This window comes from Arthrobacter sp. Soil762 (genome assembly GCF_001428335.1).
GTDB lineage: Bacteria > Actinomycetota > Actinomycetes > Actinomycetales > Micrococcaceae > Arthrobacter.
In genome coordinates this window covers 57,483-172,440 of sequence record NZ_LMSG01000023.1, presented here as the reverse complement: position 1 = coordinate 172,440, position 114,958 = coordinate 57,483, and the positions used below count along the sequence as shown (strand labels likewise).

Genomic DNA, 114,958 nt, shown 5'->3' with positions numbered 1-114,958 from the left:
GCTTCCGTCAGAAAAAACCGTCAGCCAGGAAAAATCGAAACTCCGTTCCAGCTCGCTGCCCGGAACAAAGAACAGGGCGGTGGCCAGGGCATCGGCCACCATGGTGCTGTCCGCCATGGTCCACGTGGCTACCGCCGTACTGACGGGCAGCCCTGTGGTGCCATCAAGCACATGGTGCAGGCCGTCGCCCCATGCCCGTCGGTTTGAGGCTGACCCGCACAAGGCGCCGCCTGCCAGCGGCACGGTCCCGATGGCCCTCGCCGGATCGTACGGGTGCTCCAACGCCACGGACACCGGATCAGGACCGCGGTGCAGCAGGTCGCCGCTGGCATCAATCACGAAGGATTCCACGCCGCAGGAGCGCAGCTCAATAGCGAGAAGGTCCACCAGCTGCCCCTTACCGGCGGCACCGATGTCCAGGACCAGGGGAGCGGAGGTGGCCAGCACATTGCCGTCCCACACCAGGACGTCCTCCCAGCGGGGTGCCGGAAGCGCGTTCCCTGCCGGCCGCAGGGAATAGGCCGCGTCGTACCCGAGGCGCTCCAGGCTGCCGCCGATCAGCGGCGTCATTGCACCGCCGGTGACCTCATACAGCGAGCGGTACAGCCGGCCAAGGTCCGCCGCTTCCGGCGGCAGCTCATACCGACCGGGCTGGCGGGCCATGGCACCGACGGTCGAATCGGACCTAAACCGGGACCAGTCGCCGTCGTACCGCTCCACCAAGGCGAGCAGCCGGACACGGACGCTGGCGTCAAGCGGACGGGGGGTGGAGATTTCCCAACGGGTTCCGATCCCGTCGAAGCGGAAGTCCTCCGGGTCCGGCACGGCCTACTGGGCCTCGGCCTTGATCTTGTCCAGGGCCTGGTTGAAGCCGCCGCTGGTGAGCGAGGATCCTGCCACCTTGGAGACGTTGAGTTCGTCGATGCTCTTGCCCACAACCTGCGCTGCGATCCCGCCCGCGAATTCGCCCTGGAATTTCCGGGTGTTGGGGTTCGAGGGGTGCTGGGTGATGTTCACGGCCGTGACCGTGCCCGTGGCGAGCGTCAGCTCAACCCCCACGGTTTCGGTCCCGTTGGGGGAAACATAGGTGCCGTCAGCGCTGTAGGTGCCGTCCTGGTAGGGGGAGGCGCTGCCGGCCGGCGATGATGCCGTACCGGAAGGGGCCGTGGTGGCGCCGGACGTGCTGTCGGAAGTCGCGGCGGGCGCCGCAGGCGTGGCCGACGGCGCGCAGCTGGCCACTGTTCCAGCGAGGGACAGGCCGGCGATGCCGACGAAAACACTCGTGCGGACTGACGGTCTCATGATGGGGCTCGTTTCGTGGGCTGGGTGCTTACGCTGTACTCAACGTCGGATTCAGCGTAATGGTTCACCCTGTGAATCAGCAGTGCGTCCGCTGTGAGGAAAAGTTGTGCGGAACCAGTCACGCACCACCCCAAAATTCGTCCCAGTGGCGGCCCCCGGTAGGCTAGAGGGGTGACTCCCGAAGAACTCTCCCTCGCCATATCCGCCTGCCTGAAAGACGCCGTCGCCGCTGGCGAAATCGCGCTTTCCGCATCAGCTGTCCCTGATGAGGTGCGCGTGGAGCGACCGAAGAACCGGGAGCACGGCGACTGGGCCACCAGCATCGCCCTCCAGCTGTCCAAGCAGGCCGGCACCAACCCGCGCGAATTCGCCACCGTCCTGAGCGCCCGCCTGAAGTCCATCAACGGCGTCGCTGCCGTGGATATCGCTGGTCCCGGCTTCCTGAACATCACCGTGGACGCCGCCGCTGCGGGTGCCCTGGCGAAGGCCATCGTGGAAGCCGGACGTGACTACGGCACGAACTCGGCGCTCGCCGGACACACCGTGAACATGGAGTTCGTCTCGGCCAACCCCACCGGACCGCTGCACATCGGGCATACCCGCTGGGCCGCTCTCGGCGACGCCATCGCCCGGGTGCTGCGTGCGTCCGGCGCTGAAGTCACCGCGGAGTACTACATCAACGACGCCGGCACACAGATGAACGTCTTCGCGCAGTCGGTCTACAACCGGCTTCACGGACTTCCGGTCCCGGACGGCGGCTACCCCGGCCAGTACATCGCGGACCTGGGCCACGAGGTGCTTACAGCGCACCCGGACATCCGCGAGCTGACCGAAGTGGCGGCCATCCCGGTCATCCGTGCCGCCGCATACGAAGCCCAGATGAAGGACATCAAAGCCACGCTCGCCGATTTCGGCGTCGATTTCGATGTGTTCTTCTCCGAGCAGGAACTGCACGACGCCGGCGCTATTGAAAGTGCCGTAGCGCGTCTCCGCGAACAGGGCCACGTGTTCGACGACGGCGGTGCGGTCTGGCTGCGGACCACGGACTTCGGTGACGATAAGGACCGCGTCATGATCCGCGCGAACGGCGAACCCACCTACTTCGCTGCCGACGCTGCCTACTACCTGTCGAAGAAGGACCGCGGCTACACCGAGAAAATCTACCTGCTCGGCGCGGACCACCACGGCTACATCAACCGGCTCAAGGCCATTACCGCCGCCGCAGGTGATGACCCCGAGGTCAACATCGAGGTGCTGATCGGCCAGCTGGTGTCCGTCAACGGCGCCAAGCTGTCAAAGCGGGCCGGCAACATCATCGAGCTCAAGGACCTGATCGACTGGCTGGGCAAGGACGCCGTGCGGTACTCCCTGGCCCGCTTCCCGGCAGACTCGCCGCTGACCCTTGACCCGGACCTGCTGAAGAAGCACAGCAACGAGAACCCGGTGTTCTACGTCCAGTACGCCCATGCGCGTACTCGCGGCGCGGCCCGCAACGCCGTGGCCGCAGGCGTGGACCGCAGCGCGTTCGAGGCATCCCTGCTGGACCATGCCACGGAAAACGAACTGCTCTCCTACCTGGGCAGCTACCCGTCCATCGTGGCCAAGGCCGCAGAACTGCGTGAGCCGCACCGCGTGGCCCGCCATCTTGAGGTCATCGCCGGCGCCTACCACCGCTGGTACGACGCCTGCCGCATCGCACCCATGGGTGACGAACCGGTGACCGACGTTAACCGCACGCGCCTGTGGCTGAACGACGCCACCAGCCAGGTGCTGGCCAACGGCTTGGACCTGCTGGGCGTATCCGCGCCGGAACGGATGTAATACCCATGTCGGCACAGGAAACTTCAGCACTGGACGAGTCAGCACACGACACCAACACCGCATCCCAGCTGGCACCCGAGTGGCTCGCCGTTCCCGCGGACCTGAACGCGCTCCACGAGCCTATGTGGGCGCAGGATGTCCGGAAGAACGACGCCGGTGAGCTTGCCATCGACGGCATCGCCGTCAGCGAGCTCAAGGCACAGTTCGGCACACCGCTCTTTGTGATGAGTGAGACCGATTTCCGGGCCCGCGCCCGCTCCTTCAAGGACGCCTTTGACGCCGCGTTCGCCGACATCTGCGGGGGAGTGGACGTCTACTACGCGGGCAAGTCCTTCCTGTGCACCGCAGTAGCTGCCTGGGTGGCGGACGAAGGGCTCCGGCTGGACACCTGTTCCGGCGGCGAGCTCGCTGTGGCCGCCAGGGCCGGCATCCAGGGCGAAAACCTGGGCCTGCACGGAAACAATAAATCCGACGCCGAGATAAACCGTGCGCTGGATATGAAGCTGGGACGCATCGTGGTGGACAGCCTCGATGAGCTGGACCGCGTGGCCAAGATCGCCTCGGGCCGCGGGGAAATTGCAAAGGTCATGCTGCGCCTGACGCCGGGCGTGCACGCGCACACCCACGAGTTCATCGCCACCGCCCACGAGGACCAGAAGTTCGGCCTCTCCATGGCCGGGGATTCCACCGAGCAGGCCGGATTGTCAGCCGCGGAGGAAGCCGTGGCGGCTGCCACGGGCTACGCCAGCATCGAGCTGCTGGGCCTGCACTGCCACATCGGCTCGCAGATCTTCGAGCCGGACGGCTTTGAACTGGCTGCGCAGAAGCTGCTGCGCTTCCACGCGGCCATGCAGGAAAAGTACTCCATTGTTATGCCCGAGCTGGATCTTGGCGGCGGCTACGGCATTGCCTACACCCCGGTGGACACCCCCCGCCCCGCAGCCGACATCGCGCAGGCGATGGCCGCCGTCGTGCGTTCCACGTGTGGCGAGCTGGGGATCACGTCACCCCGGATTTCCATCGAACCCGGACGCGCGATTGTCGGCAGCACCACCTTCACGCTGTACGAGGTGGGCACCCTGAAAACCGTGCGGGTGGACGCTCCGGCCGGCGAAGCGGGCCAGGAGAACGTTACGCATCCCCGCCGCTATGTGTCAGTGGACGGCGGCATGAGCGATAACGCCCGCCCGGTGCTCTACGACGCGGATTATTCGGCGATTCTGGCCTCCCGTACGTCCGCCGCGGCCCCGCAGCTGTCCCGCGTGGTGGGCAAACATTGCGAGAGCGGCGACATAGTTGTTAGAGATGTATATCTGCCCGAGGACGTGGCAGCCGGTGATCTGCTTGCTGTACCGGGGACCGGCGCCTACTGCTGGGCCCTGTCAAGCAACTACAACTATCTGGCCCGGCCGGGCGTTGTCGCGGTGCGCGGCGGATCTGCCCGGCTGATTGTCCGCGGGGAAACCGAAGAAGATCTGCTTAACCGCGACATGGGAGTGCCGAATGACTGAATTGCGAACCCTGAAAGTAGCCCTGCTGGGCTGTGGCAACGTTGGGGCCCAGGTTGCGCGGATTCTCATTGAGGACGCCGACGCCCTTGCCGCCCGTACCGGGGCGCGTCTGCAGCTCAGCGGCATCGCGGTGCGCAACGTCTATGCCAAGCGGGATGTGGACCTGCCGCAGGACCTCTTCACCACCGACGCCGACACCCTGGTCAAGGACGCCGACCTGGTGATCGAGCTTATGGGCGGGATCGAGCCTGCCCGCACGCTGATCCTCTCCGCGCTGCGCAACGGCGCCTGTGTAGTCACCGGCAACAAGGCCCTCCTCGCCCAGGACGGCCCCACCCTCTACGAAGAGGCCGACAAGGCCGGCGTGCAGCTGTCCTACGAAGCCGCCGTAGCCGGTGCCATCCCCATCCTGCGCCCCATCCGGGACAGCCTGGCCGGAGACCGCATCACCCGCGTGCTGGGTATCGTCAACGGCACCACCAACTTCATCCTGGACCAGATGGACTCCACCGGCGCGCAGTTTGCGGACGCCCTTGCCGAGGCCCAGCGGCTCGGTTACGCCGAAGCTGACCCCACCGCCGACGTCGAAGGCCACGATGCTGCCGCCAAGGCTGCCATCCTTGCCTCGCTGTCCTTCCATACCCGCTTCTCGCTGGAGGACGTCTACTGCGAGGGCATCACCAAGGTCAGCGCTGCCGACATCGCCTCCGCCAAGGAAGCCGGCTTCGTCATCAAACTGCTGGCCATCGCGGAAAAAATCGTCGGCGCCGACGGCGGCGAGGGCATCTCCGTGCGCGTCCACCCGACGCTCCTGCCGCGCGAACACCCGCTGGCGGCCGTCCGCGGCGCGTTCAACGCCGTCTTCATCGAGGCTGAAAACGCCGGGGAACTGATGTTCTACGGCCAGGGCGCCGGCGGAACCCCGACGGCGTCCGCAGTGCTGGGTGACCTCGTCTCCGCAGCTCGCCGCCTGGTCCTGGGCGGCCCCGGCCGCACGGAGACCACCACCGGCCACGTGCCGGCCCTGCCGATCGATGCCTCGGACACGAGCTACTACATCGGCCTCGATGTTGCCGACCAGGCCGGTGTGCTTGCGCGCATCGCCCACCTCTTTGCGGAGCACGGCGTGTCCATCGAAATCATGCGGCAGACCATCCACCGGGATGCCGCCTCCAACGTCGAGTCGGCAGAACTGAAGATCGTCACGCACCGTGCATCCGAAGCCGCACTCGCAGCAACCGTCGAGGCCATCAAGAGCCTCGACGTCATCAATTCAGTGACATCCGTTCTGCGGGTAGAAGGAGTCTAAGTGGCTCACCAATGGCGCGGCGTTATCCGCGAATACGCTGACCGGCTGCCCGTAACGGAATCCACCAGGGTCATCACGCTGGGCGAGGGCGGCACTCCGCTGGTCCACGCGCAGAAGCTTTCCGAGCTCACCGGTTCCACCGTGTACCTGAAGGTCGAGGGGATGAACCCCACCGGTTCGTTCAAGGACCGCGGCATGACCATGGCCATGACGGCCGCCGTTGCGTCCGGTGCCAAGGCCGTGGTCTGCGCGTCCACCGGCAACACCTCAGCATCCGCCGCGGCCTATGCCACGGCAGCGGGACTGAAATGCGCCGTGCTGGTCCCCGAGGGCAAGATCTCCATGGGCAAGCTGAGCCAGGCCATCGCGCACGGCGCCACGCTGCTCCAGGTGGACGGCAACTTCGATAACTGCCTGGACATTGCCCGGAAGCTGGGGGAGTCCTACCCGGTATTCCTGGTCAACTCCGTCAACCCCGCCCGCATCCAGGGCCAGAAGACGGGCGCGTTTGAGATTGTCGATTCGCTCGGCGATGCTCCGGACATCCACGTCCTGCCTGTAGGCAACGCCGGCAACATCACGGCTTATTGGAAGGGCTACAAGGAGTACTCGGCGCCGTTCGAATCCGAAACAGCCGGGACCTTGCCTGCCGTGTCCACCAAGACCCCCCAGATGTGGGGCTTCCAGGCCGCCGGCGCGGCACCGTTCGTGGCGGGGCACCCCATCACGGAGCCGGACACCATCGCCACTGCCATCCGGATCGGCAACCCGGCGTCCTGGGACGGTGCCATTGCGGCACGTGACGAGTCCGGCGGATTCATCGACGCCGTGACTGACGAACAGATCCTGGATGCCCACCGCTGGCTGTCCGCCCGCGAAGGCGTTTTTGTGGAGCCCGGCTCCGCCGCCGGTGTGGCCGGACTGCTCAAGAAGCACGCCGCCGGTGAAGTTCCGACCGGCAAGACCATCGTCATCACCGTGACCGGCCACGGCCTCAAGGACCCCCAATGGGCCCTCCGGACCGAGGACGGCAGTGAAGTGCAGCCGGTCAAGGTCTCGAACGACGTCGTGACAGTCGCAGCTGAACTGGGACTGGAAGAAAAGTAGCCTTGGAAACCACCTCGCCCACCGCCGTTGACCTGCCCGTCATCGAAGCAGGCCAGCGCGTCACCGTCAGGGTCCCGGCCACCAGCGCCAACCTTGGACCGGGTTACGACAGCCTGGGCCTCGCCCTGGCACTGCACGACACCCTGACGGTGGAAAGCCTCGAATCCGCTGAGCTCGTCTTCGAGCTCAGCGGCGAGGGGGCGGACACACTGCCGCAGGACGCCAGTCACCTGGTGGTCAGGGCGATGGAGGCTGCCTTTTCCCGGCTTGGTTACCGGCACGGCGGCCTCAGGATCACGGCGACGAACGTCAACCCCCATGGCCGGGGCCTGGGATCATCGGCGTCGGCAGTGGTGGCGGCCGTCTCGGCTGCCAACGCCATGGTGCCCGAAGCGGCGCGTCGCGGGCGGGACTGGATCCTGCAGTTGACCAGCGAGATGGAAGGCCATCCGGACAACGTCGCGCCCGCGATTTTCGGCGGACTGGCGCTGTCATGGCAGGACAGTGAGCGGTACAGCAGCACGTGCGCTACCGTGGCCGGTTCCGTGATTCCCATCGTGGCCGTCCCCGATTTTGAATTGTCCACCGAGGCAGCGCGAGCCCTGCTGCCGGCGTCTGTGGGCCATCATGCGGCGGCCATGAACTCCGGCCGGGCGGCGCTGCTGATCCATGCGCTGACGCAGAAGCCCGAGTTCCTGCATGCCGGTACGGAGGATTACCTGCACCAGAGCTACCGGGCCGAGGCGATGCGGCCCAGCGCTTCCCTCATCTGGGCACTGCGCAACGCGGGCCACGCGGCAGTGGTTTCGGGTGCCGGACCTACGGTGCTGGTTCTCGCCGACGGCGAAGCCGAAGCCGCCGAGGTCCTTGGGTTTATTGCGTCCTTTACAGAGGCGAACACGCCGGGCATCGGCTGGCGCGTGCTGAAGCTGGCAGTGGACGTCGAAGGTGCTAAGGTGGACTTGCACCGGCGGTAATTCCGCCTATCTGATCGGCAGCTGCATTCAGTTGTTAGTGATCTCCTACTGCGCAATATTTTCCGGTGCCACCTGCTTGGTCTGTCGCAGGAATCTGCAGCTGAATTGTCTGCCCCTGAACCGTCAGCCCAGCGCCCCGCCATTAATCGGTGCGTGAGGTGAATCAGTATCCGGCCCTGCTGGCCGAAATCCAACCGGCAAGACCGACAATGCGGCTGCAGATCTGAACTGCAGCCCAGATCAAATCATCGCGTCCAGCTCCCAGTCTGGACGCCGTCGAGGGGGAAGGATCCTTCGTGACCGAAACCACTGAGCTGTCTTCAGCTGTGGAACCATCAACTTCTGCTGCCGGATCGTCAACGGCCGCACCCGCCAAGAGCAGTGGCCTCGCCGGCCTCAAGCTCGCCCAGTTGCAGGCACTTGCCAGCCAGCTGGGGATTTCCGGTGGATCCCGTATGCGTAAGGGGGATCTGGTGACCGCCATTTCCGCCCATCGCGCTGGCACGTCAGCCAGCAAGGCCCCGGCCAAGGCTGCCGAGAAGGCGACCGAAAACCACGTCGCCCCTGCAGCTGCCGCACCGGTGGCTGCCGCAAGCGAAACCTCGGAGGCCCCGGCCGCTGAGGGGACCCGCGCCCGTGGCCGTGGACGCAGCCGCCGCGCTGTCAGCGACGGAGTAGTTGCAGCCCCCGCCACGGCAACAGCCGCCGAAGCTCCGGCCGCCGCACCCGTTGAGGCTCCGGCGTCAGCGCCCGTTGAGGCCGGCGCAGCAGCTGAAGGCGAACGCCGCCAGCCGCGCACCCGGAACCGGCGCCGCGGCGATGCGGCCGCCACGTCAACGCAGGCAGAAGCCACTGAGGCTCCGGCCGAGCAGCCCGCCGCTGAACAGCGCCAGGCTGACCGCACCGAAACCCAGCGTGCTGATTCCACGGCTCCCGAATCAGGCGACGGCCAGCGTGCTGACCGCCGTGAGAGCGGCCGCACCCGTGGCGCCCGCGACACCGCAGCCCGTGAAACCACCGCCCGCGACACCGCAGCCCGTGAAACCACCGCCCGCGAGACCCCCGATGGTGGCCGCGACAACGCAGGCAGCCGTGACGCCGGCCAGCGTGACGGCGCCCGTCGCGATGACACCCGCGACAACGACGATTCCGACGGCGGCAGCCGCCGCAACCGCCGCAACCGCCGCGACCGGAACGACCGCAATGACCGCTCCGGTGGCCAGGGCGGCCAGGACAGCCGGGACAACTCCCGCAACGACCGTTTCCGCGACCGCAACGACCGCCGTCGGGGACGCACCCAGGGACCGGACGTCGACGACGTCGAGGTCACCGAGGACGACGTCCTGCTGCCCGTCGCCGGCATCCTGGACGTGCTGGAGAACTACGCGTTCATCCGCACCTCCGGTTACCTGCCGGGCCCGAACGACGTTTACGTCTCCCTGGCCCAGGTCAAGAAGTACAACCTGCGCAAGGGCGACGCCTGCGTCGGTGCCATCCGTGCACCGCGTGACGGCGAAGACCGCAGCCAGCAGACCGCCCGCCAGAAGTTCAACGCCCTGGTCCGCGTCACGTCCGTCAACGGAAAGACGCCGGAAGAGCTCAAGGACCGCGTCGAATTCGCCAAGCTGGTTCCGCTGTACCCGTCGGAGCGCCTGCGCCTCGAGACGGATCCCAAGAAGATCGGCCCCCGCGTCATCGACCTGGTTGCCCCGATCGGCAAGGGCCAGCGCGGCCTGATCGTCTCCCCGCCGAAGGCCGGCAAGACGCTCATCCTGCAGTCCATCGCCAACGCCATCACCACCAACAATCCTGAGGTCCATCTCATGATGGTGCTTGTTGACGAACGCCCCGAAGAAGTGACGGACATGCAGCGCACGGTCAAGGGTGAGGTCATTGCCTCCACCTTCGACCGTCCCGCCGATGACCACACCACCGTGGCCGAGCTCTCCATCGAACGCGCCAAGCGCCTCGTGGAAATGGGCATGGACGTGGTGGTCCTCCTGGACTCCATGACCCGCCTGGGCCGCGCCTACAACCTGGCAGCACCGGCCTCCGGCCGTATCCTGTCCGGTGGTGTCGACTCTGCCGCGCTGTACCCGCCGAAGCGCTTCTTCGGTGCAGCCCGCAACATCGAAAACGGTGGCTCGCTGACCATCCTGGCAACCGCGCTCGTGGAGACCGGTTCCAAGATGGACGAGGTCATCTTCGAAGAGTTCAAGGGCACCGGCAACATGGAGCTCCGCCTGTCCCGCCAGCTGGCGGACAAGCGCATCTTCCCGGCCGTGGACGTCAACGCGTCCGGTACCCGCCGCGAAGAGAACCTGCTTTCCCCCGAGGAAGTCAAGATCATGTGGAAGCTGCGCCGCGTCCTTTCCGGACTCGAAACGCAGCAGAGCCTTGAGCTGCTGACCAACAAGATCCGGGAGACCCAGAGCAACGTCGAGTTCCTCATGCAGGTCCAGAAGACAACGCTTGGCGCGAAGTCGGATAACGACAAGTAGCTGCGCTCACCGCTCAAAACATGCCGGCCAGATGGCCGGCATGTTTTGGGCGGTTCGTCGTTAAGCCCCGTGAAACTAGACTTGTAAGAGTCGAAAGAGGTTTTGAAATGTTTGAGTCCGTACAGGGCCTGCTTGATGAGCATGATGCTATCCAGGCGCAGCTTGGTGATCCTGCTGTCTATGCTGACCAGCGGCTGGCCCGGAAGCTGGGGCGGCGTTCTGCGCAGCTCAATGGCATCGTGGAGGCATACAACAAGTGGCATGCCCTGGAGGACGACCTCGCCGCTGCGAAGGAAATGGCCTCGGAGGACCCTGAGTTTGCTGCCGAGGTTCCCGTGCTGGAGGAAGCGCTGGAGCAGGCTTCGGCGAAGCTGCGCAGACTCCTCATTCCGCGGGACCCCGACGACGCCCGCAACGTGATCCTCGAGGTCAAGGGCGGCGAAGGCGGCGACGAAGCCGCGCTCTTCGCCGGCGATCTCCTGCGGATGTACACCCGGTACGCGGAATCCCGCGGCTGGAAGACTGAACTCATCTCGGCCAACGAATCCGATCTCGGTGGCTACAAGGACGTCCAGATGGCCGTCAAGGGCAGCTCGAACGATCCTGCCGAGGGCGTCTACGCACGGCTCAAGTTCGAAGGCGGCGTCCACCGCGTGCAGCGTGTGCCCGTCACCGAATCCCAGGGCCGCATCCACACCTCTGCCGCCGGTGTCCTGGTCCTTCCCGAAGTTGACGAGCCGGAAGAGCTGGACATCAACCAGAACGACCTCAAGATCGACGTCTACCGTTCGTCGGGTCCCGGTGGCCAGTCCGTGAACACCACGGACTCAGCTGTCCGTATCACGCACCTTCCCACCGGCATCGTGGTGGCCATGCAGAACGAGAAATCCCAGCTGCAGAACCGCGAAGCAGGCATGCGCGTGCTCCGCGCCCGCATCCTGGCGCACCAGCAGGAAATCATCGACGCCGAGAACTCGGCCCAGCGTAAATCCCAGATCCGCACTATGGACCGTTCGGAGCGCATCCGCACGTACAACTACCCGGAGAACCGGATCGCGGACCACCGCACGGGCTACAAGGCCTACAACCTGGACCAGGTCATGAACGGGGACCTGGAACCGGTCATCCAGTCCGCCATCGAGATGGACGAACAGGCACGCCTGGACGCCATCGGCGACTAGCCGCCGGCACCCATGACACTCGGGTCTGGGCAGTCCCTCGCGGCTGCCGTCAGCGAGGCCACGGTGATCCTCCGGGACGCCGGGGTCCCCAGCCCCCGCGTCGACGCGGAACTCCTGGCGGACCACCTGCTCGGTGTGGGGCTCGGCAGGCTCCGGGCGATGATGCTGGGCGACACCCCAGCGCCTGTTGGCTATGCCGAACTTGTCGCTGAACGGGCCCAACGGATCCCGCTGCAGCACATCACGGGAGTGGCGCACTTCAGGTATCTGGAGCTCGCCGTCGGGCCGGGGGTTTTTATCCCCCGGCCGGAAACAGAGTCCGTTGTGCAGCTGGTCATCGACCACGTCAAGGGGATGGCACGCCCGCGGATTGTTGACCTGGGCACGGGCTCGGGCGCAATAGCCGGCTCCATCGCCCACGAGGTGCCCGGCGCTGAGGTCCACGCCGTGGAATACAGTCCGTTCGCGCACGCGTGGGCGGCCCGGAACCTGGCGCCCCTGGGCGTCAAGCTGGTGCTGGGGGACCTCCGCGACGCGCTGCCGGAACTTAACGGAACCTTCGACGTCGTAATCTCCAACCCGCCCTACATTCCCGCCGAAGCCATCCCGAATGAACCCGAAGTTGCCCTGCACGATCCTCCCGAAGCCCTGTACGGCGGGGGAGCGGACGGCATGGAACTTCCGACGGCGGCGGCCGCCTCGGCTGCCCGGCTGCTGGTTCCCGGCGGCTACTTCGTGATGGAACACGCGGAAGTCCAGGCCGGCTGGATCGCCGGCATGATGCAGCGGACGGGTGCCTGGCGGGAGATCACCACACACCTGGACCTCAACGGCAAGGAACGCGCCACCAGCGCCGTCCTTGCCGGTCCGCACCACGAGTGATGAAAGAATAGGCCAGTGACCACAACCTACAACTGCACGTCCGAGGATCAGCGCGCCCTTGGCCTGGAGCATGCCCAGCGTGCCATCAGCGAAAAGAAGTGCGTGGTGTTCCCCACGGACACGGTCTACGGAATTGCCGCCGACGCCTTTTCGCCGCAGGCCGTCACTATGCTGTTGGCCTCCAAAGGGCGCAGCCGCACCATGCCGCCGCCGGTACTGATTCCTCGGATCAACGCGCTGGACGGCCTGGCCACAGACGTTTCCGGTGATGCCCGCAAGCTCGCCGAGGCGTTCTGGCCGGGGGGACTGACCCTGATCCTGCACGCCCAGCCGTCACTGGACTGGGACCTGGGCGAGACCCAGGGAACGGTGGCCCTGCGTATGCCCGCCGACGAGGTGGCCCAGGAACTCCTGACGCTGACCGGTCCGCTGGCCGTCTCCTCCGCCAACCGGACCGGCCAGCCGCCGGCACAGACCGCCGCTGAGGCTCGTGCCCAGCTCGCGGAGTCCGTGGAGGTCTACCTCGAAGGCGGTTTCCGGCCGGTGGAAGGAACCGACGCCGTGCCCTCCACGATCGTGGATGCCACCGGGGCGCTCCTGCGCGTGGTGCGCAACGGCGCGGTGTCCCTGGAGCAGCTCCGGGAGCACGTTCCGGGCGTCTTGGGCCTGGGCGAGATCCCGATGGCTGAGCCCGAGGAAGAATCTGAACCTGTCGCTCTGCCGGCCGAATCGGCCGCTGAAGAGCCGGCAGCTGAAAAAGCTGCCGACGAGCCGTCCGCGCCGGTTCGGGAGACTGACGGGTGAGCCTGGTACGCCAGCACATCCCCGTCCTTGGCGTGGACGCCACGCCGCTCAAGGTGGACCAACTGCTTGAGGTGCTGGCGGGGTTCGTCGCCGACGGGACCAAACGGACCGTCGTCGGACATAACCTGCACAGCGTCACGCTGACACATTCCGACGCCGGCTTCCGTTCCGTCTATGAGGACAGCGATGTGGTGCTCCTCGACGGGGCGCCGGTGCTGTGGCTGTGGAGCCGGACGCGCAAAGGCGTGGGGCCGGTCATGGAGTACCGGCTGGGTTCCACGGACTGGTTGCCGTCACTGGGCAAGGTGGCAGGCCTGAAGCGGATTGCGGTGGTTGGCGCCGGCTCCGAGGCGAACGCCTTGGCCGTCGAAAAACTTCGGAGCATTGTTCCCGGTGCCACGGTAGCGGGCCTGCCCGGCGAAGGTTGGAACGACGACGTCGAAACGGCCGCTGTGCGCTGGCTCGCAGAGCAGCAACCCCAGCTAGTCCTGCTCGGGTTGGGCATGCCGCTGCAGGAAACAGTGCTGCAGCGCCGGCTCGGCACGCTCCCACCGGCCATCTACTGCACCGTGGGCGGCGCGATCGAACAGCTGGCCGGAATCCAGAAACTTGCACCTCGATGGCTCGGGAGGCTCGGGCTGGAATGGGCATGGCGCCTGCTGCTGCATCCCCGCCGCGTGGCGTACCGCGTGTTTGGCGAGCCGTGGGTGCTGCTGTGGCTGCTGGCCCGGCGCCGGCTGCGGCGCGTGTCCTAGAACTTCTGGTCCTCCAGCGGCGCGAAGCCCTTGGCACGCAGTCCCTTCGAGAAGGAACTTGCCCAGGCGAGCAGTCCCTTCAGGTCACGGCGCTGCGCAAAATAGCCAAGGTAGCCGCCGACGTCGGCCACCAGCGACTTAACCCGGAAATAGCGCCGGATCAGGTACCCGCGGTTGCGGTAGTAGTAGTAACGTTTGAACGCCGAATCCGGCACGATCACATGCCATCGTGCACCAAAGACGTGCTTCGTCTCGGAAAACGCATGCGGGTGGGTGATGGCGGTGGTGGTCACCGTGCCGAACCGGATGCCCGCCTTGCGGAGGCGGATTGTGAAGTCCACCTCGTCGCCGCGGATAAAGAGGCGCATGTCCGGCAGGCCCACCTTGAAAAACACGTCGGACCTGATCAGGGCACCGTTGAAGAAGTGTCCGTCGTTGGGTAGGAAACCTACTTTTTCCAGTTGGGCCCGGTCGTGGGTGACTTTCCCGTCCAGCCGGAAGAAGAAGGACAGCCGGTCGGGATGGCCCGGGGCAACCACCAGCGGGACCACGGCTTCAAGGTCGCGTGCCTCAGCCTCACGCAGGAGTGTGGCGAGGCATTCGGGATCCGCCGGCTCGGCGTCGTCGTCCATCATCCAGACCCATTTGGCACCGCTGGCCACCGCCTTCAGCGCGGCGAGGGCAAAGCCGCCTGCCCCGCCGAGGTTCGCTTCGGAACGGACGTAATCAACATTTGCATGCCGCGCGGCCACATCGCGTGCCGGCTCCGTGCCGCTGTCGACAAGGCAGATGGTGTCCACTGCCGCGGACTGCGCATTAATGGCGTCCAGCAGGACGGACAGCTCTTTATGACGATTAAATGTCACGGCGGCAACTGCAACCCGGACGGTCATGGGGATTCCTTTCAGCATGGCCTTCAGGGGATTCCCCGCTCGCAATGCGCCAGTGTGGCGCGAAGCCATGGAGCCGTTGGCGCTAGTATCTTGACTAGAGTCCACTGTAATACAGCCCTGTAAGGCACTGCGTACAAGAAAAAATGCACTGCCTGCTGCGCGCCCGGCGACGGAGAAGTTTCATTTATCGAAAGTCAGATTCCCCGCCAGTGAGCCCATCGATCGAGGACCACCTGTTCGGGCCGCTGTCCATGCCCGTGCGCACCCGCAGGGTTGCGCCGCACACCGACGAAACGGCCGCTATCGCATGATTATGTACCTGCTTATGGGGCTGACGGCTGCCGTTGTGTCCTACGGAGCCACCTGGGGTGCCCGCGTCATCGGGCACCGGCTTGAACTCCACGCCCCCATCCGCAGCCGTGACATGCATACGACGCCGGTGTCCCGGTTGGGCGGGGTTGCCATCTTCCTCGGCGTGCTGGTGGCCCTCCTCGTGGCCAGCCAGTCCTTCTTCGTCAAGGACATCTACCGGAACAACTTCTCGCCATGGGGCGTCCTGGCGGGCGCGGCCCTGATCGTGCTCGTGGGGATCGCGGATGACCTCCTGGACATCCGTTGGTGGGTGAAGCTCATCGGCCAGAGCGCCGCAGCCCTGGTGGTGGCCATCTGGGGCGTCCGGATGACCTTAGTCCCGTGGGTTCCGGAGCCGATCTACCTGGAGAACGAACTGCTCCGCGTCGTGCTGACGGCCGGGCTCATCGTCACCACCATGAACGCCTTCAACTTCATTGACGGCCTCGACGGGCTGGCCGCCGGCGTGGCCATCATCGGCGGAACTGCCTTCTTCTTCACGGCGTACTGGGTGCACCGGAATGCCGTCCTGTTGGACTACTCGGACCTGGCCACCCTGCTCACCGCCGTCGTCGTTGGCAGTTGCATCGGCTTCCTGCCGCACAACTGGTTCCCGTCCAAGATCTTTATGGGCGATTCCGGTGCCATGCTGATCGGCCTGTTGATGGCAGCCGCCGGCATCGTCTCCACAGGCCAGATCACGTCAGGGCTGTACGACCGCGCCAACGGTATCTCCACAGTCATACCGATTCTGCTGCCCTTCGCCGTGCTGTTCCTGCCACTGCTTGACCTGGGCCTCGCCGTCGTCCGCCGGACAGCGCGGGGACGTTCGCCATGGTCCGCAGACCGAGGCCACCTCCACCACAAGCTGCTGGATATCGGTTACTCGCACCGGACGGCCGTGATCCTGATGTACCTCTGGACCGCCATCCTGTCCTTCGGGGGATTGGCCTTTGCGGTCTTCCCTTGGCAAGTTGTATTGGCCGCCGACATCTTCGCCACGCTGGTCATGGGCCTGATTACGGCCTGGCCATACCTGCGCCGCCACAGTGACCAGTCGCCGGCGTAACGGCGTTCGGATTTATTTCTATCTCGTGTAGAATTTAGGGGCAGCCCAAGCTGCCCCTCCACCCAGCCCCAGGGCGCCGACGATTGGGATCTTATGACCTCCAACGCCGAACCCGGACGTTCGTCCGGCAGCGGACCCGTTGGTGTTTCCGGTCCCACGCGCTCGCTGTGGCTTCGCCTCCTCGCACTCAGTTCAGCTGCCGGTGCAGGCGCACTGATCCTGGCGGGCATCCCCGCTGTGATCCTGAACGGCCCCAGCGGCGTTCTGTCCAGTACTTTGGGCGGCCTCCTGGTGATGCTCTTCTTTGCCATCAGTCTTCTCGTGGGCCACTTCGTGGGGCGCAATAACCCCTCCGGTGCCATCGGAATGTTCGCGGCCACCTACTTTGTCAAGGTCGTGGGTTTCGCGGTTGTCCTGTTTGTGATCGGAGCACCTGCCTGGCTTCATGACCGATGGTTCCTGATTGGTGCCGTTGCCACTGTTGTCTTCTGGCAGGCTGCCGAAATCTATGGCTTCAGCAAGGCGCGCCTGCAGATTTACAACGACCCCGAGCCCAAGGAGCCGAACGATGCCTGATCGGAAACGAACAGCGAAAAACGGTTCTTCCGTGCCCAAGAACGCTGCGCCCACGCCGGGGGTGTCGGCCGAAAACAACGACGGCGGATACAACGCCGGAATGGCCGTCTTTAGCTACATTATTGGCGGAATCATCGTCTGGAGTTTGATAGGGTGGGGTCTGGATTATCTGTGGGGAACCCGCTGGATCGTGCTCGCAGGCGCTCTGCTTGGAGCTCTCGGAGGTTTCTATCTTTCCCACATGCATGGCCTTACCAGTTCCAGAACCACGGCAGGTAAGAGCAGCGCAGACAGCGGCCCGTCCGCGGACGGAAACACAAATGCCAAATAATTTCACAGGGGGAGCTGCGGAGCACAATTCCGCGGGTCCTCGACCAACGCCCAATGATGGACACTGCAGAGAGGAAACGCGTTGATCGCGCTTGCGCTCCCGGCCCAAGATTCAGGAGAGTTCAATCCTCCTGGAATTGAAGAAATGCACCTGCCGGCAATCCTGCCGTGGGGGGTGGCTGACGGATTCTCCAAGCAGATGCTGCTGGTAATCCTGTCGGTCGTCATTATCGCCACATTCTTTCTGCTAGCTGCGCGGAAGCAGCAGCTTGTTCCCGGCAAGCTCCAGTTCGCTGGTGAAATGGCTTATGGCTTTGTCCGAAACGGCATTGCAAAAGACATTATCGGCGGCAAAGATTTCATGAAGTATGTCCCGCTGTTGTTCAGCCTTTTCTTCTTCATTCTGGTGAACAACATCTACGGCGCCATTCCCGTGATCCAGCTCCCGAGCTTCTCGCACGTCGGCGGTGCCTATGTCCTCGCGGGCATTGTGTACGTCACCTGGATTGCCATCGGCATCAAGAAGAACGGCCTGAAGTATTTCAAGCTGGCCACCGTGCCGTCGGGCGTCCCGGTCTACATTCTCCCGATTGTGATCCCGATCGAGATCATCTCGAACTTCCTGGTCCGGCCTGTCACACACAGCCTCCGTCTCTTTGCCACCATGCTGGCAGGACACCTGATCGTCATGATCGCCGGTTCCGGCATTGAGTTCCTGGTGATGCAGGAGAACATCCTGCTCAAGGGAACCTCCCTTCTGGTCATCGCCGGCGCAGTTGCCATGTACATGCTGGAAGCACTGATCATGGCACTGCAGGCCTACGTCTTCACGCTGCTGACCGCCATTTACATCGAAGGCGCACTGCACGCGGACAGCCACTAGGCACCCACAAACTTCCCCTCACGGGGATGAAGCAACCCAAACAACCTGCCACATGGGTGGCATCTTGAAAGGAAGAAAAATGGAAGGCACCATCAACGGCTCCCTCAACCTCATCGGCTACGGACTGTCCGCAATCGGCGGTGGTATCGGTGTTGGTCTCGTGTTCGCTGCTTACATCAACGGCGTAGCACGTCAGCCGGAAGCCCAGCGCGTCCTGCAGCCGATCGCATTCCTCGGCCTCGCGCTGACTGAAGCCCTCGCCATCCTTGGCCTGGTCTTCGCTTTCGTTCTCTAGTCTGACTTCAGAACCAAGCGAACATCCAGAACCGAGTAGATAAGGACGGGTGAATTATGAACCAGGTGATCATCTCAGCTGCCACAGCGGGCGAGACTAACCCACTGGTACCCAACGTCTGGGAAATGGGCGTTGTCCTCGCCGGCTTTGCTGTCCTCATGTTCATCGTGGTCAAGTTCGTTGTCCCGATGTTCGAGAAGACGTTTGCAGAGCGCGCTGAGGCAATCGAAGGCGGCATTGCCAAGGCCGAGAAGGCCCAGGCAGAAGCATCAGCCGCCCTCGAAGAATACAAGCAGCAGCTTACGGACGCCCGCGCGGAAGCTAACCGCATCCGCGAGGAAGCCCGTGCTGAAGGCGCCCAGATCCTTGCAGATCTGAAGGAAAAGGCTGCCGCTGAGTCTGCCCGCATCACGGCACAGGCACACGTGCAGATCGAATCGGAGCGCCAGGCCGCAGTTGTGTCCCTGCGCTCCGAGGTAGGCACGCTGGCCACCACGCTCGCAGGCCGCATCGTTGGCGAAGCCCTCAACGATGACGAGCGTTCCGCACGTGTGGTTGACCGCTTCCTGGCAGATCTGGAGAACCAGAACGCAGGTGCAGCTAAGTAATGTCAGGTGTATCGAGCGAATCGCTGACCACGGCGCTGACCCAACTGGAAGCAAAGCTTCCGTTGGCCTCGCTGCAGTTGGCTAAGGAACTCTTCGGAATCCTGGGAACGGTGGACAGCTCGGCTGGCTTGCGCCGCGCCCTGACTGACCCGTCCCGCACCGGTGACGAAAAGTCGGCGCTTGTCAGGCAGCTTGTTGGCGGAAAAGTCTCCGCTGAGGCTGCGGACATCGCGGGCGGACTGGCCAGTTCACGCTGGGCATCGGCCCGAGATATCGGCGATGCACTCGAGACGCTTGCCGCAACGGTGGTTATCGCTGTTGCTGAAAACAAGTCGGCCGTTTCTGCCTCCGGAATCTCTGGGCTGGAAGAGCTGGAGAACGATCTGTTCTCCTTCAACCAGGCCGTTGCCTCCAACCACGAGGTACAACGTGCTCTGTCGGAGCCGCAGGCCAGTGCTGCAGCGAAGACCGCGTTGGCGCAGAAGCTGCATCCCGGCGCAGGCGAGGAAGCAAAAGTCCTCATCGCGCAGGCAGTTTCCCAGCCCCGCGGCATCAAGGCGACTCGGCTCGTAGCCCGGTTCGCCGAACTGGCAGCCAAACGGCAGCAGCGCTGGATTGCAACGGTCAGCGTCACCCGTCCCTTGACGGAGACGCAGTTCGCCCGCCTCCAGGCAGGGCTTAATTCCCTGTACGGTCGCGAGCTCAAGATCAACGTCACCGTTGATCCTGAACTGATCGGCGGAATCCGTGTCCAGGTGGGTGACGAAGTGCTCGACGCTTCGGTTATCACCCGGCTGGGACAGCTTCACCGCCAACTGGCCGGATAGCCGGACAAGCACAACTTAACGAAACGAAACCCCGGTCATCGTGAGCAACGATGATCACGAAAACAGGAGAGCAGGGACTGCAGATGGCCGAATTGACCATCAACGCCGACGACGTCCGTATTGCGTTGAACGAGTTCGCGGCGTCCTACGAACCCGGAAACGCAGAGCGCGTAGAGGTTGGCCGTGTAACAACCGCAGGTGACGGCATCGCCCGTGTTGAGGGCCTTCCCTCGGTCATGGCGAACGAGCTGCTTCGCTTCGAAGACGGCACCCTGGGCCTGGCCCAGAACCTTGACGTCCGCGAGATCGGTGTCATCGTACTCGGTGACTTCACCGGAATCGAAGAGGGCCAGGAAGTCCACCGCACCGGGCAGGTTCTGTCCGTACCGGTAGGCGACGCCTTCCTCGGCCGCGTGGTTGACCCCTTGGGCCAGCCCATCGACGACCTCGGCGAGATCAAGGCAGAAACCACCCGTGCACTGGAACTCCAGGCGCCCGGCGTGACCCAGCGTAAGTCGGTCCACGAACCGATGCAGACCGGTCTGAAGGCTATCGACGCCATGATCCCGATCGGCCGCGGTCAGCGTCAGCTGATCATCGGTGACCGCCAGACCGGCAAGTCGGCTATCGCCATCGACACCATCATCAACCAGAAGGCCAACTGGGCTTCCGGCGATGTGACCAAGCAGGTGCGTTGCATCTACGTGGCAATCGGTCAGAAGGCGTCCACCATCGCGGCTGTCCGTCAGACCCTTGAGGACAACGGCGCACTGGAATACACCACCATTGTGGCTTCCCCCGCGTCTGACCCCGCAGGCTTCAAGTACCTGGCACCGTACGCCGGTTCGGCCATCGGCCAGCACTGGATGTACGGCGGCAAGCACGTCCTCATCGTGTTTGATGACCTCTCCAAGCAGGCCGAGGCCTACCGTGCAGTTTCACTGCTGCTGCGCCGCCCGCCGGGACGCGAAGCCTACCCGGGCGACGTCTTCTACTTGCACTCCCGCCTGCTGGAGCGTTGTGCCAAGCTCTCCGACGAGCTCGGTGCCGGCTCGATGACCGGCCTGCCGCTCATCGAAACCAAGGCAAACGACGTCTCTGCCTATATCCCGACCAACGTGATCTCCATTACCGATGGCCAGATCTTCCTGCAGTCGGACCTCTTCAACGCCAACCAGCGTCCGGCCGTCGACGTGGGTGTCTCTGTGTCCCGCGTTGGTGGTGCTGCACAGGTCAAGTCCATGAAGAAGGTCTCCGGTACTTTGAAGCTGGAATTGGCCCAGTACCGTGACATGCAGGCTTTCGCCATGTTCGCATCGGACCTCGACGCCGCATCGCGCCAGCAGCTCACCCGTGGTGCCCGCCTGATGGAACTGCTCAAGCAGGGCCAGTACTCACCGTTCCCGATCGAGAACCAGGTTGTGTCCATCTGGGCAGGTACCAACGGCCACCTCGACGAGGTTCCGGTTGAGGACATCAACCGCTTCGAGACCGAATTCCTGGAGCACCTCAAGCACAAGTCCTCCATCCTGACCACGCTGGCGCAGACCAACGTTATGGACGATGACACCGCTGAAGCACTGAAGACCGCGATTGTGGCCTTCAAAAAGGGCTTCTTCGGTGAAGGTGACAACCGCCTGGTAGGCGCCGGCCACGAGGAGCCCGAAGCTATCTCGGAAGCCGATGTAGACCAGGAAAAGATCGTCAAGCAGAAGCGCTAGTTTCGCTGGCAGGGACTGCCGGAACCCAGAGGTTCCGGCAGTCCCGGCCATCGGGATCTTAGGAAAGGAAAAGTATGGGAGCCCAGATTCGGGTCTACCGCCAGAAGATCAGCTCGACCACGTCGATGCGCAAGATCTTCAAGGCGATGGAACTGATCGCTACCTCGCGCATTGGCAAGGCCCGCGCACGCGTAGCGGCTTCACTGCCTTACGCAAACGCCATTACGCGTGCCGTTTCTGCTGTCGCAAGCCAGAGCGAAATCGACCACCCGCTGGTCACCGAGCCGACGCAAATCCGCCGGGCAGCTGTCCTGGTCATCAGTGCAGACCGCGGCCTTGCAGGATCCTACTCGGCGACCGTGCTTAAGCAGGCGGTCGGTCTCACAGAGCTGCTCCACGAGGAGGGCAAAGAAGTCAAGACGTACGTGATGGGCCGCAAGGCACAGGCGTACTTCGACTTCCGCAACCTTTCTTACGAGCGCGTGTGGACCGGCAACACTGATGCGCCGGAGTTTGGAACTGCACGTGAGGTCGGCGCGGCATTGCTCGAAGCCTTCGCTGCAGACTACGAAGAGGGCGGCGTGGACGAGATCCATGTCGTTTACACCCGCTTCAAGTCCATGGTGACGCAGGAGCCGACGGTTATCCGTCTTCTTCCGCTTGAGGTTGTCGAAGAGCAGGCTGCGTCCGAGTCGGACCTCCTGCCGCTCTACGAATTCGAGCCGGAAGCGGAGAAGGTTCTTGATGCCCTGCTCCCGCGCTACATCGAGTCACGCATTTTTGCCGCCATGTTGCAGGCAGCAGCTTCCGAGCTCGCAGCCCGCCAGCGGGCGATGAAGTCCGCCGGTGACAATGCCACGGACCTCATCAAGAAGTACACGCGTCTGCGCAACACTGCCCGTCAGGCTGAAATTACGCAGGAGCTTTCCGAAATTGTTGCCGGTGCTGACGCCTTGAACGCGTCCTAGCCTGCACGGTCCGGTCCAGCTGTACCTGCACTAAAGAACAAACTTAAACCCCACGCCATCTACTGAGTGAAGTGAGAGAGATGACTGCCACTGCTACCGAACACGTAGCCGCAACGTCCGGTGCCACCGGCCGTATTGCACGTGTTATTGGCCCGGTTGTCGACGTCGAATTCCCGGCTGACGCAATCCCCTCGATTTACAACGCCCTCACCACGGAGATTACCCTCAACGGTGAGACCAAGACCATCACGTTCGAGGTTGCCCTGCACCTGGGCGACAACCTCATCCGCGCCATCGCACTGCAGGCTACCGACGGACTCGTCCGCGGCACCAACGTAGTGGACAGCGGTTCTCCGATCACCGTGCCTGTGGGCGACGGCGTCAAGGGCCACATCTTCAACGTCCTCGGCAAGCCGCTGGACGTTGACGAGTCCGAGATCCAGGCTGCGGACTACTGGCCGATCCACCGCAAGGCCCCGGCCTTCGCAACGCTTGAAGGCTCCACCGAGATGCTGGAAACCGGCATCAAGGTCATTGACCTTCTCACCCCGTACATCAAGGGTGGAAAGATCGGCCTCTTCGGCGGCGCCGGCGTGGGCAAGACGGTTCTGATCCAGGAAATGATCACCCGTGTGGCCCGTAACTTCGGTGGTACCTCGGTATTCGCCGGTGTTGGCGAGCGTACCCGTGAAGGTAACGACCTCTGGGTTGAAATGGAAGAGGCAGGCGTCCTCAAGGACACCGCCCTTGTATTCGGCCAGATGGATGAGCCGCCGGGAACGCGTCTGCGCGTTGCACTGTCCGCCCTGACCATGGCGGAGTACTTCCGCGATGTGCAGAACCAGGACGTGCTGCTCTTCATCGACAACATCTTCCGCTTCACCCAGGCAGGCTCCGAGGTTTCCACCCTCCTCGGCCGCATGCCGTCGGCCGTGGGCTACCAGCCCAACCTGGCTGACGAGATGGGTCTCCTCCAGGAGCGCATCACGTCCACCAAGGGCCACTCGATCACCTCGATGCAGGCCATCTACGTTCCCGCAGATGACTACACCGACCCGGCCCCGGCCACGACCTTCGCACACCTCGACGCAACCACGGAACTTTCCCGTGAAATTGCTTCCCGTGGTCTGTACCCGGCCGTTGACCCGCTGACGTCGACGTCCCGCATCCTGGACCCGCAGTACATCGGTCAGGACCACTACAACACGGCTGTTCGTGTGAAGCAGATCCTGCAGAAGAACAAGGAACTCCAGGACATCATCGCCATCCTCGGTGTTGACGAACTGTCGGAAGAGGACAAGATCGTCGTGTCGCGTGCACGCCGTATCCAGCAGTTCCTCTCCCAGAACACCTACACCGCCAAGCAGTTCACCGGCGTCGAGGGCTCCACCGTGACCATCAAGGACACGGTTGAAGGCTTCACCGCTATCTGCGACGGCGAACTTGACCACGTTGCAGAGCAGGCGTTCTTCAACGTCGGTGGCCTGGACGATGTTGAGCGCCAGTGGGCCAAGATCCAGGAACAGACCAAGTAATATGGCTGAGCTTGAGGTTGAGATTGTCGCAGCGGATCACTTCGTGTGGTCCGGAGCGGCCAAGATGGTCAAGGCCCGCACCAGCGATGGTGAGATCGGAATCCTGCCCGGCCACTCGCCCCTGCTGGCGATCCTGGCCGAAGGTGAACTGGCCATTGAGCCGGTTTCCGGGAACCGCATTGCCGTGGCTGTTGACGGCGGATTCTTCTCCGTCGACAACAACCGCGTGGTGATTGTTGCTGACAACGCCCAACTGGGTGACGCGGCTACTGCTGGGATCCGCTAGCACGACCTTGATGGACGCTCCGACTTTTACGTTCATCTCCTTGGCAATCGTTTTCGGATTGCTGATTTTCGCACTGTGCCTTTCGGGGGTGCGCCGCTTCAATCTGCGGCGCGCCCTTGGCACAGTGGACGCCTCCATTTGCGTTGCTGGAAACAGCTGGCAGATGGGGGTTTGTCGTTACCAGGACAACGACCTTGAATGGTTCCGCCTGCTGTCCCTGAGCGTGCGTCCCAAACATAAGTTCAAGCGCAGCTCCCTGGAGTTGCTGGGCCGCCGCAAGCCCACCGAGGCCGAGGCCGTGAAGGTCCAGCCCGACGTCGTGATTGTCGAACTGCGGTACGAAGGCCAGGATCTGCGGCTGGCCATGAAATTCGATGCCTACACGGGACTGTCCTCCTGGCTGGAAGCCGGGCCGGTCATCGGCGTGGGTACCTGGCGCTAGCCACGTGGACTGGATTGCTGATATCCGGTTGACCGACGGACCGGTGTACTGGGCCGCGTGGGTCCTTGGTGCCGCCGCCGCACTGTCCCTGGCCTGGCCCCCGCGCGCCCTTGGCCGCGGCCGCTGGTTCCTCAGCGTTGCCGCCGCATCGGCCGCCGCCGTCGTCGTGGTGCTCCTGGTCCATTGGGTCCTCATCTACTGGGCCTCAACCTTTCCAGAAGAACTGCCGTTCGACGTCTTGGCCTGGGTGTTTGCGGCCGTGGCCGCCCTCCTGCTGGTGTTGCTCCGGCTCCCCACGGCGTCGTGGCGTTGCCGTGCGCTGGATGTGCTCGCCCTCCTGGCCGTGGTGCTCCTGGCCGCTGTGCAGATCAACGCGTATTTCGGCCTCAACCGGACAGTTGCGGACCTGACAGGAACGGCGCTGAGCCGCATCCCGGCCCTGGAACACGAGCTGATGCGCCAGCCGGACAGCCCCGCCACGCCCCTGGACGGATGGAAACCCGCCAATGAGATCCCTGCCGACGGCGTTGTTCGCACCGCATCCATCCCAGGAACGTCCTCGGGCCTCCAGGCACGCGACTCGTACATCTACCTGCCACCGGCCTACTTTGCTTCGAACCGTCCCAGCCTTCCGGTCCTGGTTCTGGTGCCCGGCCAGCCCGGCGGCCCTGCCGACTGGTTGACCGGCGGGTCGCTCCCGGCACGCATGAACAGTTTCGCCGCCCGCCACGGGGGAGTGGCGCCTGTTGTGGTGGTGGTTGATCCCAACGGCAACCAGTCAGCGAACAATCTCTGCATGGACAGCGCCATCGCCAAGGCAGACACTTACCTCGCAGTGGACGTGCCGGCATGGATCTCGGGAACGTTGGACGTGGACCCAGACCACCGGAAATGGGCCATGGGCGGGTTCAGTTTTGGAGCCACCTGTGCGGTACAGATGGCCACCCGCCACCCGGAGCTGTACACGGGTGTTCTCGCCTTTTCCAGCGAGAGCGAGCCTGCGCTGGCCAAGGAACGCCAGAAAACGGTTGATGCGGCCTTTCACGGCGACACCGCCGCCTTTGATGCCCAGGTACCGCTGACGCTGTTGAAGGAGCGCAAATATCCTGGCAGCGTGGCGTATTTCGCGGCCGGGGCCACCGATCCGGAGTTCGTGGCAAATCTGCGGACCCTTGAAGCGGCGGCCCGCGGGGCGGGTTTCACCGTGGGCTCGGACGTGGTGGCGCACACCGGCCATTCGTGGGACGTGCTGACTCCCGGCATGGACAATGGGCTTGAGCTGCTGGCCGCACACTGGGGGTGGACCAAATGAGGGAAGCTGGCGAAACCCGTGCGCCGGCCCTGCTCTGGTCAGCCGTCCTGCTTCCGGCTGGCCGAAGAATGTGGGGCTACCTGCGGTCCGTGCCGCTGACGCTCAGTATCCTCGGCATTTTCCTGTTGGCCGGGGCGGCAACCGGCAGCTTCCTCAGCGGGCCGCCGGAGGAGCTTCTATCCCTCGCAGGCGTCAGCGCCCCGGGTCTGAAGGCCGGCCACTGGTGGTCCCTGGTGACGTCACTGTTCTTTGCCACCAACCCCCTGGCCTATCTGGTGGCGTCCCTGATGATCCTGCTGCTGCTGGGCCTGGCCGAGAAGAACCTCGGGTCCCTTCAGACGGCAGCGTTTTTCCTCGGTGGCCAGTTTGCCGCTGTCACAGTCTTCCTGCTCCTGACCCAGTTGGCGAGGTACGCGGGAGACGGCTGGCTGGGGCTGATGGCGGACAGCCGCCTGATCGGGCCCTACGCCGCTGTTCTGGCGGCTTCGCTCGCCGCGAGCGGCAGGATTCCTGTTCTGTGGCGGCGCCGGTTGCGGACGGCGCTGCTCTCGGTGTCGCTCCTGCTGGTTTTGTACGTGGGGCATGCCGAGACCGTGATCGGCCTCGTAGGTGCAGCCGTGGGCCTCGCGGCCAGCTGGTGGAACCGGAGCGACCACGGCCAGCTTCATCCGCCCCGCTCGAGCGGGAGGGAAACCAGGAACCTGCTTGCCCTGACGGTGGCCGTGTTCGCCGTGGGCCCCATCCTGACCGCCGTTGCCCGGACGCCCACCGGCCCGCTGGCGCTGCTGCGGGATGTTGTGCTGAACCCCATTCCGACACTGGGCCAGCTCGAAGCAAACTGTGGAGCAACAGTGGAGGCATCCTGCCTGGAGGTGGGGCGCACGGGCTTCGCCGGACCCTTTGGCCTCGCCCTGGCAGTAGTACCGGTGGTTCTGCTCCTCATCTGTGCTGACGGAATGCGCCGCGGCCGCCGCATGGCACTGCGTATCACGTTGGCCCTTCAGTTGGCGGTCACGGCGATGGCCGCCGTCTACCTCGCCCTGTTCGCGCTGATCCCGCACTATCCCGCGCGGCCGCATACGGCCGCCATGGGATCGGGTTTTGCCCACATCCTGCCTCTGGTGATCGTCCCGCTGCTGCTGGCGGTCCTGCTCTGGATTAACCGCCGCCAGTTCCGCGTCGAGACGATCCCCGCCGCCCGCCGTCGGCTCTTGGCGGTGGTAGGTGGCGTCTGGCTCCTCCTGGCCGGAAGCTACGCACTGGCCTGGTTTGCCGCTGGGGGAATGACGCGCGACGGCGGCTTGCTGGGCTTGCTGGCCGAACTGTCCAGGCAGTATCTGCCGGTACCACTGCCGAATCTCTACCACCGGGTTTTTGCTGAACGGAACGGCCTCGAGTCCCTGATTTTTGGCTACTCCGGACCGGTCTTCTGGCTTGTCGCCTTGGCTGGCGTCTGGTCCGTGCTCCTGGGCCGGCACCATGGCAGCGATTCGGGCCACGACGACAGGGCCGCCGCGCGGAAGCTGTTGCACGAGGGCGGCGATTCACTGTCGTGGATGGCCCTCTGGGAGCCCAACCGATACTGGTTCAGCCCGGATGGACGCGGCGCCGTCGCCTACCAGCTGCACGGCAGTGTTGCCCTGACGCTGGCGGGCCCATTCGGTGCGGCAGACTCCCGTCAGCGGAGCGCCGGAGGGTTCCTTTCCTACTGCGGCAACCGTGCGCTCATCCCGGCCTTCTACTCGTGCGATGACACGTTGTGGCCCCTGCTGCAGGACCGGGGCTTCCGGCGCGTGTCGGTAGCGCAGGAGACCAGGCTGTCCGTCCGGCAACTCGAATTCACAGGCAAGGAATGGCAGAACGTCAGGACTGCGCGCAACCGCGCCGCCAAGATGGGCGTCAAAGCCGTCTGGGGGACCTACCACGGGCTTCCGTCCGCCCTGCGTGCCCGGCTTAGCGAAGTATCGGAGGAATGGGCGGCAGGAAAATCAGTTCCGGAAATGGGATTCACGCTGGGCGGCATGGATGAGCTGATGGACGACGAAGTGTTGTGCTGCCTGGCCGTGGATGGCGACGGCCACGTGCACGGGGTCACCAGTTGGTTGCCCGTTTACGACGGGGGGAGGCTGGTCAGCCGCACACTTGACGTTATGCGCCGGGCTGCTGACGGATTTCCCGGGGTGATGGAGTTCCTGATTGCTTCGGCGGTCCTGGAGTTGCGCGAATCCGTGGAGGTGATCTCGCTCTCCGGGTCTCCGCTCGCCAGCCGGCCCGAAGACGAGACGCCGGGGGAGCCGGAGCCGGCCGAAAACCTCGTCCGCATCCTCGATGTGGTGGGCCACGCCCTCGAACCGGTCTACGGGTTCCGGTCCCTGGCGGCTTTCAAATCACGCTTCAAACCCGAGTACCGGGCGCTTTACCTGTATTACCAGGATCCTTTGCATTTGCCGGCGATTGGACGGGCGCTCACCCGGGCCTATTTGCCCGGCCTTTCGCTGCGGCAGGGGGCCCGGCTGGTCCGGGGCCTGGTGGGCCAGGGAAACTGAACGTCATAGGATGGGGCCCGAAAGTTAGTGACTGGAAAGTCACGGGGACAAAGATGCGGTGGACAAAGAATAGATCCCCGGCACGGATGCCGGGGATCTTTTCTTCGCTGGAAGCCGCGCGTGTGGCGGCTGCCGGGCGGGGGACTAGACCAGCGTTACGCCGGTAGCCTGGGGGCCCTTGGCACCCTGACCGATTTCGAACTGAACGCGCTGGTTCTCGTCGAGGGTCTTGAAGCCACCGGTCTGGATTTCCGAGTAGTGAACGAAGACATCGCCATCGGAGTCATCCGGGGTGATGAAGCCGAAGCCTTTTTCAGCGTTGAACCACTTGACGGTTCCCTGTGCCATTTATTTCTCCTCATTGTGGAACTTGTCTAAGTCCGGCACACCTCGTGCCGGACTCGGTCACTCCGCGAGAAGAATCCTTCAATGCCGTTCCTGGGAACCTGCGCTGCAGGAGCTTCGCGCTCGCAACATGTCTTGCGAGCATGAAAAACACCTACACAAAGACTGGTCTAAGAATTTCACGCCAATTCCGTCAGGTCAACGCCTCTGAACGGCCAATACGGCAAATTTTGCGGAAAAACCGGATGAATCCCCTTGTCAGGGGCCGCAGGCGTCACCGGTGCGGATACCCGGTGTCAGAAAAGCGGAACGCGGCGTCATAAAAGCGGATAGCGGGGCCTCAGAAAAGCCGGGAGTCGCTGTCGTCCACGCCGCGCATGGCGTCGTAGTCCAGCGTGATGCAGTCGATGCCGCGGTCGTTGGCCAGCACCTTGGCCTGCGGCTTGATCTGCTGGGCAGCGAAGATGCCACGGACCGGTGCCAGCAGCGGATCGCGGTTCAGGAGTTCAAGATAGCGGGTGAGCTGTTCCACGCCGTCGATGTCGCCCCGCCGCTTGAGCTCGATGGCGACGGTAGCCCCGGTGGCGTCGCGGGCCAGGATGTCCACCGGGCCGATGGCGGTGAAGTATTCCCGGCGAATGAGTGAAAAGCCTGAGCCCAGGGTCTCGATCTGATCGGCCAGCAGGCGCTGGAGGTCAGCTTCGACGCCGTCCTTGATCAGTCCGGGGTCCACGCCAAGGTCGTGGGCGGACTCGTGCAGCTGCTCGTGGATGTTGATGATCAGGCGGTCATCGGTCTTGGCGGACTGGACTGTCCACTGTTCCGTGACGCCAAGCTCCAGGTCAATGTCCTCCGGCGAGGACACCCGCAGGGTTGCGGGCGGGCTCATCCAGTTCAGCGGCTTATAGGAGCCGCCGTCGGAATGAACCAGCACCGAACCATCGGCCTTGACCAGCAGGAGCCTGGTGGCAAGGGGAAGATGGGCTTTGAGCCGGCCAACATAATCAACTGAACATCGGGCTATGACAAGTCGCACGCCGTACACACTACCGGGGCTGGGGCAGAATGGAGGCATGCCGCGTTCCAACCGTCCCCGCCGCCCTGCCTCCGGAAAGCCGGGCACAGCTGGCGGAAAGCCGGTAGGCAAGAAGGGCAACGGCGACGTTCCGGAGTTGGATTTGGAGCGGGCGCGGGCTGGAATCGCCCGGCGGGAAAGCGCGCCCGACGGCGAGTGGACGGTCAGGACCATGACCGCCAGGAACGCGGAAAAGACATACATTTGCCCCGGCTGTTCCACCGCGGTGGTCCCCGGCATCGCCCACCTGGTGGTCTGGAAGGACGATCACATCTTCGGTGCGGCCGCAGGCCTGGCTGAGCGCCGCCACTGGCACACCAACTGCTGGCTGTCCCGGACGTACCGTTACCGCTGACTCGGAATCGCCCCGGCGAACGGCTCCGCCCCGGAGAAACCGCGCTAAGAGCCAGCGCACTGCGCCTGGCGGACGGCGGGAGTCGCTAAGCTGGCAGGCATGACTTTTGATCCGGCGTCGTACGAATTCAGCCAGCCAACAGGGCCCGCACCCATCCGCGCCTCAACAGTGTTGCCGGCCCGGCGCGAGAACATCCAGCTCCGCACCGAAGACGGCCACACTCTGGTGGGGGAACTGGCGCTGCCCGAGTCCGGCCAGATCACCGCGACGCTGATCACCCTGCATCCGCTTCCGACGCACGGCGGTTTTATGGACTCGCACGTGTACCGCAAGGCGTCCTACCGGCTTCCGGCCCTGGCCGGCGTGGCTGTGCTTCGTTTCAACACGCGCGGGACGGAGTCGCCGCGGGGAACCAGCGCAGGTTCCTTCGAAGAGGGGATCGGCGAGCGGCAGGACGTTGAGGCGGCGGTACGTTTCGCCGTCGAACGCCAACTGCCCAACCGCTGGCTGGTGGGCTGGTCTTTCGGCACCGAACTGGCGCTGATGTACGGTGCCGTTGAGCCGGTGGCCAGCCAGATTGAAGGTGCCGTCCTGCTGTCGCCTCCGCTGCACCGCGCCACAGATGCCCACCTGCGCCTCTGGGCGGACTCCGCCAAGCCGCTCACCGTCCTCGTGCCGGAGCATGACGACTACCTCCAGCCAGCCGCCGCCACTGAACGTTTCAGCTTGGTGCCGCAGGCCCGGGTGGTGGGTGTCGACGGCGCCAAGCACCTTTGGGTGGGGGAGAAGTACGCTTCCCGCGTGCTCAACGAAATCGTCGATGAGGTGACGGAGGCAGGCTCCGGACCCGAAGGCCTGCCGCAGGTGTGGAACGGCCCGGTGGCCACTGCGGCCGCCTAGCGGCTGCCGCTAGTAGTGCCTGTCCGCTAGTGCTTGTCCTGGCGGACGATGTAGATCTCCTTGACCAGCAGCAGGATGGCCGCCGCCGTCGGGATAGCGATCAGCGCGCCCAGGACTCCGAGCAGGCTGCCGCCGGCAATGACCGAGATCACGGCCACGGCGCCCGGGACGGCCACGGCCTTCTGCATGATGCGCGGCGAGATGAAGTAGGCCTCGAACTGGAGGTAGGCGAAGTAGCAGATGCCGTAGACGGCGGCGGTCTGCCAGCCCTCCGTCAGCGATACCAGCAGGACCACGATGCCGGCGATCATGCCGCCCACCAAGGGGATGAACGCCAGCAGTGCCACCACGAAGGCCAGCAAGAGGGCGAACGGGACACCCACAATGGACATCACGATGAACGCGAACGTGGCATTGAGCAATGCCACGCAGGCCTGCCCGATCACGTAGTTGCCGACGGATCGGGTGATCTCCTCGGAGAGGGCTTCAACCCGGGCCCGGCGGGACCGCGGCGCCAGCCGGTAGCCCCACTTCTTCATGGCCGGGAGGGCTGCCAGGAAGTAGAGGCTCAGGACCAGGACGATCAATGTGCCGAAGAGACCGTTGGCCAGGGTGGAACCGAAGCCAACCACGCCACCGAAGATCCCGCCCATCGCCGCCGGATCATTGACGAACTTGTCGAGTTCCTCGTTGATGCGGTCCCGGACCCCGAACTCGTTATCAAGATTGCGGAAGAACTCAGAGTCGATGAAGTCCCGTACCCAGGTGGGTGCCTGCACCACAATTTGGGTGACCTGTTCCACGATGGTGGGGATGAGGGTAGCGAAGAACCCTCCCACGGCCACCACCAGGACCAGGACGGCCAGGAGAATGCCGACCGGGCGGGGAATCCGGCGGTTCTCCAGCCAGCCGACCACGGGTTCCAGGCCCAGGGCAATGAACAGGGCAGCCACAATCCACAGCAGCAGCTGCGTGGTGTTGGATCCGATCCAGTAGACCAGCAGGGCAAGGCCCACTCCAACAGTGCCCATGAAGCCCATGTACAGCGGATGTTGCATCGACATCCGGGGACCCGGACGGCCAAACTGCGCGGCTCTCCCGCCAGTCTCGCCGTCTTCGATGGCGGCAGGAACTTCGGTGTGGTTGTATTCCGGCGGGATCTCAAACCGGAGCCTGGGCTGGGCGCCCGGCAGCGGCTGGCGCAGGCGCCGCACAAGCTGGCCCAAGGCCGCAGCTGCGGAGCCCCGTCGCTTCGCCGTCGCAGGCGTGTCCGGCGAGGATTCCAAAGCGCCAGCGGCCGGTTGATTTTCGTGTCCCGTGGAGGACTCTTCCGTCTTGTCAGTCACTGGATTCTGGGGCCTGTTCCGTGCGTGGCGCCGCATTTGCGGGCCGGTGTGATGATCATCGCAAACACTATCAGCAGCCTTGCCAACAGGAGCGAGGGCGCCCGCCGGGCCGCCCGGGCGCCGCCGATTCCGGACTCAGCTGGCGCCCAAACGGGGGTTCTGGTAACAAAACGGTTACTATTGAAAGTAAACCCCCGCGAATGATAGGTGTTTCCTTTGCGCTTCAAGACTGCAGTTGCACTCGTGCTGCTCGGCCTCCTGACACTTCTGGCCGGTATTGGCCAGAAGACAATCTGGGCTCCCTCCGAGACCTTTACGGCTTCCGCCCCGGCAGATGCCGCGGAGGCGCCACTGACCGTCATCGACCAGAATCTGCGCACTGCGCAGGGCGGAACGGTGAAGATCAAGATCGAAGGCGACGGCAACTTCATGCTCGCGGCCGGCCGGCCTGACGACGTGGACGCCTGGGTGGGCCCGACGGCCCACAACACCATCACCGGGGTTTCCGAGGACAACAAATCCCTGCAGGTTGAGCACGCCGACGGCGACGCCACGGCGCCGAATCCGTCCGGATCCGATCTCTGGGTTTCCACTGAGAACGCGAGCGGTGAGCTGGAGTACTCGTGGACTCCGCCCGCTGACGGCGAATGGTCACTGCTGCTGGCGTCCGATGGCACCAAGCCCGCACCGTCGTCGATCTCCATGACTTTCCCGAATGACACCTCCACCCCGTGGGCCATCCCGCTCATGGTGATTGGCGGCCTGCTGATCCTCGCCGGCATTGCCCTGGTGGTCCTGTCCGCACGCAAGCGGGACGGCGAAGGCAACGGCACGGGAAGCTTGTTCGCCCGGCGCGCCCGGGCCAAGGCCGAGGCAAGGTCCGCCTCACGGCTCGGCATGGTTTCAGGCGGCATGGTCACCGCCGCAGTGACCGCCCTGGTTGTGGCCGGAACGGGTGTTGCTGCGAACGCTGCCACCACGCCCGCGCCGGCTCCCGAATCAGCATCGCCGGAGGCCGCCCAGGCGGCCGCGCCGGTCCTCCTGGACGCCCAGTTCCGCAGGATCCTGGAGCAGGTCTCCAGCACCGCCGATGCCGGTGACGCCGCAAAGGACGCAGCCAAGCTCGCAGAGCGCGTAGCCGGGACGGAGCTTGAGGTCCGTACGCAGAACTACAAGATCCGGTCCCAGGTGGGCACTTATGAAGCCCGGATGCCCGTCCGTTCCACCAAGCTCCTCACCACGGTGGTCACCAGCGACCGCAGCTGGCCGCGTTCAGTCCTCGCCGTTACGCAGGGTGACGGCAACGTCGTCCCGCAGCTGCTCACCCTGGTCCAGCCCTCCCCGCGGGAGAACTACAAGCTGACCGAGACCACCCCGCTGCAGCCGGGAACCACGTTCCCCGCCATCGGCCGGAACGGCACCGACACGCTGGCCGCCAACGACAAATCCGGCCTGCTGTACAGCGGCGAAGAAGCCTTGGCCGGGCTGGCCGACCGCCTGACGAATTCAGAGTCGAGCTTCAAGGACAAGCTCGTGGAAGGCGCATCCTCGCCGTACATCGCCGACACGCTCTCCTACCAGGCCGAGGTAGTCAAGTCCGGCGAAAACGGCAACTTCTCCTTCACCCACAAGGTAGTACCGGAAAGCACTGTGGTGTTCCGGACGGCCGACGGCGGGGCGCTGGTGCTGGGCCGGATCAACTTCGGCTTTGATGGCACGCCCAAAGCCTCAGGTGACAAGCTCACCATCGGCGACGACGCCGCGGCGCTCGCCGGCGGCAAGGAAACCACCACCGGCATGGTCCTGAACTTTGCTGAATCAATGGCGGTCTACGTTCCGCCGGCAGGTTCTACGGATCCCATCAAGCTGGTGGCCGCAACGCGCGGGCTGGTAGGCGCAAGCTTCAAATAGGCCCGCAGGGTCCAGTCCCAGATGCAGTACCCCCGGCAGCGGCCGGAGTGGCTAGAGTGGAAAGCATGAGTTCGCCAGCTTCCCGCCCAGTCCCTCCAGCCGCTGCCAGCCTGCTTAACCTGCGTGGCGCCGTCGACCTTTCATCCCTGAAACAGCGCCAGGTGCCACCTGCGGCTCCCGGCAATCCGGCTGTTTCCGGGGATGCGGGTGCCAGCGCAGAAGCCGGTGCCGTAACGCCCGACGACGGCGCGGCACCGCTGCGGGTCACTGTCACCGAAGGAAATTTCCAGGAACTCGTGGAGCTTTCCGCCCAGGTTCCGGTGGTCTTCGCCCTATGGGCCGCGTACTCGCCGGAATCCGCCGCGATGCTCGACTCGCTGGAGCGGGTCATCAACAGCTACGGCGGCCGCCTGGTCTTGGGGGCGGCGGACATCGAAGCCTTCCCACAGCTGGCACAGGCCTTCCAGGTCCAAGCCGTCCCCACGGCCGTCGCCGTCCTCAAAGGCCAGCCCGTACCGCTCTTCCAAGGCGGCGCCGAGGAATCCCAGATCCGGCCCCTCCTGGATGAACTGCTGAAAGTCGCGGCGGCCAATGGGGTTACGGGCAGCCTCGGCGGGGGCAGTGCGCCCATGGAGACTGAACCAGCACCTCTTCCGCCGCTGCACCAGGCGGCGTTCGACGCCATTGAGGCGGGCGACTATGAGGCCGCCGCCGTGGCCTACCGGCAGGCCCTGCTGGAAATGCCCGCCGACGCCGAGGCCAAGGCCGGCCTTGCCCAGGTGGAGCTGATGGGCCGGCTCCAGCCGCTCTCCGCCGAGGACTCGGACGCCTTGCGTACCCTCGCCGCCAACGAACCTGACAATCTGGCCGCCCAGTTGGGCGTGGCGGACCTGGACGTGTCCGGCGGCCACGTGGAGGACGCGCTGAACCGCGTGGTCAGCTTCATCGGCCGGAACTTCGGCCCGGAACGGGAGACAGCCCGCGTACGCCTCCTGGAACTCTTTGACGTGGTGGGCACGTCCGACACCCGTGTTGCCAAGGCACGCCAAGGACTCGCCCGGGTCCTGTTCTAGTGCCGGCCCTGTTCCAGCCGCTCAAGCTCCGCTCCCTGGAGCTCACGCACCGCGGCTGGGTATCACCAATGTGCCAGTACAGTTGCGGTCCCGACGGCGCCCCGGGGGTTCCGAACGACTGGCACCTGATGCATCTGGGCTCCTTCGCCGCGGGCGGCGCCGCGTTGATCCTCACCGAGGCGGCCGCCGTGAACCCGGCCGGCAGGATCAGCCCCCGCGATGCCGGGCTGTACAACGACGAGCAGGCCGAGGCCTGGCAGCGGATCACGTCCTTTGTGCACCGGCACGGTGCTGCGGAAGCGAAGATCGGCGCCCAGCTTGCCCACGCCGGCCGGAAAGCGTCCGCCTACTGGCCGTTCGCCGGGCAGCGGGGGAGCGTCCCGGAGTCCGACGGTGGCTGGCCCACGGTGGGGCCGTCACGGCTTGCCTTCGACGGCTTTGCCGAACCCGCCGCGATGACCGGGGCGCAGATCCAGGACGTCATTTCCGATTTCGCGGCCGCCGCAGTGCGTGCCGTGGACGCCGGCTTCGACACCGTGGAAATCCATGGCGCGCACGGCTACCTCCTGCACCAGTTCCAAAGCCCGCTGATCAATACGCGGACCGATTCCTGGGGCGGGGATGAGGCCGGACGGAACCGGCTGATGCTCGCCGTCGTTGATGCCATCCGCAACGTCATCCCCGAATCCATGCCCCTGCTGCTGCGGATTTCAGCCACCGACTGGGCGCCGGGCGGCGTCGATGTCCAGGCTTCGGTCCGGCTGGCCGCCCAGGCGGCAGAACACGGAGTGGACCTCATCGACGTCTCCAGCGGCGGGGCCGTGGCCCATCAGGACATCAGGCCGGGTCCGGGCTACCAGACGGAGTTCTCCGCACGCATCCGCCGGGAAGCCGGTGTCCCCACAGGCACCGTGGGCCTGCTGACTTCCGCAGGCCAGGCCGAGCATGCCGTGGCCACCGGGCAGGCCGACGGCGTGTTTATTGCCCGGGCCGCACTCCGGGATCCGCACTGGTGGCTCCGTGCGGCGTTTGAACTGGGGCACGACCTCCCCTGGGCACCGCAGTACGAACGGGCCATGCCGCGGCATTCGTTCTAGGGTTCCCTACGCCTTTGGCACTACTCCCGCGGGAGGACTCCTTCGGCAGGGCCCTGGGTCTAGGCTGGCATCATGACTGCTGAGCATCCTGATCCCCACTCTGATCCGGTGGTGCACGGCGGGCCCGTTCCTGCCTTGTCCATCCGCGGCCTCGCCAAGCGTTTCGGCGGAAAAATCGCCGTGGACGGCATCAGCCTCGACGTCCCGGCAGGCTCATTCTTTGGCATCGTGGGGCCCAACGGCGCCGGCAAGACCACCACGCTGTCCATGGCCACCGGCCTGCTGCGGCCCGACTTCGGGACAGCCGTTGTCCATGGGGTGGACGTCTGGGCCCGGCCGCTGGAGGCCAAGAAGCTGATGGGCATCCTCCCTGACGGTGTCCGACTCTTTGACCGGCTCACCGGCGAACAGCTGGTTACGTACGCGGGGCTGCTGCGTGGCATGGACAAAGACGTGGTGGCCTCCCGCGTGGGGGAGCTGTTGTCTGCCCTGGACCTCTACGAGGACGCCGGGACCCTCGTGGTGGACTATTCGGCCGGCATGACAAAAAAGATCGCCCTCGCCTCGGCCCTGATCCACGCCCCGCGGCTGCTGGTCCTCGATGAACCCTTCGAGTCCGTGGATCCCGTCTCGGCGGCCAACATCCGGTCCATCCTGGACAGGTATGTAGCCTCCGGCGGGACGGTGATCGTCTCGAGCCACGTTATGGACCTGGTCCAGCGCATGTGTGACCACGTCGCCGTGGTGGCGGCCGGCAGGCTACTCGCCACCGGGACCGTGGACGAAGTCCGCGCCGGCGCAACGCTGGAAGAAAGGTTTGTCCAGCTGGTCGGCGGACGCAACCACACGGAAGGCCTGGAATGGTTGCGCACCTCCTAAGGCTCAAACTGACCCTGCTGCGGAACGGCCTTCGCCGCAGCCCCTGGCAGCTCGTCGGCCTGGCGTTCGGCGGTCTCTATGCCTTGGGGCTGGTGGGCATAGTCGTCGCGGCACTGGTCCTGCTGCGCACTGAAGACCCCGAACTGGCCCAGACGGTTGTGGTGCTTGGTGGTTCAGCGGCCCTCCTGGGTTGGGGCCTCATTCCGGTGGTCGCGTCCGCCGCGGACCTGACCCTGGACCCTGCCCGCTTCACCACCTCCGCCATCCCCATGCGCCAACTGCTCACGGGACTGGCCCTCGGCGGGCTGATCGGCATCCCCGGCCTGGCCACCGCGCTCGCAGCGCTCGCCACCGTGTGGACCTGGGCCCGTGGCCCCCTTCCCGGGGTTGCCGCACTGGTGGGTGCCGCCGTCGGCGTTCTAACATGTATTGTCCTGTCCAAAGTGGTCACCACCGCCACCGCCAGCCTGGCGTCGTCGCGCCGGTTCAAGGATGTCAGCGCCATCGCATTTATGGTCCCGCTGGTCCTGATGGGCCCGATCGTCGCTGGCGTGGGCAGGGGCATCACCGCCTCGACGGGTTTCCTGCCGGAGCTGGCTGCCACGTTGTCGTGGACACCACTTGGTGCCGCGTGGTCCCTCGGTGGTGATGTTGCGGGTGGCCGCCCGGGAGCGGCCGCACTGAAACTCGTGATCGCCGCTGCAACCCTCGCAGTCCTGTCGTGGTGCTGGAAACTGCTCCTTGAACGGGCCCTGGTCAACCCGCCCTACGCCGGCAGCGGGAGCCGCAAGGGTGGCAAACTGGGGCTGTTCGACCTGCTGCCGGCCACACCGGCCGGTGCAGTAACAGCGCGCGCACTGACGTACTGGCTGCGCGATCCCCGCTATTCCGGTTCCCTGGTGGTGGTCCCGCTGCTCCCCATCCTGCTGGTCTTCCAGGGCAGCCAGTCCGGTGACTACGGAGTACTGGCGGTGGCTGCCCCGCTGGCTGCCTTCCTGCTGGCCTGGTCCATCTCAGCGGACGTCTCCTATGACAACACGGCATTCGCGCTGCATGTGGCCACGGGCGTCCGCGGTGTGGACGACCGGCTGGGCAGAGCGTTGGCCTGCCTGGCTTTTGCCCTGCCCGTGGTGCTGATCTTTTCAGTGGGCCAGTACTTCTTTACCGGCAGTTGGTCGGAACTGCCCGGCCAGTTGGGCTTGAGCCTGGGCATCCTCTTCACCGGGCTTGGCTTGTCGTCCGTGGTGTCGGCACGCTACACAGTGGCCGTCCCGTTGCCCGGGGACAGCCCGTTCAAGAAACCCCCGGGCAATGTAGGGCAGACCCTGGTGGTGCAGTTTGCCGGCATGGGCGTCCTGAGCCTGCTGGTCCTGCCCGAGGTGGGCCTGCTCATCGCGCAGCTGGTCACGGGGAATGCCATGTTCGGGTGGGTCAACCTGGCCGTCGGCCTGATGCTGGGACTGGCGCTGTTTGGTGCGGGCATTCGGCTGGGTGGAAAGTGGCTTGATGCCCGCGGACCCGAACTGCTGGCCCAACTGACCGTCAACCGCTGACTCCGCAAAGCACCAGACGTAAAGCACCAGAAAGGCGGCCGGACATGGAAGTTGTCATCCTCCAGGGCAGCAAGCAGATCGGACGGCTCGTCGCCGATGCCATCGAGGCCCTGCTCCGGCGCAAGCCCACCGCCGTACTGGGCCTCGCCACCGGGTCATCGCCGCTGCCGGTGTACGACGAGCTGGCGGCGCGGCACCAGCGTGACGGGCTGGACTTCAGCAATGCCCATGCCTTTGCCCTGGACGAATACGTTGGGCTGGACCACGGGCATCCGGAGTCCTACAGGGAAGTCATCCGGCGGGAATTCACCAGCCGGGTCAACATCGCCGAAGGCAACGTCCATACGCCTGACGGGGCGGCCGTGGACCTGCCCGCGGCCTGTTCCGCCTACGAGGAGGCCATGCGGGCAGCGGGCGGCGTGGACCTGCAACTCCTGGGAGTGGGTACGGATGGCCACATCGGCTTCAACGAGCCCGGTTCCTCGCTCGCATCCCGGACCCGCATCAAAACGCTGATCGAACAGACCCGCCGGGACAACGCCAGGTTTTTTGGCAGCCTGGCAGAGGTGCCGCACCATGTGGTGACCCAGGGGCTAGGCACCATTCTCGAGGCCCGGCACGTTGTCCTCATCGCTACCGGGGCACAGAAGGCACCGGCCGTCCGCGACTTCGTGGAGGGGCCCGTCGCCGCCATCTGCCCGGCCTCGGTCCTCCAGTTCCACCCGCACGCCACCATCCTGGTGGATGAGGCCGCGGCGTCGTCGCTGAAGCTCGCCGACTTCTACCGGCACACGTACGATCACAAGCCTGCCTGGCAGGCGCTGTAATTCCGGCCACACACCACGGGCGGATGCATAGCGGCGTTGCGCGGAACAGCCGACGGCGGCGGGTGCGGTGCGTGCAAAACGGTCCTCCCGCCGTCGAACGTCCTCCGTCCCGGGACGCTAAGATGGATGCCATGACTAGCATGACGGACCCTCTCGAAAACGACCCGATGCGCGAGCTTTCCGGGGCTGGAACGTCCACGGCAACCATCGAGCGCGAAGAGCTGCGCCAGGAAGTGGAGCCCGGTGACCGGGAGCGCTTCTCGCACTACGTGCGCAAGGAAAAAATCATGGAATCCGCGCTGACTGGTGATCCTGTCATTGCCCTGTGCGGCAAAGTGTGGACGCCGGGCCGGGATCCGCAGAAGTTCCCGGTGTGCCCCATGTGCAAAGAGGTTTATGACGGCCTCCGCCCGGGCAACGACGGCGGCAAGGGTCCCGGAGGGGACTCGGGCAACAACAAGTAGTGACGGAGACGCTCTTTGGCGGCCCCACCCTGCCACCGGCTTATCCGGAACGCGCAGCCTGGGGAACCGCCCAAAAACTCCGTGCCTGGCAGCAGCAAGCCCTTGACATCTACTTCAGGACCGATCCCCGCGACTTCCTGGCCGTAGCAACTCCCGGCGCGGGCAAGACCACCTTTGCGCTGCGCGTAGCCTCCATGCTCATCGAATCGGGGGCGGTCAACCGCGTCACCATCGTGGCGCCCACGGACCACCTGAAACGGCAGTGGGCCGACGCCGCTGCCAAGGTGGGCATCGCGATCGACCCCAACTTCAAGAACTCCGACGGCCAGCATGGCCGCGGTTTCGTTGGCGTCGCTGTCACGTACGCCCAGGTGGCCAGCAAACCCATGCTGCACCGCGCCAAGACCGAGGCCGCCCGCACGCTGGTGATCCTTGACGAGATCCACCACGGCGGCGAAGCCCTGTCCTGGGGCGACGGCCTCCGCGAAGCGTTTGACCCTGCGGCACGGCGGCTCTCCCTGACCGGTACGCCGTTCCGCTCCGACACCTCGCCCATCCCGTTTGTTGAATACGCGCAGGACAAGGACGGCATCCGGCGCTCGAAAGCGGACTACACCTACGGCTACGGCAATGCCCTGCGTGACCACGTGGTGCGCCCGGTCATGTTCATGGCCTACTCGGGCCAGATGCGGTGGCGCACCAGTGCCGGCGAGGAAATGGCGGCCTCCTTAGGCGAGTCCGCGGTCACCAAGGACATCACGTCGCAGGCGTGGCGGACGGCGCTGAACCCGGCCGGGGAATGGATTCCCGCTGTCCTGGCGGGGGCGGACAAACGCCTCAGCGAAGTGCGCCGCACGGTTCCGGACGCCGGCGGGCTGGTTATCGCCACGGACCACGAGGATGCCAGGGCCTATGCCGGGCAGCTGAAAAGGATCACCGGCGAATCGCCCACAGTGATCCTGTCCGATGACGCCAAGGCCTCGGAGAAGATCGAGGAATTCACCGCGAGCGAAAAGCGCTGGATGGTTGCGGTCCGCATGGTGTCCGAAGGCGTGGACGTACCCCGGCTGTCCGTTGGCGTATATGCGACGTCCACCTCCACGCCGCTGTTCTTCGCCCAGGCCGTGGGCCGCTTTGTGCGTGCACGGAAGCGCGGCGAAACGGCCTCGGTCTTCCTGCCGTCCGTGCCGCAGCTGATGGCGCTGGCAAACTCCATGGAGATGGAGCGGGACCACGCCCTGGACCGCCCCGAAAAAGAGGACAGCGACGGACTCTTTAATCCCGAGGACTCGCTGATGGACGAGGCCAACCGGGAAGAGAAGGCCTCGGACAGCCTCACCAAGGGCAAGTTCGAGGCCCTCGACTCGCAGGCGTCCTTCGACCGCGTATTGTTCGACGGCGGCGAGTTCGGCACCGGGGGAGAGGTTGGTTCGGAAGACGAACTGGACTTCCTCGGCATCCCCGGGCTGCTGGACGCCGAGCAGGTGGGGACGCTGCTGCGGCAGCGCCAGCACGAACAGCTCAACCGCAAGAACCGGCGCGCACCGGCAGCCGAGCCGGCCGCCGCGGCGCCGGCCATACCGGACCACCGGATGCTGATGGACCTGCGCAACGAACTGGCCAAGAACGTGGCGGCCTGGTCGGCGCGGACCGGAACCCCGCACGGCGTGGTGCACACCAAACTGCGGACGGTCTGCGGCGGCCCGCCGGTGGCCCAGGCGAACGAGGAGCAGCTTCAGTCCAGGCTGCGGAAGCTCCAGGACTGGTTCATCGGCCGGAAGTAGTACTTACGCGACTTCGACGCCGCCCAGCTCCATTTCGGCGACGGCATCCTCCAGGTCCTCGGCGATGCCGGCGGTGAGTGAACGGATGACCGTGACGGAGTAGCCGGCCTGGACCGCGTCCAGCGAGGTGGCCATCACGCAGAAGTCGGTGGCGATCCCCACCACTACAACGTCCTCCACATCGTGGCTTTGCAGCCAGTCGTCCAGTCCGATGGCGTTGTCCGCGGGTGCGTAGGCTTCCGCGTCAGCGGGCATGACGCCCGGCTGGCGTTCCCCGGTTGGGACGGCATCCTCAGGTGCCAGCAGGCCCTCAAAGCCGGAGTACGCCGCGGCGAACTGGCCCTTCTGGAAGTAGGCCTGGATGTATTCGCTGTCCAGGTCCGGATGGAGTTCGGCGCCGCGCGTGCCGGCCACGCAGTGCCGGGGCCAGCTGTCCTTGTGATCGGGCGTGTCGGAAAAATGCGCGCCGGGATCGATGTGCCAGTCCTGGGTGGCAACTATGTGGTCGAACTCATTGTGATGGGCGTCCACGTACTCGCTGATGGCTCCGGCAACACCGGCACCGCCGGCCACGGCAAGGGAGCCGCCCTCGCAGAAGTCGTTCTGGACGTCAACGATGATCAAGGCGCGGGACATCAGTTCTCCTCGTAGATGGTGGGGATGGCAGGCTCGCCGCGCTGCAGGCGGTTGACGACGCCGGGCAGTTCGGCCATGGTGTCCGCGTGCCGTTGGCGGGCGCGGACCACACCCTCGTGTCCGGTCCAGCCCGGCAGCAGCTCGCCGTTCTTCATAAACTGCTGAAGCAGCGGCCGGTCGTTGCCGTCGTCTTCGGGGCGGCGGCCGATGCCCACAATTTCCTGGGTGGCCACCCCCCGCTCGTTGAGCTTGCGCAGCGCGTACTTCCGGCCGCCCATGCTGGTTTTGTTCTTGGCGGTTTTCGCCACGGAGACGAAATTGCCGGCGTCGTCGGTGCGGCTGACGAGCTTGTAGACCATGCTCGCTGTGGGTGCACCGGAACCGGTGACCAGCGACGTGCCCACACCGTAGGAATCCGCCGGGGCGGACTGCAGCGCGGCGATGGCGAACTCGTCCAGGTCCGAGGTGACCACGATCTTGGTGTTCACGTTGCCGAGCTCGTCCAGGAGGCGCCGGACCCATTGGGCCTGGGCCACGAGGTCGCCGGAGTCCAGCCGGACGCCCCCCAGCTTGGGCCCCGCCAACTCGACGGCGGCACGCACCGCTGCTTCGACGTCGTACGTGTCCACGAGCAGCGAGGTGCCGGGTCCGAGGGAGGCGATCTGCGCCTCAAAGGCTTCCCGCTCGGTGTCGTGGAGGAGCGTGAAGGAGTGCGCGGCGGTCCCTACAGTTTTGATGCCGTACCGGAAGCCGGCCTCAAGGTTGGAGGTGCTGTCGAACCCGGCAATGACGGCGGCGCGGGCTGCCGCGACTGCCGATTCCTCGTGCGTGCGTCGGGATCCCATTTCAATGCAGGGCCGGTTGCCGGCCGCGGTGATCATGCGGGAGGCGGCGGAGGCGATGGCACTGTCATGGTTCAGGACCGAGAGCAGATAGGTTTCCAGCATGCAGGCTTCGGCAAACGTTGATTCGACAATCAGGATGGGGGAGTTGGGGAAGTACGCCTCGCCCTCCGGGTAGCCCCAGATGTCACCGGAAAAGCGGTAGTTCGCCAGGTAGTCCAGGGTGTCCTGGTTGACCACGCCGGTCCGCCCCAGGAAGTCCAGCTCGGCTTCGCCGAACCGGAAGTCGGCGATGCCTTCCAGCAGGCGGCCCGTTCCCGCCACAATCCCGTACCGCCGGCCGTCCGGCAGGCGCCGGGCAAAAGCCTCGAAGACCGACCTGCGGTGTGCGGCGCCCGAGTGCAGTGACGCCTGCAGCATGGTCAGCTCGTAGTGGTCTGTGTAAAAGGACGTGCGGGGATGGTCCCAGCTGGCGGAGGTACTCACAAAATTCACTCTAGTGTGCATCCCCATAGAATGGACAGATGACCTTAAGCGTTGCGCTCGGCCCTGACACACAGGAGGGCACCCGGACCGGGACAGAGGCGTCCACCGACTCCCTGACCGCCCCGGACATCCCTTGGAACCTGGTGATCTGGAACGATCCCGTCAACCTGATGAGTTACGTCAGCTATGTCTTCCAAAGCTACTTCGGCTACTCCGAGTCCAAAGCCAACAAGCTGATGATGGAAGTCCACAAAAAGGGCCGGTCCATTGTTGCCCACGGCAGCAAGGAACAGGTTGAGCGGCATGCCGTGGCCATGCACGGCTTCGGCCTCTGGGCCACCGTGGAGAAGGCCTCCGGCGGGAATAGTGGAAACTCCAAAAACTCAGGAAAATCCGGCGGGTCCGGGCAGGGCAAGGGGAAACGTGGCTAAGGCATTCAAATACGGGCTCAAGGGCATCACCGGGTTCCTGGAACCCGCCGAACGGGAACTGCTCCGCAGCCTGATCGATGACGTCATCTCCATGCTCCAGCCGGCCGAACACACCAGCCAGGATCCGCTGGCCGCCCTGATCGGATTGGATATGGACGTCCAGGAACCGACGGACCGTGCCGTAAAGCGGTTGCTGCCCAACGTGATGAAGAACGACGACGGCGCGTCCCTGGAGTTCCGCCAGCTCACCGAGCGCTCGCTGCGGGAAACCAAGATCGGCGCGCTGCGCGCCGCCGCGCTGGACCTGGACCGGGACGAAGTGGTCCTCACCGCCGAAGGGGCAAGGTTCTGGTCCATGGCCCTGAACGATGTACGCCTGGTGCTGGCGGAACGCCTGGATATCCGGGATGAAGAGGACGCCGAACACGTGCACCTGATGCAGGACTGGTCCCAGGCCGAGGACGTGGAAAGTTACCTTGCCCTGGTGTACAACTTCACCACGTGGCTGCAGGAATCACTGGTCCAGGCCATGCTCCAGTCCCTGGACGCACGGGCCTGAATCGCTGTCCTGTTCCGGGATTCGACCACCAATGTGACAAATTTGACATGAGTCGGGCGCCACAATGTGATGGCTGCGGCCCCGGGGAAGACCTATCCTCGAATAATCATGACTACAGCCTCGAGCATGGATCCGTCAGGCGCAGCCGCATCGGACTCCGCAGCCAGCACCACCGCCCAGGTGGGGTCCCGCCCCATCGGCATCTTTGATTCCGGTGTCGGCGGACTGACCGTGGCGCGGTCCATCATCGACCAGCTCCCCAACGAGTCCATCCTCTATGTGGGGGATACCGCCAACGGGCCCTACGGGCCCTTGCCCATTGCCGAAGTCCGCGCCAACGCCCTGGGCGTGATGGACGAACTGGTGGACTCCGGCGTCAAGCTGCTGACCATTGCCTGCAACTCGGCGTCGGCCGCTGTCCTGCGGGACGCCCGCGAGCGGTACACGGCGAAATACGGCATCCCCGTCATTGAGGTGATCCAGCCGGCCGTCCGGCGGGCTGTCGCTGCCACCCGCAGCGGGCGTATCGGCGTCATCGGTACCTCCGCCACCGTTGGTTCACGGGCTTACGAAGACACGTTCGCGGCCGCGCCGGACCTGGCGATCACGTCCGTGGCCTGCCCCGAGTTCGTGAGCTACGTGGAGGCCGGGATCACCACGGGACCGGCTTTGCTGGCCATTGCCGAAGAGTACCTGGCACCGCTGAAGACGGCCGGCGTGGACACCGTGGTGTTGGGCTGCACGCACTATCCGCTGTTGACCGGCGTCATTTCCTTCGTGATGGGCGACGCCGTGACGCTCGTGTCCAGCGCCGAGGAAACAGCCAAGGACGTTTACCGTTCCCTGGCCACGCACGATCTGCAGCGCACCGCCGCGACACCCCCGGAACACAACTTCATCGCCACCGGTGACGCAGGCCAGTTCGAAACGCTGGCCCGCCGCTTCCTGGGCCCGGAGGTCCTGTCCGTCCGGCACGTGGACCACGTGGCGGCCCAGTACCCCACCGGCAGCCTGGCGCGGATCACGCCCGAGATGATCGCCGCCGCGCAGACCGCCAGCGCCCGGCAGTCGTCGTCGGGACCCCGGAGATCGAACTTTGTTGGCGCCCACCGGGCCGGAGGTCCTGCCCTGTGAAGCTCACCATCGTCGGCTGCACCGGCTCCTTTCCGGGCCCGGGCTCCCCAGCGTCCTGCTACCTCCTGACCGCCAATGACGGCCAGCGGACGTGGAAGATTGTGATGGACCTGGGCAGCGGAGCCTTGGGCGCCATCCAGCGGTACACGGACCTTGAGGACATCGATGCGATCTTCCTGACCCACCTGCACCCGGACCACTGCATGGACCTGTGCGGCCTGCACGTGGCGGTCCGCTGGAAGCCCGGCGGCTGGGGACGCGGCAGGATTCCGGTGTGGGGCCCCGCTGCGACGGCGGACCGGATGGCCACCGCTTACGGCCTGGAGCTGGATCCGGGGATGCACGAGGAATTCGACTTCACCAACTGGACCGAACGGGATGCCGTGACAGTGGGGCCGTTCACGGTGACGCCGTTCGCGGTGAACCACCCGGTGGAGGAGGCCTATGCCCTGCGGGTGGAAGTGACCGAACCGGACAAACTGGGCAACCCGGTCAGCCGGGTCCTGACGTATTCCGGCGACACCGATTCCTGCGCAGGACTGGAGGAAGCGGCAAAGGACGCCGACCTGTTCCTGTGCGAGGCTGCCTTTGAGGAAGGCCGCGACGACGACATCAAGGATGTCCACCTGACCGGAAAGCGTGCCGGCGAGGCCGCGGAGAGCGCGGGCGCACGCCGGCTGCTGCTCACGCACATCCCCGTCTGGACATCACCCACCACCGTTATGGCCGAAGCGCGCCCCGTGTTCGGCGGCGACGTGGCCGTTGCCGTGGCCGGTGTGCACTACACCGTCTAAGGCCCCTTGGCCGCCGGCCTGCTGTCTGCGCTGCCGGAACCTGTTTCACCGACCAACCCGTCCCAGGACCAGCGCGGGATGCGGAGCCCGTCCGGCACGTCCTCAGCAGAGCGCTGGTAACGGGACACTGTGGTAGTGGCCGCCCAGGTGAAGTAATTGTGCAGCACCTTGCGCACCGGATCGTCATCAGCGAGCCCGACGTCGGCCAGCGCCTGGTCGAAGCAGGCGACCGCCTCAGCCATCACCCTTGCATGCCAGGCGCTGGCCAGCCTCAGGAAAAAGTCGGCACTGCCGGCAGCCTCGTACGCCGTCTGCATGCTGCAACGATGACATGCTGCACCGGACGGGGGAAGGGCTGTCCGTGGCAGGACGTTCCACGGCGAGTCGATAAGCTAAAGGCATGACTTCTGAAGCAACCGCAGTGCCCGTAGTGCGCGCCGATGGCCGCGCCCCCGACCAGCTCCGCCCCATCAGCATCACCCGCGGATGGTCCAAGCAGGCCGAGGGATCGGCCCTCATCGAATTCGGCAACACCAGGGTCCTGTGCACGGCGTCCCTGACGGCGGGCGTGCCGCGTTGGCTCAAGGGCGAAGGCCGCGGCTGGGTCACGGCAGAGTACGCCATGCTTCCGCGGGCCACCAACACCCGATCCGACCGCGAATCTGTCAAGGGGAAAATCGGCGGGCGGACCCACGAGATTTCCCGGCTGATCGGACGCTCGCTGCGTTCCATCATTGACACCAAGGCCCTGGGCGAAAACACGATCGTCCTGGACTGCGATGTCCTCCAGGCCGACGGCGGAACGCGCACCGCGGCCATCACCGGCGCCTACGTGGCACTGGCGGACGCCATCCGCTTCGCCCGCGACAACAAGCTGATCGCCAAGAACGCCCAGCCCCTGATCGACACGATCGCTGCCGTTTCGGTGGGCATCATCGACGGCGTGCCCATGCTGGACCTGCCCTACGTTGAGGACGTCCGCGCCGAAACCGACATGAACGTCGTAGTCACCGGCTCCGGTAAGTTCGTGGAAGTCCAGGGCACCGCAGAGGGCGCGCCCTTCGACCGGGACGAGCTGAACCAACTGCTGGACCTGGCCCTCATGGGCACCACCGCACTGGCGGCGATCCAGCGCGAAACCCTCGCAGACGCACTGTGAACCTGAACGCCGTGAACACTGAACCTGGCGGCGCGCCCGAACCGCGCCTCGTCCTGGCCACGCACAACAAGGGCAAGCTCAGGGAGCTCCGCGACCTGCTGCGCGGACAGGTCCCCGGGCTCGACGTCGACACACAGGTAGTGGACGCCGCGGCGGCAGGTGCGCCCGACGTCGTCGAAACCGGTGTGACGTTCGCCGAGAATGCGCTGTTGAAGGCGCGGGCCGTGGCCGACTCCACGGGCCTGGTGGCGATCGCCGACGATTCGGGGCTGGCCGTGGACGTACTGGGCGGGGCGCCGGGAATCTTTTCCGCGCGCTGGTCCGGCCGGCACGGTGACGACGCCGCCAACCTGAGGCTTTTACTGGACCAGCTTGCCGATGTCCCGGACGGGCACCGGGGAGCGGCATTTGTCTGCGCTGCGGCACTGGCGGTCCCCGGACCGGGTGCCGCGGGCCGTGAAGTGGTGGAATACGGCCAGCTTGAGGGGACCCTTCTGCGCGAACCCCGCGGTAACGGCGGCTTCGGCTACGACCCCGTGCTGCGGCCGGCCGGCGAGGACCGCAGCTGCGCTGAATTGTCACCGGAAGAAAAGAACGCGATCAGCCACCGCGGGAAGGCCTTCCGGGCCCTCCTGCCGGCTATCGTCGGCGCGCTCGCCCGCCAGTGACCTAACGGGAGTTTTTGTCCAGATATCGCGACTAAGTGAGGCCCGAACGGGCGATACCTGGACAAAAACGCTGGGGGGATATTCGTCATTTCCACCGGCATCCCTCGCAGGGCCGCGGAGGCAGCATTTTGGGGCGGGCCGATATAGTGTCGCTGTGAACGCGCGCATCGATCACCTGGTCATCGCCGCAGATTCGCTCGAACAGGGCGTCGCCTGGTGCGAGGCCACATTCGGCGTTCTGCCCTCCGGTGGAGGCAAACACGCCTTGATGGGCACGCACAATCGAGTGTTGGACATCAGCACGGTGCGCTTCCCGCAGTGCTATCTGGAGATCATCGCGATTGACCCTGAAGCGCCGGCCCCGGGTAGGCCGCGTTGGTTCGGGCTGGACCAGCCAGCGTTGCGCGAGGCGGTGCGCCAATGTCCCCTACTGGTGCACGCAGTCGCGCGGACGGGCATGATGGAAATGCTGCGGCAGCGCCTGGCCAACGTCGACCTCGACCCCGGCGTACCACTGGCAGCGCAGCGCGATACGCCGCAAGGCCTGTTGAAGTGGCGCATTACAGTACGCGACGATGGCCGCACCGAATGCGCTGGCGCGTTGCCGACTTTGATCGAATGGACGGGAGCACATCCCTGTGATCACCTCCCGCCTACGCTCTTGGCGTTGCAGGAGTTGACATTGCAGGGGGTGCCGCAGGAGGCACTTGACGTGTTGAAGCTGCCAGAAGTGCGGGCGACCCCCGTGGGGCTTGCCCACGCCGCGCCGCTCAGCGCCACACTGAACTCGCCGCGCGGCACCGTGATGATCGATGCCTGGCACGCCGAGGACTGAACCGTCGGGGGGCAACGGAGTGGCCGGGGAGAAGTGGCAGGCTGCGTGGTGAGGGCTTAGTGGTCCCGGTGGGTCTTCCGCTCGGCCTCGGGTTCGTGTTCCTCAATGAATTCCTCCACGGCGTCTGTGCCGAACTTGGCAGCCTGGCGCTTGGCCGAGAATCCGCGGAGTACTTCGATGCCGATCGGAATCACGGAAACCAGCACGATGACGATGAAGATGATGTCCAGGTTCTCCCGGACCCACGGGACCCTGTCACCCAGCAAGTAGCCCAACAGTGTGACACCACTGCCCCACAGGACCGCGCCGATCACGTTGAAGAGGAAGAACTTCTTTTTGTCCATCTGGGCCACGCCAACGATTACGGGCACGAAGGTCCGGATGATCGGCACGAAGCGGGCGAGGATCAGTGCCTTGCCGCCGTGCTTTTCGAAGAAGGCGTGTGCGTTCTCCACGTTTTCGCGCTTGAAGAGGCGGGAGTTCGGCTTATTGAAGATGGCGGGGCCGGCCTTGGAACCGATCAGGTAGCCGGTTTGGTTGCCGATGATGGCGGATATGGTGATCAGGAGCGCCAGGAGCCAGACATTGAACTGGATGGTGTCCGTTGCCACCAGCAGCCCCGCCGTGAACAGCATCGAATCGCCGGGAAGGAAGAATCCCACCAGCAGGCCCGTTTCGGCGAAGACAATTCCGCAGACGAGCAGCACCACCCAGGGCGCAAGTGCTGGATCGGCCAAGAAAATCTGGGGGTTCAGCCAGTCGGGCAGGAAGGATGCCAGCTGCGGCTGGACCGGTCCTGCACCACCCAGCATGGGCACGGCAAGGTCGCTGATCGCAAGAAAGTTCACCTACTCAGGGTACTTGACGCACTCTCGCTACCCGGCGTCGGACGCGTGATATCCGCGACAGGGCCGCCTTGGTGACACGGGAACGGGCCTGTCCGGCGGTAAAGTATGGGCCGTGGGTTTGGACTTTACGGCGATCGACTTCGAGACGGCCAATGGCTTCCGGGGTTCACCGTGCGCGGTTGGCCTGACAAAAGTGCGCGGCGGGCGCGTGGTGGATGAGGCGTCGTGGCTGATGCGGCCTCCGGTCAACCACGACCACTTCGAGTACCACAACGTCAGGGTCCACGGCATCAAGGCCACGGACGTGGCCGGCCGTCCCCGCTTCGGTGAACTGTTCCCGGAGATTGGCGCCTTCATCGGGGACGACATCCTGGCGGCGCACAACGCGGCCTTTGACCTGGGAGTGATCCGGTCAGGGCTTGAGGTCTCCGGCCTGCCCGGCCCTGCCTACGACTACGTCTGCACCGTGATGCTGGCCCGGCGCTGCTACTCCCTGGTCTCCAATTCCTTGCCGTTCGCCGCGGAGGAAGCCGGCGTGCCGCTGGTTAACCACCACGACGCCGCAGAAGATGCCCGCGCCTGCGCCGGCATCCTGATCGACATCGCTGCGCGGAACAACGCCAACAGCATTGCCGAGCTCTACCTGTCGCTGGGCATGGTCCTGCCGCATCAGGAGGCGTTTGACCCTGCGCACGATGTCCTGTCCAAAGCCAGCCTTACCGCCCTCGCCGGTGCCGCTGGCGGAGGCAGCGCCGCGCTGGTGCGCCCGTTCCTGTCCGGGTGGCCGGAGGAGGGCGAGAACCCCGTCCCCAATGCCGACGCCGAACCCTCCCACCCGCTGTATGGCCAGACCGTCGTCTTCACGGGCGAACTCTCCATGGCCCGGCCGGAAGCGAAGGTGCGTTCGGCCGAGCTGGGTGCCCGGCCGGAAAGCCGGGTAACCGCCCGCACCACGGTGCTGGTGGTGGGTGACGGCTTTGTGGCCTCGGACCTGCGGTCCGGCAGGCTGACCGGCAAGGCCCGGCGCGTCCTGGAGCTCCACGACCGCGGCCAGCCCATTGAAGTACTCTCCGAGGGCGAGTTCCTGCAGATGGTGGGCGGCTGAGCCGCACTGCGTTCATCCGGCGCAACAAATCTTCCCTGCGGCGTGCCCGGCTCCTAGCCTTGCAGGATGAGCAAACTAACGGACGGCCAAACAACCGGAATCAACTGGTCCGCCGTGTTCGCCTTTCCCAACCCCGTCAATGAATACGCGGCTCGGATCACCGCCGGCCTGGTGGTGCTCCTCGCGGGCGCCACACTGCTGAGCGGGTCCGTTTGGGGACTCGTGCTGATCGCCGCGGGCTTCTGGCTGCGGGTGCTCTTCGGCCCACGGATTTCGCCGCTGGCCCTTCTCTCCGTCAAGGTCCTGGCACCCCGTCTGGGCCGCGTTCGCCTGGTTCCCGGACCGCCCAAGCGTTTTGCCCAGGGCATGGGAACGGCGGTGTCCACGACGGCGCTCATCCTGTTCATTGCCGGTGCCGCCCCTGCAGCCTGGATTGTGCTCGCGGTACTCATCGCGGCTGCCTCGCTGGAGGCCTTCGCCGGATTCTGCCTTGGCTGCGTTATCTTCGGAGTGCTGCAGCGCCGGGGCCTGATCCCGGAGGACATCTGCGAGGCCTGCAACAACGTGGCGCTCAAGCGGTTGTAACGCCCACCAGCAGATCGGCCATGCCGCGGATGACGTCCGGGCCTTCGAGGGCGTCGAGCCATTCAGGGGGCAGGCACTCTTCGCCGTAGTAGGCGCCCAGGATGTTTCCGGCGATGGATCCCGGGGTATCGCTGGCGCCGCTGTGGTTGACGGCCAGCGCCACGGCTGACCGGAAATGGTCTTGCGGCGACAGGGTGGAGTCCGCATCCGGCGCTGTGGCAAGGACAGCGTAAAGCCCGATGGCGAACGCCTCCTCCGCGACCCAGCCCTCGCCCAGTTGCTGAACCAGCTCCTCCGGCGACAGGACGCCTGTTCCGGCGCAGCGGATAGCTGCTTCAAGGCGCGCGGGAAGTTCCGCTGCCACATCCTTCAGGCCACGGACCTCGTCCAGGATCGCCGCCGCCGCGTCGGCCAGGGTGCCACCGGCCACCAGCCGGTGGATCAGCAGACTGAAGCTGCCGGCACTTTGCCGTGCGGACGGATGGCCGTGCGTCAGGGAGGCGGCGTCGGCACTCAACTTGTAAACGGCGTCGGACGCTATGTAGGGAATCAGGCCGAACGGTGCCGACCTCATCACTGTTCCGCGGCCCTTTGAGTCCGGGTTCACCGGCCGGTAGACCGTCCCCATTTCACCGGTGGCCAGTCCGCTGATGCATGTTTCTTCCGGGACGCGGCGGTGCCTCAGAACCTCGTTGCCGTCGATCCACCGCGGCGGCTGCGCCGGGGCCTGCGACGGTACAGACCCACCCTGGGTGTCCAGCCAGCGAAGATAGGCCAGCCACACGCAGGCGTTCGCATCGGCGCCCACGCCGTCATTGGCCCATTCGAGAACCTCCACCAGCCCGTCCACCGTGTACAGCGTCAGCTGCGTGTCGTCCGAAAAGTGGCTGCCGCCGTCGAGCGCTGCGAAGTCCGTGAGGCCCTCGGGCCCGAAGCGACGGCGGATGGCCGCGATCGGGTCGGACGCCACCGCGTAGCCCAGCGAGTCTCCTAAGGCGCCGCCCAGCAGGCAGCCGTGGATGCGGGACTTCAGCGGGGGCGCGACAACGGCGCCCGGTTCAATGCTCATGACAGTAAATTTACCGTGGGGCGGAGGTGGAACGTGCCGGGGCCGCCGCATAGTCCGTCCACTAAGCTCGGACTCAGCCAACGCCCAGAATCCCTTGGCAGAATGCAAAGGCACCACACCCCAACGATAAGGATTGTCCCACCATGACCACGCCTGTGCCCGTCCACCGTGATCCCGCCTCCGGGCTGACTGCCGGCAGCGGTGCCGACGTCCGGCACGGGCTGGTGTCCAGGCTGTCTGCGGAAGCTTTTGGCAGCCTTTTCATCGTGGTGGCAGGCCTGGGCGTGCCCCTGTTCTCCATCCCGCAGTCCAGCCCGCTGCCCGCCGCGCTCGCAGCAGGCCTGGCCGTGACCGCGGCGATGCTGGCTTTCGGCTACGTTTCCGGCGGACACTTCAACCCGGCGGTGACCGTTGGACACGCCGTCGCCGGCAGGATCCGGCTCGGTGACGCCGCCGCGTACATCGGCGCTCAGCTGGTGGGCGGGCTCTTGGGCGCCCTCGCACTCTTCGGCATCCTGCGCACGCTGCCGGGCATCCAGGACAGCCGGACGGCGTTCGACACCGTGACCGCCGGATTCGGCGAACATTCCATCATCCAGGCGCCCCTCGCCGGCGTGCTCCTGCTGGAAGTACTCGGCGCCGCCATCCTGGTCGCGGTCTTCCTGGGTACCACAGCGCGCAACAACATCAACAAAACGGCAGCCGCCGTCGCCGTGGGCCTTGCCTTCGCCGTCCTGCTGCAGCTGGGCCTGTCCGTGGGCAATGCGCCGTTCAACCCTGCCCGCGCCACGGCCTCGGCCGTCTTCAGCTCCAGCTGGTCCCTTGAGCAGCTGTGGCTCTTCTGGGTTGCTCCCTTGGCGGGTGCGGCCATCGCCGGGCTGGTCTTCCGTGGGTTCGCTGAGCCGGTTGCTGCCGTAACTGCCTCGGCCGCTGGATCAGCCGCTGACGGATCTGTATTTGACGACACCGACGCCGTTGAGGATTTTGACGACGAGGATGCCGACGTCGATGGCGACGTCGCCGACGAGTCCGCTGCGGTGCCCGCCAAAGCACCTGCTCCGGCCAAGCCCGCACCGGCTCATGCCGCCGCGGACGAGCCGGACAGCCGCGACGAGGCCCAGGAATTCTTCGACGGAAAGCGCGGCTAGCTGGCCTGACTGGGCAACGGCCTGTTGCGGCGGTTTCCTAAACTGTCGGTGGCAGCCGCTAGCGTAAGAGTATGCGGTTATTGCACACATCGGACTGGCACTTGGGCAGGTCCTTCCACGGCGTCGGGATGCTGGACGCCCAGCGGTCATTTGTTGATCAGCTCGTCAGCGCCGTCACCGGAAATGCGGTCGACGTCGTCCTGATCGCCGGCGATGTCTACGACCGCGCCCTGCCCGGCGTCGACGTCGTGGGGCTGTTGGACGATGCCCTGGTGCGGCTCACGGCGGCCGGCGCCACTGTGGTGCTGACATCCGGCAACCACGACTCCGCCATCCGGCTGGGCTTCGCCTCCCGGCTGCTGGAACGTGGCGGCGTCCACTTGCGGACCCGGCTGGCGGACCTGGACCAGCCCGTCGTCCTGCCCCTTGAGACGGGTGACGGCGGGACGCCCGGTGCCGTCCTGGCCATCTATGGAATCCCCTGGCTGGAACCGCGCCTCGTCGCCGAACAACTCGGTGCAGAAACAGCCAGCCACTTCGAAGTCACCCGCGCCGCCACTGACCGCATCCGGGCAGACCTCGCGGAGCGCAGCGCTGCGGGAACCGTCCATTCAGTGGTCCTGGCCCACACGTTCGCCAGTGGCGGGATCAGCTCCGACAGCGAGCGGGACCTCAGCATCGGGGGAGTCGGAGCCGTGCCCCTGGACCTGTTTGACGGATTCAGCTACACCGCGCTGGGGCACCTGCACGGCCGCCAGACCCTGTCGCCGCAGGTCAGGTACTCGGGTTCGCCCCTTGCCTACTCGTTCTCCGAAGCCAAGCACACCAAGGGAAGCTGGCTGATCGACGTCGGCCCGGACGGCGTGACCGGCGTATCCGAACTGTCGTGGGAAGCCCCGCGGAAGCTGGCCGTGCTCCGCGGCGATATCTTGGAGCTCCTGGAGTCCGCAGAACATTCCTGGGCCGAAGGGGCGTACTGCCAGATCACCCTGACGGATGCGCAGCGGCCCGCGCAGGCCATGGAGCGGCTCCGGGCCCGGTTTCCGGACACGCTGGTCCTTGGCTTTGATCCGCAGGGCGGCTCCGTCAAGGCGTCCAAGAGCTACAGCAGCCGGCTCGCCGAAGCCCAGGATGATCTCTCGCTCTGCTGCGGATTCCTCGATCATGTGCGGGGGCGGGACGCGGACGACGCCGAGCGGTCGGCCATCGCCGCGGCGCTGGATAACGTACGCCTGACGGAGGCATCGCTATGAGGATCCACCGCCTTGCCATCTCCGCCTTCGGGCCCTTTGCGGGCACCGAGGAAATCGACTTCGACAGGTTGAGCGCCCACGGACTCTTTCTCCTTAACGGGCCGACGGGGGCAGGGAAGACCAGTGTGCTGGACGCCGTCTGCTTTGCGCTGTACGGATCCGTGCCGGGGGCGCGCCAGGAGGGTAAGCGCCTGCGCAGCGATCATGCCGAGCCGTCGCTCGAACCGGCGGTAACCTGCGAGTTTTCCGCCCAGGGGCGCCACTTCGAAGTCACCAGGTCGCCGGCCTGGGATAAACCCAGTGCCCGGGGGAAGAACGGCTTCACCACACAGCAGGCCAAAACGCTCCTCCGGGAACGCATCAGCGGGACGTGGACGGAGAGATCCGGACGCAATGACGAAGCCGGTGCTGAAATCACCGCCCTGCTGGGAATGGACCGGGAACAGTTCACGCGCGTGGTGATGCTGCCGCAGGGCGATTTCGCCGCCTTCCTGCGGTCCAAGGCAGCCGATCGCCTGGAACTGCTGCAGAAGCTCTTCGGCACCCAGCGGTTCGAGGCTCTTGAACAGGAATTGGCGGCGCAGGCACAGGCCGCGCGGAACGATGTTGCCCGGCTGAACGCGGAGCTTGAGCTGCTGGCGGCGCGGGCGGAAGCCGAGGCCGCCGCGCTGGCCATTGACGATTCCGCAGCTCCTGCCCAGGAAGAATCTTCTGCCCGGATCGAATGGCTGCAGGAATCAGTGACCCACCGCGCAGGGGAACTGGCTGCCGCGGCGGAGGCCGCAGCAGCTGTCAGCAGGCACACCTCCGGCCGGCTGGAGAGCGAGTCCGCGCGGCGGGAACGGCACCGCAAACTGGCAGCCGCCGAGGCCCGGAAGGCAGCCGCAGAGGCAACCCTGCCGTCACTGGAGGTCCATGCCGCCCGCCTCGAACAACACCGCCGCGCCGAGGTGCTCTCGGGCCAGCTGCATGCTGTCCAGTCCAGCCAGACCCAGGTCCGGCACGCGGCGGGAGCCATGGAATCCGCCATCACACTGCTGCGTATGGCGGCGGATGAAGACCCCGAACTGGACCAGCTGGACCTTGGCGCCTTGGATGCGGACCACTCCGATGGCGGGCTCTCCGCCGCAGGGGCCCTTGATATCGCTGGTGAGCTCAGCCGGCTCCGGTCCTTGTTGGCCGTTGTGGAAGCAAGATTGCCGGACGAAGAACGCTTCCATTCACTCGTTGCCAGGCGTACCGCACTCAGCACGAAGCAGCAGGAACTCACCCAAAAGGACATTGACCTGGGCGTTTCGCTGCAGGCCCTCCGCGCGGAGCAGGAAACCCTGACGGCGGGCCTCGAGCCCCTGACGGAACTGGCCTCAGCCGCCATCCTGCACGCAAAGGAAGCCGCTGCGGCTGAGGAACTTCTTGACGTCGTCCGGCGCTGCGCGGCTGCACGCGCGGCGCAGGGGCTCGCCACCGAGCGCCACTCGGCGTCCCGGGAGATCCAGCTCGAGAAGAAACTCCGCTGGCTGGACCTGCGCGAGGAAAGACTCGCCAACGCCGCCGCCGAACTCGCCGCCCAGCTGGCCGAGGGGGAAGCCTGCCCGGTTTGCGGCAGTGCGGACCACCCGGCTCCCGCGGAGGCTGCGGCGTCAGCCCTGGGCCTCAGCCAGGCTGAGGAAGCCGCCCAGCACGACCACGAGTCTGCGGAGAAAGATCTGGCAGCGCGGGCCCGTGAGTTGGGCGACGCGAACCAATTGATCGCTGTTCTTGAAGGCCAGGGCGGGGACACGCCCGAAGAGGATGCGATTGCAGCGTTCGAGACTGCCCGCACCGCCGCCGGAGAGTCGCAGCTGGCGGTGAAAAACCTCGCTGACCTCCGGCAGCAGCTTGAGGCAGCCGAAGCCAGATTTACCGCAGCGGATTCCGCCAGGGACAGAGCAGCATCCGAACTCGCGCAGGTCACCGTTGAATTGTCGGGGCTGGTGGACCAGCTGGCGTCGCTTGACGAGGCGCTCTCCGCCCTGCGTGGCGGCCACCGCGGCCTCACACACCGGCTGCGGTCGCTGCAGGACGCTGCTGCCACACTGGAGAAGGCCGTGGAGGCCCAGAACTTGCTCAGCAGGGCCAGGGCCAGGGCCGAGGAAGCGCGGATCCAGCTTGACCTGGCGTTGCCGGAGGCTGGTTTCAGTTCTGACCTTGAAGCCCGGGCGCAGCTGCTGTCGGCCACCGACGCCGATGCCCTGCTGGCTGAGGTCCGGGCCGGCCACGACGAACAGGCGCGGATTGCCGAGTTGTTCGCATCCGAGGATCTGCTGCTGGCACGGACGGAAGCCGCAGCCCATCCCGCGGTGGACGAAGTCCTCATTGCCGAGCTGCAAACCGCTGCGGAGCAGGCCGGGGAGGAGGCACGCGCCGCCGATCTCGCCGCCGGTATGGCCGTGCGCTGTGTGGAATCGCTGGCCGCTGTCCGCAATGATTACGAACGGCTTGCCGGTTCCGGGCGGGTTCCGCGGGAACGCGCCCAGCTGATGACAGCCCTGGCTGATACCGCCGCAGGCCGGGGAGACAACACGTACCGCATGAGCCTGAACAGCTACGTCCTCGCGGCACGGCTTGAACAGGTGGCGTTGGCTGCTTCCGAACGCCTGGTGGCCATGAGCGATGGCCGCTACCTGCTACAGCATTCAGACGCCAAGGCCGCGCGGGGCGCGAAATCCGGGTTGGGCCTTGAAGTCGTGGACCAGTGGACCGGGCACCGCCGGGATACTTCCACCCTTTCCGGCGGCGAGTCCTTTATGGCGTCCCTCTCACTCGCCCTGGGGTTGGCAGACGTTGTGCAGCAGGAGTCCGGCGGCATCCAGATCGAGACGCTCTTTGTGGACGAGGGTTTCGGCAGCCTGGACGAACAATCCCTGGAACAGGTGATGGATGCCCTCGAAGGCCTTCGCGACGGCGGGCGCGTTGTGGGTCTCGTCAGTCATGTGGGGGAAATGAAACAGCGTATCGGAACCCAGCTCCAGGTCCTCAAGGGCCGGAACGGTTCCACCCTCCGCATTTCCGACGCCGCCGAAGCGCTGGTGTGACGGCCGCCATGCCGGGCTGGACTGGCCCCAGCCGGCCTCTATAATTGGATAGTTACCGGGTCGCGCGCATCGGGAGGAGGGACGATGCGCATTACTGAACGAGCCCGGAACCTTGAACTCTTCAACAATGTCCTCCCTGCCCGCCTCCCTGGAAGCGCCTTTCGCTCCTGACACTGCGCCTGCCTCCGCTGCGCTGGCTCCGCCCACCGGGCGGTTCGCCAGGCTCCCGCACCTCGCAGGCCGCAGCTTTATCCCCCTGGGCCTGTTCGCCCGGCTGCCCTTGGCTATGCTTACTGTCGGCGCCCTGACGCTTGTTACCTCCGTGACCGGGTCCTACGCGCTCGGTGGCACTGCCGCTGGTGCCGTGGGCATCGGCTCGGCCCTCGGCGCCCCGGTTTTTGGTGCCCTCGCAGACCGCAGGGGGCAGCGGCCCGTACTTCTGGTGGCGGCGGTGCTCAACACTTTGGCTGTCCTGGCCCTGATCGGGACGGCTTGGGCTGCGCCCGAAGCCGGGTCCTTTCCCGTGGCCGTGATCGCCGCCGCATTCCTTGCTGGGGCCAGCTGCCCGCAGGTAGGGCCACTGGCCAGGGTGCGCTGGATGGCGCTCACCTCGCGGGGCAAGGGAGCGAAGGGCGGCAGGGATCTGGACACGGCCCTGTCGTACGAAGGCACGGCTGATGAGCTGACGTTCGTGCTGGGACCGGCTCTGGTGGGTATCCTGGCCAGCCTGGTGGCCCCATGGCTGCCGTTGGCCTTGGCCGCAGCCATGACCATCACGCTGGTGCCCGCCTTTGCCGTGCACTCCACCCACAAGGCGGTTCCCGTAAACCGGGGCTCCGCAGCCTCGCGCAAGGCAGCCAGGATTCCCGCCGTCGTCGCACTGCCTGTCCTGGCGATGGTGGCCATGGGTACCTTCTTCGGGTCCGCCCAGACCGCCTTGAGCTCCTTCTCCGCGAGTTTCGCCACCTCTGAAATTGCCGGGCTGCTGTATGCGGTCATGGGATTGAGTTCTGCCGCCGCAGCCCTGTCCGTGGCGTACTGGCCCCAGCGCTTCACCCCGGCGGCCCGGTGGCTGGTCAGCGCGGCACTGATGACGGTGCTCTCGTTGCTGCTTCTGGTGCCGGGATCGTTGGGCGGCATGATTGCGGTGCTTCTGGTCCTGGGGCTGCCCGTGGGCCCCGTGATGGTCACGGTCTTTGCGATCGGAGGCCTGGTGGCGCCGGTGGAAAGGCTGGGGACTGTGATGACGGCGCTGGCCAGCGGGATCGTGGCGGGCACCGCGTTGGGGGCCGCCGTTGGTGGCCAGCTCGCGCAGGCCCACGGCTACCACACGGCGTTCATTGTCCCTGTGGTTGCCGCAGGCGGCCTGCTGGTGCTTGGTGCCGCGGCGGCGGTCATTCTCCGCAACCGCCACTGATCAATGCCGGGCGCTGGCCACTGCCGCGGCCGCGTGTGCGGTGGTCAGCCCAGCTGGGCCTCAATGCGCCCGGCGCCCGCCACCAGCGCCGCGGCGATCTCGTCCGGATTCTGTGCAGCCCGGATGTAAACGACGGCCAGCGCGGCTGGCCGTCCGGCAGGGACCATGACCGGAACTGCCACGGAGGAGACTCCGGCGATGACTTCATCGTGGCTGGCGGCATAGCCCAGCTGCCGCGCGGTTCCCGCCTCGGGCCGGTAGGGGATTCCCGGGGCTGCCGCATGCCACTCAGCTTCTGAATAGGCGGACTGGATCGCAATGCCAGGGGCACCCGCGCTGATGGGATGCCGGGAGCCGGGGTGCTGGACGATGGCGGCCCCGGTATGCCGCGGGTCCACGGTGACCAGGGTGACGCAGTCATCGCGGTCCCAGACGGCCACAAAGGCACTCATGGTCAAGGAGTTCGCGAGTTGCGTAAGTTCCGGGAGGGCCGCCGTCTGCAGGTTGCGGGCAACCCCCCGCGCCAGGACAGCCAGCCCGGGCCCCGGCTGGACTCTGCCCGCGTCATCGCGCACCAGCAAGGAGTGGTCCTCCAGTGTCCGCAGGATCCGGTAGGCCACGGAACGGTGAACCCCCATGGCGTCGGCAAGTTCCGCAATGGTCAAAGGAGTCTCCGCGGCCGCCAGGATTTCCAGCGCACGGATTCCGCGCGACAGGGTCTGGGACGGCGAAGCCTGAGCTGCTCCGGCGGGGACTGCGGTGGGCGTCATGGGTCCCATCCTAGGCGGCTGCACGGGCGCTGCCCGGGTGCCGTGACGGTGCTTCCCTCACTGGACTGTGTGCGGATTTCGAAAAGCCCTGTGCTGATTCCGAAAAGGAAGTTCAACTATGGAACTGATCCGCATCAACTATCGAGCTGATCCGCGCGGAGAATCAAGAAAAATAGTGCGTTTCATCACATCTTCGCGTAACGTCATACTAACTGACCGTTCGATCAGTAAATCGGACGGCCTAAATCCACCGTCGGCAGCCGTTATCCGCAACCAGGCTGCCCCAAGCCACGGAGTTCCAATGACCGAAACTTCACGCGTCGATTCCGAGGCGGGCCCGAGCAGCAAGCACGAGGAACGCAAGGTCCTCGCAGCAACTCTGGTCGGCACCACCATCGAGTGGTACGACTTCTTCATCTTCGCGCAACTGACGGGTACCCTGCTGTCCCCGCTGTTCCTGGCTCCGCTGAACGACTCCAACCCGGGCCTGGCCCAGATCCTGTCCTTCGCGCTGATCGGCATCAGCTTCCTGTTCCGCCCGCTGGGTGCAGTGGTGGCCGGCCACCTTGGTGACAGGCTCGGACGCAAGGCCATGCTGGTCTTCACCCTCCTGATGATGGGCGCAGCCACCTCTCTGATCGGCATGCTGCCGACCTACGCGCAGATCGGCGTCTGGGCCCCCATCCTGCTGATCATCCTCCGCATTGCCCAGGGCTTCTCCGCCGGCGGTGAATGGGGCGGCGCTGCCCTGATGGCAGTGGAGCACGCTCCCAAGAGCCGGCGCGGCGTGTTCGGCGCGTACCCGCAGATCGGCGTCCCGGTCGGCATGATCCTGGCCACCGGCCTGCTCTTCATACTCAACTCGAACATGTCCAAGGAAGACTTTGCTTCGTGGGGCTGGCGGGTTCCGTTCCTGCTGTCCATCGTGCTGATTGTGGTGGGATACCTGATCCGGCGGGCCGTGGCCGAGAGCCCCGTCTTCCAGGAGATGGCGGCCCGAAAGGCCGAAAGCAGGGCGCCGCTCAGCGAGCTCATTCGTAGCCACAAGAGGCCAGTCCTCTACTCGACCATGATCTTCATCGCCAACAATGCCGCTGGCTACCTGTTGATCGCTTTCTTCATCTCCTACGCCACCAGGACGCTGAAGATGCCGGTCCCGGAAATCCTGCTCGCCACCACCCTCGCCTCCTTCGGCTGGCTGATCTTCACGCTCGCCGGCGGCTGGCTCTCAGACCGGATCGGCCGGGTCAAGACGTTCCTGATCGGGTATGCAATCATCTTCATTTGGATGATCCCGATGTTCGCCCTGATCGACACCAAAAACATCTGGCTTTACGGCGTGGCGCTCTTCGTCCTGACCATCGGCCTCGGCCTCTCCTACGGCCCCATGTCGGCCATGTACGCCGAGATGTTCCCGGCCAATGTCCGCTACTCGGGCATCTCCATCGGGTACGCCTTCGGCGCGATCCTCGGTGGCGCGTTCGCCGCAACCATTGCCGAGACTCTCCTGCAGAGCACCAAATGGACCGGATCCATCGGCATCTACATCATGATCCTGTGCGTGATTTCGGCTGCCGGGGTTCTGCTTGCCAAGGAGACGAAGGGCAACCCGCTGGGCGTCAGCAGCCACCACTAAAGTTGTACGCATCGCAGAACGGCGGGTTCGGGCCATCTGGCCTGGACCCGCCGTTTGGCTTTCCGGGCCCGGTGTTGCCGTCGGGCCTACTGGTTCAGCAGGCTGATGGCGTCCTCATCGGCCAATTGTTCGAAGTGCCGGTAGAAGCTGCCCACGGCGCGGAATTTGCCCGGCAGATGCAGGCACAGCACGGCGTCGCACACCCGCGACACGGCCGTGTAGGCTTCCACCGAACCCACCGGCGCTGCGGCGACGACGCGTGCCGCACCACCGGAACGGGCCGCCTCGGCGGCAGCGCGCATGGTGGCTCCGGTGGCCAGGCCGTCGTCGAGCAGTAGAACTGTTTGACCGGTGAGGTCGTTCCTGATCCCCGGGTAAGTCGCGGCCCGGCGGAGCAGCTCGGCCCGCTCGCGTTTCTCCACTTCGTCCAGCCACTCCTGGCGGACGCCGTGGTCCAGAATTCGCGTGATCAGGGGGCGGTTGAGCAGGCGCACTATCCGGCCGCCGGACCAGGCCAGCGCGCCGAACGCTGTTTCGTCGTGGCCGGGAATGCCGAGTTTCCGGACCAGAACGGCGCCGAGCGGCAGGTAGAGGGCCTTGGCAGCGGCGGCGGCCACAGGGATGCCGCCGCGGGCCAGCCCCAGGACGATGGTGTCGGGGCGTTCCCGGAACTGCGTGAGCACCGCCGCCAGCCGTTCACCGGCATCGGTGCGGTCTTCAAAACGCGTGCTCATTGTTCCCTCTCCGGCTGTCTCCGCCACGCTTCCAGCCTACCTTCTGCTGCCGCGCCGGGAACCGGGGATACTTCCTCCCACCGCCGCTCAGTTACGAGAGGGCGGCCGTAACAGCCTTGGTGATTTCCTGGATCACCACCGTCCGTTCAGGGATGTCGCTCAGGTCGGCACCTTTCGTGAAAACCACCAGCACGTAGCTGCCGGAGGACATCGAGAGGATGGCGGCGTCGGCGAGTTCGTCATCGAGCAGCCCGTATTTGTGGAAGACGGTGATGCCGTCCGGAACTGCGGCCGGAATGAGGTTTTCGTAGTTGGTGTCCTGCATGTAGGACAGGAGCTGCTCCGTATGCTCCTGGTCCAGGAGCCGGCCTTCGAACAGTTCCGCCAGGATATGGGCCATCTCGGCGGTCGAAAGCGTATTCACCTCGGAGTCATACGTGACGTCGATGGAGGCGGCATACTCCGAAAGTTCGGAAAGGCCCACGGCGGCCATCAGCAGGCTCCACGATTCGTTGTTGCTGTCCTGGACCATCGCCTGGATCTGGAACTCCGAGGTGAACGCGCCCAGCGGATCATCGAGGGACGCTGAACCCTCCTCCACGAGGTGGTAATAGGCCGCAGCGGTCAGGATCTTGGCCGTGCTCGCTGCCTCGAACGGTTCCTCCACACCGTACTGGTGCACGTCCCCGCCGTCGGTAGCCATCAGCGCAACACCCACCTGGTACTCGCTGTTGGCGCCGATGATGGCTGCGTCCAGGCCCGCATCAATCGGGGCGGAGCTTGCAAAGGTGTCGATGCCAATGAGCTATGAAATCCCTGTCAGGGATCAGCCGCGCACTGGTCAGACTCCCAGGAAAGCGATGGCGCCTTGTTTGAAAGCCCGGCTGGTGATGGCGTTGGTGTGGTTGCGGCCAGGCAACGTCAGTTGTTCAGCCATGGACCCTGCCCGGATTCCGAGTGCGGCAAGCTGCGGCATGGTGGCCGCACGTTCATCCTGGTCGCCGGCCACAAGGAGCATCGGCATATGGGGTACGGCTTCGGCAGGATCGAAGGGCTCGGCCTTGATGGCATCCACCAGGGACAGCAGCGCGAAGATGTTGTTGCTCGGCAGGAGCATGGCCATCTTGAGCAGGCCGGCCGTGGACTCGTCCGCGATGGGGGTTCCGTCGGCGAGGTAGTTCTGCGCTGCGATGAGGTCAAAGGCTGCCAGCGGATCGGCGATGTTCGGTCCGCCCAGGACCAGGCGGTGGACGATCTCGGGCTGGGTGGCGCCGAATTCCCAGGCGAGCCGGGCGCCCAAGGAATAGCCCACAACGTCCACCCCGCTGGTGGGGTCACCGTCGTGCAATGGCCGCACGCCGGCGTCGAACGCTATCTGCAGCAGATCTGCGCGGATCCGGCTGGGGGAGTAGGAGTCCATGTCCTCGGGGGCGCCGCTGCGGCCGTGTCCGGGCAGGTCCACGGTGATGACGCGGCGGCCAGCCTCCAGCAGGGCCGCCACCCAACCGGTGTCATGCCAGTTGAGTTTGCTGGAAGAGGAGAAGCCGTGCAGCAGCAGCACAGGGCGCAGCCCGGCGTCGTTCTGGGGGTCGTGCACCTCCACAAAAAGTTGGGGGTCAGTGCCCTCAACGGTGTGGGAATGCATCTCGCCGGTGTGCCTGCCGCTCATGGTGTCAGTCCTCATCAAGTACGGCGCTCAGGCGGACCCGGCGCGTCGGTGCCTCGTCCTTCGGGACCGTGTCCACGATACCGGCGGTGTTATCCGGCACCTCGAACACGATCAGAGGTTCGCCGACGTTGATCCTGTCGCCTGCCCCACCGAAGATACGGACCACTTTACCTGCCTGCGGACTGGGCAGTTCAACAGCGGATTTGCTCGTTTCCATCTCCACCATCGGCTGTTTCGCTCTACCTGATCGCCGGGCGAAATAGGAACCCGATGTCTTAGCTGGCCTGGCGATCGCGGGGGTCAGCCGGGCGCCGAGCCAGCAGGCTGCCGCGAGGCAGGCGACCAGAACGAACGTGCTCAGCAGCTGTCCGCGGCTGCTGTCAGCACTGAAGCCGACGGCGAAGATCAGGCCCAGGAGGACCAGCCCGAAGATAGTCAGGCCTGGGAAACCCTTCATCCGCAGCGGAAGTTCGGCACCTTCCCGGTCCGCCCGGCGCCGGAGGATCAGCTGCGAAACAAGGGCCGTGCCCCAGACCACCAGGCACGTGGATCCGACCAGCTGGAACAAGGCCGGCAGGATCCGGTCCGGGAACAGCAGCTCCAGAACCGTGGCGAAGAAACCGAACGCCACGGACACGCCCACCGCCACCATGGGCACGCTGGCGCCGCTGAGCCTGGCCAGGAAGCGGGGAGCCTCGCCGCGTTCGGCGAGCGAGTACACCATGCGGGACGCACCGTAGAGGTTGGCGTTCAGTGCAGAGAGAAGTGCGACGACGGCAACCAAGGTGATGGCCGTGCCGGCGCCCGGGATCCGGGCTGCGTCGAGCACGCCGGCAAATGGCGAGGCGAGTCCTTCGGAGGAGACCGGCAGGACGGCTGCGATGACAAAAACCGACCCGATGTAGAAGACCAGGATGCGCCACAACACCGTCCGGATCGCCTTGCCCACGCTGTGCTCCGGGTCCTCCGTTTCCGCCGCGGCCACGGCCACGATCTCGGTTCCGCCGAAGGCAAAGATCACCACGAACAGTGCCGTGGCGATTCCGCCAAGCCCGGCGGGGGCAAAATCAGTGGTGATGTTAGCGAGTCCGGGCGAAGCTACCTCGGGCAGGAGACCCAGCAGCAGGGCCGCCCCCACGGCCAGGAACGCCACAATGGCGGCTACCTTCAGGATGGCGAACCAGAATTCGAACTCGCCGAAGTTCTTGACGCCCGTCAGGTTGATGGCCGTAAACACAACCATAAAGATCAGTGCCAGGGCCGAGACGGGGATAACCGGCCAGACGGAAAACAGCAGGCCCGCTGCGCCCAGGGCTTCCGCGGCGATGACCACCACCAGCTGGAGCCACCAGAGCCAGCCCACCGTGGCCCCGGCGGTTTTTCCCAGCGCCCGCTCGGCGTAGACGGAGAACGCGCCGCTGGTGGGATTCGCGGCGGCCATCTCGCCCAGCGCCCACATCACCAGGATGATGAGCGTCCCGGCGACCAGGTACGAGATCAGCACGGCGGGCCCCGCGGCCTGGATGCCGGCCCCCGAACCCAGGAAAAGGCCGGCGCCGATGGCGCTGCCCAATCCCATCATGGTGAGCTGCCGGGGTTTCATGGAGTGGCCGAGGTGGGATTCCGGCCGCACTGCCGTGGACTTCGATGTCATGCCTGTGAACCTTCTTGGGGTTGGGGTGGTGCCCCCGCGGGGACCACTTGAATTTACCGCCTAAGTCGCTGGCCCGCGGGCAGGGGTTGTGGAACGATAGTGGCACTTTGAATCACTCGGACGACTATTGACTAGCAATTTGCTTACCCCATGGCGGTACATGGTGGAGATTGTATGAACGTGGATACCCTGGATGCCAAAATTGTCCGATTCTTTACTGACACTCCGCGGGGCTCGGTGCTGGAGGCCTCGAGGGTCCTGGGCGTCGCCCGCGCCACCGTCGAATCGCGGCTGGACAGGATGACGGGGGCCGGCATGATCAGCTCGTGGGTGCCCCGGCGTGACCCGGCAAAATTCGGCTTCCCGGTGGTGGCCATCTGCTCACTGACTATGAACCAGGACCTGGGCCGCGATGCGGTGGCCGAGGCGCTGGCCGCGATCCCGGAATTGATCGAGGGCCACAACGTTTCGGGCAGTTCGGACCTTATGGCGAGGATCGCCGCGCGGTCCAATCCGGACCTGCAGCGTGTTCTGGATGCGATGACCGCCACCAGGACCGTGCTCCGCGCGTCGTCCGTGATTGTCCTCGACACCCATTTCCAGGGCAGGACGCTGAACTTGCTCGAAGCCGCGGCCGCCAGGCAGTCGGAGTAAGGTCGCCGGGGACCCGCCCAAGGAGCCGTCGTCCAGTCGCGCGGGGCGGCGAAACATTTTGAATCAGAGGAAGGTGGCCGTAGAATCAGTTCTAGTCAAAATGACTATAACTAAGTGATGGCAGTGAAGCCCAGCAGCAGGGAGCGGGTGAGTGACCGTGTACAGCAGCTCAGCAAACGTCTCCGAACGGGCCAGCGCTGCACCCTCGCTCGCGATCTCCACCGTTATCTTCGCCCTGCGGCCCAGCGAGTCCTCGGGCCGGCCTACGCTCTGGCTTCCCCTGGTCCGCAGGATTCGTGAGCCGTACAAGGACCTTTGGGCCCTTCCCGGCGGACCGCTGACGCACGTTGACTCCCTGCAGGATGCCGCGTCCCGGAACCTCCGGGAAACCACCGGACTCACGCCGAGCTACCTGGAGCAGCTCTACGCGTTCGGCGGGCTGCACCGCTCACCCACCCAGCGCGTGGTGTCGATCGTGTACTGGGCGCTGGTCCAGCCCACCGAGGCCGCCCTGGCCGACGAATCGGAGAACGTGAAGTGGTTCAGGGCAGACAAGGTGGGGGACCTGGCCTTCGACCACAACGCCATTGTTGAGTACGCGCTCCGGCGCCTGCGGAACAAGCTGGCCTACGGCTCGGTGGCCTACCACTTCCTGGGGGAGTACTTCACGCTCGCCCAGGTCCGGGAGGTCTATGAAGCCGTCCTGGACACCCGGCTGGACCCTGCCAACTTCCGCCGCCAGCTCAAATCCACGCCGGAGATCGAAGAAACCGGCGAATACCTCCAGGGCGGCAAGCACCGCCCGCCGCGTCTTTACCGCTTCACCGGCCGTCCCGGCCTTGACCCCGATAACAGGAGCACACCATGAGCAGCGTCAACACAGCCATCCAGCTGATCACGCGCGAACAAGCCGAAAGCGCGGCCCGAAGCGCGGCGGCAGGCAAAACAGCAGCCACCTGCAGCCCGGCGCTCGCCAAGGGCCCGTGGGAATACGACCTTGCCGAAGCCCTCGCGGGTTCCCCTGCCTACGGACCCGGCGCCTCCAGCGCGGACGTTGCCCCGGCCGCGACGCCGCGCCAGGGCCAGCTGCCGGAGGAATACAAGCTCGCCAGCGATGCCGAGCTCGATGTCCGCATCCGCGCGGCCAAGAAAAAGCTCGGGGACCGGGCAGTGATCCTGGGCCACTTCTACCAGCGCGACGAAGTCATCCAGTACGCCGACTTTGTGGGCGACTCCTTCCAGCTGGCCAACGCAGCCCTCACCCGGCCCGACGCTGAAGCCATCATCTTCTGCGGCGTGCACTTCATGGCCGAGACCGCGGACATCCTCTCCACCCCGGAACAGGCCGTCATCCTGCCCAACCTCGCCGCCGGCTGCTCCATGGCGGACATGGCGGACACCGACTCCGTGGAGGAGTGCTGGGAACAGCTCGAAGAGATTTTCGGTACCGAGGCCGACGCCGAGGGGCGGGTTCCGGTCATTCCGGTCACCTACATGAATTCCTCCGCCGCCCTGAAGGCTTTCTGCGGCCGGAACGGCGGCATCGTCTGCACGTCCTCCAACGCCAAGGTGGTCCTGGAATGGGCCTTCGAACGCGGCCAGCGGGTCCTCTTCTTCCCTGACCAGCACCTGGGCCGCAACACCGCCAAAGCCATGGGTGTGCCGCTGGAGCAGATGCCTATGTGGAATCCGCGCAAGGAACTGGGCGGCAACGACGAACAGGCCCTGCTCGATTCCCGCGTGATCCTCTGGCACGGCTTCTGCTCTGTCCACAAGCGCTTCAACGTGGGGCAGATCGAAAAGGCCCGTGCCGAGTTCCCCGGCGTCAACGTGATTGTGCACCCCGAGTGCCCCATGGAGGTGGTGGACGCCGCCGATTCAGCCGGCTCCACCGACTTCATCAAGAAGGCCATCGCAGCGGCCACCGAACCGACCACTTTCGCGATCGGCACGGAGGTCAACATGGTGAACCGGCTCGCCGCGGAATACCCGCAGCACACCATCTTCTCCCTGGACCCGGTGATCTGCCCCTGCTCCACGATGTACCGGATCCACCCCGGCTACCTCGCCTGGGTCCTGGAGGAGTTCGTCGAAGGCCGCATCGTCAACCGCATCAGCGTGGACGATTCCGTCCAGGACAACGCCAAGACCGCGCTCGAGCGTATGCTCGCCTCGCGTCCGCTGTAGCCCGTCCGCTGCAGTCCAACTCCTATAACACCGGAAATCGAAACGAGCCCCTCATGAGCGCAGAAAGCCCAGCCGGTGGTCCGGCACCCCGGCGGCTGATCGTCGTCGGGAGCGGCATTGCGGGACTGTACTCCGCGTTGCTTGCCGCCGATGCCGGCGCCGAAGTGGTGCTGCTGACCAAGGGCGCGCTCGCGGACAGCAACACGTACTACGCCCAGGGTGGCATCTCCGCTGTCCTCGACGATCCCGCCCCCGGGGACACTGTGGCCGCGCACATCGCAGACACACTGAAGGCCGGGGCCGGGCACTGCGACGAGGAGGCTGTCCGCGTCCTCTGCGCGGAGGCCCGCCTGGATATCGCCGGCCTGGAACGCTTCGGCGTGCGTTTCGACATGGACGACGACGGCGACCCCTTGCTCGGGCTCGAAGCCGCCCATTCCGCGCCGCGGATACTGCACGCCGGCGGCGACGCAACCGGTGCCGGCGTAGCCAGGGCACTCATCAGGGCCGTCCTGGATGCGCAGGCCGCTGGCCGGATCCAGGTCATTGGGCACGCCCAGGTCACGTCCTTGTCGCAGAGCGAAGGCCGCGTGGCGGGCGTGAATTTCCTCCACGACGGGCGGGAACTCGGCGTCCACGGCGATGCCGTGCTCCTGGCCACCGGGGGAGCCGGCCAGCTGTTCGCCCAGACCACCAACCCTGCCGTGGCAACTGCCGACGGGCTGGCGCTCGCCTGGCGCGCAGGAGCCGCCGTGGCGGACCTGGAGTTCTTCCAGTTCCACCCCACCTGCATGGTGCTGCCGGCCGATGCCCTTGAGGCAGCCGGCAACGGCACCGAACCGCTCCTGATTTCGGAAGCCGTCCGCGGCGAAGGCGCCATACTGTTGGACGCTAACGGCGAACGTTTTATGCCCGCCTATCACGTCGACGCGGAGCTCGCCCCGCGCGACGTCGTCGCCCGCAGCATCGCCCTGCACCTCGCGACCCTTGGGGATCCCAACGGGCACGTCTTCCTTGACGCCATGGTGGTCGAAGCCCGGCGGGGCGAGGGCTACCTGGCCAAGCGGTTCCCCACCATCACCCAACGCACCCGCGAAGCCGGCGTCGACTGGACCCGCGAACTCGTCCCCGTGGCACCAGCCGCGCACTACTGGATGGGCGGGGTCCTTACCGACCTCTACGGCCGGACCTCGGTGCCGGGGTTGCTGGCCGCCGGTGAGGTTGCTTGCACCGGCGTTCAAGGGGCTAACCGGCTTGCCAGCAACTCTTTGCTTGAGGGACTTGTCTTTGGGCGGCGGGCGGTCGAGGGGCTCCTGGCCGGCAGCTCCGCAAGTCCCTCGGCGCCGGGTGGGGTGTCGCCCGACGCTGTTCCTCCGCTCGCTGTCTCGGCCGCTAGCGGCCTCCCCTTGACGCTCGCTTCCGGAACACCCTCGGGCGACGACGGAACGGTCGCCTTGGGAGCTGAAACAGTCGCGATGCCAGCACCGATCGCCTGGGAGTTTGAGTTTGATCCCGCACCTGGTCCTCGTGGGACGTCTTTTGTTGAGGCGGAGCCGTTTTCTCGGGTGGCTCTTCGGCGGCTTATGACTGCTAACGCTGGGGTGCTTCGTAATGGCGGGTTGCTTCGGGAAGCGGGGGCTGTGCTTGGGGCTTGGGCGGCCGATGTTTTTCCCATCAACGTTCCTGATTCCTCCGATCCTCGGGAGCATGAGGATGCCAATCTCCTTTTGGCTGCGCAGCTGTTGGTGCATGCCGCGCTGGAGCGGCGGGAATCCTTGGGGGCGCATTACCGCAGCGACAGCGTGGCCGCGGATGCCGCCGTCGAACATTTTGACAAGCGTTACACCATGAGCCGGAAAGCGAGCCTCGTTAATGACTAGCCTGACCCTCCCCGCAGCACCCGTCCGGGACATCCTGGAGCGGGCCTTCGCCGAGGACGCGCCCAGCGGCGACATCACCTCCCAGCTGCTGATCCCGGCGGAGGCCCGGGCCACCGCCGTGCTCAACGCCCGCGGCCCCGGTGTGTTCAGCGGCGGAACCGTCTTCCGCGACGCCATGAAGCTCATTGATCCGGAGACGGACGTGAAGTTGTTGCTTGCAGACGGTGAAGCGTTCGACGCCGGCACCCATCTCGCGCGGGTGAGGGGCAGCGCCCGCTCCGTGCTGCTGGCCGAACGGGTCGCGCTGAACCTGGTCCAGCGCATGAGCGCCATCGCCACCAAGACCGCGGAATTCGTGGAGCTTGTCGAAGGTACCAAAGCGCGCATCACCGATACCCGCAAGACCACCCCCGGCCTGCGGGTGCTGGAGCGCTACGCAGTGCGCTGCGGCGGGGGAGCCAACCACCGCTACAGCCTGTCCGACGCCGTGCTGGCCAAGGACAACCACCTGGCCGTCATGACCGGCGGCGACCCCGCCAAGCTCACCGCCCTGCTTGTCGCGGCCAAGGCCCAGCTGGGGCACACCACGCACTTCGAGGTGGAGGTGGACAGCGCCGAGCAGATCGAGCCTGTCCTCGCCGCCGGCGTTGACACCATCATGCTGGACAACTTCACCATCGATGAGCTCCGGGCCGGCGTGCGGCAGGTGGCCGGGCGGGCCATTGTGGAAGCCAGTGGCAACGTCAACCTCGGTACCGTGGCGGACATCGCGGCCGCGGGCGTGGACGTCATCTCCATCGGTGGCCTCACGCACAGCGTGGCTGCCCTGGACCTGGGCCTGGACGTCGAACTGAGGGCCGGCTGATTCGGCCATGATCTTCCTCGACGCCGCCGCCACCACGCCCGTCCGCCGCGAAGTCCTCGAGGCCATGTGGCCCTACCTGAGCGGCGAGTTCGGCAACCCCTCCAGCCATCACACGCTGGGCGAGGCCGCTGCGTTGGCGCTCGCAGGGGCCCGCGCGGCCGTGGCCAAGGTGCTCGGCTGCCGTCCGGGCGAGGTTACCTTCACCTCCGGCGGAACGGAGGCGGACAACCTTGCGGTCAAGGGCATTGCCCTGGCCCGGCAGGCTGCAGATCCGGCGCTCAACCGCGTGGTGATCAGCGCCGTCGAACATCCCGCCGTGGAGGAGTCCGCGCGGTACCTGGAGCGGTTCCACGGGTTCACCGTGAATGTGGTTCCGGTGGACAGCGCCGGCCGGGTGACGCCTGAGGCGCTCGCGGCCGTGCTCCGGCCGGAGACCGCTCTCGTCAGCATCATGTACGCGAACAACGAGGTGGGCACCATCCAGCCGGTTGCGGAACTGGCTGCAGTGGCCACCGCGATGGGCATCCCGTTCCATACCGACGCCGTCCAGGCCGGCGGCTGGCTGCCCCTGGATGTCAAGGCGCTGGGCGTAGATGCCCTGAGCCTTTCCGGCCACAAGCTCGGCGCGCCCAAAGGCTGCGGCGTGCTGTACGTCCGCGGCCGGACCCGTATGGAGCCCCTGGTGCACGGCGGTGGCCAAGAACGCGGCCGGCGGTCGGGAACCGAAAACGTGGCAGGTGCGGTGGCTCTGGCTACCGCCCTGACGCTCGCCCACGCCGAACGGCCGGACCTGGCGCCTCGAGTGGCAGGGCTCCGCGAACGCTTCATCGCCACCATCCTGGACACGGTCCCCGGGGCCCTGCTCACCGGGCACCGGACGGAACGGCTGCCGTCAGTTGCCTCGTTCTGTTTTCCCGGCACCAGCGGCGAATCCGTGCTGTTGGAGCTGGAGCGGCAGGGTGTGGTGTGCTCGAGTGGTTCGGCATGCGCCGCTGGCTCGGATGCGCCGTCGCCGGTGCTGACCGCGCTGGGCTACGACGCCGAGGTCGCGCAGACAGCTGTGCGGTTCAGCTTCACCTCAACGGTGACATCCGAGGAACTGGAGCAGGCGGCGGCAGCCGTGGGCACCGCCGTCGGGAGTGTCCGGACCCTCGGCCGCAGCTAGCGATCCCCAACCTGGAGGAGAGGAGGGCGGGGCAGCAGGAGCGGTTCAGATGTGGCGGGCACGGCGGAAGATCCAGTGCCGCAGCATCGTGAACCGCACGGCGGTGGCCACGAAGCCCGACAGAGTGGTGGTCCACAGCTCATCGGACACGGTGGCGTCCGGGTGCAGCCAGTGCAGCACGCCCAGGCTGCCGCCGGTAATGACCAGCGCCACGGCGATGACGATCATGCCGTTGAGGTGGTCGCGGGCCATCCGGCGCTGCCCGGAGATCTTGAACGTCAGCCTGCGGTTCAGTGCCGTGTTCATCAAAGACGTCAGCACCAGGGCCGCCGCGTTGGCCAGCTGCGGTCCCAGCCAGGGGCGCAGCAACGCATAGAGCCCCAGGGACGTGGCGGTGCAGATGATGCCGACGCCGGTGAAGCGGAGGAGCTGGCGCACCAGCGGAAACCTGAAGATTCCACGGTAATGCTTGGTGGCCGGCGCGCCGCGCGTAGGCTGCTGCGTCAGCTGGGCGGCGGGCGCAGCAGGGGTCTCCATGGGTCAAGCCTGACATATCAGGCCGGTGATTCCTCCCAGGACGCAGCCTTCACCGGGTTGCTGAGCTCGCCAATGCCCTCCACACGGCACACCACGGTGTCTCCGGGGTGGATGCGTGCACACTCCGCCGGGAAGCCGGTCAGGACGAGATCGCCGGCGTGCAGGGTCATGAAGGAGCTGAGGTACACGAGGATTTCGTCCACTTTCCAGCCGAGATCGGTGCTGCTGGCGGCCTTCAGTTGGGTGCCGTTGTGGACGATGCTGATGGACAGGTCCGAGTCGTCGAGATCCGTCACGATCCAGGGGCCCACGGGAGTGAAGGTGTCCTGGCTCTTGGCGCTGATCCACAGTTCGTCCGACGTCTGCAGATCGCGGGCCGAGACATCGTTGCCGATGGTGAATCCAAGGATGGCGCTCCGGGCGGTTTCCAGCGTCAGGCCACGGACGGTGCGCCCGACGACGACGGTCAGTTCGGCTTCCGGGTCAACGTAACCCACCGTGGAGCTCAGCTCGATGGCCTCGCCCGGGCCGATCACGCTGGAGGCCGCCTTGTGGAAGGCCTGCGGGGGGAGGTGTCGGCCGGCATGGCCGGTGTTGTGCGCCATGCCGAAGACGTTGGCGGGGACGGATGGCGCCAGGAAGGTGAACGAGTCCTGGTCCACTGCAGTGCCGGTCACCCAGCCGGGCCGGGCCGGGTGGTTGGCGTTCGCGCGGGACGCCTCGAAGGGAGAATCAACAACTGTCCAGGACCGGCCGGCGCGGGAGCCGAAGTCGCGGGCGTCATTGGCCACGAAGAAGTGCTCGTCGGCAACAGCCGGGGACAAGGGTCGGACACGGGCAAGGCGGCGGGGAGCGCTGGCAGTCATGATGACATCCTACGTCCTCCGGCGGCCGGTGGCCGGCTCCGGCAGGCTCAGTACAGCTCGCCCACCGGGATCTCCACGGCCAGGCGGTTGGACGGGCCGGGCAGTGGGCAGGCCCAGGCCTCGTTGTAGGCGCACGACGGGTTGTAGGCAAAGTTGAAGTCCAGGACAAACTCCGCGCCCGCCCCCGAGCCATGGACCCCGTGGAACGCGCCCTTGATGGTGTCCAGGAGGTACCGGCCGGCGCCGTAGGTTCCACCGGGCTGGCCGGCCGTGGCGTCCCGGAACGGAACGAAGATCCCGCCGCCGTAGCCGTGCAGCTTCCACACGCCGAGCTGGCCCAGTTCGGGAAGATCGAACGTGCCCAGCCGGACAAACCGGACCACGCCGTCGGTGGCGGTTTCCACGGTCATTTCCCGGCCGGCTCCCTCAAGGGTCAGCGGCACATAGAAGCGGTAGATGGGATCGTAGTCGGCCGTCTTGAGGCCAGAGAACTGCGACTTGTCCTTCGCGCTGAGGGCTGAGGCCGGGTGCGTAGCGAACATACGGTCCCGTTCATGCCGCCACAGGGAATGGGCCTCCGCCGGATCTTCAGCGGCAACCTTCCGCACCGTGTCATACAGGGCAAACGTCCGCAGCCGCCAGTCCGCAATGTCGATGGCAGAGATGTCCGCCAGGCTCTCAAGGTCCGCGCCGTACTGCTCATCCGCCATAGGCACCAGCCTAGTCCCTTGCGTGCGGGGAATCTCCGACGGCGACACGAGGCTCCCGCCCATGGCCGCCGGCGTCCGCCGATAGGCTGGCTGCATGACACACAAGGCGGCAATGTGGGGAGCCCGGACGGCAGCGCTACTGATGGCCGGGGCCCTGGCGGCCGGGTGCAGCGCGCCTGGTAACAGCGATTCCACGTGGACGGCGCAGCCGGACACCTCGGCCAGCCCCGGCGCCAGCACGAGCCATACCGCCGGCGCTACCGGGTCCCCGTCGTCGGATCCTTCGGCCACAGCGGGCGCCTCGACGTCCGCATCACCCGGGCCTGCCGCAACAGCGGCTGCCTGGAAGACCTTTACCGATCCGGCGAAGACCGTCAGCTTCGACCTGCCGGAGGAATGGATCGCCCAGTCCGGTACACCCGAGGACGGGACCTTGCCGGGTGCCCTGAAGATTGAGGTGAAAAAGCAGGACGGCACGGTGGTGGCCACCCTGCGGACAGGACTGCCGCCGTCGTCATCCGAGTGCCCCGAGGCTGCCCGGAAACCCTACGTTGTGATCAGCAGCGTGCCGCTGGACCTTCCCGGCCTGACGGGGGAAGGCACCATCGCGCCGCACGCCGTGTTCCGCGTCATCCAGGGCTACCGATACTTCGGCTCCTACGGCATCACCAACATTGTGGGCGGGGCGGACGGCCAAGCCTGCGAACTGCGGAATGCGGTCCGCGGGCCGGCAGGGAAAGGTGACTACTCGTTCGGTGACCTCGGAGTCCTGAAGGCCTTCGCCCCGGATGAGAAGGTGGCCCCGGCCAAGGCGTTTGACACCCTGGGCCAGGCCGCAAAGTACGTGGACGAGAGCTCGGAATTCGCGAACGTCCAGCGGATGCTAATGTCTCTGGAGATCAAAAACTAGTCCCGCCCCCGGCACCCACAACCCAGGGCCAATGCGGGAAGTTCTGCCACTACCTCAGACCCCGGAGATACATGGAACGCACCGTTTCAGCACGTATGGTTTTCAGGACCATCGCCGACACGAAGGCAGCCCTGGCCATCGCAGCAGCCAGGAATCCCGGCTACACCTCGTTTGATGAATTCCTGACTGTCACGGCCGACGGTCAGCCGGTTCCGTTGCAGGAACTCGCGGACCATCACGGCGGCCGCCTGCACTATATGGAGTTCGCTGAACCCGCCGAGGTCACCGTTGAGTACACAGCGACTGTGGCCGGGCAGGCCGTTCCGGAAGAAGCCACCCTGTCTGAGCTCATCCGCTACGTGCGGCCAAGCCGCTACGCGGAGTCGGACCGGCTCCTGCCCACGGCATATGCCGAATTCGGCGGCCTGCACGGTGCCGAACTGCTCCAGGCAGTGCGGAGCTGGGTCTTCGGGGAATTGCGGTACATCAGCGGTTCCTCCAGGGGAACTGACGGCGCCGTGGAAACCCTCCTGCACCGCAGGGGGGTGTGCCGGGACTTCGCGCACCTGGCCATCGCCTTGCTGCGTTCCAAGGACGTCCCGGCCCGGCTCACCGCCGTGTACGCACCGGGGCTGAGCCCCATGGATTTCCACGCGGTAGCCGAGGCCCATATCAACGGCGCCTGGCACGTCATCGACCCCACGGGGCTGGCCCCGCGGGAGTCGATGCTGCGGATCACCGCCGGCCGGGACTCATCGGACACCGCGTTCCTGTCCACCGTTGGCGGGCGCCTGACGCTGAACGAGCTGCGCGTCAGCGCTGTGGTCAACGGCCAGTTGCCGTCGGAAGATCCGGCCAAGCTGGTCATGCTGGGCTAGTTCCCGGGCAGTTACTTCCCGGCCGGTCACTTCAGGTAGTTACTTTGCCGGCCGCGCCCCCACGGAATGCCGGAGTTTCTCGGTCAGCCGCTGGAGTTCCCTCTGCTCGGCAGCCGTCAGGGCCGGCCCCACCAGGCTGGAGATGTCCCGCACATGCTCCCGGCCGATCTCCTTCTGGAGGGCGGACCCTTCCTCGGTGAGCTTCAGCAGCACGCCGCGGCCGTCGTCGGGGGCCGCCATCCGGACCACAAGCCCGCGCTTTTCCAGCCTCTCAACCAGCCTGCTGAGGCTCGACTGGCTGAGCAGGACATGGTCATTGAGTTCATTGAGCCGGAGCCAGCCGGACGGACACCGGGACAGCGTGAACAGCACGTCGTATTCGTTCAGTGCCACTTTCCGGAAAGCGGGACCGGCCTGCAGTCTGCGCATGACGGCAACCTGCGCCCGGAACAGGGATTCCCAGGTTTCCGCTGCCAAACGGATGGGTGATTCGTTTCCGTCGGCAGCCATCATGCCTCCGAAGGGGCAGTTTCAGGTGCCTGGGTTGCCATCAGGGCGGCCACGCGGCCGGCATGGGTGGGCGGATCCGGCACGTGGGCGGGCTTGAGGGCAGCGTATTCCTTGCGGAGGACCGGGAGGACTTCCTCGCCGAACAGGTCAAGCTGCTCCAGCACTGTCTTCAGGGGCAGGCCTGCGTGGTCGATCAGGAACAGTTGGCGCTGGTAGTCGCCGAAGTACTCACGGAACGTCAGGGTCTTTTCGATGACTTCCTGCGGGCTGCCCACGGTGAGCGGTGTCTGGGAGGTGAAGTCCTCCAGCGACGGGCCGTGGCCGTAGACGGGCGCGTTGTCGAAATAGGGCCGGAATTCCTTCACGGCGTCCTGGGAGTTCTTCCGCATAAAGAACTGGCCGCCGAGGCCCACGATGGCCTGGTCCGCCTTGCCGTGGCCATAGTGCTCGTAGCGCTCACGGTAGAGGCTGATCAGCTGCTGGTAGTGCTCCTTGGGCCAGAAGATGTTATTCGCGAAGAAGCCGTCGCCGTAGTAGGCGGCCACTTCGGCGATCTGCGGCGTGCGGATGGAGCCGTGCCACACAAAGGGGGCCACGCCGTCGAGCGGTCGCGGGGTGGAGGTGAAATTCTGCAGTGGCGTACGGAACTTGCCGGACCAGTTCACCGTGTCCTCGTCCCACAGCCGGCGCAGCAGGCTGTAGTTCTCGATGGCCAGTTCCACGCCGTCCTGGATGTTCTTGCCGAACCAGGGGTAGACCGGAGCCGTGTTGCCGCGGCCCAGGACCAGATCCACGCGGCCGTCGGCGAGGTGCTGCAGCATGGCGAAGTCTTCGGCGATCTTGACCGGATCGTTGGTGGTGATCAGCGTGGTGGCAGTGGAGAGGGTGATCCGCTCGGTCTGCGCGGCGATGTACGCGAGGGTGGTGGTGGGGGAGGAGGAGAAGAACGGGCGGTTGTGGTGCTCGCCGAGGGCGAATACATCCATGCCGATTTCCTCGACTTTTTTGGCGATTGCAACGGCCGCTTTGATGCGTTCGTTCTCCGTGGGCGTCTGGCCGGTGGTGGGGTCAGTGGTGATGTCACTGACACTGAATACGCCGATCTGCATGGTGTGCCTTCCGTTTCCTGGGCTTCTCTGGGCTTGCTTCCACTATACCCGATTTTCATGCGTTTGCATGTATCGACGGATATAACGCCTCCCCGGCGAGAATATTCCAGGTGTTACTGGGGGTCGCCCGGAGCGGCGCGGCGGCCACTGATGCGAGGCACCATACCGGCGGTCCAGTCACGGAACTCGGCATCGACGTCGTCCGCTGCCGCAAACTCCGGGCGCTGCTGCATGGCACGGAGCAATGCTTTTGTTTCCCGCCGTCCCTCCACCAGCCGGTACAGCACAGGAACCAGCACCAGGGTCAGTGCTGTGGACGAGACCAGGCCGCCGATCACCACCACGGCCAGCGGCTGGGAAATGAAGCCGCCGCCCCCGGTCAGGCCAAGCGCCATGGGTGTCAGGGCGAAAACGGTGGCCAGCGCCGTCATGAGGATGGGGCGGAGCCGCTGCCTGGCGCCATGGGTGATTGCGTCCGCCACGCTCATCCCGCCGCGGCCGTCCCGTGGCTGCCTGTACTGGTTGATGAGGTCGATAAGCACAATGGCGTTGGTGACCACAATGCCCACCAGCATCAGCATTCCAATCAGCGACGGCAGGCCCAGCGGAACGCCCGTGGCCAGCAGCAGGGCAACGGCGCCGGTGGCGGCAAAGGGAACGGACACCAGCAGGATCAGGGGCTGGATCAGCGACTTGAAGGTGGCCACCATAATGACATAGACAATGGCGATCGCGGCTAGGAGCGCCAGGCCCAGCTGCCGGAAGGACTCGGCCTGCTGGGTGGTGGCGCCGCCGAGTTCGGCGGTGACCCCTGCGGGGAGGCTGACCTCCGTGAGGCGCTTCTGCACCTCCGCGTTCACCGCACCGAGGTTGGAGCCCGACGGCGTGACTGACACTTTGGCGGTCCGCTGGCCGTTGCTGGCGGTAATGGAGACCGGCACGTCCACCTGTTCCACGGACGCGATGCTGCCCAGGGTGACGGGGGCGCCGTATGCAGGGAGTGCGATGTTGCGCACCGCGTCGATGCTGGTGAACCGGGTGCCCTTGCCGATCTGGACCGGAAAATCGTCGGTGTCCATCCGGACCGTACCGGCGGGGATGGGGCTGATGGTGGCAGCCAGGACGCCGGCTACCTGTTCCTCGTTCAGTCCGGCTGCCGCGGTCTTGGCCCGGTCAACCTTGACCTGGACCACCGGCTGGCTGGCCGCGAGGTTGGTTGTCACCTCGCTGGTCTCCGGCACGCCTGTCATGGCCTGCACCATGGCGTCACTGGCCGTCCGGAGGTCCTCGGATGTTGCCGCCTTGACGGTGATGTCCACCGTGGAGGATGTCCCGAAGCCACCCTGCTGCGTGCCGACGGTAATCTTCCCGGAACCGGCCACCTTGCCCACTTCGGTCCGGACGGTTTCCTGGAGCTTTGCCTGATTGGCCTTTTCATCCGTCACCACCGTGAACGTGGAGTTGGCGGCGCCGGAGGACGTCAGGGCAGCAAAGCCCGCCTGCGCGTTTCCGGAGGTGAGCTGGACATTCTTGACACCCTCGATGCCGCGGAGGACGTCCTCGACCTTGACGGCGGCTGCGCTGGTGTCGGCCAGGCTTGTGCCAGCGGGCATCAGTTGGCGGACAGTCAGGCTGTTCTGGCCGGAATCGCCGAGGAGGTTGGTGGACAGCAGCGGCGTCATGGCGGCCGTGGCGCCGAGCACCAGAACGGCGGCGACCAGCGTCAGCACCGGATGCTTCTGGGTCTTGCTGAGGACGGGCAGGTAGGCACGCTGCAGCCGGCTGTTCTGTTCGGCTTCCTGTGCCTGGGCACGGGCGCCGGCAGAAGCACGGGCGGCAGCTTCGCGGGCAGCGGGCGAACCGGCGGCGGAACTGGCGGGGCTCTTGAGGAACCAGTAGGCCAGGACCGGAACGATGGTCAGCGATACCAGCAGGGATGCCAGCAGCGCCATGGTGACTGTCAGGGCGAAGGGCCGGAAGAGTTCGCCGGCGAGCTCGCCCACGAAGGCAATGGGCAGGAAGACCGCCACGGTGGTCAACGTGGAGGCGGTGATGGCTCCGGCCACCTCCCGGATCGCGGTGAGGATCGCGGGGACTTTCTCCTCCCCATAGCTGAGGTGGCGTTTGATGTTTTCGATCACCACAATCGAGTCGTCCACCACCCGGCCGATCGCAATAGTGAGGGCGCCCAAGGTCAGGATGTTCAGTGAGTATCCGGTTGCGGACAGACCAATGAACGTGATCAGCAGCGAGAGCGGAATGGATACCGCAGTAACAAGGGTGGAGCGGGCCGACATCAGGAAAACAAGGATGACGGCTACGGCGAAGCCCAGCCCGAGCAGGCCCTCGGTGGTGAGGTCCTTGATGGACTTCTCGATGAACGGGGCCTGGTCAAACACTGCAGTGAACTTTGCGTTGGACCCCAGCTCGGCTTCAAGGGCCGCCAACGAGTCGTTCACGGCGTGGGAGATTCCCACGGTGTCGCCCTCGGGCTTCTTGGTCACGGACACCGCCAGCGTTTCCTGGCCGTTGGTCCGGGTGATGGAGGTCCGTTCGTCGTCCTGCAGGCTGACGTCGGCCACAGTGCCGATGGTCGCGGCATCCTTGGCTCCACCCAGGGGGAGTGCCGTGATGGCGTACAGGGAATCCACCGGGCTGCCGATCTGGAGGGAGAGCGTCTTCCCCTGCTCCTGGATGGTCCCGGCCGGGATCAGCGCGCCGTTGTTGGAGAGGGCGTTCCGGATGGACTCGATCGTAGCGCCCTTGGCGGCCATCGCCTCGGGCCGGGGGATGATCTCGATGTGCTGGGTGGCGCCGCCGGTCACGTCGGCTCCCCGGACGCCGTCGATCTTCTGGAGCCGGGGAACGGAGAGGCGCTGGAGGTCCGCGTTCAGTTCGCTCAGCGGCTTGTCCGAGGACACTGCCAGGAACACGATGGGGAAGTCGCTGATGCTGCCCGCGATGGCCTGCGGCTGCACGTCCTCCGGCAGGGAGCGCTTGGCGTTGGAGATGGCGCGGTCGATCTGGTTCCGGGCGCGGTCGAGGTTTGTCCCGTAGGTAAACACCATGGAGATCTGCGAGACCCCGTTGCGCGACGTCGAGGAGGTGGATTCCAGGCCTTCGACGCCGTTCAGGGCGGTTTCGAGCGGTGCGCTGACCTGCTTGTCCACCACTTCGGGTGACGCGCCGGGCATGGCGGAGAGGACCGTGATCTGCGGGAACTCAATGGAGGGGATGAGTTCCTGTTTCAGCGATGACATGGTGATCACGCCGAACACCGTCGCGAAGACGGTGATCAGCGCGATCAGCGCCCGGTTTGCCAATGAAAGTTGTGCCAGCCGGAACATCGCGGGTCTCTCCTGTGGGGTTGACGGACTCCTGAGGACCCGACCCGTCCCGCCGGGCCTGAGGCCGGGCGTCAGTGGTTGGCGGAAACGCTCTCCAGCTGCAATGACTTGGCCGTTGCCGTCTCAAGCTCTGCGGCCAGATCCGGATTCTCATCCAGCTTCACGCCGTAGCCCGGCATCATGTCCTTGAGCTTGCCCTGCCAACCCTTGAAGTTTTTGGGGAAGGACCTCTGCAGCAGCTCAATCATGATGGGCACCGCTGTGGACGCGCCAGGCGACGCACCCAGCAGCGCACCGATGGTGCCGTCACGCCCGGCGATGACTTCCGTGCCGAACTGCAGCACGCCGCCCCGCTTCGGGTCCTTCTTGATGATCTGTACACGCTGGCCGGCGGTGATCAGCTCCCAGTCGCCGTCCTTGGCTTCGGGGTAGTACTCGCGCAGGGCTTCCACCTTGTCTCCGTGGCGCTTGGCAACCTCTTTGAGGAGGTAGGCCGTGAGGTCCATGTTGTCCTTGGCCACGGCCAGCATCGGGATGATGTTGCTGGGACGGATGGACAGCGGCAGGTCCAGGTATGAGCCGTTTTTCAGGAAGTTCGTGGAGAAGCCGGCGTAGGGGCCGAACAGGAGCGAACGCTTCCCGTCCACGTAGCGGGTGTCCAGGTGCGGGACTGACATGGGCGGGGCACCCACCGATGCCTGGCCATAGACCTTGGCGCTGTGCTGGGCGGCGAGTTTTTCGTCGGTGCAGCGGAAGAACTGGCCGGACACGGGGAAGCCGCCGAAGCCCTTGCTCTCCGGGATGCCGGAGGCCTGGAGGAGGTGCAGTGCGCCGCCGCCCGCGCCCACAAACACAAACTTGGCGTGGATCTTGCCGTGTTCCCCGGAAGCCGGGTGCCTGATGGAAAGGTCCCAGCCGCCGTCGGCCGCCTTGGAGATGCCACTGACGTCATGGCCGTAGTTGATTTCGACGCCGTTGTGCCCGAGGTAGGTGGTGAGCTCACGGGTCAGTGCCCCGAAGTCGACGTCGGTTCCCTCGGTTGACCGGGTGGCGGCGATGCGCTGCTTTGGGTCGCGGCCCTTGACGATCAGGGGTGCCCACTTGGCGATCTGAGCGTGGTCCTCGGAGTACTCCATGCTGCGGAACAGCGTGTGGGGCTTGAGCGCCTCGTAGCGGGTCTTGAGGAACTTGGCGTTGTTCTCGCCGATCACAAAACTCATGTGCGGGACGGTGTTGATGAAGCCCTTCGGCGAGCCGATCAGGGATTCTTCCACAAGATGGGACCAGAACTGGCGGGACAGCTGGAACTGTTCGTTGATGAGCAGGGCCTTGGCCGGGTCCACTGAGCCGTCTTTGGCTGCGGGGGAATAGTTGAGCTCGCAGAGGGCGGCATGGCCCGTTCCGGCGTTGTTCCAGGGGTCGGAGCTTTCCAGCCCGGGCTGATCCAGGCGTTCGAACAGGGAGATGGTCCAGTTCGGTTCAAGCTGCTTGATGAACGCCCCGAGCGTGGCGCTCATGATGCCGCCGCCAATCAGTACGACGTCGGCATGTTGGGTCTTGGATATGAAGGTCACAATCAGTCTCCGATAGCAGCGGCTCTGGCTGTCAAAGAATATCCCCGGGCAGCCCGCATACTGAAATTGGGCCGGGCCGTCAAGGCTTTAGCTGTACCTTTGTGAAAACTTCACTCAGTACCGGAGACGCCGGGTAGCTGCTGACGCGGTCCGAGAGTGCGAGGGCCGAGATGGGGAAGGCGATGGGAACCGCCGGGACAGTGGCCGCGATCTGGGCGTTGATGGTGTGGTACTGCTCGTCGCGTTCCTTGCCGGCAGGGAGGCCGCGGGCGCGGTTGATCTTGGAAAAGACCTGCGGGTCCTGGTAGCCGAATTCGCCGTTCTTTTCGCCGAACAGCGGGCCCACAAAGTTATCGGCATCGGCATACGCGCCGTTCCAGCCGAGCAGGTGGAGCCCGTGGTCCCCGGGTGACTGCACTTTCTGGAGATAGCCGTCAGACCAGTCCACCGGGACAGGCTTGATGTTAAAGCCGACGGCGGTCAGCTGCCTGCTGATTTCGGCGTAGATTTTCTCCGGCGTGGGCAGATACGGGCGAGTGGCGTTGAGCGGGTAATAGAACCTGAGTTCTTCCCCGGTGTAGCCGGCCTCGGCCAGGTAGGCCTTGGCTTTGACCGGGTCGTGGCCCAGTGCGGGAGCGTCATTATTGAAACCGCTGATCTTGGGCGGGACGAACTGTGAGGCTTTGGCGGTGTTGTCGATGAAGAACTTGCGGATCAGGGTTTCCTTATCAATGGCCAGCTCAATGGCCTGCCGCACTTTTTCGTTCTGCAGGACCGGAATTTCCTGGTTGATGCCCAGGTACATCACCGAGAAAGGGTCACGCTGGACGATCTGCATGCCGCGCTTGACCAGCTGATCGAAATTGCCCACCGTGACGGCGTCGTAGCCGTCGATCTTGCCGCCCAGGAGGGCCTGAAGCCGCGTCTGGGGGTGGTCGTACGTGACGAAATTAATGGTGGAGATCTGCCCGCGGTCACCCCAGTAGTTTTTGTGGCTGACGAGCCGGGCGCTGGCTTCGTCCCAGGCTGCCAGGCTGAACGGTCCGGTGCCGACGGGGTTGGTGGCGAACCGGGAGACCGGGTTTCCGCCACGGGTCTGATCCAGGACATCTGCCGTGCCCGCGGTGAGGGCTGCCGGGGACGCGATGGCGAACGCCGGCAGGGTAAGCGCCTGGAGGAACGCGGTGAAGCGCTGGGTCAGGTCGATCCGGACAGTGTCAGCGGACAGGGCCGTGCAGCTCTTGAAAATGGAGAGCGCAGCATCGTCGGAATGTGCCTTGAACACGCTCTTGAACGAGCTTCCCGGCGCCTGCAGCCGCAGTTCCGCCGAGAAGGCGAACCAGCGGTTGAAGTTGGCACACACGGCGTCGGCGTTGAAGGGCGTGCCGTCCTGGAACGAGACGCCGCTGCGGAGTTTGAACGTGTAGGAGCGGCCTTCGTTTTCTTCGGACCATTCCGTTGCCAGCAGCGGCGTGGGTTTTCCGGTGGTCTGGTCCACCCCCACCAGGCCTTCGAGGATCTGCCGGGTGATCCGGTAGCTTTCCACATCGCTTGAGAGCGCGGGGTCCAGACCCAGGGGCTGGGACGCCGTGCCGAACGTGAACGTCTCGGTGGGTTCAGCGCCGGCGGGCGCCGTCGACGGTGACGTGGGCGTGGGTGACGGCGATGGGATGCCGGTACAGGATGTCAGGCCTAACGCCATAAAAACGGCGCCGGTCTTGATGACCGTTCGCCGCGAAGTACTGCTGGGCACTCGTCTATCACCTCTGGCTGCTTCTGGCCGGCGCCGCCGACTGCGGGCCAAGGACACAGTCTAGTTGACACACCCCGGTGCTCCCTGGGCACACGCCAGAGGCCTGTTCCACGCTGGAACAGGCCTCTGGGCTTGAAAGCGGGACTACTTGGGCATCAGCACCGAGTCGATCAGGTAAACGGTGGCGTTCTTGGTCTGGACGCCGCCGCAGATCACGCTGGCGCCATCAACCATCAGGGCATCCTTGCTGCCGGTCACGGTGACTGATCCGCCCTGGACCGTGGCGTGTGTGCCGGCGATCTTGTCCGGGGTGATCTGGCCGGGGACCACGTGGTAGGTCAGGATCTTGCTCAGCAGGGCGTCGTCCGTCTTGAGCGTTTCGATGGTGGCGGCATCGATCTTGGCGAAGGCGTCATCCACCGGAGCGAAGACCGTGAACTCGCCGCCGTTAAGGGTGTCAACCAGGTCAACCTTCGGGTTGAGCTTGCCGGAGACAGATGCCGTGAGGGTGGTCAGGATGGGGTTGTTGGATGCCGCGACGGCTACCGGGTCAAGGGCCATCCCGGCAACGGAGCCTGCCCCGGTGGGGACCTTCTCTGCGTAGCCGGCGCAGCCTGCGCCCACGAGGTTTGCGGCCGGATCCATGGCGGCAGCGCTGGCGGACGGTGACGGAGCCATCTTCGTTGCTGACGGTGTGGCGGCCGGAGCGGAGGAGCTCGGGGTTGTGGTTGCGGTTCCACCGCAGGCGGTGAGGCTCAGCAGGGCTGCAGCTGCAACGCCTGCGACGGTGAAGGATGTGCGCTTGAATGACTGCATTTCGGTTCTCCTTGTTTTTTGGTTTCTGCCGATTTCTTGCCTGCTGCAGACGTTGTGCCTGCCGCGTGGCCTTTTCCGACTGTTGGGCACCTGCCTTGGCTGGTGTCTCAATGGGTATTCGGCCGGAGCGCGGAGGCGGATGGGTGGATCGCCAAGAGTTTTTGGAATTCGTGGCCAGCCCGGAGGGAAAGCCCAGGAGAACACGGTAGCTGGGGCAGTTAAATGACAGAGATCCCGGGCCAATGGGCCCGGGATCTCTGTTTCAGTGTGCGCAAGGGGGGACTTGAACCCCCACGCCCGAAGGCACAGGAACCTAAATCCTGCGTGTCTGCCAATTTCACCACTCGCGCTGGGCAGTTGCTGCCGTTGTCCTCAACCCTGGCCAGATGGCTTGGGAAAACGTACGACGGCGGATGCCAGTTTCCATTGTAGCCTCGGGCCGGCAGGGTTCCGGTCAGCCGGTTCCTTGTCGCCCGCACCGGCGCCTCTTCACGCGTAGGGCGTTACGCGTCCAGCTGGAGGTCGCGCCGCAGTTTCGCCACGTGGCCGGTGGCCCGCACGTTGTACTGGGCCAGCGCCACCTTGCCGTCGGGATCGATCACCACGGTGCTGCGAATCAGTCCTTCATAGGTCCGTCCGTAGTTCTTCTTTTCGCCCCAGGCGCCATAGGCATCGGCCACGGCATGGTCCTCGTCCGAAAGCAACGGAAAGCCAAGGTCCTCATTGGAGGCAAAGGCAGCAAGCTTGTCCACCGAATCGGGGGAGACGCCGAGGACCCGGTAGCCCGCCGACGTGAAGGACGTCAGGCTGTCGCGGAAATCGCATGCCTGCTTGGTGCAGCCGGGGGTGGCGGCGGCCGGGTAGAAATAGACGATGGTGCTGCCGCCGTGACGGGAAGCCAGGCTGACGTCCTTACCCGACGAATCCTTCAGGGTGAAGCCGGGCGCCACGTCACCGGTCAAGAGTCTGTCAGCCACTGTTAATCTCCTTGTTGCAGGCGGAACACACCAGTTTAGTAAGCATCCAGGGCCGGTGCTAACCAGCCTTAGCTATACTTGCTGGTATGCCTGACATGGATCGCTGGCCCACTGGGCGCCTATTGTCCACTGCGGCACGCCTCGTTGAACATTCCTGGAACGAAAAGCTAAGCGCGATCGGACTGACGCACGCCGGCGTGATCGCTATCGAAGTCCTCTCAGCGCAGGGGCCGATGACACAGGCCCAACTCGCCCAATATGTGCGCGTTCAGGCCCAGACCATGGGTAAAACCCTGAGCCGGTTGGAGTCTCACGGCCACATTGCCCGCGTCCGCAGCACGTCGGACCGCCGCAGCCAGGTGGTGTCCCTCACGGACAGCGGACGGGAAGCCGCAGCCGCAGCCGTTGAGATGGAACGCGCGGTGCTTGCCGCGGCAACCATTGACCCTGACGCCCTGCGGCAGGAGCTCCAGGCTGTGGTCAGGGAGCTGGCCAGCCAGTTCGCCTCGCCGTCAACCCGCGCCCTGGTGGACGGTGCCCCGCTCAGCTAGCGATCCCGGGAATCCGGTAAATTTGACTGGCACCATTACTGCAAAATTCCGCGGTGGTGGTGCCTTTTTGGTTTATACCCTGAAACGTCCAGAAGTGGCGTCTTTGCCGCGTGATTTTGCAGCGGTTCAGGGCGCACTTTCAGGAGGTGCATTGATGGTCGCTTTATAAAGTGAACTCTTCAACATCACCAGCGGCATCTGGCCATTGGTCCCGCCGCGCGATGCCCTTATCATCTGACGTATGCGGAAACACTTGGTCGTGCTTGGGGTGGCGGCAATCTTCCTGGCTGGCTGCTCGGCCCCTTCAGCTCAACCGGCAGTAACGACGGCGGCGCCGGCCGCCACATCAGCATCAGCCACGCCGACGCCTACTATGCCACCGACAGGCTCGGCTGCGACAGATCTGAACTGGGGCACGCCCACGGCTGGCGACGAGTTCAACTATACGGGCGCACCGGACGCCGCGAAGTGGTCCGTGTACAACAGTGCCGGGCACGCGGGGAATGGCATTCGGAGTCCCCAGCAGGTCACGGTAGACGGTTCTAAAATGGTTATGACTGGAACACCGGACGGCACGACTGCTGGAATGAGCGCGAAGTTTGGACGCCAGAAGTACGGCCGGTGGGAGGTCCGCGCGGCGGGTTCGGGTGACAATGAGTACCGCATGGTGTCGCTCCTGTGGCCAGATAGTGGGAAGTGGCCGTGTGACGGCGAAGTTAACTACGCGGAGACGATGGGTGACTGGAACGTCATCAAGTTCTTCTACCACTATGGATGTTCGAACTCGCAGACGTCGGCAGCCAAGGCTCTGGACATTTCACAGTTCCACAACTACGCGGTTGACTGGTCTCCGAATGGGATCGTCGGCTACGTCGATGGGGTGAAGTGGTTTGAGGACAACGACCCGACGCACCAGCCTCCCGGTTCGATGCACCAGACGCTACAGCTGGACTGGGAGCCAGACAGCACTGTTAACGGCGCCGGCGAGATGCGAGTGGATTGGGTTCGCGTCTATGCGGCTGGCGATAGTACTCCCCCTCCGGCGCCGCCGGCATCCGATGAGTCGTTTGAGTTCGCCGCCACCGGGGATATAAACCCTGCGGGTAACACGTCGGCCACGTCGCACAGTGGTAAGAACGCGGCTAGTATCATCGCCGGTCTCAACGACGGTTCGCTGGACAACTTCCTTGCGCTGGGCGATTTCCAGTATGACAATGGCACCTGTACCGCGCTCGAGGCTTACAACCAGTTATGGGGTCCGGCTAAGGCCAAGACGTACTGGACCGCTGGCCCGAATCATGATGTTGAACCCGGCGAGAATGACGACGTTGACCGGTACATGGATGGGCAGTGCGTTTCCACGGTGAAGAGCGCGACTAGCTCCGATGCTGTACGGTTCCAAGACGCTCTTGATTGGTATTCGTTCGACAAGGGCAACTGGCATATTCTTGTAGCGCCTACGGCCACATGGCGTTATAACGCTACGCGGGCGCAAGCGATGACCTCGGAGATGGATGCCGACCTGAAAGCGGCGAAGGCCGCTGGAAAGCATCTGGCGGTTATTTACCATGATCCGTATTTCACCAGCAACACGTCGAGCCATGGCCGCTTTTCCAAGGCGAAGCCATGGATTGACATGTTCTGGGCGAACCGCGTTCGTGTGTTGCTGTCCGGCTCACAGCACAATTATGAGCGGACCTGCCCGATAAACAATGAGGACCAGTGCGTTGCGGACGGGATGCAACAATTTCAGGTGTCCACGGGTGGAATCGGCCTCCGGGCGTTCACCAGCAGCCCCTCTTATGTGCAGCGGAAGTTTAGCGACACATGGGGCCACCTGCGGATGAGCCTCAAGGCTGACGGCTCTTATTCGTGGGAATTCCGTCCCGTTTCTGGCCGAATGCAGACTGACAGCGGGTCTCGAAGCCCTGGCTGATTCCCCGGTTCCGGTCACCGCCCGTCACGGAGCTGAAAGGTGGTTGGATTCGGAGTGCCGCGGCAGTCGGCTGTGATGACGGCGTGTCCCCGCGCTTTCCCCGGAGAAGCCGGGAATAAATCAGCCCGTAAATGCCCCACAGCGATCGAGGGGCAAAACGAAACCCCGCCTTCACAGCTTGTGGCCAGTGAAGACGGGGTTTCTTTGGTGCACCCCCCGGGACTTGAACCCGGAACCCATTGATTAAGAGTCAATTGCTCTGCCAATTGAGCTAGAGGTGCATCTCTTATGTGGTGACCTTCCGGGCTTTTTCTTTCCCGGTTGATCTCCGCAACGACATGAAACTCTACACGAACTTCCGACCCATGTGAAATCGAGGCCCCGCTGCTCCCCAGGTTCAGCCGGGAGGGGCCAGAACGAGCACAAAATCAGGGTTTTTGTTGTTGGTGAGCAGCCAGAAGCCGCCGTCGGGAGTCCGGATGACGTCCCGGATCCTGCCGTATTCGCGTGTGAAATAGGCCACAGAAGCGCTTGCCTCCTCGCCGGACAGGGACACCGTCCAGAGGCGCTGGCCGCGCAGGCCGCCGAGGTAGGCGGTCGACCCGGCAATTTCCAGGCCGCTGGGTGAGGAGTCCGCCGTCGAAGGCCACACCACCTTCGCGTCGCGGTACTCCTCCCGGTGCGGTGCGCCGGTTACTGCGGGCCAGCCGTAGTTGGCTCCCGGCTCGATGAGATTGAGCTCGTCGTTGACGTCCGGGCCGAACTCGCTGGACCAGAGCCGGCCGGCGCTGTCCCACGCCAGTCCTTGGACGTTTCGGTGCCCCAAGCTGTAAACGGCATTGCCGAAAGGGTTGCCAGGTGCGGGGTCACCCTCCGGAGTCAGCCGCAGGATCTTCCCGCCCAGAGCGTTGCGGTCCTGTGGCTGTTCGCGGCGCTGGGAGTCGCCTGTGCCCACGTACAGGAACCCGTCCGGGCCGAAGCGGATCCGGCCGCCATTGTGGGTTGATGCCTTCGGGATTCCGGAAAAGACCACCTCGGGGTCGCCAAGGTCCAGGGATCCGTCAGGCTGTTCCGTCAGCTGCAGCCGGGCGATGCGGTTGTCCTGTGCCGACGTGAAGTACAGGTAAAGGTAGTTGTCGGACGGAAAGCCGGGGGAGAGGGCGAGGCCCAGCAAGCCTCCCTCACCGCCAGGAGCAACGCCGGGGACCTGGCCGATGGTGGTCGCCCTGCCATCACGGACAGCTTTCAGCAGAGCAGAGTCACGCTCGGAGACGACGGCGGTTCCGTTCGGCAGGAATACCGCGGCCCAGGGAATGTCGAGCTGGAGATCGAGCCGTGCCACAACCTCCGGTGGCGTCGCGTTACCCGGGCGGCCGGTCCCGATCCCGTTTCCTGTGCTGGTCCCGGTTCCTGTGATACTGCCGGTGGGGACATCCTTGGCGTCCCCCGTGCAGCCCGACAGCAGCACGGCCAGGCACACGGCGAAGGCGCCCGCAGTGGGCTTGGCCGCCGCGAAGGCCCGAAAGTGCGCCTGCGTCCAGTCAGATGCGCGTCCGCCGGGGGGCGCGGAAGCCGGCAGCTTCCGCATGGGCCGCCGACTCAAACCAGACGTCGGCTTTCGTCTGCTCATAGTCCGGATGCCCCTCCTCGTAATAGACCATTGTTCCGGCGTCGGCCTTGACCTCGAAATCCGCCGGACCGCTGCCGTCCGGGCCGGGCGACGCGGAACCTGCGCCGTAGGGCTGGTCCGCGGCCAGATGCCCGGTCGGTTCCGGTGCAGCTTCGTAGTCCGTCACCGCTGCGGCTACCGCTTCAACGCCTTCCGCAGCGGCCGTTTCTGCGCCGGGCAGCGTGGGTGCCTGGGGCTCCGTGTATTCCGGGTGATGCACAAATCCGGAGCCCTGGGCCGGTGGTGCTTCGGACATTGGGGTGTCGGCAATTACGGTGGACGCTTCGCCTGCCGGCCGGTGGCTGGCGGGTTGGGCTGGTGCGATTGCCTCTGACCACTGGGTTTCCCACTCGGCTTCGTCTGCCTGCCGGCTCACACTCTCCGTGCTGCCAGGTTCCTGGGCTGCTAGCGACTCCGGGCGAGCCGGCTCCTCTTGCCCAGCCGGCTGCTCAGGTCGGCCGGGTTCCCCAGAGCCAGCCGACTCGGGGGATGACAGTTCTTCGGCGGACGGGCGTTCCGGTGCATCAGCTGCGGCGGTTTCTGCGGGACCAGTAGTGTCTGTGGCGCCAGCGGTATCTGCGGCACCAGCAGTAACAGCGGAACCGCCAGCGTCGGGTTCAGCGACGACGTTCTGTCCGGCGCTGGTGTCTTTTTCAACGCTGGCTTCGTCACCGCTGGCCTTGTGCCCACTGCCGGCTTCTTGGGATTCTGCCGTGCTGGACCGCTCGGGCGCCTCGTCCGCCGTCGTCGGTGGTGTCGGCTCAGAAGCGCCGAAGCCCGCAGCGCTGGGGATGCCCGCCGTGCCCGCAGCTTCCGCCGAGGCGGCTGCGCTTCCGCCGGCGAGGCCGCCGTCCGTCCGGATCGGCGTGGAGTCGCCGGTGCTCGAGGAGCTGCTGCGGTTCAGCAGCCACCACACAACGCCTACGATCAGCACAATGAGGATAATCCAGAAGACAAAATCCATAGCAGGGCCCTTCAGTCCGGATGGCATGGTTGCCGTTCCCTGACGGTACGTCGGTGCGAACGGGACTGTCTAGGTTCCGGCGGACCGGCAAGGGCCCGTCTCAGAATTTGAGACGAGAGTCCACCATTTGATCGAAATATTCCTGAAAATGGGCTAATCGGGCTGTTCGGGTCGTTGGCGTCCCGATCGGAGTCATAGACTTTGACCCATGAGTGAGGACACCCAAACAGCAACCGAGAACAAGATCGACATCAAACCCCGCAGCCGGGTCGTCACCGACGGGATCCATGCCGCCCCGGCGCGCGGTATGTTCCGCGCCGTCGGCATGGGCGATGACGACTTCGCGAAGCCCCAGATCGGCGTTGCGAGTTCCTGGAATGAAATCACTCCCTGCAACCTCTCCCTGAACCGGCTGGCCCAGGGCGCCAAGGAAGGTGTCCACGCAGGCGGCGGTTTCCCCATGCAGTTCGGCACCATCTCAGTCTCCGACGGCATCTCCATGGGCCACGAAGGCATGCACTTCTCCCTCGTTTCCCGTGAGGTCATCGCCGACTCCGTCGAAACCGTCATGCAGGCCGAGCGCATCGACGGCTCGGTCCTCCTGGCCGGCTGCGACAAGTCCCTCCCCGGCATGCTGATGGCTGCCGCCCGCCTGGACCTGGCCAGTGTGTTCCTGTACGCCGGCTCCATCATGCCGGGCTGGGTCAAGCTTGAGGACGGCTCCGAAAAGGAAGTCACCCTCATTGACGCCTTCGAAGCCGTCGGTGCATGCGCCGCGGGCAAGATGAGCCTCGAAGACCTGACCCGTATTGAAAAGGCCATCTGCCCCGGCGAAGGCGCCTGCGGTGGGATGTACACCGCCAACACCATGGCCTGCATCGGCGAAGCCCTGGGCATGTCCCTCCCTGGCTCCGCCGCACCGCCCTCGGCAGACCGCCGTCGTGATGAATTTGCGCGCAAGTCCGGCGAGGCAGTGGTCAACCTGCTCCGCCTTGGGATCACCGCCCGGGACATCATGACCAAGAAGGCGTTCGAAAACGCCATCGCCGTCACCATGGCCTTCGGTGGCTCCACCAACGCCGTCCTGCACCTCCTGGCCATTGCCCGCGAAGCTGAAGTCGAGCTGAACCTGGAGGACTTCAACCGCATCGGCGACAAGATCCCGCACCTGGGTGACCTCAAGCCGTTCGGCCGCTACGTCATGACGGACGTTGACAAGATCGGCGGCGTGCCGGTCATCATGCGCGCACTGCTCGACGCCGGCCTGCTGCACGGCGACTGCCTCACCGTCACAGGCAAGACCGTGGCCGAGAACCTCGCCGCGATCAACCCGCCGGACCTGGACGGCAAGATCCTCCGCGCCATGGACAACCCGATCCACAAGACCGGCGGCATCACCATCCTGCACGGCACCATGGCGCCCGAGGGTGCTGTGGTGAAGAGTGCAGGCTTCGACGCCGACGTCTTCGAGGGCACCGCCCGCGTCTTCGAGCGCGAGCAGGGTGCCCTGGCCGCCCTGGATGAGGGCCTGATCAAGGCCGGCGACGTTGTAGTCATCCGCTACGAAGGCCCCAAGGGCGGCCCCGGCATGCGCGAGATGCTCGCCATCACGGGCGCCATCAAGGGCGCCGGGCTGGGCAAGGACGTCCTGCTCCTCACCGATGGCCGCTTCTCCGGCGGAACCACCGGCCTCTGCATCGGCCACGTGGCGCCGGAAGCTGTCGACGGCGGCCCCATCGCCTTCGTCAAGGATGGGGACCGGATCCGCGTGGACATCGCGGCCCGCAGCTTCGACCTGCTGGTTGATGGGGCCGAGCTCGAATCCCGCAAGATTGGCTGGGAGCCCCTCCCGGCCAAGTTCACCAAGGGTGTGCTCGCCAAGTACGCCAAGCTGGTCCACAGCGCCTCCACGGGCGCATACTGCGGGTAGCACGGTTTCGTTCCTCAACCTCCGGCCGCTGGTTGAGCCCAAGTAGGTCGCAGTAACTGTCGTTATGAGCGGTCATAACGACAGTTACTGCGACCCAGTTGGGGAACGTGGCCAACCAGTGGACAATGGTGTCCACACTGTGAGATGCGCACAGTCCTCGTTGACATGTATCTCACACAGAGGGAAAACTGAACGCATGATCGCATTCGTTACCAGCTGCGCCGCTGCAGATGCAGCCGTCGTCCTTACCAAGCGCGTGGCTCACTAGCCCGACTGGTAACGAACCGTCACGCGCAACCCCTCGAAAAGCCGCCAGGCTGAGGGGTTTTTTTATTTCCGCATTTCCGAGTACACAGATGATCCACAAGGAAGAGTCCGATGAGCAAAGGATCGCCGATCAGCCCCTCGCTGATGGCTACTAAGTCCGCTGGAGCCCCCAAGGCTCCGGAACGCGCCGACCGCACGGCCGATCAGGCCGCCGTCGTCGCTGATCTTGCCGCTGTCTCTCCTGTCCTTGGGCCGAACAACGTTGTACCCCCAACGGTGATGACCGGCTCACAAGCTATTGTCCGATCGCTCGAAGAACTCGGCGTCGATGATATTTTTGGTTTGCCTGGTGGCGCTATCCTGCCTACCTATGACCCCTTGATGGCCTCCCGCATGAATCACGTCCTGGTCCGTCACGAACAGGGAGCCGGCCACGCCGCGCAAGGCTATGCCATGGTTACCGGCCGGGTGGGCGTCTGTATCGCCACCTCCGGACCCGGTGCCACCAACCTCGTTACCCCCATCATGGACGCCCACATGGATTCCGTGCCGCTGGTGGCCATTACCGGCCAGGTATCCAGCGGTGTGATCGGCACCGATGCGTTCCAGGAAGCCGACATTGTTGGCATCACCATGCCGATCACCAAGCATTCGTTCCTGGTGACTGACCCCAACGACATTCCGCACGTTATGGCGGAGGCCTTCCACCTGGCCTCGTCCGGACGTCCCGGCCCGGTCCTCGTGGATGTCGCAAAGGACGCCCAGCAGGGTCAGATGACCTTCTCCTGGCCGCCGAAGATCGACCTCCCCGGCTACCGCCCGGTGACGCGCGGCCACAACAAGCAGGTCCGCGAAGCAGCCAAGCTGATCGCTGCGGCCACCAAGCCGGTACTGTACGTGGGCGGCGGCGTGGTCAAAGCACACGCCTCCAAGGAACTCCGCGAACTGGCGGAACTGACCGGCGCCCCCGTTGTCACCACCCTGATGGCACGCGGCGTGTTCCCCGATTCCCACCCGCAGCACGTGGGCATGCCGGGTATGCACGGCACCGTTTCCGCCGTGACGGCGCTGCAGCAGTCCGACCTTCTCATCACGCTCGGCGCCCGCTTCGATGACCGGGTGACGGGCATCCTGAAGTCCTTCGCCCCGAACGCCAAGGTGATCCACGCGGATATTGATCCCGCCGAAATCTCCAAGAACCGTACCGCTGACGTGCCGATCGTGGGATCCGTCAAGGAAATCATCCCCGAGCTCACCGAGGCTGTGCGCTCACAGTTCGAATCCGCCGGCACGCCGGACCTCACCACCTGGTGGGCGTTCCTTAACAACCTTAAGGAAACCTATCCGCTGGGCTGGACCGAGCCGGAGGACGGGCTGAGTGCCCCGCAGCGCGTCATCGAACGCATCGGCGCGCTGACCGGCCCCGAGGGCATCTACGTTGCCGGGGTTGGCCAGCACCAGATGTGGGCGGCGCAGTTCATCAAATACGAGCGCCCGCACGCCTGGCTGAACTCAGGCGGCGCCGGCACCATGGGCTATGCCGTACCGGCTGCCATGGGCGCCAAGGTAGGGGAGCCGGACCGCGTGGTCTGGGCGATCGACGGCGACGGCTGCTTCCAGATGACTAACCAGGAACTGGCCACCTGCGCCATCAACAAGATCCCCATCAAGGTTGCCATCATCAACAACTCCTCGCTTGGCATGGTCCGCCAGTGGCAGACCCTCTTCTACGAGGGCCGCTACTCCAACACGGACCTCAACACCGGCCACGAGACCGTCCGCATCCCGGACTTCGTCAAGCTTGGGGAGGCCTACGGCTGTGCCTCCTTCCGCTGCGAGCGGGACGAGGATATTGATGCCACCATCCAGAAGGCCCTCGAAATCAATGACCGCCCCGTGGTCATCGACTTCGTGGTGAGCCCCGACTCCATGGTGTGGCCGATGGTGCCCGCCGGCGTGAGCAACGACCAGATCCAGGTTGCCCGCAACATGACCCCGGAATGGGAAGAGGAGGACTGAACATGACCCGCCACACATTGTCCGTTCTGGTTGAAGACAAGCCCGGTGTACTGACCCGTGTCGCGAGCCTGTTCGCCCGACGCGCCTTTAACATCAACTCCCTGGCCGTGGGCCCGACGGAAGTTCCGGGCATGTCCCGGATGACCGTCGTCGTCGACGCCGACGGTGACCTGATTGAACAGGTCACCAAGCAGCTCAATAAGCTGGTCAACGTGATCAAGATTGTTGAGCTCACCTCCGAATCTTCCGTGCAGCGAGACCACATCCTGGTCAAGGTACGTGCGGATGCCGCGACTCGTCTGCAGGTGACCCAGGCTGCAGACCTGTTCCGTGCTTCAGTGGTTGACGTCTCCACAGACTCCGTGGTCATTGAAGCAACAGGCCACCCCGAAAAGCTCACCGCGCTGCTCTCAGTGCTTGAGCCCTTCGGCATCCGCGAAATTGTGCAGTCCGGCACCCTGGCCGTTGGACGGGGATCCCGCTCCATGAGTGACAGGGCCTTGCGCAGCGCTTAGTTAGGGCGGGGCCACGGCCCCACCTGCGGCGCAATGCCCGTGCAGTACCGCAACACCCCAGACTAATTACCCAGTGAATCACTCAAGAGGAGTTACCCAAGTGACTGAAATGTTCTACGACGACGACGCCGACCTGTCGATCATCCAGGGTCGCAAGGTCGCCATTGTTGGCTATGGCTCCCAGGGCCACGCCCACGCGCTGAACCTGCGCGACTCCGGCGTCGAGGTTGTCATCGCCCTCAAGGAAGGCTCGAAGTCGATCGCCAAGGCCGAAGAAGCCGGCTTCAAGACCCTGACCGTTGCCGACGCCGCCGAATGGGCCGACGTCATCATGATCCTGGCGCCGGACCAGTACCAGCGCTCGATCTACAACGACTCCATCAAGGACAAGCTCACCCCGGGCAAGGCCCTGGCCTTCGCCCACGGCTTCAACATCCGCTTCGGCTACATCGAGGCGCCGGAGGGCGTTGACGTCATCCTGATCGCCCCGAAGGCTCCGGGACACACCGTGCGCCGCGAATTCGAAGCCGGCCGAGGCATCCCGGACATCATCGCCGTGGAGCAGGACGCCACCGGCGCAGCCTGGGACCTGGCCAAGTCCTACGCCAAGGCCATCGGCGGCACCCGCGCCGGCGTCATCAAGACCACCTTCACCGAGGAGACCGAAACCGACCTCTTCGGCGAGCAGTCCGTCCTCTGCGGCGGCGTGTCCCAGCTGGTCCAGTACGGCTTCGAAACCCTGACCGAAGCCGGCTACCAGCCGCAGATCGCCTACTTCGAGGTTCTTCACGAGCTCAAGCTCATCGTTGACCTCATGTGGGAAGGCGGCATCGCCAAGCAGCGCTGGAGCGTTTCCGACACCGCAGAGTACGGCGACTACGTCTCCGGCCCGCGCGTCATCACCCCCGAGGTGAAGGAAAACATGCAGGCTGTCCTCGCCGACATCCAAAGCGGCGCGTTTGCCAAGCGCTTCATCGACGACCAGGACAACGGCGGCGCAGAGTTCAAGGCCCTGCGTGCCAAGGCTGAGCAGCACCCGATCGAGGCCGTTGGCCGCGAGCTGCGCTCCCTCTTCGCCTGGCAGCAGACGGACGTGGACTACGTAGAGGGCTCCGCAGCCCGCTAAGTCTGCTGTGCCTGTGCCCCTCGGGGTGCCATCGGGAGGCCGGGTTCACTTAACAATGTGAGCCCGGCCTTTCCGTCCGCCTAGACTTGTTCCATCCCAAGGACTGCAACGCAGAGGATCACTCGTGTCAAAACCCGTAGTACTGCTCGCCGAAGAACTTTCGCCCGCCACCATCGAGGCCCTCGGCCCGGACTTCGAGATCCGCCAGACAGACGGATCCGACCGGTCCCAGCTGCTCGCCGCCATCGCGGACGTGGACGCCATCCTGGTCCGCTCCGCCACCCACCTGGACGCCGAAGCCATTGCCGCCGCGAAGAACCTCAAGGTCATCGCCCGCGCCGGCGTTGGCCTGGACAACGTTGACATTAAAGCCGCCACACAGGCCGGCGTGATGGTGGTCAACGCCCCGACGTCGAACATCATTTCGGCAGCGGAACTGACGGTGGGCCACATCCTGAGCCTCGCACGCCACATCCCGCAGGCCAGCTCCGCGCTGAAAAACGGTGAATGGAAGCGCTCCAAGTACACCGGCATCGAACTATTCGAGAAGAAGATCGGCATCATCGGCCTGGGCCGCATCGGCGCCCTCGTTGCTGCCCGCCTCCAGGGCTTCGACACCGAAATCCTCGCCTACGATCCGTACATCACCTCGGCCCGCGCCGCGCAGCTCGGCGTCAAGCTCGTCACCCTCGATGAACTTCTGAGCCAGTCGGACTTCGTTACGATCCACATGCCCAAGACGCCGGAAACCGTCGGCATGCTCGGCGCTGACGCGTTCACCAAGATGAAGTCCACCGCCTACGTGGTCAACGTGGCCCGTGGTGGCCTCGTGGACGAAGAGGCACTCTACGCAGCCCTGCAGGACCGCCAGATCGCCGGCGCAGCCGTGGACGTCTTCGTCAAGGAACCCAGCACGGACCTGCCGTTCTTCGCACTGGACAACGTGGTGGTCACGCCGCACCTGGGTGCATCCACCGATGAAGCCCAGGAGAAAGCAGGCGTCTCGGTTGCCAAGTCCGTGCGTTTGGCGCTGGCCGGCGAACTCGTACCGGATGCCGTGAACGTGGCCGGCGGCGTGATCGCCTCCGATGTCCGTCCGGGCATCCCGCTGATCGAAAAGCTGGGCCGGATCTTCACCGCACTGACCCACGCCTCCCTGACCCAGATTGACGTCGAGGTTGCGGGCGAGATCGCGGCGCTGGACGTCAAGGTCCTGGAACTGGCCGCGCTCAAGGGCATCTTTGCCGATGTGGTGACCGAGCAGGTTTCCTACGTCAACGCCCCGGTCATCGCCGAACAGCGCGGCATCAACGTCCGCCTCATCACGACGGCGGAAGCGGAGGACTACCGCAACGTCCTCACCATCCGGGGTGCTTTGAGCGACGGCAGCCAGATCTCCGTGGCAGGTACGCTCACGGGTCCGAAGCAGATCCAGAAGCTCGTAGGCGTCAACGGCTACGACGTTGAGATCCCCATCAGCGAGCACCTCGTGGTGGTGGCCTACGCCGACCGGCCTGGTGTGATCGGAACCATTGGACACATCCTGGGCATGAACAACATCAACATTGCCGGCATGCAGGTGGCGCGGCAGGCGGAAGGCGGCCAGGTTCTGGCACTGCTGACCATCGACAGTTCCGTTCCGCAGCAGGTGCTTGACGCCATCAAGGCAGGCATCGGCGCCGAAATGGTCCGCGAAGTGGACCTCGAGGACTAAGAACCGCACCGCCATCAACTACGCGTGACCGAACCTTAACGTCGGCCACGTATGATTGGCCGGTCTGCTTACAATGGCTAGGTCCTGTTTCAGGACCACGCCGGCAGACCGGCCAATAATTTTTGCACACCAGGCAGGAAATCCTATATATCCGCCGCCTGCGGATCCCGGTGTGCGCACGCAATCCAGGTTTCAGGGAGCCCAATGAACGCCGTCCAGAGGTTCATCAGAAGCAAAGTGCTGCTGCTGACCGCGGCCATCTTGATCGCAGCCATGTGCTTGTCGGTCCTCGTCCAAGGCCAGTCGCAGGCCGCACTCAACCGAACGGTGGATGAGAACTCGCGGGGTCTCTACGACGTCCTGGTCCAGGCCAAGGCAGGCTCCGGGGCGCTGATGCAGCCGGAGATCGCCAACGGTGGCGGCGGCATCAGTTTTGACCAGCTCGAGAAGCTCCGGAAGCTTTCCGGAACGTCCGTGGCGGCCCCCATCAGCCTGGTTTCCCGCGTGACGCAGAACTTGGAAGCGCCACGGCTCGACGCCATGGACTACCTTGGCTACAACTCCGGGCTGGCAGGCACAGCGACCACGGACCAGGCCGCCGGCGCCACAGATCCCAGCAAATGGCCTGCTGCCGAGTCCGTCCTGGGCGACACCGCCAAGAAGTACCGCCTGACCGCCAGCGCCGTCAGCTCCGACGGCGTCTCCGAGCAGACCCTGTTCAAGTCCACCGCGGAGGGCAGCCTGGGCAAGGCCCGCCTGATCGAAGAGCAGACGGCCGGGGGCCCCAGCATCCGGATCGCACCACCCGCAGGCGAGACGGGCATCAAGTTCCCCGCTCCCGCGGGCGGCTCCGAACACAACCTGTTTAACCTTTCGGTGTCCCTGCCGCTGTCTCCCGAAGTGACCGAGTCCGTGGTCGCCGTCGACCCCGTCTCCGAGCGCGCGCTGCTTGGCACGGCCGGCGACTTCCTGGCTCCGCTGGAGAAGGCTCCGCCCGCTGACGCGCGGAACGCCGGAGCGATCGGCCGGCACTTCGAAAGCCTCTTCACCAACGGCATCAGCCAGGAAGAGCTCAAGGAAGGCCCTGACTTCCTCGGCGTCAAACTCAAATACTGGGCACCGCTGATGACGCAGTACCAGCAGGCGAAGCGCAGCGGACAGCTGACCGCGGACTCGCAGGCCATTCCCCTGGTTGTCCGTTCCGGCACGTCCCTGGACCTTAAGTACAACGTGAAGATCGAGGAGATCGACGCCGCGGGCAAGGTTGTCAAGGACGTCGGCACCGCCACGCGTTCCCTCGGCAAGGACTACCTGCCGTTTGTGTCCAAGGACCCGTTCGCTCTGTCCTGGCCCGGCTCCACCGACCACTCCGGTCTCCTCGGCAGCGCCGGCAACTTCAACCAGGGCCTCTACACCCCGGCTACGTGGAGCACCGACTTCGCTGCCGCTCCGAAGTACACGGACGGCGACACCGCGGCCAATGGTGCGGTCCAGAAGACCGCCGTTCCGAGCGACTGGGTCACCGTAAACCGCCTGCCGGAGAAGGGTGCCAACGGCGCCCCGGTGGACCAGACCCAGCGTGAGCCCGTGGATGAACGTTCCTACCGGGAAGACCTGGCAACAGGGGAAAAGCTCGCGGCTCCGCTGGCCATGGTCTATGGGACCTTCGATCCCGCGGCTGTCGAGAAGGCCGCCGGCGACGTCAACCGCCTTCCGCTGGGTGGCTACGACCCCACTCCGCTTACCCTCACCAAGGACGCCGAAGGCAAGACGGTCACCGGTACCGAACTCAAGCCTTCACTCAGTGCCACCGGACTGGCGAGCCAGTCGGCCGGTGCCATCACCGACTTCTACGGCCTGGCCGCAGCACGCGGCTACAAGGACAACGCCGCCGTGATCGATGCCGTACGTGTCCGGGCCAAGGCCCCCGGAAGCTGGAAGGAAGCCCAGCCCGACGTCGAAAAGCTCGCCAGCGAGATCCGCGAAATGGGTCTTGAGGCTACTGTTGTGGCCGGTTCCGCCCGTGAGGACGCCAGCATTTTTGTCCCCGGATACTCCAAGGACGACGCCGGCAAGGAGTCAGCGCTGGGCACTGTCCAGCAGTCCTGGGTCCGGCAGAATGCAGCGGACGCAGTCTCCGGCTCCCTCACCGGGACCAACGTGACACTGCTCTTCCTGACGCTGTGCGGAGCCGCGCTGTTGACCGGCGCCTCCACCGTCAGCTACATCCGCAAACGCAAACGTGAAGCCGGGACCCTCCGCGCCATGGGCTGGACCCAGGTGCGCATCAGGAACTGGGTGCTTGAGGAATTCGGTGTCGGCGCTGCGCTGCTCGCGGTAGCCGGGATCATCCTGAGCCTGGTGAGCTGGAGCCTGACCACAGCCATCGTCTCAGCTTCCGTCCTGGTCCTGTATGCGGCAGCGGCCTTCTTCGCCGCCCAACAGCTGCGCCACCGTGATGAGGTGGACCAGGAACCGCAGCACGACGAGCGGCTGATCCCGGTGGACTCCCCGCTGACGTTTGCCAACCGGCAGCTCAGCACGAACAAGTTCAACACCCTGTCCCTGGCCGTCGCAGTCGGCGTCTTCGGAGCCGCGGTGGGCGGGCTGGTTGCCTTGCTCATCGACATCCCCCGTGCTGCCGGAGCGAGCGCCCTCAGCGGCCTGGCCGCGGCAAGCGTGGCGATGCCCAGTATGCTCCTGGCACTCGCCGGCGTCGCCGTGGGGCTGGTCCTGACACTGGTCACCGGCCGGTTTGAGCTGAACGCCAAACGCCAGTACCTGGGCATCCTTGAGGCCATGGGCTGGAACCCGGACATGCTCCGCCAGGTCCGTCTTTTCGAAAACGCGCTGGTGGGCACGGTGGCCCTGCCGCTGGGCGTCCTGGGCGCGCTGGGCATCGGGCTCCTCCTTGCCCCATATGCCGCGCTATGGGCCGGCGTCGCCGGCCTCGTGGCTGTACTTTGCTGGATTCCGATTGCAACGAAAGTGGTCCAATGACAAACGAGACGAACGTTTACCGGAGCCGGAGGTCCGGCTCGGCTGAGTCGCCCCTGCAGACCCGTGCCAACACCATCGTCAAGGCCGCGGACCACGGGACCCCGCTGGAACTGAGCGACATCACCATCCGCTATGGCGGCGGTAAAAGCGGTGCCGAAGCCGTCAGTGTTGTGGAGAACTTCGACCTCACGCTGCACGCCGGCGAGATGCACTGCGTGGCCGGCCGAAGCGGATCCGGCAAGACCAGCATCCTGACAGTGGGGGCGGGACTGACCCTGCCGACGTCGGGCCGTGTCTTCTGGGAAGGGGATTCCCTCGAAAGCATGGGCGATGACGAAATCGCCGACCGCCGTCGGGCCCTGATCGGTTACGTTGACCAGGGCGGCGCCCTGATCGACGGCATGAGCGCCCTCGAGAACGTCCTCCTGCCGGCCGTGCCCGACGGCGAGGTGGACCAGCGCCGCGACATGGCCAAGGACCTCCTGGACCTGGTGGGCCTGGGCCGCCGGATGCGGCACCGTCCGGCCCAGCTGTCCGGTGGTGAACGCCAGCGTGTGGCGATCGCCCGCGCCCTGATCCTGGGTACGCGCGTCCTGGTGGTTGATGAGCCCACGGCCAGCCTGGACAGGGCCTCCGCCAACCGCATCATCAGCATCCTCAAGGACACCACCTCGGACGGCATCGCAGTACTGGTCGCTTCACACGACCACGAACTGGTCCGCCTGAGCGATACGCTGACTGAACTGATCTAGCCCCGCCCCTTCGCACCAAAGGTAACGTCCGCACGTGAGCGCAACAGCCAAAACCCCGTTCTACATCACCACGGCTATCACCTACCCGAACGGTGTTCCGCACATCGGGCATGCCTACGAGTACATCGCCACCGACGCCATGGCGCGCTTCAAGCGGCTTGACGGCTTTGACGTGATGTTCCTGACGGGCACGGATGAGCACGGCATGAAGATTGCGCAGGCGGCCGAGAAGGAAGGCGTCACGCCCAAGGAGCTGGTGGACCGCAACGCGGAAGTCTACAAGTCTGCCCACGCCGCGCTGGGGATTACCTACGACCGTTTCATCCGGACCACGGACGCTGACCACTACGCCGCGTCGCAGGCCATCTGGAAGAAGATGGAAGCCAACGGCGATATCTACCTGTCCAAGTACGAGGGCTGGTACTCCGTCCGGGACGAGGCCTTCTACGTGGAGGACGACACCCTGGTCAAAGACGACGGCGTGCGGTACTCCAAGGAGACGGACACCGAGGTGACGTGGACCGCTGAGGAGAGCTACTTCTTCCGGCTGTCCTCCTACCAGGACCGCCTGCTGGCGCTGTACGAGGCCCAGCCGGAGTTCGGGGCACCGCAGTCCCGCTTCAACGAGGTCATCAGCTTCGTCAAGCGCGGCCTCGAAGACCTGTCGATCAGCCGCACCACGTTCGACTGGGGTGTCCCCGTCCCCGGCAACGACAAGCATGTGATGTACGTCTGGGTGGACGCGCTCACCAACTACCTGACCGGCGTCGGCTACCCGGACGTCGATTCGGAATCCTTCAAGAAGTTCTGGCCCGCCGATGTGCATGTGATCGGCAAGGACATCTCACGGTTCCACGCCATCTACTGGCCGGCGTTCCTGATGAGTGCCGGCCTTGAGTTGCCCAAGCGCGTCATGATCCACGGCTTCCTGCACAACAACGGTGTGAAGATGTCCAAGTCGCTCGGCAACGTGGTGGCACCGGCAGACTTCGTGGCGCAGTACGGGCTGGACCAGGTACGGTTCTTCTTCCTCCGAGAGGTCCCGTTTGGCGCCGACGGCAGCTACAACCATGAGGCCATCGTGGGCCGCATGAACTCGGACCTGGCCAACAACTTCGGCAACCTGGCGCAGCGTTCGCTGTCCATGGTGGCCAAGAACTGCGAGGGCAGGGTCCCGGTTCCGGGTGCCTTCACGGCTGAAGACACCGCGATCCTGGCACAGGCCAACGGGCTCCTGGAGACTGCCCGGGCTGCCTTCGAAAAGCAGGAATTCAGCCGCGCACTCGAGGCCATCTGGGGCGTCCTGGGGGACACCAACGCCTACTTTGCCGAGCAGGCTCCCTGGGTACTGCGGAAGACCGACGTCGAACGCATGAACACCGTGCTGTACGTGACGCTGGAAGTGCTGCGCATCGTGGCCATTCTGGCCCAGCCAGTGATGCCCACCGCCACGGCCGCGCTGTTGGACACCTTGGGACAGCCCGACGGCCGATCCCGCCAGTTCTCCGCGCTCACCACAGCCATTGTCGCCGGAACTCCGCTGCCGGCTCCGGCGCCCGTCTTCCCCAAGTATGAGGAACCGGCCGAAGCCTAGGTATGTCCCTGCTGGCTACTTGCTGGTACGCGGACTGAGTACGGTTCCGGGGCCGGTCAGTAGGGCCCACCTTGTAAGGCGGGTACTGAGTACTGGAGACATCATGGTGCCCGTCTGTCTAGCCTTATCTGGTTAGCAAACTGATGATTCGCATCTGGGAGAACCGTCGCCCCCGATGCTGTCCGTTTGCCTTTAGCCCTCCGTGTCGGGGTTGGCGCCGTTCTTCCACCTGTCTGATCAGTTTGGACCAGACAATGGATGGAGACGGAAATGAAACGGATCCTTGCCGCTTTTGGTGTCGCGGGTCTTGCGCTATTGGGTGCCACTGCGCCGGCCACCGCGACGCCTTCTGAGGACGAGAAAAAGATCACCATTTGCCACGCCACCGGCTCGGAAAGCAATCCCTACAGGCCGGTGACCATCAGCCTCAACGCGCTCAGCGCCCACGTGGGCCACCAGCACGATGAGGACATCATTCCGGCCAACGACGGGAAAGTCCTACCCGGTGGCCAGAACCTTGACAAGGCCAGCATCTGGAATGCAGCCTGCGCCGCACCAGGCGAGGGTAACGGCAATGGTAACGGCAACGGCGATCACAAGATCAGCATCTGCCACGCCACCGGCTCGGACACGAACCCTTACAAGCCGATTACGATCGCCCTGCAGGGGCTCAACGGCCACGCCAATGCCAACCACCAGCACACTGAAGACATCATCCCGCCGAACAACGGCAAGGTGCTGCCTGCAGGCCAGAACTGGACGGCTCAGGGGCAAGCAACTTACTACAACAACTGCATTCCCACGACCGTGCCGCCAGTAGTGCCGCCTGTTGTTCCTCCGGTGGTCCCGCCTGCTGTTACTCCGGTGACGCCGGGCGAAACTCCCAGAGGTGCTGTTGTGGGTGCGCCGGCGGGTCAAGGTGCCGTAGCCGCCAACAACCCTGGCTTCAATGTCCAGACTGCAGTGGCAGGTTCGACTGACGTTTCCATCGCCCCCTGGGCCGCTGGCATCGTTGTGATGATGCTCGCTGCAGCGGGAGTGGCTGCCCGCAGGACCCTGGCAGCCAGCGGTACCGTATCCCGGCCCCGGGAGGAGTGACGCCGGCTACTGGCGCCCGCAGGGGCACTGTTTGAATCACCGGCAGGCGCCGTGGCCGCAAGGGCACGGCGCCTGCCGGCAAACCAGGCAAATCCGACTCACAAGCGGGGTAACCATGGACAGCGATCGAAGGCTCTTCACCACCAAAAGCATTGTCTTTGTGGTGCTGTGCGGCGTGCTGGCCTATCTGGCGTTCGCATTTCTGCCATTCCTGGCCGGGCCGGGACCGACCATGACCGGGGTTGCTGTGCAGCCGACCACCCAGGCCCCAGCACCGTCCACCCCCACAGCCTCCACGGACACCGGCGCTCCGGTCCCGGCGGGTCCGGCAGCGTCGCCGCCGCAGCGGCTGGTGTACCCGGCCGCAGACATTGATGTGGTGGTCCATCCGCTCGAGCCCACCGGCGAGGACCAGGCCACCCAGACCATCGTGCCGCCCCCCACCATGGACGGCTACTGGCTGTCGCCTTACGGCGCCCCCGGCGCGGGCTCGGTCAACACCACGTATATCGCCGGGCACAGCTGGACGGACCGGGATGCGCCGTTCAACCGGCTGAGTACCAAGGCGGCGGCAGGTGACAGGCTGACCGTGGCCACGGCCACGGGCGAAGTGGCCTACCTGGTGGACTCGGTGACGACCTACGTCAAGTCCGGCCTTAAAGACAGCCCCATCTGGCAGGTGGCACCCAACAGGCTGGTCCTGATTTCCTGCTATACAGGTGATGCTTGGGGCACCAACGTGGTGGTGGTGGCCTCACCGGAGGACCCAACCCTTAGTCTCAGCAAATGAGACAGATTGTCCGGCATGCGGATCATCTTAATATTCTTGGAGCATGAGCGCATCCACGATCAATCTCGCTGTCATTCCCGGTGACGGCATTGGCCCGGAGGTCATTGCCGAGGCACTGAAAGTCCTCGAAAAGGCTGTCGCCGCTGAAGGCGTTGTCCTCGAGCAGACCCACTACCAGCTCGGTGCCGAGCACTGGCTGGCCACCGGCGAGACCCTTCCGGATGAGGTCCTCGCCGACCTGCGTACACGGGACGCGATCCTCTTCGGTGCTGTCGGTGCCGCCCCCGGCGACACCCGGATTCCGTCCGGCATCATTGAGCGGGAGATGCTGCTCAAGCTCCGCTTCAGCCTGGACCACTACGTCAACCTGCGGCCGTCGCGGTTGTACGGAACAGTCGGGAGCCCGCTGGCCAATCCCGGCACCATCGATTTTATCGTCGTCCGTGAGGGAACCGAGGGTCCATATGTGGGCAACGGCGGCTCGCTTCGCACCGGCACACCCCACGAGGTGGCCACCGAGGTCTCACTGAACACGGCGTATGGCGTGGAGCGCGTTGTCCGCGATGCCTTCCGCCGCGCCAGCGCCCGGGAACGCAAGCATGTGACCCTGGTGCACAAGCACAACGTCCTGGTCTACGCCGGCCACCTGTGGAAGCGCACCGTCGAGGCGGTGGCCCAGGAATTCCCCGAGGTCACCCACGATTACCTGCACGTTGATGCGGCCACCATCTTTATGGTCACCGACCCCTCACGGTTCGATGTCATTGTCACTGATAACCTCTTCGGCGACATCCTCACTGACCTCGCTGCAGCCATCACCGGCGGCATCGGGCTGGCGGCGTCGGGCAACATCAACATGGACCGCACCGCCCCCTCCATGTTTGAACCGGTCCACGGTTCGGCCCCGGACATCGCCGGACAGCAGAAGGCAGATCCCACCGCGGCCATCCTGTCGGCGGTGCTCCTGCTGGACCACCTCGGCTACACCGCCGCGGCCCGCAGGATCGAAGCTGCGGTGATCGCCGACGTCGAAACCCGCGACGGCGGCGCCCGCAGTACCAGCGCCGTCGGGGACGCCATCGCCGCAGCGCTCTAGGCCCTGCTCTTGAGACTCGGTTAAGCGGCGTAAGCTAGTTTCGAATCACCAAATGCTGCCCTGCGGTTCAGTGCTGAACCACATTCAGAAGGCAGCCGATCGTGGAGGAACCATGACTCAGACCGCCCATGGCGTCGAATTTAACCAGCAGCTCTCGGCAACCCCGAAGTCAGCTGAAGAGCGTGCAGCCATCCTGGCGAACCCGGGATTTGGCAACTACTTCACCGACCACACCGCCGTCGTCGACTACAGCGTCGACGAGCAAGGTGAGGGTGGCTGGCACAACGCGCGCGTTGAGGCCTACGGACCCATCTCCCTGGACCCGTCTGCCGCGGTGCTGCACTACGGCCAGGAGATCTTCGAAGGCCTCAAGGCATACCGCCACGCTGACGGCTCAATCTGGACGTTCCGTCCGGAGGCGAATGCGGCCCGCCTGAACAAGTCGGCACGACGTCTTGCGCTTCCGGAACTGCCCCAGGAGTACTTCCTGGGCGCCATCCGGGAACTGGTGCAGGCGGACAAGGAATGGGTTCCCGCCGGTGACGGCGAGGCCCTGTACCTGCGCCCGTTCATGATCGCCACCGAGGCGTTCCTGGGTGTCCGGGCAGCGCGGGAAGTGTCCTTCCGGGTCATCGCATCGCCCGCCGGCAACTACTTCGGCGGCGAACTCAAGCCCGTGTCCATCTGGATCTCGCGGGAGTATGCCCGCGCCGGACGCGGTGGCACAGGCGACGCCAAATGCGGGGGCAACTACGCAGCCTCCCTCATCGCCCAGCAGGAGGCTGAGGCCAACGGCTGCAAGCAGGTCCTCTTCCTGGACCAGTTCAACGACAACGCCGTCGAAGAGCTCGGCGGCATGAACGTGTTCTTTGTGATGAAGGACGGATCTCTCGTGACTCCTGCACTCACCGGAACCATCCTGGAAGGAATCACCAGGATGTCCGTTATCCAGGTTGCCAAGGACATGGGCCGCGAGGTCGCCGAACGCAAGATCACCCTGGATGAATGGCGCGACGGCGTGGCCTCCGGTGAGATCGCCGAGGTCTTCGCATGCGGCACCGCAGCGGTGATCACCCCGATCGGTGTCCTGAAAGACACCACCGAATTCATCGGCTCCGAGGACGCGAAGGCGGGGGAGACCACCATGGCCATCCGCGAACAGCTCCTGGGCATCCAGACCGGAACCGTGCCGGATACCCACGGCTGGCTGACGCGTCTGGCCTAAGCACGGCCTAGGCAGGCAACGCACATAGGAAATAACGACGGCGGCTGGCCGGCACTGTGGGAAGTTCAACACAGTGCCGGGCAACCGCCGTCGTCCGTTAACTCGGTTTTCCGTTTGTAGGGAGCCCCGGCCTCAGCGGCGGGCGGCCTTCCGGGCAGCGTTCTTCAGGGCCTTGCGCGAGACCGGCTTCAGGGCCTTGCGTGCCGCTTCGTCGGCCAGGGCACGGTTGCGGTGGGCATCGATGATGTCGTTCCAGAGTGCGGTGGCGAAGGCACCGCCGTCCTGGGCGTAAACGTCATAGGGATAGTCAGCAAAGATGGTCTGTTTGGTGCCTCCGGTGGGCAGGTCCTTCCCCGTTGCCTCGGCGACGGCGTCGGCAATAGCCCAGGTCCGCGTCAGGTGGTGCGTGAGATTGTCCTGGACAAAAACGTTCGCGTCGCCGGAGGCAGCAGCGCGCTCCAGGAGTAGGGCCAGATCTTCAGCCAGGAACGTGGCCGCCCATTCGTCGACGTCTTCGATATGTGACCGGAAATCCTCGGCGACACCGTCCACCGCCTCGCGCCAGTCGTTGGTCTCACGGAACTTCTGCCACGTGGGAAACCAGACGATGGCCCCGGTCGCGTGGTTGTGGATGTGCTGTAGGCCGCTGTTCTTCTCCGTCAGTGCATGGTCGTGTCCCGCGGCGTCGGCGCCGGACAACAGTTCGGACAATGAGATGGTGGGTGAAGTGCTCATGGTGGCGCCTGGCTGCTCTCTCTGGGCGGTGGGTTCACCAGCCATAACCCGCCCCGGGGGTGCGGTTATTCCGTGCCGTCCTGATGCGAAGATGGTGCAGTGAACTCCACCTCGAGCGGCATTCCAGTCGCTGCCAGCCCACTGACGGCTTTCTTCCTGGCACCCAACCCCGGGCCGATGAGCCTGGACGGCACCAATTCGTACGTCGTCTCCGCCCCCGGCGCCAGTACATCCGTGGTGGTGGATCCGGGTCCGGCGGACGAGGGCCACCTTCGCCGCCTCGCGGATGTGGGCCCCGTGGAACTCATTCTCGTGACGCACCGGCACGCCGACCACACGGCAGGCTCCCAGCGGCTCCATGAGCTCACCGGCGCCCCGGTCCGCGCCGCCGATCCCCGCCACTGCCACGGCGGCGGCGAGCCACTGCAGGACGGCGAAACCATCCAGGCAGCGGGAGTGGCGGTCCGGGTCCTGGCCACGCCGGGCCACACCTCGGATTCCGCCTGCTTCCACCTTCCCGACGACGGCCCGCACGGCTCAGTGCTGACCGGCGACACTATCCTGGGCCGCGGGACCACCATGCTGGACTACCCGGACGGCAGGCTGGGGGATTACCTGCGGTCCCTGGACCGGCTCGAAGCCCTTGGCCCGGCCACCGTCCTGCCGGCCCACGGGCCGGTACTTCCCTCCCTAGCGGCCATTGCCCGTGCCTACCGCGAGCACCGGCACGAGCGGCTGGCGCAGATCCGCGCGGCACTTGTCCGGCATGGCGGGGACGCGACGGTGGTTGACGTGGCAGACGACGTGTACGCCGACGTCGAACCTTCCGTCCGGCGGGCAGCCGAAATGTCGGTGGCCGCGCAGCTTGACTACCTGCGTGGGCTCCCCGGCGGCTGACAGGACGGCGTGACCCAGGGCAGCTGCCGCCGCTCAAGACGGTAGGCTAACAACCATGCGTATTGCCAGGTTTGTAGTCGATTCTGATCCCCTCTACGGCGTTGTTGAAGGCGAGCCCGGCAGTGAGGAAATCACTGTCATTAACGGTGACCCCTTCTTCCACGGCGTGGAGCGCACGCACGTCAAGCACAAGCTTGAAGATGTCCGGCTCCTGGCGCCGATCATTCCCCGCAGCAAGGTGATCGGCGTGGGCCGAAACTTCGCCGAGCACGCCGCCGAGCTGGGCAATGAGGTCCCGCAGCAGCCGCTGCTGTTCCTGAAGCCGAACACCTCTGTCATCGGCCCCGGCGACCCCATCGTGCTGCCGGAATTCTCAGACGAGGTTTCGTTCGAGGCCGAACTGTGTGTGGTCATCGGCCGGATCTGTAAGGACGTCCCGGAAGACCGCGTCGACGAAGTCATCTTCGGCTACACCTGCGGCAACGACCTCACCGCCCGCGATGTCCAGAAAACGGACCTGCAGTGGGCCCGGGCCAAGGGCTTCGACACCTCGGCACCCCTCGGACCCTGGATTGAGACCGAGCTGGACACCGAAGACCTGGCCATCAAGGGCTGGCTCAACGGCGAACTGCGCCAGGACGGCAGCACCAGCCAGATGATCCGCGGCGTCCGGGAAATCGTCTCCATCGTGTCCCAGGCCTTCACCCTGCTCCCCGGGGATGTCATCATGACCGGCACCCCGGCCGGCGTCGACCTGGTCACCGCGGGGGACCGCTATGACGTGGAGATCGAGGGCATCGGTCGCCTGTCCAACCCGGTGGTCCGCCGCTGACGGGTAAAGTTGGAACCACTATGACTACTGCCTCCGCGCTGAACCCTGCCGCCATCCCGTCCGTCACTGCCGAAACCCCGGTCCGGGTGCGGTTCTGCCCGTCACCCACGGGCACCCCGCACGTGGGCCTGATCCGCACGGCGCTGTTCAACTGGGCCTATGCCCGGCACACCAAGGGCACCCTGGTCTTCCGCATCGAGGACACGGACTCGGAGCGGGACAGCGAGGAAAGCTACCACCAGCTGCTGGACGCGCTGAAGTGGCTGGGCATCACCTGGGACGAGGGTGTCGAAGTGGGCGGCCCGCACGAGCCGTACCGCCAGTCGCAGCGCAGCGACATCTACCAGGACGTCATCGCGCGGCTGAAGGCCGGCGGCCACATTTACGAGTCCTACTCCACCCCGGCTGAAATCGAAGCCCGCCACCGTGCGGCCTCCCGGGACCCCAAGCTGGGTTATGACGGGTTTGACCGGCACATCACCGAGGAACAGCTGGCCCAGTACAAGGCAGAGGGCCGCCAGGCCGTGCTGCGCCTCCGGATGCCGGACGAGGACCTCACGTTCAAGGACCTCGTCCGCGGCGAAATCACGTTCAAGGCCGGATCCGTGCCGGACTTCGCGGTGGTCCGTGCCAACGGCGCGCCGTTGTACACGCTGGTAAACCCGGTGGACGATGCCCTGATGGGAATCACCCACGTGCTGCGCGGCGAAGACCTGCTCAGTTCCACGCCCCGCCAGATCGCCCTGTACCGCGCCCTCTACGCCATCGGCGTGGCCGAGTACATGCCCGAGTTCGGCCACCTTCCCTACGTCATGGGCCAGGGCAACAAGAAGCTCTCCAAGCGCGACCCCGAATCCAGCCTGTTCCTGCACCGCGAACGCGGCTTCATTCCCGAGGGCCTGCTGAACTACCTGTCCCTCCTGGGCTGGTCCCTGAGCGCCGACGAGGACATCTTCACCGTCAAGCAGCTCGTGGAGCACTTCGACATCCACGATGTGCTCGCCAACCCGGCCCGCTTTGACCTGAAGAAGGCCGAGGCCATCAACGGCACGCACGTCCGGCTGCTCGAAGCGGCTGACTTCCGTGCGCGCCTGGTGCCGTACCTCCGGGCCGCGGGCCTGGTCGGGGAAATCCTCACGGACCGGGAGGAAGAGATCCTCACCGAGGCTGCACCCCTCGTCCAGGAGCGGATCACCCTGCTCGGGGAAGCCCCGGAGATGCTCGCCTTCCTGTTCAAGGCCGACGACGCCATCGACGTCGCGGACGATGCCCTTAAGGGCCTGCCCGCCAACCTGACCGAAGTCCTCGACGCCGCCCTTGCTGCCCTTGAGCCCATTCAGGACTGGAACCCGGAGGAGATTCAGACGGCCCTGAAGCAGGCACTCGTGGAGGACCTCGGGCTGAAGCCGCGGCTGGCCTTCGGTCCTGTCCGCACGGCCATCTCCGGGCGCCGGATCTCGCCGCCGCTCTTCGAATCCATGGTGATCCTGGGCAAGGGCTCGTCCCTGAGCCGGCTCCGTACCTTCCGCGGCTGATGTCTACCACCGGCACGACGGCTGACGGAGTCCTGAGCACACGTTTCGGGTCCATCCGGGGCGTCCTCTTCGACATCGACGACACCCTGGTGGACCTCGAATACGCCATGACCACCGCCCTGCGTGAGGTCAGCGAGCACCTTCTGCCCGGTCTGGACCAGACCGGGTGGGAGCGTTTCGGCAGGATCTTCACGCACGAGACCACGCACTACTACGACCGGTACCTGGCGGGGGAGCTGACCTTCAACGACCAGCGCCTCCTGCGGGGACGCGCCGCCCTGGGGCACTTCGGTGTGGATCTTGCCGACGGTGAAGAAGCGCACGGGTGGCTCTCGGCCTACGGCCGGCTGCAGCCCACGTATGTACGTGCCTTTGAGGACGTTCTGCCGCTCCTGGACCTGCTGGATGCTGCCGGCATCCCCTACGGTGCCGTCAGTAACAACGTGCACGACTACCAGCGGGCCAAGCTCGACGGCGCTGGACTGGAACGCGTCCGCCGCCTGGTTGGTACGGACACGGTAGGCGTTGCCAAGCCCGAGCCGGCCATCTACCTCGAAGGAGTCCGCCTGCTGGGGACTGCCCCGGAGGAGACGCTCTACGTGGGTGACAACAGGATGCTGGACGCTGAAGGTTCGACGGCGGCGGGCCTGATAGGCGTCTGGCTCGACAGGGTGGGGGAGCCCGCGCCGGATTTCACCGGTCACAAGATCACCTCACTGGAGCAGTTGCTGGGCTGACCGGCCGCTTACTCCGCAGACTGCAGCCTTCGCCTGTTCCACAGCACCAGGTAGATGCCCACGGATCCGAGCACAAGCACAGCAAGCAGGCAGAGGGCAACGGCGGTATCGGACTTCCCCACCGTACTGGTGGGCGAGACGGCCGCTGCACTGCTGTACAGGGTGTCCGTGCCATCCGCAATCCGGGCATTGCCATCAGCAAGTTTCTCGGCACCCGTGGCCAGCTCTGTCGATCCCGTGGCCAGCTTGGTGTTGCCTGTGGCAAGCTCCGAAGCGCCCGCAGCCAGTGCCTGGGAGCCGTGGAGCAGGCCGGGGTTTGAGGGATCGGCCG

At 65.3% G+C, this 114,958-nt stretch carries 105 protein-coding genes, 2 tRNA genes and 1 pseudogene (2 of these 108 only partly in view); 75 read left to right on the top strand and 33 right to left on the bottom strand.

Translation table 11 applies throughout. The features are described from left to right. Together ASG77_RS20575 and ASG77_RS20570 are read right to left on the bottom strand one after the other, a co-directional pair. Nucleotides 1-825, bottom strand: partial view of an FAD:protein FMN transferase gene (locus ASG77_RS20575; protein ID WP_056349461.1) — the 5' portion only. 42 nt of this gene lie to the left of the window's left edge; the window shows 825 of its 867 coding nt (coding positions 1-825); the start codon lies at nt 823-825; its stop codon lies beyond the left edge, outside the window. 3 nt (nt 826-828) lie between these two features. After that, nucleotides 829-1,302 carry an FMN-binding protein gene (locus tag ASG77_RS20570; RefSeq protein ID WP_056349459.1) on the bottom strand — a complete coding sequence of 158 codons (474 nt, stop codon included), beginning with the start codon at nt 1,300-1,302 and terminating at the stop codon, nt 829-831. 171 nt (nt 1,303-1,473) lie between these two features. Here ASG77_RS20570 and argS point away from each other — a divergent pair, with 171 nt between their 5' ends. The 10 genes from argS (at nt 1,474) to ASG77_RS20520 (ending at nt 14,150) form a co-directional block, all read left to right on the top strand. Beyond that, nucleotides 1,474-3,123: an arginine--tRNA ligase gene (gene argS / locus ASG77_RS20565; RefSeq protein WP_056349456.1), complete on the top strand. Its 1,650-nt coding sequence runs from the start codon at nt 1,474-1,476 to the stop codon at nt 3,121-3,123. Between the two features lie 5 nt (nt 3,124-3,128). Next, entirely contained in the window at nt 3,129-4,634 is a 1,506-nt protein-coding gene (gene lysA, locus ASG77_RS20560; protein ID WP_056349452.1) for a diaminopimelate decarboxylase, read from the top strand. Beyond that, nucleotides 4,627-5,943: a homoserine dehydrogenase gene (locus ASG77_RS20555; protein ID WP_056349451.1), complete on the top strand. Its 1,317-nt coding sequence runs from the start codon at nt 4,627-4,629 to the stop codon at nt 5,941-5,943. The genes lysA and ASG77_RS20555 overlap by 8 nt, the downstream gene beginning before the upstream one ends. Continuing rightward, nucleotides 5,944-7,050: a threonine synthase gene (gene thrC, locus ASG77_RS20550; protein ID WP_056349448.1), complete on the top strand. Its 1,107-nt coding sequence runs from the start codon at nt 5,944-5,946 to the stop codon at nt 7,048-7,050. It abuts the gene before it with no gap. A 2-nt stretch (nt 7,051-7,052) separates the two neighbouring features. Then, complete coding sequence (gene thrB / locus ASG77_RS20545; protein WP_056349446.1) at nt 7,053-8,027, top strand: homoserine kinase; 975 nt, start codon at nt 7,053-7,055, stop codon at nt 8,025-8,027. 296 nt (nt 8,028-8,323) lie between these two features. Then, nucleotides 8,324-10,528, top strand: a complete 2,205-nt coding sequence (gene rho, locus ASG77_RS20540; RefSeq protein ID WP_056349443.1) for a transcription termination factor Rho — start codon at nt 8,324-8,326, stop codon at nt 10,526-10,528. 107 nt (nt 10,529-10,635) lie between these two features. After that, entirely contained in the window at nt 10,636-11,709 is a 1,074-nt protein-coding gene (prfA, locus tag ASG77_RS20535; protein WP_056349440.1) for a peptide chain release factor 1, read from the top strand. A gap of 12 nt (nt 11,710-11,721) precedes the next feature. Next, entirely contained in the window at nt 11,722-12,591 is an 870-nt protein-coding gene (gene prmC / locus ASG77_RS20530; protein ID WP_056349437.1) for a peptide chain release factor N(5)-glutamine methyltransferase, read from the top strand. A 15-nt stretch (nt 12,592-12,606) separates the two neighbouring features. Then, nucleotides 12,607-13,395, top strand: coding sequence for an L-threonylcarbamoyladenylate synthase (locus tag ASG77_RS20525; protein WP_056349434.1), 789 nt, complete (start codon nt 12,607-12,609; stop codon nt 13,393-13,395). Beyond that, nucleotides 13,392-14,150 carry a WecB/TagA/CpsF family glycosyltransferase gene (locus tag ASG77_RS20520; RefSeq protein ID WP_056349431.1) on the top strand — a complete coding sequence of 253 codons (759 nt, stop codon included), beginning with the start codon at nt 13,392-13,394 and terminating at the stop codon, nt 14,148-14,150. The genes ASG77_RS20525 and ASG77_RS20520 overlap by 4 nt, the downstream gene beginning before the upstream one ends. Here ASG77_RS20520 and ASG77_RS20515 read toward each other — a convergent pair. Further along, nucleotides 14,147-15,043, bottom strand: a complete 897-nt coding sequence (locus ASG77_RS20515) for a glycosyltransferase (protein ID WP_056349429.1) — start codon at nt 15,041-15,043, stop codon at nt 14,147-14,149. The two genes, ASG77_RS20520 and ASG77_RS20515, sit on opposite strands and share 4 nt — an antisense overlap. Nucleotides 15,044-15,350: 307 nt before the next feature. On the opposite strand from ASG77_RS20515, the gene ASG77_RS20510 reads away from it, so the two are divergent. The 14 genes from ASG77_RS20510 to ASG77_RS20445 all read left to right on the top strand — a co-directional run bounded on the left by ASG77_RS20510 (nt 15,351) and on the right by ASG77_RS20445 (nt 28,792). Continuing rightward, the gene (locus ASG77_RS20510) at nt 15,351-16,463 is read left to right on the top strand and encodes an MraY family glycosyltransferase (RefSeq protein WP_056349425.1); all 1,113 of its coding nucleotides are present in this window, start codon (nt 15,351-15,353) and stop codon (nt 16,461-16,463) included. Nucleotides 16,464-16,556: 93 nt separating this feature from the next. Then, nucleotides 16,557-17,039 carry a hypothetical protein gene (locus ASG77_RS20505; protein ID WP_056349423.1) on the top strand — a complete coding sequence of 161 codons (483 nt, stop codon included), beginning with the start codon at nt 16,557-16,559 and terminating at the stop codon, nt 17,037-17,039. Further along, nucleotides 17,032-17,370 carry a hypothetical protein gene (locus tag ASG77_RS20500; RefSeq protein ID WP_056349421.1) on the top strand — a complete coding sequence of 113 codons (339 nt, stop codon included), beginning with the start codon at nt 17,032-17,034 and terminating at the stop codon, nt 17,368-17,370. Before ASG77_RS20505 ends, ASG77_RS20500 begins: the two co-directional genes overlap by 8 nt. Before the next feature lie 81 nt (nt 17,371-17,451). Next, nucleotides 17,452-18,252: a F0F1 ATP synthase subunit A gene (gene atpB / locus ASG77_RS20495; RefSeq protein ID WP_056349417.1), complete on the top strand. Its 801-nt coding sequence runs from the start codon at nt 17,452-17,454 to the stop codon at nt 18,250-18,252. A 79-nt stretch (nt 18,253-18,331) separates the two neighbouring features. After that, nucleotides 18,332-18,547 carry an ATP synthase F0 subunit C gene (gene atpE, locus ASG77_RS20490; RefSeq protein ID WP_056349415.1) on the top strand — a complete coding sequence of 72 codons (216 nt, stop codon included), beginning with the start codon at nt 18,332-18,334 and terminating at the stop codon, nt 18,545-18,547. A gap of 56 nt (nt 18,548-18,603) precedes the next feature. After that, nucleotides 18,604-19,155 carry a F0F1 ATP synthase subunit B gene (locus ASG77_RS20485; protein ID WP_056349412.1) on the top strand — a complete coding sequence of 184 codons (552 nt, stop codon included), beginning with the start codon at nt 18,604-18,606 and terminating at the stop codon, nt 19,153-19,155. Next, nucleotides 19,155-19,982, top strand: a complete 828-nt coding sequence (locus ASG77_RS20480; protein ID WP_056349409.1) for a F0F1 ATP synthase subunit delta — start codon at nt 19,155-19,157, stop codon at nt 19,980-19,982. The genes ASG77_RS20485 and ASG77_RS20480 overlap by 1 nt, the downstream gene beginning before the upstream one ends. Nucleotides 19,983-20,065: 83 nt before the next feature. After that, nucleotides 20,066-21,703, top strand: a complete 1,638-nt coding sequence (gene atpA, locus ASG77_RS20475; RefSeq protein WP_056349668.1) for a F0F1 ATP synthase subunit alpha — start codon at nt 20,066-20,068, stop codon at nt 21,701-21,703. 74 nt (nt 21,704-21,777) lie between these two features. After that, nucleotides 21,778-22,671: a F0F1 ATP synthase subunit gamma gene (locus ASG77_RS20470; RefSeq protein ID WP_056349406.1), complete on the top strand. Its 894-nt coding sequence runs from the start codon at nt 21,778-21,780 to the stop codon at nt 22,669-22,671. A gap of 80 nt (nt 22,672-22,751) precedes the next feature. Next, nucleotides 22,752-24,206: a F0F1 ATP synthase subunit beta gene (gene atpD / locus ASG77_RS20465; RefSeq protein WP_056349403.1), complete on the top strand. Its 1,455-nt coding sequence runs from the start codon at nt 22,752-22,754 to the stop codon at nt 24,204-24,206. 1 nt (nt 24,207) lies between these two features. Then, on the top strand, nt 24,208-24,492 hold the full coding sequence (locus ASG77_RS20460) for a F0F1 ATP synthase subunit epsilon (RefSeq protein WP_056349400.1): 285 nt from the start codon (nt 24,208-24,210) through the stop codon (nt 24,490-24,492). Nucleotides 24,493-24,502: 10 nt separating this feature from the next. After that, entirely contained in the window at nt 24,503-24,934 is a 432-nt protein-coding gene (locus ASG77_RS20455) for a DUF2550 domain-containing protein (protein WP_056349397.1), read from the top strand. Between the two features lie 4 nt (nt 24,935-24,938). Further along, nucleotides 24,939-26,246, top strand: a complete 1,308-nt coding sequence (locus ASG77_RS20450; protein ID WP_056349395.1) for an alpha/beta hydrolase — start codon at nt 24,939-24,941, stop codon at nt 26,244-26,246. Then, nucleotides 26,243-28,792, top strand: coding sequence for a bifunctional lysylphosphatidylglycerol flippase/synthetase MprF (locus tag ASG77_RS20445; protein ID WP_056349392.1), 2,550 nt, complete (start codon nt 26,243-26,245; stop codon nt 28,790-28,792). Before ASG77_RS20450 ends, ASG77_RS20445 begins: the two co-directional genes overlap by 4 nt. Nucleotides 28,793-28,936: 144 nt before the next feature. Here ASG77_RS20445 and ASG77_RS20440 read toward each other — a convergent pair whose 3' ends face one another. Together ASG77_RS20440 and nucS are read right to left on the bottom strand one after the other, a co-directional pair. Continuing rightward, nucleotides 28,937-29,140 carry a cold-shock protein gene (locus tag ASG77_RS20440; RefSeq protein ID WP_011692441.1) on the bottom strand — a complete coding sequence of 68 codons (204 nt, stop codon included), beginning with the start codon at nt 29,138-29,140 and terminating at the stop codon, nt 28,937-28,939. A gap of 337 nt (nt 29,141-29,477) precedes the next feature. After that, entirely contained in the window at nt 29,478-30,173 is a 696-nt protein-coding gene (nucS, locus tag ASG77_RS20435; RefSeq protein WP_056349666.1) for an endonuclease NucS, read from the bottom strand. Nucleotides 30,174-30,210: 37 nt separating this feature from the next. Here nucS and ASG77_RS20430 point away from each other — a divergent pair, with 37 nt between their 5' ends. Together ASG77_RS20430 and ASG77_RS20425 are read left to right on the top strand one after the other, a co-directional pair. Beyond that, nucleotides 30,211-30,567, top strand: coding sequence for a hypothetical protein (locus ASG77_RS20430; RefSeq protein ID WP_056349389.1), 357 nt, complete (start codon nt 30,211-30,213; stop codon nt 30,565-30,567). A gap of 99 nt (nt 30,568-30,666) precedes the next feature. Continuing rightward, nucleotides 30,667-31,467, top strand: a complete 801-nt coding sequence (locus tag ASG77_RS20425; RefSeq protein WP_056349388.1) for an alpha/beta hydrolase — start codon at nt 30,667-30,669, stop codon at nt 31,465-31,467. 26 nt (nt 31,468-31,493) lie between these two features. Here ASG77_RS20425 and ASG77_RS20420 read toward each other — a convergent pair whose 3' ends face one another. Next, nucleotides 31,494-32,813, bottom strand: coding sequence for an AI-2E family transporter (locus ASG77_RS20420; RefSeq protein WP_056349387.1), 1,320 nt, complete (start codon nt 32,811-32,813; stop codon nt 31,494-31,496). 216 nt (nt 32,814-33,029) lie between these two features. On the opposite strand from ASG77_RS20420, the gene ASG77_RS20415 reads away from it, so the two are divergent. The 8 genes from ASG77_RS20415 (at nt 33,030) to ASG77_RS20380 (ending at nt 42,401) form a co-directional block, all read left to right on the top strand. Continuing rightward, nucleotides 33,030-34,724 carry a hypothetical protein gene (locus ASG77_RS20415; RefSeq protein ID WP_235564711.1) on the top strand — a complete coding sequence of 565 codons (1,695 nt, stop codon included), beginning with the start codon at nt 33,030-33,032 and terminating at the stop codon, nt 34,722-34,724. 65 nt (nt 34,725-34,789) lie between these two features. Continuing rightward, the gene (locus ASG77_RS20410) at nt 34,790-35,797 is read left to right on the top strand and encodes a tetratricopeptide repeat protein (RefSeq protein ID WP_056349385.1); all 1,008 of its coding nucleotides are present in this window, start codon (nt 34,790-34,792) and stop codon (nt 35,795-35,797) included. Then, the gene (locus ASG77_RS20405) at nt 35,797-36,894 is read left to right on the top strand and encodes an NADH:flavin oxidoreductase/NADH oxidase (RefSeq protein WP_056349382.1); all 1,098 of its coding nucleotides are present in this window, start codon (nt 35,797-35,799) and stop codon (nt 36,892-36,894) included. Before ASG77_RS20410 ends, ASG77_RS20405 begins: the two co-directional genes overlap by 1 nt. A gap of 72 nt (nt 36,895-36,966) precedes the next feature. Then, nucleotides 36,967-37,773 carry an ABC transporter ATP-binding protein gene (locus ASG77_RS20400; protein WP_056349380.1) on the top strand — a complete coding sequence of 269 codons (807 nt, stop codon included), beginning with the start codon at nt 36,967-36,969 and terminating at the stop codon, nt 37,771-37,773. After that, nucleotides 37,755-39,326, top strand: coding sequence for a hypothetical protein (locus ASG77_RS20395; RefSeq protein ID WP_056349377.1), 1,572 nt, complete (start codon nt 37,755-37,757; stop codon nt 39,324-39,326). The genes ASG77_RS20400 and ASG77_RS20395 overlap by 19 nt, the downstream gene beginning before the upstream one ends. 44 nt (nt 39,327-39,370) lie before the next feature. Further along, nucleotides 39,371-40,153: a glucosamine-6-phosphate deaminase gene (gene nagB / locus ASG77_RS20390; RefSeq protein ID WP_056349374.1), complete on the top strand. Its 783-nt coding sequence runs from the start codon at nt 39,371-39,373 to the stop codon at nt 40,151-40,153. Between the two features lie 122 nt (nt 40,154-40,275). Continuing rightward, a complete protein-coding gene (locus tag ASG77_RS20385; protein ID WP_056349372.1) occupies nt 40,276-40,617 on the top strand; it encodes a DUF3039 domain-containing protein in 342 nt (113 codons plus the stop codon). Continuing rightward, nucleotides 40,617-42,401: a DEAD/DEAH box helicase gene (locus ASG77_RS20380; protein ID WP_056349368.1), complete on the top strand. Its 1,785-nt coding sequence runs from the start codon at nt 40,617-40,619 to the stop codon at nt 42,399-42,401. The genes ASG77_RS20385 and ASG77_RS20380 overlap by 1 nt, the downstream gene beginning before the upstream one ends. A 3-nt stretch (nt 42,402-42,404) precedes the next feature. Here the strand turns inward: ASG77_RS20380 and ASG77_RS20375 are convergent, their stop codons facing one another. Both ASG77_RS20375 and ASG77_RS20370 read right to left on the bottom strand, forming a co-directional pair. Further along, complete coding sequence (locus ASG77_RS20375) at nt 42,405-43,037, bottom strand: isochorismatase family protein (protein ID WP_056349367.1); 633 nt, start codon at nt 43,035-43,037, stop codon at nt 42,405-42,407. Further along, a complete protein-coding gene (locus ASG77_RS20370; RefSeq protein ID WP_056349660.1) occupies nt 43,037-44,365 on the bottom strand; it encodes a nicotinate phosphoribosyltransferase in 1,329 nt (442 codons plus the stop codon). The genes ASG77_RS20375 and ASG77_RS20370 overlap by 1 nt, the downstream gene beginning before the upstream one ends. Before the next feature lie 38 nt (nt 44,366-44,403). On the opposite strand from ASG77_RS20370, the gene clpS reads away from it, so the two are divergent. The 4 genes from clpS to ASG77_RS20350 all read left to right on the top strand — a co-directional run bounded on the left by clpS (nt 44,404) and on the right by ASG77_RS20350 (nt 47,283). Then, nucleotides 44,404-44,796 (top strand): ATP-dependent Clp protease adapter ClpS, encoded by a 393-nt coding sequence (clpS, locus tag ASG77_RS20365; protein ID WP_056349364.1) that lies wholly within the window; start codon nt 44,404-44,406, stop codon nt 44,794-44,796. After that, the gene (locus tag ASG77_RS20360; RefSeq protein WP_056349361.1) at nt 44,789-45,355 is read left to right on the top strand and encodes a DUF2017 domain-containing protein; all 567 of its coding nucleotides are present in this window, start codon (nt 44,789-44,791) and stop codon (nt 45,353-45,355) included. The genes clpS and ASG77_RS20360 overlap by 8 nt, the downstream gene beginning before the upstream one ends. Before the next feature lie 69 nt (nt 45,356-45,424). Beyond that, complete coding sequence (gene murI / locus ASG77_RS20355) at nt 45,425-46,489, top strand: glutamate racemase (RefSeq protein WP_156380391.1); 1,065 nt, start codon at nt 45,425-45,427, stop codon at nt 46,487-46,489. Next, nucleotides 46,486-47,283 (top strand): MBL fold metallo-hydrolase, encoded by a 798-nt coding sequence (locus tag ASG77_RS20350; RefSeq protein WP_056349355.1) that lies wholly within the window; start codon nt 46,486-46,488, stop codon nt 47,281-47,283. Before murI ends, ASG77_RS20350 begins: the two co-directional genes overlap by 4 nt. Here ASG77_RS20350 and ASG77_RS20345 read toward each other — a convergent pair. Then, nucleotides 47,280-47,600 carry a hypothetical protein gene (locus ASG77_RS20345; RefSeq protein WP_056349352.1) on the bottom strand — a complete coding sequence of 107 codons (321 nt, stop codon included), beginning with the start codon at nt 47,598-47,600 and terminating at the stop codon, nt 47,280-47,282. The two genes, ASG77_RS20350 and ASG77_RS20345, sit on opposite strands and share 4 nt — an antisense overlap. An 83-nt stretch (nt 47,601-47,683) precedes the next feature. Here ASG77_RS20345 and rph point away from each other — a divergent pair, with 83 nt between their 5' ends. The 3 genes from rph (at nt 47,684) to ASG77_RS20330 (ending at nt 49,945) form a co-directional block, all read left to right on the top strand. Beyond that, nucleotides 47,684-48,442 carry a ribonuclease PH gene (gene rph / locus ASG77_RS20340; RefSeq protein WP_056349350.1) on the top strand — a complete coding sequence of 253 codons (759 nt, stop codon included), beginning with the start codon at nt 47,684-47,686 and terminating at the stop codon, nt 48,440-48,442. 11 nt (nt 48,443-48,453) lie between these two features. Then, complete coding sequence (gene rdgB / locus ASG77_RS20335) at nt 48,454-49,110, top strand: RdgB/HAM1 family non-canonical purine NTP pyrophosphatase (protein WP_056349657.1); 657 nt, start codon at nt 48,454-48,456, stop codon at nt 49,108-49,110. A gap of 154 nt (nt 49,111-49,264) precedes the next feature. Continuing rightward, nucleotides 49,265-49,945: a VOC family protein gene (locus ASG77_RS20330; RefSeq protein WP_056349346.1), complete on the top strand. Its 681-nt coding sequence runs from the start codon at nt 49,265-49,267 to the stop codon at nt 49,943-49,945. A gap of 56 nt (nt 49,946-50,001) precedes the next feature. Here ASG77_RS20330 and ASG77_RS20325 read toward each other — a convergent pair whose 3' ends face one another. After that, the gene (locus tag ASG77_RS20325; RefSeq protein WP_056349654.1) at nt 50,002-50,778 is read right to left on the bottom strand and encodes a VTT domain-containing protein; all 777 of its coding nucleotides are present in this window, start codon (nt 50,776-50,778) and stop codon (nt 50,002-50,004) included. 127 nt (nt 50,779-50,905) lie between these two features. Between ASG77_RS20325 and ASG77_RS20320 the strand changes: the two genes are divergently transcribed. Continuing rightward, nucleotides 50,906-51,898: an exonuclease domain-containing protein gene (locus ASG77_RS20320; protein ID WP_056349342.1), complete on the top strand. Its 993-nt coding sequence runs from the start codon at nt 50,906-50,908 to the stop codon at nt 51,896-51,898. A gap of 66 nt (nt 51,899-51,964) precedes the next feature. Further along, entirely contained in the window at nt 51,965-52,483 is a 519-nt protein-coding gene (locus ASG77_RS20315; RefSeq protein ID WP_056349339.1) for a DUF4395 domain-containing protein, read from the top strand. On the opposite strand, the gene ASG77_RS20310 is transcribed toward ASG77_RS20315, so the two are convergent. After that, nucleotides 52,470-53,552, bottom strand: a complete 1,083-nt coding sequence (locus ASG77_RS20310; RefSeq protein ID WP_056349336.1) for an ADP-ribosylglycohydrolase family protein — start codon at nt 53,550-53,552, stop codon at nt 52,470-52,472. The genes ASG77_RS20315 and ASG77_RS20310 overlap by 14 nt on opposite strands. A gap of 143 nt (nt 53,553-53,695) precedes the next feature. Between ASG77_RS20310 and ASG77_RS20305 the strand changes: the two genes are divergently transcribed. The 4 genes from ASG77_RS20305 to ASG77_RS20290 all read left to right on the top strand — a co-directional run bounded on the left by ASG77_RS20305 (nt 53,696) and on the right by ASG77_RS20290 (nt 60,444). Continuing rightward, nucleotides 53,696-54,700, top strand: a complete 1,005-nt coding sequence (locus tag ASG77_RS20305) for an MIP/aquaporin family protein (RefSeq protein WP_082576170.1) — start codon at nt 53,696-53,698, stop codon at nt 54,698-54,700. 71 nt (nt 54,701-54,771) lie between these two features. Next, nucleotides 54,772-55,953 carry an exonuclease SbcCD subunit D gene (locus ASG77_RS20300; RefSeq protein WP_056349331.1) on the top strand — a complete coding sequence of 394 codons (1,182 nt, stop codon included), beginning with the start codon at nt 54,772-54,774 and terminating at the stop codon, nt 55,951-55,953. Next, entirely contained in the window at nt 55,950-59,027 is a 3,078-nt protein-coding gene (locus ASG77_RS20295; RefSeq protein ID WP_056349328.1) for an AAA family ATPase, read from the top strand. Before ASG77_RS20300 ends, ASG77_RS20295 begins: the two co-directional genes overlap by 4 nt. 127 nt (nt 59,028-59,154) lie before the next feature. Further along, a complete protein-coding gene (locus tag ASG77_RS20290) occupies nt 59,155-60,444 on the top strand; it encodes an MFS transporter (RefSeq protein WP_056349325.1) in 1,290 nt (429 codons plus the stop codon). Between the two features lie 44 nt (nt 60,445-60,488). On the opposite strand, the gene ASG77_RS20285 is transcribed toward ASG77_RS20290, so the two are convergent. Next, complete coding sequence (locus ASG77_RS20285; protein WP_056349323.1) at nt 60,489-61,214, bottom strand: IclR family transcriptional regulator; 726 nt, start codon at nt 61,212-61,214, stop codon at nt 60,489-60,491. Between the two features lie 301 nt (nt 61,215-61,515). On the opposite strand from ASG77_RS20285, the gene ASG77_RS20280 reads away from it, so the two are divergent. Next, nucleotides 61,516-62,850: an MFS transporter gene (locus ASG77_RS20280; RefSeq protein WP_056349321.1), complete on the top strand. Its 1,335-nt coding sequence runs from the start codon at nt 61,516-61,518 to the stop codon at nt 62,848-62,850. Nucleotides 62,851-62,936: 86 nt separating this feature from the next. Here ASG77_RS20280 and ASG77_RS20275 read toward each other — a convergent pair whose 3' ends face one another. The 5 genes and pseudogenes from ASG77_RS20275 to ASG77_RS20260 form a co-directional block, all read right to left on the bottom strand. Then, on the bottom strand, nt 62,937-63,584 hold the full coding sequence (locus ASG77_RS20275; protein ID WP_056349309.1) for a phosphoribosyltransferase: 648 nt from the start codon (nt 63,582-63,584) through the stop codon (nt 62,937-62,939). Between the two features lie 91 nt (nt 63,585-63,675). Next, complete coding sequence (locus ASG77_RS20270; RefSeq protein ID WP_442854259.1) at nt 63,676-64,326, bottom strand: serine hydrolase; 651 nt, start codon at nt 64,324-64,326, stop codon at nt 63,676-63,678. Between the two features lie 99 nt (nt 64,327-64,425). Then, complete coding sequence (locus ASG77_RS20265; protein ID WP_056349303.1) at nt 64,426-65,253, bottom strand: alpha/beta fold hydrolase; 828 nt, start codon at nt 65,251-65,253, stop codon at nt 64,426-64,428. A 4-nt stretch (nt 65,254-65,257) separates the two neighbouring features. Beyond that, a complete protein-coding gene (locus ASG77_RS22760) occupies nt 65,258-65,479 on the bottom strand; it encodes a biotin/lipoyl-containing protein (RefSeq protein WP_268760680.1) in 222 nt (73 codons plus the stop codon). 72 nt (nt 65,480-65,551) lie between these two features. Continuing rightward, nucleotides 65,552-66,907, bottom strand: a pseudogene (locus tag ASG77_RS20260) (amino acid permease); the annotation flags it as partial. Nucleotides 66,908-67,081: 174 nt separating this feature from the next. Here ASG77_RS20260 and ASG77_RS20255 point away from each other — a divergent pair. The 6 genes from ASG77_RS20255 (at nt 67,082) to ASG77_RS20230 (ending at nt 73,658) form a co-directional block, all read left to right on the top strand. Next, nucleotides 67,082-67,561 (top strand): Lrp/AsnC family transcriptional regulator, encoded by a 480-nt coding sequence (locus ASG77_RS20255; protein WP_056349300.1) that lies wholly within the window; start codon nt 67,082-67,084, stop codon nt 67,559-67,561. A gap of 157 nt (nt 67,562-67,718) precedes the next feature. Continuing rightward, nucleotides 67,719-68,429 carry an NUDIX hydrolase gene (locus ASG77_RS20250; RefSeq protein WP_056349648.1) on the top strand — a complete coding sequence of 237 codons (711 nt, stop codon included), beginning with the start codon at nt 67,719-67,721 and terminating at the stop codon, nt 68,427-68,429. Continuing rightward, nucleotides 68,426-69,748: a quinolinate synthase NadA gene (nadA, locus tag ASG77_RS20245; RefSeq protein ID WP_056349298.1), complete on the top strand. Its 1,323-nt coding sequence runs from the start codon at nt 68,426-68,428 to the stop codon at nt 69,746-69,748. Before ASG77_RS20250 ends, nadA begins: the two co-directional genes overlap by 4 nt. A 53-nt stretch (nt 69,749-69,801) precedes the next feature. Next, entirely contained in the window at nt 69,802-71,628 is a 1,827-nt protein-coding gene (locus ASG77_RS20240) for an L-aspartate oxidase (protein ID WP_056349295.1), read from the top strand. Further along, nucleotides 71,621-72,493, top strand: coding sequence for a carboxylating nicotinate-nucleotide diphosphorylase (gene nadC / locus ASG77_RS20235; protein WP_056349292.1), 873 nt, complete (start codon nt 71,621-71,623; stop codon nt 72,491-72,493). Before ASG77_RS20240 ends, nadC begins: the two co-directional genes overlap by 8 nt. Nucleotides 72,494-72,500: 7 nt before the next feature. Continuing rightward, nucleotides 72,501-73,658 (top strand): cysteine desulfurase family protein, encoded by a 1,158-nt coding sequence (locus ASG77_RS20230; protein WP_056349290.1) that lies wholly within the window; start codon nt 72,501-72,503, stop codon nt 73,656-73,658. 45 nt (nt 73,659-73,703) lie between these two features. Here ASG77_RS20230 and ASG77_RS20225 read toward each other — a convergent pair whose 3' ends face one another. The 3 genes from ASG77_RS20225 to ASG77_RS20215 are packed head-to-tail and all read right to left on the bottom strand — an operon-like array spanning nt 73,704 to nt 75,771. After that, the gene (locus tag ASG77_RS20225; RefSeq protein ID WP_056349287.1) at nt 73,704-74,195 is read right to left on the bottom strand and encodes a GtrA family protein; all 492 of its coding nucleotides are present in this window, start codon (nt 74,193-74,195) and stop codon (nt 73,704-73,706) included. Between the two features lie 17 nt (nt 74,196-74,212). Next, nucleotides 74,213-75,061, bottom strand: a complete 849-nt coding sequence (locus ASG77_RS20220) for a fumarylacetoacetate hydrolase family protein (RefSeq protein WP_056349284.1) — start codon at nt 75,059-75,061, stop codon at nt 74,213-74,215. 47 nt (nt 75,062-75,108) lie between these two features. Beyond that, nucleotides 75,109-75,771: a DUF1684 domain-containing protein gene (locus tag ASG77_RS20215; RefSeq protein WP_056349282.1), complete on the bottom strand. Its 663-nt coding sequence runs from the start codon at nt 75,769-75,771 to the stop codon at nt 75,109-75,111. Nucleotides 75,772-75,865: 94 nt separating this feature from the next. Here ASG77_RS20215 and ASG77_RS20210 point away from each other — a divergent pair, with 94 nt between their 5' ends. Further along, nucleotides 75,866-76,681: a hypothetical protein gene (locus tag ASG77_RS20210; RefSeq protein ID WP_056349274.1), complete on the top strand. Its 816-nt coding sequence runs from the start codon at nt 75,866-75,868 to the stop codon at nt 76,679-76,681. Nucleotides 76,682-76,752: 71 nt separating this feature from the next. Continuing rightward, on the top strand, nt 76,753-77,559 hold the full coding sequence (locus tag ASG77_RS20205) for a transglutaminase-like domain-containing protein (RefSeq protein WP_056349271.1): 807 nt from the start codon (nt 76,753-76,755) through the stop codon (nt 77,557-77,559). 39 nt (nt 77,560-77,598) lie between these two features. Here ASG77_RS20205 and ASG77_RS20200 read toward each other — a convergent pair whose 3' ends face one another. From ASG77_RS20200 to bcp, 8 genes are all read right to left on the bottom strand, one after another. Then, nucleotides 77,599-78,069 carry a MarR family winged helix-turn-helix transcriptional regulator gene (locus ASG77_RS20200; RefSeq protein ID WP_056349269.1) on the bottom strand — a complete coding sequence of 157 codons (471 nt, stop codon included), beginning with the start codon at nt 78,067-78,069 and terminating at the stop codon, nt 77,599-77,601. Then, entirely contained in the window at nt 78,069-79,178 is a 1,110-nt protein-coding gene (locus ASG77_RS20195; RefSeq protein WP_056349267.1) for an LLM class flavin-dependent oxidoreductase, read from the bottom strand. Before ASG77_RS20195 ends, ASG77_RS20200 begins: the two co-directional genes overlap by 1 nt. A 113-nt stretch (nt 79,179-79,291) precedes the next feature. Further along, nucleotides 79,292-82,525, bottom strand: coding sequence for an efflux RND transporter permease subunit (locus tag ASG77_RS20190; RefSeq protein ID WP_056349264.1), 3,234 nt, complete (start codon nt 82,523-82,525; stop codon nt 79,292-79,294). Between the two features lie 71 nt (nt 82,526-82,596). Beyond that, complete coding sequence (locus tag ASG77_RS20185; RefSeq protein ID WP_056349261.1) at nt 82,597-84,099, bottom strand: malate:quinone oxidoreductase; 1,503 nt, start codon at nt 84,097-84,099, stop codon at nt 82,597-82,599. 79 nt (nt 84,100-84,178) lie between these two features. Then, the gene (locus ASG77_RS20180) at nt 84,179-85,852 is read right to left on the bottom strand and encodes an ABC transporter substrate-binding protein (RefSeq protein WP_235564709.1); all 1,674 of its coding nucleotides are present in this window, start codon (nt 85,850-85,852) and stop codon (nt 84,179-84,181) included. Between the two features lie 144 nt (nt 85,853-85,996). Next, entirely contained in the window at nt 85,997-86,668 is a 672-nt protein-coding gene (locus tag ASG77_RS20175) for a fasciclin domain-containing protein (RefSeq protein ID WP_056349258.1), read from the bottom strand. A 268-nt stretch (nt 86,669-86,936) separates the two neighbouring features. Continuing rightward, nucleotides 86,937-87,018: transfer RNA gene (locus ASG77_RS20170), tRNA-Leu, on the bottom strand. Between the two features lie 153 nt (nt 87,019-87,171). After that, nucleotides 87,172-87,645, bottom strand: a complete 474-nt coding sequence (gene bcp, locus ASG77_RS20165; protein WP_056349256.1) for a thioredoxin-dependent thiol peroxidase — start codon at nt 87,643-87,645, stop codon at nt 87,172-87,174. A 95-nt stretch (nt 87,646-87,740) separates the two neighbouring features. Between bcp and ASG77_RS20160 the strand changes: the two genes are divergently transcribed. The 3 genes from ASG77_RS20160 to ASG77_RS20155 all read left to right on the top strand — a co-directional run bounded on the left by ASG77_RS20160 (nt 87,741) and on the right by ASG77_RS20155 (nt 90,132). Further along, nucleotides 87,741-88,196 (top strand): MarR family winged helix-turn-helix transcriptional regulator, encoded by a 456-nt coding sequence (locus ASG77_RS20160; RefSeq protein ID WP_056349254.1) that lies wholly within the window; start codon nt 87,741-87,743, stop codon nt 88,194-88,196. A gap of 22 nt (nt 88,197-88,218) precedes the next feature. Continuing rightward, nucleotides 88,219-88,365 carry a hypothetical protein gene (locus ASG77_RS22080; protein WP_156380390.1) on the top strand — a complete coding sequence of 49 codons (147 nt, stop codon included), beginning with the start codon at nt 88,219-88,221 and terminating at the stop codon, nt 88,363-88,365. 72 nt (nt 88,366-88,437) lie between these two features. Continuing rightward, the gene (locus ASG77_RS20155; RefSeq protein ID WP_056349251.1) at nt 88,438-90,132 is read left to right on the top strand and encodes a family 16 glycosylhydrolase; all 1,695 of its coding nucleotides are present in this window, start codon (nt 88,438-88,440) and stop codon (nt 90,130-90,132) included. A 205-nt stretch (nt 90,133-90,337) separates the two neighbouring features. Here the strand turns inward: ASG77_RS20155 and ASG77_RS20150 are convergent. The 3 genes from ASG77_RS20150 to ASG77_RS20140 form a co-directional block, all read right to left on the bottom strand. After that, nucleotides 90,338-90,413: transfer RNA gene (locus tag ASG77_RS20150), tRNA-Lys, on the bottom strand. Nucleotides 90,414-90,529: 116 nt separating this feature from the next. After that, nucleotides 90,530-91,720: a PQQ-dependent sugar dehydrogenase gene (locus tag ASG77_RS20145; RefSeq protein WP_082576168.1), complete on the bottom strand. Its 1,191-nt coding sequence runs from the start codon at nt 91,718-91,720 to the stop codon at nt 90,530-90,532. Beyond that, nucleotides 91,674-92,765 (bottom strand): sunset domain-containing protein, encoded by a 1,092-nt coding sequence (locus ASG77_RS20140; protein WP_056349247.1) that lies wholly within the window; start codon nt 92,763-92,765, stop codon nt 91,674-91,676. Before ASG77_RS20140 ends, ASG77_RS20145 begins: the two co-directional genes overlap by 47 nt. A gap of 208 nt (nt 92,766-92,973) precedes the next feature. Here ASG77_RS20140 and ilvD point away from each other — a divergent pair, with 208 nt between their 5' ends. The 12 genes from ilvD to ASG77_RS20080 all read left to right on the top strand — a co-directional run bounded on the left by ilvD (nt 92,974) and on the right by ASG77_RS20080 (nt 109,891). Continuing rightward, a complete protein-coding gene (ilvD, locus tag ASG77_RS20135) occupies nt 92,974-94,695 on the top strand; it encodes a dihydroxy-acid dehydratase (RefSeq protein ID WP_056349244.1) in 1,722 nt (573 codons plus the stop codon). 378 nt (nt 94,696-95,073) lie between these two features. Beyond that, nucleotides 95,074-96,981, top strand: coding sequence for an acetolactate synthase large subunit (locus ASG77_RS20130; RefSeq protein WP_056349240.1), 1,908 nt, complete (start codon nt 95,074-95,076; stop codon nt 96,979-96,981). A gap of 2 nt (nt 96,982-96,983) precedes the next feature. After that, nucleotides 96,984-97,496: an acetolactate synthase small subunit gene (gene ilvN / locus ASG77_RS20125; RefSeq protein ID WP_028271611.1), complete on the top strand. Its 513-nt coding sequence runs from the start codon at nt 96,984-96,986 to the stop codon at nt 97,494-97,496. Nucleotides 97,497-97,596: 100 nt separating this feature from the next. After that, entirely contained in the window at nt 97,597-98,622 is a 1,026-nt protein-coding gene (gene ilvC / locus ASG77_RS20120) for a ketol-acid reductoisomerase (RefSeq protein WP_056349237.1), read from the top strand. A gap of 124 nt (nt 98,623-98,746) precedes the next feature. Further along, entirely contained in the window at nt 98,747-100,336 is a 1,590-nt protein-coding gene (serA, locus tag ASG77_RS20115) for a phosphoglycerate dehydrogenase (protein WP_056349234.1), read from the top strand. 204 nt (nt 100,337-100,540) lie between these two features. After that, entirely contained in the window at nt 100,541-103,336 is a 2,796-nt protein-coding gene (locus ASG77_RS20110; RefSeq protein WP_056349228.1) for an ABC transporter permease, read from the top strand. Continuing rightward, complete coding sequence (locus ASG77_RS20105) at nt 103,333-104,088, top strand: ABC transporter ATP-binding protein (protein ID WP_056349225.1); 756 nt, start codon at nt 103,333-103,335, stop codon at nt 104,086-104,088. The genes ASG77_RS20110 and ASG77_RS20105 overlap by 4 nt, the downstream gene beginning before the upstream one ends. A 34-nt stretch (nt 104,089-104,122) precedes the next feature. Beyond that, entirely contained in the window at nt 104,123-105,682 is a 1,560-nt protein-coding gene (gene metG / locus ASG77_RS20100) for a methionine--tRNA ligase (RefSeq protein WP_056349221.1), read from the top strand. A gap of 270 nt (nt 105,683-105,952) precedes the next feature. After that, the gene (locus ASG77_RS20095) at nt 105,953-106,780 is read left to right on the top strand and encodes a hypothetical protein (protein WP_056349219.1); all 828 of its coding nucleotides are present in this window, start codon (nt 105,953-105,955) and stop codon (nt 106,778-106,780) included. 115 nt (nt 106,781-106,895) lie between these two features. Next, the gene (locus tag ASG77_RS20090) at nt 106,896-107,570 is read left to right on the top strand and encodes a class F sortase (protein ID WP_056349218.1); all 675 of its coding nucleotides are present in this window, start codon (nt 106,896-106,898) and stop codon (nt 107,568-107,570) included. A gap of 43 nt (nt 107,571-107,613) precedes the next feature. After that, nucleotides 107,614-108,666, top strand: a complete 1,053-nt coding sequence (locus ASG77_RS20085) for a 3-isopropylmalate dehydrogenase (RefSeq protein WP_056349215.1) — start codon at nt 107,614-107,616, stop codon at nt 108,664-108,666. Nucleotides 108,667-108,778: 112 nt separating this feature from the next. Further along, nucleotides 108,779-109,891, top strand: coding sequence for a branched-chain amino acid aminotransferase (locus ASG77_RS20080; protein WP_056349212.1), 1,113 nt, complete (start codon nt 108,779-108,781; stop codon nt 109,889-109,891). 132 nt (nt 109,892-110,023) lie between these two features. Here the strand turns inward: ASG77_RS20080 and ASG77_RS20075 are convergent, their stop codons facing one another. Then, on the bottom strand, nt 110,024-110,626 hold the full coding sequence (locus ASG77_RS20075) for a hypothetical protein (protein ID WP_235564706.1): 603 nt from the start codon (nt 110,624-110,626) through the stop codon (nt 110,024-110,026). A gap of 99 nt (nt 110,627-110,725) precedes the next feature. Here ASG77_RS20075 and ASG77_RS20070 point away from each other — a divergent pair, with 99 nt between their 5' ends. Genes ASG77_RS20070 through ASG77_RS20055 form a run of 4 tightly spaced genes read left to right on the top strand, consistent with a single transcriptional unit; the run spans nt 110,726 to nt 114,627 of the window. Further along, entirely contained in the window at nt 110,726-111,523 is a 798-nt protein-coding gene (locus ASG77_RS20070) for an MBL fold metallo-hydrolase (RefSeq protein ID WP_056349208.1), read from the top strand. 55 nt (nt 111,524-111,578) lie between these two features. Beyond that, nucleotides 111,579-112,355, top strand: a complete 777-nt coding sequence (locus tag ASG77_RS20065) for a fumarylacetoacetate hydrolase family protein (protein WP_056349204.1) — start codon at nt 111,579-111,581, stop codon at nt 112,353-112,355. A 20-nt stretch (nt 112,356-112,375) separates the two neighbouring features. Beyond that, complete coding sequence (gene gltX / locus ASG77_RS20060; protein ID WP_056349200.1) at nt 112,376-113,890, top strand: glutamate--tRNA ligase; 1,515 nt, start codon at nt 112,376-112,378, stop codon at nt 113,888-113,890. Continuing rightward, nucleotides 113,890-114,627, top strand: coding sequence for an HAD family hydrolase (locus ASG77_RS20055; protein ID WP_056349198.1), 738 nt, complete (start codon nt 113,890-113,892; stop codon nt 114,625-114,627). The genes gltX and ASG77_RS20055 overlap by 1 nt, the downstream gene beginning before the upstream one ends. An 8-nt stretch (nt 114,628-114,635) precedes the next feature. On the opposite strand, the gene ASG77_RS20050 is transcribed toward ASG77_RS20055, so the two are convergent. Next, nucleotides 114,636-114,958, bottom strand: the 3' end of a protein-coding gene (locus tag ASG77_RS20050) for a hypothetical protein (protein WP_056349194.1). Its footprint extends 1,072 nt past the window's final position; only the last 323 of its 1,395 coding nucleotides appear in the window; the start codon falls outside the window, past its right edge — the gene reads right to left on this strand; the stop codon is at nt 114,636-114,638.

Excerpts from the sequence above, each read along its gene's own strand:
- ASG77_RS20145 (WP_082576168.1), bottom strand. The coding sequence starts at position 91,720 with ATGCGGAAGCTGCCGGCTTCCGCGCCCCCCGGCGGACGCGCATCTGAC.
- nadC (WP_056349292.1), top strand. The coding sequence starts at position 71,621 with ATGACTAGCCTGACCCTCCCCGCAGCACCCGTCCGGGACATCCTGGAG.
- ASG77_RS20265 (WP_056349303.1), bottom strand. The coding sequence starts at position 65,253 with ATGAGCGGCAGGCACACCGGCGAGATGCATTCCCACACCGTTGAGGGC.
- ASG77_RS20310 (WP_056349336.1), bottom strand. The coding sequence starts at position 53,552 with ATGAGCATTGAACCGGGCGCCGTTGTCGCGCCCCCGCTGAAGTCCCGC.
- ASG77_RS20445 (WP_056349392.1), top strand. The coding sequence starts at position 26,243 with ATGAGGGAAGCTGGCGAAACCCGTGCGCCGGCCCTGCTCTGGTCAGCC.
- ASG77_RS20280 (WP_056349321.1), top strand. The coding sequence starts at position 61,516 with ATGACCGAAACTTCACGCGTCGATTCCGAGGCGGGCCCGAGCAGCAAG.
- ASG77_RS20065 (WP_056349204.1), top strand. The coding sequence starts at position 111,579 with ATGCGTATTGCCAGGTTTGTAGTCGATTCTGATCCCCTCTACGGCGTT.
- ilvN (WP_028271611.1), top strand. The coding sequence starts at position 96,984 with ATGACCCGCCACACATTGTCCGTTCTGGTTGAAGACAAGCCCGGTGTA.
- ASG77_RS20255 (WP_056349300.1), top strand. The coding sequence starts at position 67,082 with ATGAACGTGGATACCCTGGATGCCAAAATTGTCCGATTCTTTACTGAC.
- ilvD (WP_056349244.1), top strand. The coding sequence starts at position 92,974 with ATGAGTGAGGACACCCAAACAGCAACCGAGAACAAGATCGACATCAAA.
- prfA (WP_056349440.1), top strand. The coding sequence starts at position 10,636 with ATGTTTGAGTCCGTACAGGGCCTGCTTGATGAGCATGATGCTATCCAG.
- ASG77_RS20460 (WP_056349400.1), top strand. The coding sequence starts at position 24,208 with ATGGCTGAGCTTGAGGTTGAGATTGTCGCAGCGGATCACTTCGTGTGG.
- ASG77_RS20375 (WP_056349367.1), bottom strand. The coding sequence starts at position 43,037 with ATGTCCCGCGCCTTGATCATCGTTGACGTCCAGAACGACTTCTGCGAG.
- ASG77_RS20400 (WP_056349380.1), top strand. The coding sequence starts at position 36,967 with ATGACTGCTGAGCATCCTGATCCCCACTCTGATCCGGTGGTGCACGGC.
- rph (WP_056349350.1), top strand. The coding sequence starts at position 47,684 with ATGACTTCTGAAGCAACCGCAGTGCCCGTAGTGCGCGCCGATGGCCGC.
- ASG77_RS20410 (WP_056349385.1), top strand. The coding sequence starts at position 34,790 with ATGAGTTCGCCAGCTTCCCGCCCAGTCCCTCCAGCCGCTGCCAGCCTG.
- ASG77_RS20155 (WP_056349251.1), top strand. The coding sequence starts at position 88,438 with ATGCGGAAACACTTGGTCGTGCTTGGGGTGGCGGCAATCTTCCTGGCT.
- ASG77_RS20205 (WP_056349271.1), top strand. The coding sequence starts at position 76,753 with ATGGAACGCACCGTTTCAGCACGTATGGTTTTCAGGACCATCGCCGAC.
- ASG77_RS20190 (WP_056349264.1), bottom strand. The coding sequence starts at position 82,525 with ATGTTCCGGCTGGCACAACTTTCATTGGCAAACCGGGCGCTGATCGCG.
- ASG77_RS22760 (WP_268760680.1), bottom strand. The coding sequence starts at position 65,479 with ATGGTGGAGATGGAAACGAGCAAATCCGCTGTTGAACTGCCCAGTCCG.
- ASG77_RS20210 (WP_056349274.1), top strand. The coding sequence starts at position 75,866 with ATGACACACAAGGCGGCAATGTGGGGAGCCCGGACGGCAGCGCTACTG.
- ASG77_RS20240 (WP_056349295.1), top strand. The coding sequence starts at position 69,802 with ATGAGCGCAGAAAGCCCAGCCGGTGGTCCGGCACCCCGGCGGCTGATC.
- ASG77_RS20090 (WP_056349218.1), top strand. The coding sequence starts at position 106,896 with ATGGACAGCGATCGAAGGCTCTTCACCACCAAAAGCATTGTCTTTGTG.
- ASG77_RS20140 (WP_056349247.1), bottom strand. The coding sequence starts at position 92,765 with ATGGATTTTGTCTTCTGGATTATCCTCATTGTGCTGATCGTAGGCGTT.
- clpS (WP_056349364.1), top strand. The coding sequence starts at position 44,404 with ATGACCTTAAGCGTTGCGCTCGGCCCTGACACACAGGAGGGCACCCGG.
- ASG77_RS20195 (WP_056349267.1), bottom strand. The coding sequence starts at position 79,178 with ATGCAGATCGGCGTATTCAGTGTCAGTGACATCACCACTGACCCCACC.
- ASG77_RS20275 (WP_056349309.1), bottom strand. The coding sequence starts at position 63,584 with ATGAGCACGCGTTTTGAAGACCGCACCGATGCCGGTGAACGGCTGGCG.
- ASG77_RS20395 (WP_056349377.1), top strand. The coding sequence starts at position 37,755 with ATGGTTGCGCACCTCCTAAGGCTCAAACTGACCCTGCTGCGGAACGGC.
- nadA (WP_056349298.1), top strand. The coding sequence starts at position 68,426 with ATGAGCAGCGTCAACACAGCCATCCAGCTGATCACGCGCGAACAAGCC.
- ASG77_RS20315 (WP_056349339.1), top strand. The coding sequence starts at position 51,965 with ATGAGCAAACTAACGGACGGCCAAACAACCGGAATCAACTGGTCCGCC.
- prmC (WP_056349437.1), top strand. The coding sequence starts at position 11,722 with ATGACACTCGGGTCTGGGCAGTCCCTCGCGGCTGCCGTCAGCGAGGCC.
- murI (WP_156380391.1), top strand. The coding sequence starts at position 45,425 with ATGGCTGCGGCCCCGGGGAAGACCTATCCTCGAATAATCATGACTACA.
- ASG77_RS20130 (WP_056349240.1), top strand. The coding sequence starts at position 95,074 with ATGAGCAAAGGATCGCCGATCAGCCCCTCGCTGATGGCTACTAAGTCC.
- lysA (WP_056349452.1), top strand. The coding sequence starts at position 3,129 with ATGTCGGCACAGGAAACTTCAGCACTGGACGAGTCAGCACACGACACC.
- atpD (WP_056349403.1), top strand. The coding sequence starts at position 22,752 with ATGACTGCCACTGCTACCGAACACGTAGCCGCAACGTCCGGTGCCACC.
- ASG77_RS20200 (WP_056349269.1), bottom strand. The coding sequence starts at position 78,069 with ATGGCTGCCGACGGAAACGAATCACCCATCCGTTTGGCAGCGGAAACC.
- ASG77_RS20160 (WP_056349254.1), top strand. The coding sequence starts at position 87,741 with ATGGATCGCTGGCCCACTGGGCGCCTATTGTCCACTGCGGCACGCCTC.
- ASG77_RS20175 (WP_056349258.1), bottom strand. The coding sequence starts at position 86,668 with ATGCAGTCATTCAAGCGCACATCCTTCACCGTCGCAGGCGTTGCAGCT.
- ASG77_RS20095 (WP_056349219.1), top strand. The coding sequence starts at position 105,953 with ATGAAACGGATCCTTGCCGCTTTTGGTGTCGCGGGTCTTGCGCTATTG.
- ASG77_RS20430 (WP_056349389.1), top strand. The coding sequence starts at position 30,211 with ATGCCGCGTTCCAACCGTCCCCGCCGCCCTGCCTCCGGAAAGCCGGGC.
- ASG77_RS20225 (WP_056349287.1), bottom strand. The coding sequence starts at position 74,195 with ATGGAGACCCCTGCTGCGCCCGCCGCCCAGCTGACGCAGCAGCCTACG.
- ASG77_RS20515 (WP_056349429.1), bottom strand. The coding sequence starts at position 15,043 with ATGACCGTCCGGGTTGCAGTTGCCGCCGTGACATTTAATCGTCATAAA.
- ASG77_RS20570 (WP_056349459.1), bottom strand. The coding sequence starts at position 1,302 with ATGAGACCGTCAGTCCGCACGAGTGTTTTCGTCGGCATCGCCGGCCTG.
- gltX (WP_056349200.1), top strand. The coding sequence starts at position 112,376 with ATGACTACTGCCTCCGCGCTGAACCCTGCCGCCATCCCGTCCGTCACT.
- ASG77_RS20425 (WP_056349388.1), top strand. The coding sequence starts at position 30,667 with ATGACTTTTGATCCGGCGTCGTACGAATTCAGCCAGCCAACAGGGCCC.
- ASG77_RS20555 (WP_056349451.1), top strand. The coding sequence starts at position 4,627 with ATGACTGAATTGCGAACCCTGAAAGTAGCCCTGCTGGGCTGTGGCAAC.
- ASG77_RS20215 (WP_056349282.1), bottom strand. The coding sequence starts at position 75,771 with ATGGCGGATGAGCAGTACGGCGCGGACCTTGAGAGCCTGGCGGACATC.
- ASG77_RS20075 (WP_235564706.1), bottom strand. The coding sequence starts at position 110,626 with ATGAGCACTTCACCCACCATCTCATTGTCCGAACTGTTGTCCGGCGCC.
- ASG77_RS20485 (WP_056349412.1), top strand. The coding sequence starts at position 18,604 with ATGAACCAGGTGATCATCTCAGCTGCCACAGCGGGCGAGACTAACCCA.
- ASG77_RS20510 (WP_056349425.1), top strand. The coding sequence starts at position 15,351 with ATGATTATGTACCTGCTTATGGGGCTGACGGCTGCCGTTGTGTCCTAC.
- ASG77_RS20305 (WP_082576170.1), top strand. The coding sequence starts at position 53,696 with ATGACCACGCCTGTGCCCGTCCACCGTGATCCCGCCTCCGGGCTGACT.
- ASG77_RS20105 (WP_056349225.1), top strand. The coding sequence starts at position 103,333 with ATGACAAACGAGACGAACGTTTACCGGAGCCGGAGGTCCGGCTCGGCT.
- nagB (WP_056349374.1), top strand. The coding sequence starts at position 39,371 with ATGGAAGTTGTCATCCTCCAGGGCAGCAAGCAGATCGGACGGCTCGTC.
- ASG77_RS20110 (WP_056349228.1), top strand. The coding sequence starts at position 100,541 with ATGAACGCCGTCCAGAGGTTCATCAGAAGCAAAGTGCTGCTGCTGACC.
- ASG77_RS20440 (WP_011692441.1), bottom strand. The coding sequence starts at position 29,140 with ATGGCACAGGGAACCGTCAAGTGGTTCAACGCTGAAAAAGGCTTCGGC.
- ASG77_RS20230 (WP_056349290.1), top strand. The coding sequence starts at position 72,501 with ATGATCTTCCTCGACGCCGCCGCCACCACGCCCGTCCGCCGCGAAGTC.
- ASG77_RS20455 (WP_056349397.1), top strand. The coding sequence starts at position 24,503 with ATGGACGCTCCGACTTTTACGTTCATCTCCTTGGCAATCGTTTTCGGA.
- ASG77_RS20480 (WP_056349409.1), top strand. The coding sequence starts at position 19,155 with ATGTCAGGTGTATCGAGCGAATCGCTGACCACGGCGCTGACCCAACTG.
- ASG77_RS20295 (WP_056349328.1), top strand. The coding sequence starts at position 55,950 with ATGAGGATCCACCGCCTTGCCATCTCCGCCTTCGGGCCCTTTGCGGGC.
- ASG77_RS20345 (WP_056349352.1), bottom strand. The coding sequence starts at position 47,600 with ATGCAGACGGCGTACGAGGCTGCCGGCAGTGCCGACTTTTTCCTGAGG.
- ASG77_RS20080 (WP_056349212.1), top strand. The coding sequence starts at position 108,779 with ATGACTCAGACCGCCCATGGCGTCGAATTTAACCAGCAGCTCTCGGCA.
- ASG77_RS20085 (WP_056349215.1), top strand. The coding sequence starts at position 107,614 with ATGAGCGCATCCACGATCAATCTCGCTGTCATTCCCGGTGACGGCATT.
- ASG77_RS20385 (WP_056349372.1), top strand. The coding sequence starts at position 40,276 with ATGGATGCCATGACTAGCATGACGGACCCTCTCGAAAACGACCCGATG.
- ASG77_RS20285 (WP_056349323.1), bottom strand. The coding sequence starts at position 61,214 with ATGACGCCCACCGCAGTCCCCGCCGGAGCAGCTCAGGCTTCGCCGTCC.
- ASG77_RS20220 (WP_056349284.1), bottom strand. The coding sequence starts at position 75,061 with ATGACTGCCAGCGCTCCCCGCCGCCTTGCCCGTGTCCGACCCTTGTCC.
- ASG77_RS20055 (WP_056349198.1), top strand. The coding sequence starts at position 113,890 with ATGTCTACCACCGGCACGACGGCTGACGGAGTCCTGAGCACACGTTTC.
- ASG77_RS20300 (WP_056349331.1), top strand. The coding sequence starts at position 54,772 with ATGCGGTTATTGCACACATCGGACTGGCACTTGGGCAGGTCCTTCCAC.
- atpE (WP_056349415.1), top strand. The coding sequence starts at position 18,332 with ATGGAAGGCACCATCAACGGCTCCCTCAACCTCATCGGCTACGGACTG.
- atpA (WP_056349668.1), top strand. The coding sequence starts at position 20,066 with ATGGCCGAATTGACCATCAACGCCGACGACGTCCGTATTGCGTTGAAC.
- ASG77_RS20290 (WP_056349325.1), top strand. The coding sequence starts at position 59,155 with ATGTCCTCCCTGCCCGCCTCCCTGGAAGCGCCTTTCGCTCCTGACACT.
- ASG77_RS20470 (WP_056349406.1), top strand. The coding sequence starts at position 21,778 with ATGGGAGCCCAGATTCGGGTCTACCGCCAGAAGATCAGCTCGACCACG.
- ASG77_RS20500 (WP_056349421.1), top strand. The coding sequence starts at position 17,032 with ATGCCTGATCGGAAACGAACAGCGAAAAACGGTTCTTCCGTGCCCAAG.
- ASG77_RS20505 (WP_056349423.1), top strand. The coding sequence starts at position 16,557 with ATGACCTCCAACGCCGAACCCGGACGTTCGTCCGGCAGCGGACCCGTT.